Annotated in this window: 97 protein-coding genes and 2 tRNA genes (2 of these 99 cut by a window edge); 45 read left to right on the forward strand and 54 right to left on the reverse strand. The window is 61.0% G+C overall.

Going from position 1 to position 115,343, the window contains the following annotated elements; translation table 11 throughout:
* From ESZ00_RS18055 to ESZ00_RS18080, 6 genes are all read right to left on the reverse strand, one after another.
* Positions 1-914: the beginning of a VWA domain-containing protein gene (locus ESZ00_RS18055; protein ID WP_129209810.1), read on the reverse strand. The gene continues 1,204 nt to the left of window position 1, outside the view; only the first 914 of its 2,118 coding nucleotides appear in the window; its start codon is at positions 912-914; its stop codon lies off the left edge, out of view.
* A gap of 4 nt (positions 915-918) precedes the next feature.
* Positions 919-3,861 (reverse strand): outer membrane beta-barrel protein, encoded by a 2,943-nt coding sequence (locus ESZ00_RS18060; RefSeq protein WP_129209811.1) that lies wholly within the window; start codon positions 3,859-3,861, stop codon positions 919-921.
* A 178-nt stretch (positions 3,862-4,039) separates the two neighbouring features.
* Positions 4,040-5,869, reverse strand: a complete 1,830-nt coding sequence (locus tag ESZ00_RS18065; RefSeq protein WP_129209812.1) for a M56 family metallopeptidase — start codon at positions 5,867-5,869, stop codon at positions 4,040-4,042.
* An 18-nt stretch (positions 5,870-5,887) separates the two neighbouring features.
* Entirely contained in the window at positions 5,888-7,693 is a 1,806-nt protein-coding gene (locus tag ESZ00_RS18070; protein ID WP_129209813.1) for a M56 family metallopeptidase, read from the reverse strand.
* On the reverse strand, positions 7,690-8,079 hold the full coding sequence (locus ESZ00_RS18075) for a BlaI/MecI/CopY family transcriptional regulator (RefSeq protein WP_129209814.1): 390 nt from the start codon (positions 8,077-8,079) through the stop codon (positions 7,690-7,692). Before ESZ00_RS18075 ends, ESZ00_RS18070 begins: the two co-directional genes overlap by 4 nt.
* 123 nt (positions 8,080-8,202) lie before the next feature.
* On the reverse strand, positions 8,203-9,573 hold the full coding sequence (locus ESZ00_RS18080) for a carbohydrate porin (RefSeq protein ID WP_229741100.1): 1,371 nt from the start codon (positions 9,571-9,573) through the stop codon (positions 8,203-8,205).
* A 96-nt stretch (positions 9,574-9,669) separates the two neighbouring features.
* Here ESZ00_RS18080 and ESZ00_RS18085 point away from each other — a divergent pair, with 96 nt between their 5' ends.
* The gene (locus tag ESZ00_RS18085; protein ID WP_129209815.1) at positions 9,670-11,541 is read left to right on the forward strand and encodes an amidase; all 1,872 of its coding nucleotides are present in this window, start codon (positions 9,670-9,672) and stop codon (positions 11,539-11,541) included.
* A 20-nt stretch (positions 11,542-11,561) separates the two neighbouring features.
* Here the strand turns inward: ESZ00_RS18085 and ESZ00_RS18090 are convergent, their stop codons facing one another.
* Positions 11,562-12,782, reverse strand: a complete 1,221-nt coding sequence (locus ESZ00_RS18090; RefSeq protein WP_129209816.1) for a GGDEF domain-containing protein — start codon at positions 12,780-12,782, stop codon at positions 11,562-11,564.
* Here ESZ00_RS18090 and ESZ00_RS18095 point away from each other — a divergent pair.
* The gene (locus ESZ00_RS18095) at positions 12,734-13,519 is read left to right on the forward strand and encodes a sulfite exporter TauE/SafE family protein (protein ID WP_229741101.1); all 786 of its coding nucleotides are present in this window, start codon (positions 12,734-12,736) and stop codon (positions 13,517-13,519) included. The two genes, ESZ00_RS18090 and ESZ00_RS18095, sit on opposite strands and share 49 nt — an antisense overlap.
* Positions 13,520-13,554: 35 nt before the next feature.
* Entirely contained in the window at positions 13,555-13,986 is a 432-nt protein-coding gene (locus tag ESZ00_RS18100; RefSeq protein ID WP_129209818.1) for a gamma-butyrobetaine hydroxylase family protein, read from the forward strand.
* Positions 13,987-14,093: 107 nt separating this feature from the next.
* Here ESZ00_RS18100 and ESZ00_RS18105 read toward each other — a convergent pair whose 3' ends face one another.
* From ESZ00_RS18105 to ESZ00_RS18120, 4 genes are read right to left on the reverse strand one after another with little or no spacing between them, the layout of a single operon-like run.
* Positions 14,094-14,846, reverse strand: a complete 753-nt coding sequence (locus ESZ00_RS18105; protein ID WP_129209819.1) for an ATP-binding cassette domain-containing protein — start codon at positions 14,844-14,846, stop codon at positions 14,094-14,096.
* Between the two features lie 23 nt (positions 14,847-14,869).
* Positions 14,870-15,469, reverse strand: coding sequence for an LOG family protein (locus tag ESZ00_RS18110; protein ID WP_129209820.1), 600 nt, complete (start codon positions 15,467-15,469; stop codon positions 14,870-14,872).
* Between the two features lie 35 nt (positions 15,470-15,504).
* Entirely contained in the window at positions 15,505-15,900 is a 396-nt protein-coding gene (locus ESZ00_RS18115) for a PIN domain-containing protein (protein ID WP_129209821.1), read from the reverse strand.
* Complete coding sequence (locus ESZ00_RS18120) at positions 15,897-16,145, reverse strand: AbrB/MazE/SpoVT family DNA-binding domain-containing protein (RefSeq protein WP_129209822.1); 249 nt, start codon at positions 16,143-16,145, stop codon at positions 15,897-15,899. The genes ESZ00_RS18115 and ESZ00_RS18120 overlap by 4 nt, the downstream gene beginning before the upstream one ends.
* A gap of 104 nt (positions 16,146-16,249) precedes the next feature.
* On the opposite strand from ESZ00_RS18120, the gene ESZ00_RS18125 reads away from it, so the two are divergent.
* A complete protein-coding gene (locus tag ESZ00_RS18125) occupies positions 16,250-19,141 on the forward strand; it encodes an ATP-dependent helicase (RefSeq protein WP_129209823.1) in 2,892 nt (963 codons plus the stop codon).
* Positions 19,142-19,405: 264 nt separating this feature from the next.
* Here the strand turns inward: ESZ00_RS18125 and ESZ00_RS18130 are convergent, their stop codons facing one another.
* Together ESZ00_RS18130 and ESZ00_RS18135 are read right to left on the reverse strand one after the other, a co-directional pair.
* Positions 19,406-19,651: a hypothetical protein gene (locus tag ESZ00_RS18130; RefSeq protein ID WP_129209824.1), complete on the reverse strand. Its 246-nt coding sequence runs from the start codon at positions 19,649-19,651 to the stop codon at positions 19,406-19,408.
* A 39-nt stretch (positions 19,652-19,690) separates the two neighbouring features.
* The gene (locus ESZ00_RS18135) at positions 19,691-21,091 is read right to left on the reverse strand and encodes a hypothetical protein (RefSeq protein WP_129209825.1); all 1,401 of its coding nucleotides are present in this window, start codon (positions 21,089-21,091) and stop codon (positions 19,691-19,693) included.
* 416 nt (positions 21,092-21,507) lie between these two features.
* On the opposite strand from ESZ00_RS18135, the gene ESZ00_RS20175 reads away from it, so the two are divergent.
* Both ESZ00_RS20175 and ESZ00_RS18140 read left to right on the forward strand, forming a co-directional pair.
* Positions 21,508-21,663, forward strand: a complete 156-nt coding sequence (locus tag ESZ00_RS20175) for a hypothetical protein (RefSeq protein WP_164981614.1) — start codon at positions 21,508-21,510, stop codon at positions 21,661-21,663.
* Between the two features lie 213 nt (positions 21,664-21,876).
* On the forward strand, positions 21,877-23,439 hold the full coding sequence (locus ESZ00_RS18140; protein WP_275669391.1) for an amino acid permease: 1,563 nt from the start codon (positions 21,877-21,879) through the stop codon (positions 23,437-23,439).
* Here ESZ00_RS18140 and ESZ00_RS18145 read toward each other — a convergent pair.
* The 4 genes from ESZ00_RS18145 to ESZ00_RS18160 all read right to left on the reverse strand — a co-directional run bounded on the left by ESZ00_RS18145 (position 23,436) and on the right by ESZ00_RS18160 (position 27,212).
* Positions 23,436-23,852, reverse strand: a complete 417-nt coding sequence (locus tag ESZ00_RS18145; RefSeq protein ID WP_129209826.1) for a VOC family protein — start codon at positions 23,850-23,852, stop codon at positions 23,436-23,438. The two genes, ESZ00_RS18140 and ESZ00_RS18145, sit on opposite strands and share 4 nt — an antisense overlap.
* A 19-nt stretch (positions 23,853-23,871) precedes the next feature.
* Positions 23,872-25,095 carry a Gfo/Idh/MocA family protein gene (locus ESZ00_RS18150; protein ID WP_229741102.1) on the reverse strand — a complete coding sequence of 408 codons (1,224 nt, stop codon included), beginning with the start codon at positions 25,093-25,095 and terminating at the stop codon, positions 23,872-23,874.
* 23 nt (positions 25,096-25,118) lie between these two features.
* On the reverse strand, positions 25,119-26,189 hold the full coding sequence (locus ESZ00_RS18155; RefSeq protein WP_129209827.1) for an FAD:protein FMN transferase: 1,071 nt from the start codon (positions 26,187-26,189) through the stop codon (positions 25,119-25,121).
* Between the two features lie 201 nt (positions 26,190-26,390).
* Positions 26,391-27,212, reverse strand: a complete 822-nt coding sequence (locus ESZ00_RS18160; RefSeq protein WP_229741103.1) for a hypothetical protein — start codon at positions 27,210-27,212, stop codon at positions 26,391-26,393.
* Positions 27,213-27,281: 69 nt separating this feature from the next.
* Here ESZ00_RS18160 and ESZ00_RS18165 point away from each other — a divergent pair, with 69 nt between their 5' ends.
* The gene (locus tag ESZ00_RS18165) at positions 27,282-28,037 is read left to right on the forward strand and encodes a dienelactone hydrolase family protein (protein ID WP_129209828.1); all 756 of its coding nucleotides are present in this window, start codon (positions 27,282-27,284) and stop codon (positions 28,035-28,037) included.
* Between the two features lie 61 nt (positions 28,038-28,098).
* Positions 28,099-29,424, forward strand: a complete 1,326-nt coding sequence (locus ESZ00_RS18170; protein WP_229741104.1) for an Hsp70 family protein — start codon at positions 28,099-28,101, stop codon at positions 29,422-29,424.
* A 9-nt stretch (positions 29,425-29,433) separates the two neighbouring features.
* Here ESZ00_RS18170 and ESZ00_RS18175 read toward each other — a convergent pair whose 3' ends face one another.
* Positions 29,434-30,795: a DUF3863 domain-containing protein gene (locus ESZ00_RS18175; protein WP_129209830.1), complete on the reverse strand. Its 1,362-nt coding sequence runs from the start codon at positions 30,793-30,795 to the stop codon at positions 29,434-29,436.
* A gap of 985 nt (positions 30,796-31,780) precedes the next feature.
* Between ESZ00_RS18175 and ESZ00_RS18180 the strand changes: the two genes are divergently transcribed.
* Positions 31,781-35,314, forward strand: a complete 3,534-nt coding sequence (locus ESZ00_RS18180; protein ID WP_129209831.1) for a TonB-dependent receptor — start codon at positions 31,781-31,783, stop codon at positions 35,312-35,314.
* Between the two features lie 442 nt (positions 35,315-35,756).
* Here ESZ00_RS18180 and ESZ00_RS18185 read toward each other — a convergent pair.
* The 3 genes from ESZ00_RS18185 to ESZ00_RS18195 all read right to left on the reverse strand — a co-directional run bounded on the left by ESZ00_RS18185 (position 35,757) and on the right by ESZ00_RS18195 (position 39,500).
* A tRNA-Lys gene (locus ESZ00_RS18185) sits at positions 35,757-35,832 on the reverse strand.
* A 150-nt stretch (positions 35,833-35,982) separates the two neighbouring features.
* The gene (locus tag ESZ00_RS18190) at positions 35,983-37,686 is read right to left on the reverse strand and encodes a carboxypeptidase-like regulatory domain-containing protein (protein ID WP_164981615.1); all 1,704 of its coding nucleotides are present in this window, start codon (positions 37,684-37,686) and stop codon (positions 35,983-35,985) included.
* 95 nt (positions 37,687-37,781) lie between these two features.
* Complete coding sequence (locus ESZ00_RS18195) at positions 37,782-39,500, reverse strand: GWxTD domain-containing protein (protein ID WP_129209833.1); 1,719 nt, start codon at positions 39,498-39,500, stop codon at positions 37,782-37,784.
* A gap of 393 nt (positions 39,501-39,893) precedes the next feature.
* On the opposite strand from ESZ00_RS18195, the gene ESZ00_RS18200 reads away from it, so the two are divergent.
* From ESZ00_RS18200 to ESZ00_RS18225, 6 genes are all read left to right on the forward strand, one after another.
* Positions 39,894-41,276 (forward strand): efflux RND transporter periplasmic adaptor subunit, encoded by a 1,383-nt coding sequence (locus tag ESZ00_RS18200; protein ID WP_129209834.1) that lies wholly within the window; start codon positions 39,894-39,896, stop codon positions 41,274-41,276.
* 61 nt (positions 41,277-41,337) lie between these two features.
* Positions 41,338-42,102 carry an ABC transporter ATP-binding protein gene (locus ESZ00_RS18205; RefSeq protein WP_129209835.1) on the forward strand — a complete coding sequence of 255 codons (765 nt, stop codon included), beginning with the start codon at positions 41,338-41,340 and terminating at the stop codon, positions 42,100-42,102.
* A 179-nt stretch (positions 42,103-42,281) separates the two neighbouring features.
* Positions 42,282-43,238 carry a sigma-54-dependent transcriptional regulator gene (locus ESZ00_RS18210; RefSeq protein WP_164981616.1) on the forward strand — a complete coding sequence of 319 codons (957 nt, stop codon included), beginning with the start codon at positions 42,282-42,284 and terminating at the stop codon, positions 43,236-43,238.
* A 250-nt stretch (positions 43,239-43,488) separates the two neighbouring features.
* Entirely contained in the window at positions 43,489-45,351 is a 1,863-nt protein-coding gene (locus tag ESZ00_RS18215) for a DUF885 domain-containing protein (protein WP_229741105.1), read from the forward strand.
* Between the two features lie 235 nt (positions 45,352-45,586).
* Positions 45,587-46,423, forward strand: coding sequence for a pyrroline-5-carboxylate reductase (gene proC, locus ESZ00_RS18220; RefSeq protein WP_129209837.1), 837 nt, complete (start codon positions 45,587-45,589; stop codon positions 46,421-46,423).
* 55 nt (positions 46,424-46,478) lie between these two features.
* On the forward strand, positions 46,479-47,126 hold the full coding sequence (locus ESZ00_RS18225) for a CPBP family intramembrane glutamic endopeptidase (RefSeq protein ID WP_164981617.1): 648 nt from the start codon (positions 46,479-46,481) through the stop codon (positions 47,124-47,126).
* 9 nt (positions 47,127-47,135) lie between these two features.
* On the opposite strand, the gene ESZ00_RS18230 is transcribed toward ESZ00_RS18225, so the two are convergent.
* Positions 47,136-47,588 carry a hypothetical protein gene (locus ESZ00_RS18230; RefSeq protein ID WP_129209839.1) on the reverse strand — a complete coding sequence of 151 codons (453 nt, stop codon included), beginning with the start codon at positions 47,586-47,588 and terminating at the stop codon, positions 47,136-47,138.
* 74 nt (positions 47,589-47,662) lie between these two features.
* On the opposite strand from ESZ00_RS18230, the gene ESZ00_RS18235 reads away from it, so the two are divergent.
* The 3 genes from ESZ00_RS18235 (at position 47,663) to ESZ00_RS18245 (ending at position 52,167) form a co-directional block, all read left to right on the forward strand.
* Positions 47,663-48,640, forward strand: coding sequence for a COX15/CtaA family protein (locus ESZ00_RS18235; protein ID WP_129209840.1), 978 nt, complete (start codon positions 47,663-47,665; stop codon positions 48,638-48,640).
* A 253-nt stretch (positions 48,641-48,893) separates the two neighbouring features.
* The gene (locus tag ESZ00_RS18240; protein ID WP_129209841.1) at positions 48,894-50,027 is read left to right on the forward strand and encodes a M24 family metallopeptidase; all 1,134 of its coding nucleotides are present in this window, start codon (positions 48,894-48,896) and stop codon (positions 50,025-50,027) included.
* A 73-nt stretch (positions 50,028-50,100) separates the two neighbouring features.
* A complete protein-coding gene (locus ESZ00_RS18245) occupies positions 50,101-52,167 on the forward strand; it encodes a beta-galactosidase (RefSeq protein ID WP_129209842.1) in 2,067 nt (688 codons plus the stop codon).
* 66 nt (positions 52,168-52,233) lie between these two features.
* On the opposite strand, the gene ESZ00_RS18250 is transcribed toward ESZ00_RS18245, so the two are convergent.
* On the reverse strand, positions 52,234-53,406 hold the full coding sequence (locus ESZ00_RS18250) for a pyridoxal phosphate-dependent aminotransferase (RefSeq protein ID WP_129209843.1): 1,173 nt from the start codon (positions 53,404-53,406) through the stop codon (positions 52,234-52,236).
* 135 nt (positions 53,407-53,541) lie between these two features.
* Here ESZ00_RS18250 and ESZ00_RS18255 point away from each other — a divergent pair, with 135 nt between their 5' ends.
* Positions 53,542-54,399, forward strand: a complete 858-nt coding sequence (locus ESZ00_RS18255) for a glycoside hydrolase family 16 protein (RefSeq protein WP_129209844.1) — start codon at positions 53,542-53,544, stop codon at positions 54,397-54,399.
* 178 nt (positions 54,400-54,577) lie between these two features.
* Here the strand turns inward: ESZ00_RS18255 and ESZ00_RS18260 are convergent, their stop codons facing one another.
* A complete protein-coding gene (locus tag ESZ00_RS18260; RefSeq protein ID WP_164981618.1) occupies positions 54,578-55,318 on the reverse strand; it encodes a lysophospholipid acyltransferase family protein in 741 nt (246 codons plus the stop codon).
* A 20-nt stretch (positions 55,319-55,338) separates the two neighbouring features.
* Positions 55,339-56,205: a GNAT family N-acetyltransferase gene (locus ESZ00_RS18265; protein WP_229741106.1), complete on the reverse strand. Its 867-nt coding sequence runs from the start codon at positions 56,203-56,205 to the stop codon at positions 55,339-55,341.
* A gap of 233 nt (positions 56,206-56,438) precedes the next feature.
* Between ESZ00_RS18265 and ESZ00_RS18270 the strand changes: the two genes are divergently transcribed.
* Both ESZ00_RS18270 and ESZ00_RS18275 read left to right on the forward strand, forming a co-directional pair.
* On the forward strand, positions 56,439-56,669 hold the full coding sequence (locus ESZ00_RS18270; protein ID WP_129209846.1) for a hypothetical protein: 231 nt from the start codon (positions 56,439-56,441) through the stop codon (positions 56,667-56,669).
* Between the two features lie 6 nt (positions 56,670-56,675).
* A complete protein-coding gene (locus tag ESZ00_RS18275) occupies positions 56,676-57,170 on the forward strand; it encodes a dUTP diphosphatase (protein ID WP_129209847.1) in 495 nt (164 codons plus the stop codon).
* A 58-nt stretch (positions 57,171-57,228) separates the two neighbouring features.
* Here the strand turns inward: ESZ00_RS18275 and ESZ00_RS18280 are convergent, their stop codons facing one another.
* Both ESZ00_RS18280 and ESZ00_RS18285 read right to left on the reverse strand, forming a co-directional pair.
* Entirely contained in the window at positions 57,229-57,597 is a 369-nt protein-coding gene (locus ESZ00_RS18280; protein ID WP_129209848.1) for a cupin domain-containing protein, read from the reverse strand.
* Positions 57,598-57,664: 67 nt separating this feature from the next.
* Positions 57,665-58,411 carry a hypothetical protein gene (locus ESZ00_RS18285; protein WP_204520237.1) on the reverse strand — a complete coding sequence of 249 codons (747 nt, stop codon included), beginning with the start codon at positions 58,409-58,411 and terminating at the stop codon, positions 57,665-57,667.
* Between the two features lie 338 nt (positions 58,412-58,749).
* Between ESZ00_RS18285 and guaB the strand changes: the two genes are divergently transcribed.
* Complete coding sequence (guaB, locus tag ESZ00_RS18290; protein WP_129209849.1) at positions 58,750-60,267, forward strand: IMP dehydrogenase; 1,518 nt, start codon at positions 58,750-58,752, stop codon at positions 60,265-60,267.
* Between the two features lie 390 nt (positions 60,268-60,657).
* Here the strand turns inward: guaB and ESZ00_RS18295 are convergent, their stop codons facing one another.
* The gene (locus tag ESZ00_RS18295; RefSeq protein WP_229741107.1) at positions 60,658-62,259 is read right to left on the reverse strand and encodes a PDDEXK family nuclease; all 1,602 of its coding nucleotides are present in this window, start codon (positions 62,257-62,259) and stop codon (positions 60,658-60,660) included.
* 56 nt (positions 62,260-62,315) lie between these two features.
* Entirely contained in the window at positions 62,316-62,855 is a 540-nt protein-coding gene (locus tag ESZ00_RS18300; protein ID WP_129209850.1) for a YfiT family bacillithiol transferase, read from the reverse strand.
* Between the two features lie 132 nt (positions 62,856-62,987).
* Here ESZ00_RS18300 and ESZ00_RS18305 point away from each other — a divergent pair, with 132 nt between their 5' ends.
* From ESZ00_RS18305 to ESZ00_RS18320, 4 genes are all read left to right on the forward strand, one after another.
* Positions 62,988-64,340: a TPR domain-containing glycosyltransferase gene (locus ESZ00_RS18305; protein ID WP_129209851.1), complete on the forward strand. Its 1,353-nt coding sequence runs from the start codon at positions 62,988-62,990 to the stop codon at positions 64,338-64,340.
* 337 nt (positions 64,341-64,677) lie between these two features.
* Complete coding sequence (gene tldD / locus ESZ00_RS18310) at positions 64,678-66,159, forward strand: metalloprotease TldD (RefSeq protein ID WP_129209852.1); 1,482 nt, start codon at positions 64,678-64,680, stop codon at positions 66,157-66,159.
* 212 nt (positions 66,160-66,371) lie between these two features.
* Positions 66,372-67,295, forward strand: coding sequence for a hypothetical protein (locus tag ESZ00_RS18315; RefSeq protein ID WP_373283902.1), 924 nt, complete (start codon positions 66,372-66,374; stop codon positions 67,293-67,295).
* An 87-nt stretch (positions 67,296-67,382) separates the two neighbouring features.
* Positions 67,383-68,855 carry a serine hydrolase gene (locus tag ESZ00_RS18320; RefSeq protein ID WP_129209854.1) on the forward strand — a complete coding sequence of 491 codons (1,473 nt, stop codon included), beginning with the start codon at positions 67,383-67,385 and terminating at the stop codon, positions 68,853-68,855.
* A gap of 49 nt (positions 68,856-68,904) precedes the next feature.
* Here ESZ00_RS18320 and ESZ00_RS18325 read toward each other — a convergent pair whose 3' ends face one another.
* A complete protein-coding gene (locus ESZ00_RS18325) occupies positions 68,905-69,390 on the reverse strand; it encodes an NINE protein (protein WP_204520238.1) in 486 nt (161 codons plus the stop codon).
* A gap of 246 nt (positions 69,391-69,636) precedes the next feature.
* On the opposite strand from ESZ00_RS18325, the gene ESZ00_RS18330 reads away from it, so the two are divergent.
* Complete coding sequence (locus ESZ00_RS18330) at positions 69,637-71,556, forward strand: AI-2E family transporter (RefSeq protein WP_129209855.1); 1,920 nt, start codon at positions 69,637-69,639, stop codon at positions 71,554-71,556.
* 398 nt (positions 71,557-71,954) lie between these two features.
* Positions 71,955-72,212 carry a hypothetical protein gene (locus ESZ00_RS18335; RefSeq protein WP_129209856.1) on the forward strand — a complete coding sequence of 86 codons (258 nt, stop codon included), beginning with the start codon at positions 71,955-71,957 and terminating at the stop codon, positions 72,210-72,212.
* A gap of 113 nt (positions 72,213-72,325) precedes the next feature.
* Here the strand turns inward: ESZ00_RS18335 and frr are convergent, their stop codons facing one another.
* Genes frr through ESZ00_RS18355 form a run of 4 tightly spaced genes read right to left on the reverse strand, consistent with a single transcriptional unit; the run spans position 72,326 to position 74,680 of the window.
* The gene (frr, locus tag ESZ00_RS18340; protein ID WP_129209857.1) at positions 72,326-72,913 is read right to left on the reverse strand and encodes a ribosome recycling factor; all 588 of its coding nucleotides are present in this window, start codon (positions 72,911-72,913) and stop codon (positions 72,326-72,328) included.
* 60 nt (positions 72,914-72,973) lie between these two features.
* Positions 72,974-73,912 (reverse strand): lipoyl synthase, encoded by a 939-nt coding sequence (lipA, locus tag ESZ00_RS18345; RefSeq protein WP_129209858.1) that lies wholly within the window; start codon positions 73,910-73,912, stop codon positions 72,974-72,976.
* A 46-nt stretch (positions 73,913-73,958) separates the two neighbouring features.
* Positions 73,959-74,354, reverse strand: coding sequence for a helix-turn-helix domain-containing protein (locus ESZ00_RS18350; protein ID WP_129209859.1), 396 nt, complete (start codon positions 74,352-74,354; stop codon positions 73,959-73,961).
* A complete protein-coding gene (locus ESZ00_RS18355; protein ID WP_129209860.1) occupies positions 74,351-74,680 on the reverse strand; it encodes a type II toxin-antitoxin system HigB family toxin in 330 nt (109 codons plus the stop codon). The genes ESZ00_RS18350 and ESZ00_RS18355 overlap by 4 nt, the downstream gene beginning before the upstream one ends.
* Positions 74,681-74,819: 139 nt before the next feature.
* Here ESZ00_RS18355 and ESZ00_RS18360 point away from each other — a divergent pair, with 139 nt between their 5' ends.
* Together ESZ00_RS18360 and ESZ00_RS18365 are read left to right on the forward strand one after the other, a co-directional pair.
* Entirely contained in the window at positions 74,820-75,596 is a 777-nt protein-coding gene (locus ESZ00_RS18360; RefSeq protein WP_188590850.1) for a HipA family kinase, read from the forward strand.
* Positions 75,580-75,966 carry a DUF3037 domain-containing protein gene (locus ESZ00_RS18365; protein ID WP_129209861.1) on the forward strand — a complete coding sequence of 129 codons (387 nt, stop codon included), beginning with the start codon at positions 75,580-75,582 and terminating at the stop codon, positions 75,964-75,966. The genes ESZ00_RS18360 and ESZ00_RS18365 overlap by 17 nt, the downstream gene beginning before the upstream one ends.
* Positions 75,967-75,968: 2 nt before the next feature.
* On the opposite strand, the gene ESZ00_RS18370 is transcribed toward ESZ00_RS18365, so the two are convergent.
* Genes ESZ00_RS18370 through dacB form a run of 3 tightly spaced genes read right to left on the reverse strand, consistent with a single transcriptional unit; the run spans position 75,969 to position 78,340 of the window.
* Positions 75,969-76,355, reverse strand: coding sequence for a DUF2127 domain-containing protein (locus ESZ00_RS18370; RefSeq protein ID WP_129209862.1), 387 nt, complete (start codon positions 76,353-76,355; stop codon positions 75,969-75,971).
* The gene (locus ESZ00_RS18375; protein ID WP_229741108.1) at positions 76,352-76,714 is read right to left on the reverse strand and encodes a c-type cytochrome; all 363 of its coding nucleotides are present in this window, start codon (positions 76,712-76,714) and stop codon (positions 76,352-76,354) included. Before ESZ00_RS18375 ends, ESZ00_RS18370 begins: the two co-directional genes overlap by 4 nt.
* Positions 76,715-76,747: 33 nt before the next feature.
* The gene (gene dacB / locus ESZ00_RS18380) at positions 76,748-78,340 is read right to left on the reverse strand and encodes a D-alanyl-D-alanine carboxypeptidase/D-alanyl-D-alanine endopeptidase (protein ID WP_129209864.1); all 1,593 of its coding nucleotides are present in this window, start codon (positions 78,338-78,340) and stop codon (positions 76,748-76,750) included.
* Positions 78,341-78,368: 28 nt separating this feature from the next.
* Between dacB and folP the strand changes: the two genes are divergently transcribed.
* The 8 genes from folP (at position 78,369) to ESZ00_RS18420 (ending at position 88,849) form a co-directional block, all read left to right on the forward strand.
* Positions 78,369-79,262, forward strand: a complete 894-nt coding sequence (gene folP, locus ESZ00_RS18385) for a dihydropteroate synthase (protein WP_229741109.1) — start codon at positions 78,369-78,371, stop codon at positions 79,260-79,262.
* 59 nt (positions 79,263-79,321) lie between these two features.
* Positions 79,322-80,317 (forward strand): proline iminopeptidase-family hydrolase, encoded by a 996-nt coding sequence (locus ESZ00_RS18390; protein ID WP_129209865.1) that lies wholly within the window; start codon positions 79,322-79,324, stop codon positions 80,315-80,317.
* 58 nt (positions 80,318-80,375) lie between these two features.
* Positions 80,376-82,613, forward strand: coding sequence for a GH92 family glycosyl hydrolase (locus ESZ00_RS18395; RefSeq protein ID WP_129209866.1), 2,238 nt, complete (start codon positions 80,376-80,378; stop codon positions 82,611-82,613).
* Between the two features lie 89 nt (positions 82,614-82,702).
* The gene (locus tag ESZ00_RS18400; RefSeq protein WP_129209867.1) at positions 82,703-83,275 is read left to right on the forward strand and encodes a carboxymuconolactone decarboxylase family protein; all 573 of its coding nucleotides are present in this window, start codon (positions 82,703-82,705) and stop codon (positions 83,273-83,275) included.
* Between the two features lie 209 nt (positions 83,276-83,484).
* Positions 83,485-84,045, forward strand: a complete 561-nt coding sequence (locus ESZ00_RS18405; protein ID WP_129209868.1) for a carboxymuconolactone decarboxylase family protein — start codon at positions 83,485-83,487, stop codon at positions 84,043-84,045.
* 224 nt (positions 84,046-84,269) lie between these two features.
* Complete coding sequence (locus ESZ00_RS18410; protein ID WP_164981619.1) at positions 84,270-86,279, forward strand: GxGYxYP domain-containing protein; 2,010 nt, start codon at positions 84,270-84,272, stop codon at positions 86,277-86,279.
* A 113-nt stretch (positions 86,280-86,392) separates the two neighbouring features.
* Positions 86,393-87,415 carry a LacI family DNA-binding transcriptional regulator gene (locus ESZ00_RS18415; RefSeq protein WP_129209870.1) on the forward strand — a complete coding sequence of 341 codons (1,023 nt, stop codon included), beginning with the start codon at positions 86,393-86,395 and terminating at the stop codon, positions 87,413-87,415.
* Between the two features lie 69 nt (positions 87,416-87,484).
* A complete protein-coding gene (locus ESZ00_RS18420; RefSeq protein ID WP_129209871.1) occupies positions 87,485-88,849 on the forward strand; it encodes a cobyrinic acid a,c-diamide synthase CobB in 1,365 nt (454 codons plus the stop codon).
* A gap of 94 nt (positions 88,850-88,943) precedes the next feature.
* Here the strand turns inward: ESZ00_RS18420 and iscX are convergent, their stop codons facing one another.
* From iscX to ESZ00_RS18465, 9 genes are all read right to left on the reverse strand, one after another.
* Complete coding sequence (iscX, locus tag ESZ00_RS18425; RefSeq protein ID WP_129209872.1) at positions 88,944-89,162, reverse strand: Fe-S cluster assembly protein IscX; 219 nt, start codon at positions 89,160-89,162, stop codon at positions 88,944-88,946.
* 22 nt (positions 89,163-89,184) lie between these two features.
* The gene (locus ESZ00_RS18430; RefSeq protein ID WP_129209873.1) at positions 89,185-89,628 is read right to left on the reverse strand and encodes a 2Fe-2S iron-sulfur cluster-binding protein; all 444 of its coding nucleotides are present in this window, start codon (positions 89,626-89,628) and stop codon (positions 89,185-89,187) included.
* Between the two features lie 39 nt (positions 89,629-89,667).
* Positions 89,668-91,641: a Fe-S protein assembly chaperone HscA gene (gene hscA, locus ESZ00_RS18435; protein WP_129209874.1), complete on the reverse strand. Its 1,974-nt coding sequence runs from the start codon at positions 91,639-91,641 to the stop codon at positions 89,668-89,670.
* Positions 91,638-92,078, reverse strand: a complete 441-nt coding sequence (locus ESZ00_RS18440; RefSeq protein ID WP_129209875.1) for a tautomerase family protein — start codon at positions 92,076-92,078, stop codon at positions 91,638-91,640. The genes hscA and ESZ00_RS18440 overlap by 4 nt, the downstream gene beginning before the upstream one ends.
* A 14-nt stretch (positions 92,079-92,092) precedes the next feature.
* Positions 92,093-92,767 (reverse strand): Fe-S protein assembly co-chaperone HscB, encoded by a 675-nt coding sequence (gene hscB, locus ESZ00_RS18445; RefSeq protein WP_229741110.1) that lies wholly within the window; start codon positions 92,765-92,767, stop codon positions 92,093-92,095.
* Positions 92,768-92,832: 65 nt separating this feature from the next.
* Positions 92,833-93,219, reverse strand: a complete 387-nt coding sequence (locus ESZ00_RS18450; protein ID WP_229741111.1) for a HesB/IscA family protein — start codon at positions 93,217-93,219, stop codon at positions 92,833-92,835.
* Positions 93,220-93,298: 79 nt separating this feature from the next.
* Positions 93,299-93,721 carry a Fe-S cluster assembly scaffold IscU gene (gene iscU / locus ESZ00_RS18455; RefSeq protein WP_129209878.1) on the reverse strand — a complete coding sequence of 141 codons (423 nt, stop codon included), beginning with the start codon at positions 93,719-93,721 and terminating at the stop codon, positions 93,299-93,301.
* 57 nt (positions 93,722-93,778) lie between these two features.
* A complete protein-coding gene (locus ESZ00_RS18460) occupies positions 93,779-95,035 on the reverse strand; it encodes an IscS subfamily cysteine desulfurase (protein ID WP_129209879.1) in 1,257 nt (418 codons plus the stop codon).
* Between the two features lie 39 nt (positions 95,036-95,074).
* Positions 95,075-95,533, reverse strand: a complete 459-nt coding sequence (locus tag ESZ00_RS18465; RefSeq protein ID WP_129209880.1) for an RrF2 family transcriptional regulator — start codon at positions 95,531-95,533, stop codon at positions 95,075-95,077.
* A gap of 189 nt (positions 95,534-95,722) precedes the next feature.
* Here ESZ00_RS18465 and ESZ00_RS20180 point away from each other — a divergent pair, with 189 nt between their 5' ends.
* Positions 95,723-95,887 (forward strand): hypothetical protein, encoded by a 165-nt coding sequence (locus ESZ00_RS20180; RefSeq protein WP_164981620.1) that lies wholly within the window; start codon positions 95,723-95,725, stop codon positions 95,885-95,887.
* A 247-nt stretch (positions 95,888-96,134) separates the two neighbouring features.
* Here ESZ00_RS20180 and ESZ00_RS18470 read toward each other — a convergent pair whose 3' ends face one another.
* Positions 96,135-96,698 (reverse strand): CDP-alcohol phosphatidyltransferase family protein, encoded by a 564-nt coding sequence (locus tag ESZ00_RS18470; RefSeq protein WP_129209881.1) that lies wholly within the window; start codon positions 96,696-96,698, stop codon positions 96,135-96,137.
* A 293-nt stretch (positions 96,699-96,991) separates the two neighbouring features.
* Between ESZ00_RS18470 and ESZ00_RS18475 the strand changes: the two genes are divergently transcribed.
* From ESZ00_RS18475 to ESZ00_RS18485, 3 genes are all read left to right on the forward strand, one after another.
* A tRNA-Val gene (locus ESZ00_RS18475) sits at positions 96,992-97,068 on the forward strand.
* A 332-nt stretch (positions 97,069-97,400) separates the two neighbouring features.
* Positions 97,401-97,907, forward strand: coding sequence for a helix-turn-helix domain-containing protein (locus ESZ00_RS18480; protein WP_164981621.1), 507 nt, complete (start codon positions 97,401-97,403; stop codon positions 97,905-97,907).
* Positions 97,908-98,147: 240 nt separating this feature from the next.
* On the forward strand, positions 98,148-99,650 hold the full coding sequence (locus ESZ00_RS18485; RefSeq protein ID WP_129209883.1) for a hypothetical protein: 1,503 nt from the start codon (positions 98,148-98,150) through the stop codon (positions 99,648-99,650).
* A 151-nt stretch (positions 99,651-99,801) separates the two neighbouring features.
* On the opposite strand, the gene ESZ00_RS18490 is transcribed toward ESZ00_RS18485, so the two are convergent.
* The 4 genes from ESZ00_RS18490 to ESZ00_RS18505 all read right to left on the reverse strand — a co-directional run bounded on the left by ESZ00_RS18490 (position 99,802) and on the right by ESZ00_RS18505 (position 108,675).
* Positions 99,802-100,587: an SGNH/GDSL hydrolase family protein gene (locus tag ESZ00_RS18490; protein ID WP_229741112.1), complete on the reverse strand. Its 786-nt coding sequence runs from the start codon at positions 100,585-100,587 to the stop codon at positions 99,802-99,804.
* Positions 100,588-100,739: 152 nt separating this feature from the next.
* Entirely contained in the window at positions 100,740-102,335 is a 1,596-nt protein-coding gene (locus ESZ00_RS18495; RefSeq protein WP_129209884.1) for a GH35 family beta-galactosidase, read from the reverse strand.
* 103 nt (positions 102,336-102,438) lie between these two features.
* Positions 102,439-105,972 (reverse strand): TonB-dependent receptor, encoded by a 3,534-nt coding sequence (locus ESZ00_RS18500; protein WP_129209885.1) that lies wholly within the window; start codon positions 105,970-105,972, stop codon positions 102,439-102,441.
* Between the two features lie 417 nt (positions 105,973-106,389).
* The gene (locus ESZ00_RS18505; RefSeq protein WP_129209886.1) at positions 106,390-108,675 is read right to left on the reverse strand and encodes a TonB-dependent siderophore receptor; all 2,286 of its coding nucleotides are present in this window, start codon (positions 108,673-108,675) and stop codon (positions 106,390-106,392) included.
* 369 nt (positions 108,676-109,044) lie between these two features.
* Between ESZ00_RS18505 and ESZ00_RS18510 the strand changes: the two genes are divergently transcribed.
* Positions 109,045-109,818 carry an AraC family transcriptional regulator gene (locus tag ESZ00_RS18510; RefSeq protein WP_164981622.1) on the forward strand — a complete coding sequence of 258 codons (774 nt, stop codon included), beginning with the start codon at positions 109,045-109,047 and terminating at the stop codon, positions 109,816-109,818.
* Between the two features lie 138 nt (positions 109,819-109,956).
* Here ESZ00_RS18510 and ESZ00_RS18515 read toward each other — a convergent pair whose 3' ends face one another.
* The 3 genes from ESZ00_RS18515 to ESZ00_RS18525 all read right to left on the reverse strand — a co-directional run bounded on the left by ESZ00_RS18515 (position 109,957) and on the right by ESZ00_RS18525 (position 112,489).
* The gene (locus ESZ00_RS18515) at positions 109,957-110,358 is read right to left on the reverse strand and encodes a (R)-mandelonitrile lyase (protein ID WP_129209888.1); all 402 of its coding nucleotides are present in this window, start codon (positions 110,356-110,358) and stop codon (positions 109,957-109,959) included.
* Positions 110,359-110,416: 58 nt separating this feature from the next.
* Positions 110,417-111,412, reverse strand: a complete 996-nt coding sequence (locus tag ESZ00_RS18520; RefSeq protein WP_129209889.1) for an aldo/keto reductase — start codon at positions 111,410-111,412, stop codon at positions 110,417-110,419.
* A 78-nt stretch (positions 111,413-111,490) separates the two neighbouring features.
* Positions 111,491-112,489 carry an AraC family transcriptional regulator gene (locus ESZ00_RS18525; protein WP_129209890.1) on the reverse strand — a complete coding sequence of 333 codons (999 nt, stop codon included), beginning with the start codon at positions 112,487-112,489 and terminating at the stop codon, positions 111,491-111,493.
* 157 nt (positions 112,490-112,646) lie between these two features.
* Here ESZ00_RS18525 and ESZ00_RS18530 point away from each other — a divergent pair, with 157 nt between their 5' ends.
* Complete coding sequence (locus ESZ00_RS18530; RefSeq protein WP_129209891.1) at positions 112,647-113,876, forward strand: MFS transporter; 1,230 nt, start codon at positions 112,647-112,649, stop codon at positions 113,874-113,876.
* 460 nt (positions 113,877-114,336) lie between these two features.
* A protein-coding gene (locus ESZ00_RS18535; RefSeq protein WP_129209892.1) for a PepSY-associated TM helix domain-containing protein crosses the window boundary here: on the forward strand, positions 114,337-115,343 show its 5' portion. 214 nt of this gene lie beyond the right edge of the window; 1,007 of the gene's 1,221 nt are visible here — the first part of the coding sequence; it begins with the start codon at positions 114,337-114,339; the stop codon falls past the right edge of the window.

The raw sequence follows: 115,343 nt of genomic DNA on the forward strand, positions 1-115,343 counted from the left end.
GAACCCTGCGTGGCATTGCCGAGAGGCGCTTCAGCAACCAGCCCCCGCGCATCGATCGGCCAGAAGGACACACCTGCACGAATCGCAGCATCGACTGTCGCGTGGAGTTGCGCCTGGTTGTCAATTCCGTTCAGCTTAAGCCCACTCGCAAAATAGACGAGCACCTTTTTCTCATTCAGATGCCCGAGCATATTCGAAGCAGTTTGCAGTGCGGAGAGCTGGCGATCGGTGTTGAAGATATTGAATTCGCTGTCATCCTGCCCGAAGGCCGCGCCCTGGTCGGATGCACTCGCATCGCTGGCTTCCGTAGCCCATTCCTGGTGCTCTCCCACTTCAAGCGTGGTCAGAATGCTCAGCAGGCGATCCCGGTCCGCAGTAAAGTCCTGCAATACATCCACCGATCCCTGACTAAAACGGAGAATAGAGACAAGATCGACAGGCGTCATCTCCGTGCGGATAAACTTTGTCGCAGCTTCCAGCGCACGTCTCTGATCGGCTGGCCCCATCGCCGACATATCGAAGTAAAGGGCCATCAACCGGCGATCCTTATAGTGCAGAGTATCTGTGGCCTCCGGCGTAATCTGCGATCGATTCAGCTCCTTATAAACCGTCACCTTCTCGTCGTCACGGGCGCGAACAGGCAATGGTGCGGCAGTAATCGGCAGAGTCTGGTGCTCGCAGAAGCGAATCTTTTGCGGAACTCCGTCCTCGGTTAACGTGAAATCCGCGGCCGTAAGGCCGTCTACCGGCTTGCCGTCTTTCCCCTTTACTGTCACAGTCTCGGTTACGATTTGAGAGCGGACACTGATCGTAGCCACAGCCTCACTGCCGGGATCGCCATTCTGGCCAATCACCTGCGCTCCCGCGGCCGCGGAGCAGGAAGCAAGAAGAAGCAGGGAAAGAGCGTGGCGCATCGCTTTAGAACCTCAACCTTGCTGTAATCTGCAGACTGCGCATGGCGTTTACAGATGCAGGAACTCCAAAAAGCGAATTGGTCGTCGTAGGATCGACGGTGACGTTATAGCTTGCGTAGACAGCGTGATTCAGCACATTGGTCGCGTCCGCACGAATATCGAGATAGGTGCGCTGCGAAGGGCGAAAGGTGCGCGAAAGCGACGTATTGAAGGTGAACTGGTCAGGACCAGTGATGGAATCACGGCCAGCACTCCCCCACTGTCCGGATTGCGGTGCAGCAAAGGCAGCCGGGTTCAGAAAACGTCCGGCAGGTGCGGTGTAAAGTGGCGCAGAGGTACGGTCCGGACGGATGCTCCCGGAGAAACCCGTGCCGGGAACAGTTGCCAGATAGACCGGGGTCTCCGGCAGACCGGAGCCCGCGGCGATGGTGTTGAGGATTGTCCACTCTTTGTAAACACGCCCCATCCATCCCCCCATCAACGTCCCGCCTCGTATCCCCATGCCTGTGGTGTATTGCAGCGTCGCATTGAGCAAGTGGCGCTGATCGAACGTAGAGAGTGCGCGTTCGGCATAGAGGTTGCGCCAGTTCTGTGCAGTAGCCATGCTGGTCGCTGCGGCGCTGGTCGCACCACCGGCAAGCGGTCCCTGGCCGCCGAGTACCGCATCGTCATCGATCGACTTCGAATAGGTGTACTGCACCGATGCTGTGAGTCCGCTGCGCAACCTGCGGCGCAGCTGTATGGTTCCGGCTTCACGCGAGGAGCTTCCCGAAGAGGTGCGATAAAGGAACCCTGACGGACAGGAGGGACAGGGATCAGTCGCGCCAATGGGATAGCTGTTAGGGAGAAACTGCTGCACACCATTCGATCCCTTGACGCCAAGGTAAGTCACCACCATCTGCAGCGCAGCCGGAAGATCCCGCTGCGCGCTTGCCTGCCATACCTGCGCATAGCCCACACGGAAATTCGGATCGATAGCAAAAGTATCCGCGGTGGTCGTACTGCAGGCATTCGGCCCCGTCTTCAGCGACTGGGGGCAGATCGTATTGCTGGCGCTGATGCTGGCAGCAAAGGGCGCCTGCTGTGCCAGTTCCAACGCAATGTTCTGGTAGATCGAAGTATCGGCATAGATGCCGTAGCCCGCACGCAGAATCAGCGAAGAGGCAGGCAAGGGGCGCCAGGATAGAGCGAGGCGCGGCTCAATCATGCGGCGATCGGGACGCATCAGTGAACTGGGATAGTGCTGCCCGGTGAGCGATCCCGTCGGATTGCTGGCAATGACCGTCGCCACATCTGTAAACCCTGGCGCAATGTCCAGATTCGCAAGACGATTCTTTAACTCGGTGATCGGTGCGCCATACTCCCAGCGCACGCCAATGTTCATCGTAAGATCGGGAGCCAGATGCCAGTCATCTACCGCATAGAGGTCATAAACAGACTGGCGCAGGTACTTGTCCGGATTCCCCGAAACGAGCGAGGCGGTATCTGGAATCCCGCTGAAGAAGTCCGACAGATCCGATCCCGTAGCATTGCCCGTGAAGGTGAAGGTGCCGCGTGGATCCTGCTGCGCATAGTCATTGAACTCTTCCCGGCGAAAATCTCCACCGGCGGTAAGGTCGTGCCTGTGGATGTACCACTCCATCGAACCGCCGATGGCATTCGTCTCATTGCGATTGAAGGAGCTCTGCGCATCAGTCAGCGAAGCGATACCGCTCGAGAAGACCAGCGTAGGCGGTCCCCAGTTCGCAGGCTCCTGATTATTGCCGGTCATACCCGCATTTCCCGAAACATTGATCCTGTCTTCGAAGAAAGGCGTAACCTGCGCGCGTAGACGGCTGAAGCGGTACTGCAGATTCGAGAAGAGATTTCCGGAAAATCGATGCCGGTAGCCGATCTCCGTATTCAGCCCCAGCGTAGAGGTCGCATCGCGAAAGCCGAAGAGGCTTGTCGTATCTTCCCGCGTGCTCTGCAGGGCGAAAGTCCCAGTCACCGAATCGCGGCCTCCGATACCGCGCTCAACGCGCGTCTGCAAAGCATCCTTATGAGTCCCATTCAGCACGGGAAGCTGATAGTTATAGGCTGCGTCGCCAGTAACATTCGGCAGCGGATAAAGATTCAGCAGCGCCTGCGCGACAGGATCCATGCTGCTGACGGTAGTAGTCCGCTGAAGAAGCGTGGGAACAAGGCCCGTGTTATTCGCAGCGTTGTTATCCCGCGTCCATTGATAATTGACCGCAAGATTCGGACCGTGCCGGAAGAGATGCGGAATCTGCAACGGCCCGCCGAACGAGGCTATCGCGGTGAACTGACTGTACCCAGGCTTCGCAGCTTCAGCACCGGAGAGCGCATACGGGCGGGCATCGAGCGCCGAGTCGCCGAAGATAATCCCGAGCCCTCCGTTATAAAGGCCACGCCAATGATTGCGTGTATTGCCAAAGGCCTGGTCGAGCGAGAACTTCGAAGTCGCCGCATTATTCACACTGCCGTTGACCACCAGGCCGTCACGGCGAGCTGGCACCTGTGGTGCCGCGGATTTACCCGCGGAAGCCTCTGCCGTCTGCGGCGAAGCAGCCTCAGGGGCATGCGCCTCCGATACCTTCAGATTGGATAGCATCTGCCCGGCCGGAAGCATCTTCAGCTCAAAGCTGGCCGCCGGTGCACCGGCATGCACGGCAATCTCCTGCTCTACGGGCGAGAAGAGCGGCATGGTAACGGTAATCTTCCAGTTGCCGTCAGAAAGATCGGAAAAGGAATAGTTGCCATGTTCATCCGATGTGGTGACAAACTTTTTCCCGTCCTGCGTGGCCACTACTGTAGCTCCCGGAACCGGAAAATGATTCGACTCAATATGACCATGCTGCTCGGAAGCCTGTAACAGCAGCGGACAGAGCAAGCATGCGGCGATGCTCCACTGCCTCCATCGCCAGCCGAGTGTCTTCTGCATCATCCTGATTCAGCTCTCCGAAGGCTACAGGGTTTTGCTTGCGTATATTCAGGGACTGCGGTGTCGAACAGGATTGTCAGGCGGCTATTGGATGTATCAACACCGCATTCGTAAGCAGGAATAGCTGTAAAAATAATCCCCGACAGACAATTTTCTTATCGCTGTCTTTCGAGATATACGCTCAATTCTCACTTGGAGGCTGAATTTCGTCGATGACCAGTACCGGCAACGGGGCCTTCCCTGGTTTCAGCTCCAGCCCCATATCCGCGACCGCAGTAAAGAGCGTTGCCGAAGAGGATGGATCTGCCTCGGCAGCCTGTTCGGCAGAAACCATACGTTCATTCGCGTCACCGACAAGAATGCTGCCATCCGGTCCTCGCTTCGAGCCCGGAAATTGCACAGAGAAGTCGTAGGAGCCATTCAGTCCTGTCCGGTCGATAATCTTGTGTTCGGTATAAGCATTAAGTATCTGCACAATCATGCTCAGCGGCACAGACTGTCCAATCGTCTGACCATCGATCCCTTGTATGACACTGCCTGGTCCGCCAATCGCGTCGCCGAGCTTTGGCCGATGCAACGCATCGTCCGGAGATGGAAGCTTTAGCTTCGATCCGCCTTTCGCAACGGTAAGGAGATAGACCGGCAGCATCCGGGTCTCCCAGTGCGCCCTGAGATGAAAGCGATCCAGTAAGACAGGCTGGAGCATATGAAGACGCTGTTTGTAGTGGAGCTTTTCTATGACCGGAATATCCGGGCCATCGACCTTTGCCTCGATGGCATAATGGGTTGAGTTCGTCCAGGCTGGCAGATGATCGATCTGGTAGCTCTTATCGATGCCATAGGCAGACTCGATCAAGGCTTTGAGCGATTCGGTTTCACAGTGATAGCCCTCTTTTGACAAGCCGCAGTTGCCGCGATCGTCATGCGTCGGATGTATCGATACAACCGCAAAACGCGGCAGACCTGCGGTGTCCACATCCTGCATGGCAGCAACAGCATCACCGAAGAGCCCTGGCGCCACGGCAAAGCCGACAACCAGAATCGAGGTAATAGCCACAGCGGCTTTTGCGCGACCGCTCATGCGGTCCGCAATAGCGCCTGTCATGATGCGCACAACCCGCCGCTTAAGATCGGCTCCGGTGACTCCGGCCATAGGCGTCACAGGAGATTCGAGATACCAGCGGCAGACGCCGAGAATACTCTCGGCATAGACTTCTGGCCGGCTCCCGGCACACAGTACGGCCTCATCGCAGGCCTGCTCACGCTCTTCGAGCAGCCGCGCGCGGATCATCCAGACCGCGGGATGAAACCAGAAAACGGCAGTAATGCACATGTGCAGGAATGCGGTCAGATTGTCGCGCCTGCGGATATGGCAGAGCTCATGCGCAAGAATGGCATCGACCTGCGCCGGCGAAAAATCCTGGAGCAGGCTGCTCGGAATCAGGATGCGCGGGCGCACAATGCCGACCACACCAGGCTCCACGCTGCCTTCATGCGCGAGGATCGAAACACCGGAAACCCGGCCCAGCGGCAGCGTAACGCGCAGCAAAGTGCGGATGCGATTCCATTCGTGAACATATAGAAACACAACGATGCCTGCGCCACACAGCCACATTGTGGCCAGGAGCGAGAGTGCAAGACCAATCGACGCGTGAGAGCCTGCAGCCGCGTTAGAGAGATTCACCGGGTATGCGGATTGCTGCGGAAACGGCATTGAAAACCGCACCACACCTGCAGTCAGTGCCGCATCATGCGGCTTTGCGATGAAGCGCCATGAGGCATACCGCATCCCCACCCACCTGCCGAGCGAGAGAAACAGTCCAAAAGGCAGGCAGAACTTCACAGAGGCCATCATCCACAAGCGATAGCGCACACGCGCCTGCGCACGATGCAGCATCGCAACCAACAACCATATAGCAAGAAAAACAGCGGTGGACTGCCAGAGATGATTCAACACTGCAGCCGGCCATGGAGAATCTGCAGAAACGATCGCACCGTGGACTGCAAACATAGCTCGCACCGCCTCCTCCTAATTCTCCGTCGGCATTTCGACATGGTCGATGACCAATACCTTCACCGGCCCTTTTGAGGGAACCAGTTTCAGCCCTAACTGCTCCTGCAAGGCTGTGAAGATCGAGGGTCCAGCGTCGCCTGCACCGGAGTCGCTCGAATCTGGCGGTGCATCCTGCGGCGTGAACTTCAGCACAAAACTGTATTTTCCGGTGAGGCCTGTCTGATCGATGATGTCGCGATTGAGATCGCTGGCGAGACTGAATACCAGCGACTTCATGGGGGCTCCATTGAATTTGATCTTGTGCTCCGTGGGAGACCAGTTCGAAGACATGCCGCCGGAGGGAATGGACTTCACATCGGCTGCATTCTGCGCCGCATTCTCCGAGAACTTAGGACCGTTCTTTTCGAGCACAAGGTCATAGGTCGGAAGCTCTCTCGTCTCCCAGTGCGCCTTCGCATGAAAGCGCTCAGCCAGCATATTGACCGCGAATTGTCTTTCCTGCTCCTCCGTGAGGTTCATCTTCTTCACCTCTTCCGGGGTTGGATCGACGGTCTTGGCGTGAATATCCCAGTCCTTCCCTTTTGCCCAGGCAGGGATTCCAAAGATGAGACCGGAGCGAATGTCGTAGGCATTCATAAACAGTGTCACCAGATCGACGTTCGTACCGTCGAACTTCCCATCGCCAAACCCAATGCCCATGCCGTCATTGGCCCCCGGTTTATGGACATGAATGGAGATCACGTCAAACGCCGTTGGTACCTTTGCAGGTGATGTGGCCGCCTGCGCATGAACGCGATCTATCTGTATCAGGCCAGGCAGCACCGGAATGCTCACCGCGGCAAACGCCGTGACGCAAAGCAGCAATTTGCGGCGCATCCCGAGCGCTCGTGGCGCCTCACCCTTCATGATGTACACGATGCGCCGCTTGAGGTCGGAACCTGTGATGCCCGAAAGGCACGGCAGCGGTGACTCGACATACAGACGGCACACACTCAAAATGCTCTCCGCATAAAGCTCTGCGGCGTTGCCCGACTGCAGCACAGCCTCATCGCAGGCCTGTTCACGCTCTGCGAGCAGGCGCGTCCTGATCCACCAGACAGCAGGATGAAACCAGAACAATGCTGCCACGCCCATATGCAGCATGGCGGTCAGGTTATCGCGGCGGCGCATATGTGCCAGCTCATGCTCGATCACGGCACGCAATTGCGGCTCGGAGAGATGAGAAAGAACACCCTCCGGCAACAGCAGCACAGGACGCATGATGCCGAAGATGCCCGGCTCCAGTGCGGTGTCAGAGAGACGCACCTCGATACCCGCAGCAAGATCGAGCTCGATGGGCATCGCAGCACGCACCAAGCGACGCACCTCAAACCACTGCCGCAACCAGGACAAGACAAGAAGAACGAAACCGACGAGCCACATGCCAACCAGCGCTGGAAGCAGAATCCGCTTCACCTGCTGCCACGGATTCGCAACAGCAGCTCCCATTTCACTGCGGGCTGAAGAAGAAAAAGCGCGCTGCTGCAGCGGTTGCGAAACACTTTGCATCCATACAGCAGCGCTATGTTCTGTGCCATGCGCTGGCAGAACAAACTGGGTATGCGACCAGGAGGCAACAGACGCAGCGAGAGCACTGACAAGCGCCAGTGGCACCAGGAACTTGATCGACGCGGCCATCCACACCCAGAAGCGTGCGCGGGCCGGGGCATGGCGCAACGCAAGAGTCAGCAGCCATGCAACGGCAACCGTCAGCGTGGATTGCCACAGATGATCGGCAAGGGCTGAAAGCCAGGCATGGTCAAAGAGCATGAACACATTCATGACTTCTTCCCCTTTTCGCGGGCCAGATCACGCAACACCCGCTCTGCATCCTTCACATCGTCGAGCGAAAGCTTTCCGGATTCGATCAGGTGCGCCATCACCGGCTGGGAGCGCCCTCCAAACAGCGACAGGAGATCATCGATCAGCGTGCGTTGCGCGGATTCGCGGGAGATGGCCGCGGCAAAGAGATGAAAATTGCCCACCTTGCGAACCCTCTGAAGCACACCCTTGGCTTCCAGCCGGTAGACCGTGGTCTGGATAGTCGTATAGGCAGCACGCTTTTTAGCCGGAAGCGACTCCTGGATCTCGCGGATCGAGAGCTCACCCTTCGCCCAGAAGACCTCCATGATCTGAAACTCGAGACGGGACAGTTTGGGATTGGGCATATTTTCCTGATTTACTACTGTGGTAGTAGACACTACTACGCGCGTATGCCACGCGCAAGCTTTTTATCTCGTTGGATAAAAATCTTTCATGGCCACGCCCACGGGCATTGACGCCAGAACCAGTTAGAAGATGATCCGCATCCTCGCGCCCATCAGCACCGTCGAGTACGCCTTCGCCGCGTTTGTCGGATGGATCGAGACTTCCATATCCGGCCCAACTTCCATGCTTGTCGTCAGACGCAACCGATAGAAGGTCTCGATCACGCCTTCCTGGCGTTTGCCCTGACCCGTGCTCGGCTTCGTCCAGTTGAAGGCCGTGCCGAAGAAATCACCCTGCCGTCCAAAGGGCTTGGTGTTGACGACGCCCACCGACTCGATCTGCTTGGTCGCCGTGCCTTTGTCGGTGGCCTGCGTGAAGCGGCCGAAGGGCGCCCAACCGTTGGCGAACTCATGATCGAAGCCGATGCCGCCGCCGTGCCCGCTGCCTAGCGTCTTCGTATCGTTGCGCCACAGCACACCGCGATAGTTCACCCACTTGCTGCCGGGAAAGCCCTTGAACCAGCCGACCTCGATGGCCTCGAGATACTTGCGGTCCGCCAGCGTGCCGATATTCCGCTGCTGCGCGCCCTCGGTATCGACAGCGAGAGCATGCACAAACAAACGCGGCGTCGCCTGAAATTCCATCGCCGCGCCGCCGGCATACGTTCCATCCGAGGCGATAGCAAGATCGCCGTCGTTTTCGCCGTTCAAAAACTGCGTGCGCTCGTCGTTGTTGAACATCGACAGGCTGATGTGCTGATTCGGATGCAGCTTGCCCACATAGAACGAGAGGCGCCGCGCCAGGAAGTCCTGCCGCCAGTACAGAATGTTCAGCGTGATCGGCTCCTGCTCGCCGCCGCCCTGCAGGCAGTTCAGATACAGCCCGGAGCCCAGTTGATCGCTCAGGTTCCACTGCTGGCTCATGCCGATGTTCGTCCCCGAGCGCACCAGCAACCCGATCGACCCTGCCGTGGACTCGGAGCTATACACCGCCCAGTTCCCATTCAGATCGAGACGCCCACTCAACTGATCGTGCCGCACGCTCTCCGGCGTCACCGTCGCGTACTGGTTCAGAAAGGTATAGGTTGCGCCGAAGTTGATATGCGAAGTCTTTGCCGCCCAGTTCCCTGCTGTTCGAAAAGGCTTCAGCGGCCAGCCCAATGGATCGCGCTGATAGAGCGGATCGGCAGGAATCTTCGCCATCGGCCCGGCAATGGCATCGAGTTCCTGCTGGATCGGCTGCCCCTCCGGAAAGATCGCCGGAATGGCCTGCGGCTGGAAGCGCGCATTCCTTTGCGGCTCGCTCGGAATCATGACCTGCGGAGGCGTTCCCTGCGGCTTCAGCTGCGCGGTCGAGTCCTGCGCCCACATTGTGCCTGTCAGCCAAACGCCACCAGCGGCGGCAATCATCCATGAACCCAACATGCGTGCCCACCCACCTGTCGATCTGCGCATCAAGAAAAGGTCCTCTCCACAGCCAGCATAGCTCCGCCCATCACCTTCTCTTCCGTATACTGCAAAACAATCCGTACACAGAGGTCTTCCGCCTGCATGCCCAGCCAGACGCTGTTCGATCGCCGTACATTGCTTGCCGTCACTTCACGCCTCGGCATCGCCTCCGCGCTCTTCCCCGGAGCGCTCTTCACGCTCGCCGCGCAGGCTCAGCAGGACGCGCAACCCGGGCAAGCTCTCAAGCCGATCACAACCGACATGATCGATCAGGCCGCTGCTCTCGCCGGCATCACCATTGCACCCGACCAGAAGCAGATGCTCATCGCCGGCCTTACTCAGCAGCGTGAAGGCTATGAGTCCATCCGCAAGCTCCATCTGCCCAATAGCGTTCCGCCCGCCTATATCTTTGATCCTCTGCCCCCGGGTGCAGTCGTAAATACGCAGAAAAAAACTCCCGTCTACAGCCAGGCCGTCGCCACCATGCCAACCGACCTCGAAGACCTGGCCTTTGCGACCGTGCCACAGCTGGCCGATCTTGTCCGAAGAAAGAAAGTCTCTTCTCTCGACCTGACGGAGATGTACCTTCGCCGCCTCGAACGCTACAACCCCACGTTGCAATTTGCCGTCACCCTCACCAGAGAGCGGGCACTCGCGCAGGCCCGCGATGCAGATGCGGAGATTGCCCGCGGCCACTCTCGCGGACCGCTGCATGGCCTGCCCTGGGGCGCGAAAGACCTGCTCGCCGTCAAGGGCTATCCGACTACATGGGGAGCCGGCGGTTTCGAGCACCAGGTCATCGACGAAGATGCAACCGTCGTACAGCGTCTCGACGCCGCCGGGGCTGTCCTCGTTGCCAAACTCACCCTTGGTGCCCTGGCTATGGGCGATTATTGGTTCGGCGGACGCACGCGCAATCCCTGGAATCCGAAGCAAGGCTCGAGCGGCTCATCGGCCGGTCCCGCTTCTGCGACCTCTGCCGGCTGCGTCGCATTTTCCATCGGCTCCGAAACGCTTGGCTCTATCTCTTCACCCTCCACACGCTGCGGAGTAACCGGACTCCGCCCGACCTTCGGCTTTGTGCCGCGCACCGGCGCCATGACGCTGAGCTGGACCATGGACAAGCTCGGCCCCATCTGTCGCGCGGTCGAAGACTGCGCCATCGTCATGCAGGCTATCTATGGTCCCGATGGCCAAGATCTCGCCGCACGCGAGGCGGCTTTCAACTGGAATGCCGATCTCGACTGGCGAAAGCTGCGCGTCGGATACATTGTCAGCGAGTTTGAAGCCGACAAGCCTGAGCCCGAACAGCCAGCAAAGCCGGACGAGACAGCCGAAGAAAGAACACAGCGTGAAACTGCCCGCCGCGAAAACGAAGCCAGCCACGCCCGGCGTGCCTACGATCGCAACTATGATCTCGCCGCGCTCGATAAGTTGCGCGCCATGGGCGTTTCCCTCGTGCCGGTAGAACTTCCGAAGCTCCCTTACGATGCCATGGCCGCATTGCTCACCGCTGAAGCCGCCGCGGCCTTCGACGAGCTGACGCGCAGCGGCCGCGACCGCCTGCTCACCCGTCAGACAGAAGACGACTGGCCGAATCTCTTCCGCATCCACCGCTTCTATCCCGCGGTCGAATACATCCAGGCCAACCGTGCCCGCACCCTCGCTATCCGCGAGATCTCAACGCTCTTTGAACAAGTCGATATTATTGTCGCCGCCTCGAGCAGCGTGCAATTAACAGCGACGAATCTGACCGGACATCCCGCGGTGATTGTGCCAAACGGCCTGCGCGGTCCCGATGCTCCCACGGCGCCAGTCAGGAACACCGGAGACGACGATCAGGTCGGAGGACCGGGCACACCGGTGAGCCTCACCTTCCTCGGCGGACACTACCAGGATGCGAAGCTATGTGCCTTTGCCCGGGCCTATCAGGAAGCGACAGGATTTCACACGTCGCATCCCAGGCTCGCTTAACGCAGAGAGCCGGACAGGCTCTAGGTTCCCGGGGAGGTGCGTTGCGCATCTTCATGCACCTCCACCCGGTTCCGGCCGGAGGTCTTGGCCTGATACAAAGCGCGGTCGGCATGCCCAAGAAGCGTGTCGACATCGTCCAGTGAAGTCGCGGAAGACGCAGCGCAGCCAACGCTGCAGGTCACAGGAATGAAGTGCTGCTCGAATGGAACGGGCGCCACGGCTATGGCCTGGCAGATTCGCTCCGCCACCTGAACCGCGACCTCGATGTCGGCCTCCGGCAGCACCACCATAAACTCCTCGCCGCCATATCTGCCCACCGCATCCCGCACGCGAATACTGGCACGCAGCCTGGAAGCGACTACCCGCAATACCTCGTCGCCGGCTGGATGGCCAAAGGTATCGTTGATCTTCTTGAAGTGGTCGATGTCGATCATCAGAACCGATGTGGCAGCGGCCGCCTCGGCGCGGGCGCGTTCAGCGGCCATCAACTCCAGAATCGCTCCCCGGTTCCATACATGGGTCAGCACATCGATGCGTGCCTTCATCTCGAGCTCTTCGTTGGAAGCAGCCAACGCCAGCTGCGACTCGGACAGCGCCGCGATCTCAAGCTCACGCTCGGCAAGCTCGGCGAGATCGAACAGGGCGGAAAGCTGGTCCGCGCCGAATTCGCGAGGACTGCTATCTCCGATGCAGAGCACGCCGATGCGCTCTCCATCGAAGTGCAGCGGCACGCCGGCGTAAAAAACCCAGAAATCCGCAAGGATGCTGTCAAAGACGCGCGCGTCGGTGCGGGCATCCTGCACCAGGCATACCCCATCATCGAGAACGGTGTGGTGACAATACGAATCCTTCCGCAGCCCTTCGAGGCCATCGAAGCCCTGGACGCTTTTCAGCCAGGCAAGTTTCTCCCCGACGATATCCAGGCATGCCATCGGTACATCGAACATGCGCCGGGCAAGCCGCGTGATCTTGTCGAATCGTTCTTCCGCTGGCGTACCGAGCAGGCGAACTCTATGGACAGCAGCCATACGTCGGGCTTCATACGGCGAGACCGGTGCAGCTGGCATATTTCTCCTCTGTCCATCGCTCGGACACCCCGATGATAGCAACACCCTCATATCGCAAAAGAGAAGAAACCACAGGCAGCGCTGCCCTCCAGCCAAACTCCATCCCGCCGATAAAATATCCTTCCATGCACATGTCCTTCGATCTGGCCGGCATCTGGCTGGTGGTGGCCTCATTTTTAGCCGGAGCGCTCAACGCCGTGGCAGGCGGCGGCTCCTTTCTCTCCTTCCCCGCGATCCTCGGTGTCGGCGTGCCTCCAATCCAGGCCAACGCAACCAACACCGTCGCTCTGTGGCCGGGACAGTTCACCTCCATTGCCGCCTACTGGGAAGATCTGAAACACAATCTGAAGCTGATAGGGCCGCTCGGCTCGGCTGCGCTCATCGGAGGCTGCGCCGGTGGACTGGTCCTGCTGCATACCGGGCAAAGCACCTTCATGAAGCTGGTTCCCTGGCTGTTGCTCGTCGCAGCCATTCTCTTTGCGGCCAGCGGTCCCATCTCGCGCTGGCTCAACCAGCGCGGACGCGGCGTGGAAGAGACGGAAGTTCATCCGCCGATGCTGCCGCTCTTTCTGCTCATGATCGTGGTGTGCTTCTATATCGGCTATTTCGGCGCCGGCGCGGGATTCCTCATCATGAGCCTGCTCGCCCTCTTCGGCATTCAGAATATCCACCAGATCAACGCACTGAAGGTGGTCACCACCACGCTCGCCAACGGTATCGCCGTGGTCGTCTTCATCGTGCGCGGGCAGGTGCTCTGGCAGCACTGCCTGCTGATGATGGTGACCGCGGCGCTCGGCGGCTATCTCGGCGCAAAAGGCGGGAAGCGCCTCGATCCGCGGCTGGCGCGGGCCTTCGTCATCGCTATCGGCTTCAGCATGGCAGGCTACTTTTTCTGGCGGAACGCGCACTAAGCGCAAGCGATGTCATTCTGAGGGACAATGAAAGCATGAGCCACGAAGGAATCAGGATGGTGTCGGCCGAAGAGGCCCGCCGCGCCGAAGAAGCCGACCGGCCACTGCCGAAAGAGGCCACAGACCCGGCCAAGGTACGCGTCCACAAGACCGAAGGCACCGGCGTTGAGATCGACTGGAAGGACGGCCATCGCAGCGCATGGACCTTCGCATGGCTGCGCCTCGCCTGCCCCTGCGCCACCTGCGTGGAAGAGCGCGAGCGCGAAGGCCGCAAGCCCGGCGAGCCAAAGGCGAAGCCTGTCGAGCTGCTGCCCATGTACCAGGCGCCGCCGCGCCCTGAGACCGTGACTCCGGTCGGCCGCTACGCCATCAGCTTCCACTGGAATGACGGCCATTCCAGCGGCATCTACTCCTGGGATTTTCTGCGACGCAACTGCATTTGCGAGGCGTGCAAAAACAGCTTCTAGCTTCCAGGGAAAAAGCCCAACGCGGCAGGAAGGACCCTTTTTCTTTCCCCTAAAGGGTCGAAGCCGCCCGCACCGGCACGAACAAGCTAAAGGCTAGAAGCTAAGAGCTAAAAGCTAGCCAGGCTGGGCGTCGCCTCCAGCAGCGACCGCGTATACGCCTCGCGCGGAGCGGCGCACAGTTCGAGGCTCGGGCCTTCTTCGACAAGCTTCCCGCGATGCAGCACCGCAATCCGCGTGGAAAGATAGCGCACCAGCGGCATCGAGTGCGAAATGAAGAGATACGTCAGCGCGAAATCCCGCTGCAGCTCACGCAGCAGGTTGATCACCTGCGCGCCCACGCTCACATCCAACGCCGAGACCGGCTCATCGAGCACCAGCATCTTCGGCCGCAGAATCAGCGCCCGGGCAATGTTGACGCGCTGACGCTGGCCACCGGAAAACTCGTGCGGATAGCGCTCCAGCGCGGATTCATCCAGCCCCACCGCGCGCAGCATCTCCGTCACGCGCCCGCGCAACTCGCCTGCCGCGCATGTCTTGTGGATCACCAGAGGCTCGGCCACCAGCTCCCGTACCCTCATCCGCGGATTCAGCGCTGCAAAGGGATCCTGAAAGACCACCTGCATCCGCCGCCGCAACTCCCGCTGGCCGGATCTTCCGACGGGCTGGCCGTCGAAAAGCACCTCACCCGAGGTCGGCTCGATCAGGCCCAGCACCATCCGCGCAATCGTCGACTTGCCCGAGCCCGATTCCCCGACGAGGCCAAGTGTCTCGCCTTCGGCAATGGAGAAGGAGACATCATCGACAACGCGTGCGTCGGGTCCATAGGATTTGGCAAGACTGCGGGCTTCGAGCAGGGCCATGGAAGGAGGATAGCAACTCTGACCTAAATCACCGAAGGATCGCCGATGAGCCCGGCATGCGGATGCGCCGCCCAGTGCTGTTCGACCCGATCCAGCGCCTCGTTCACACTGCCCGCCAGCTGCACCAGCGCCCGCGTCTCCGGCTTGAGAAACCCCTCGGCGAGCACATGGTCCAGAAACGCCAGCATCGGGTCCCAGTAGCCATCGATATTGATCAGCACGCACGGACTCGCGTGAATCTTCAGCACCGCCCAGGTCACGATCTCAAAAAACTCGTCCAGCGTGCCATACCCGCCCGGCAGTGCGAGAAACGCATGTGACCGCTCGGCCATCAGCGCCTTGCGCTCGTGCATGGTGCCCACGGCGTGCAGCTCGGTCAGGTGGCGATGCGCAATCTCGCGGCCGGCGAGTACGTCAGGAATCACGCCGATCACCGGAGCCCCGTCCGCGAGCGCAGCTTCGGCCACCGCGCCCATCAGGCCCACAGTCGCTCCGCCATACACCAGGCCATGCCCACGGGTAGCGATCCCGCGGCCAAGTGCGCGGGCGGCTTCAAGATATGCAGGGCGGCTGCCGGAGGCCGATCCGCAGAAGACAGCAATATTGTGTCGGGGGAGATTCATGCTCCCGCCATCCTATCGCAGCCGCATGAGAGGGGTTAGACGAGCAGCTTCATACCCGGAAGCTTCGCAGCATGGCGGTCAAAGCTCACGGTGTATTCGCATCCGGCATGGCGACCAAGCTGCGCGATCAGGCAATCGGAAAGACCGGCGCGGGACTCCTCGAAGAGATGGAGCGCTTCGCGAACCACTTCGGCTTGCTCAACCACCAGCTCTTCTGCTTGCAGAAGAGCTGTAATGACCGCGACGATCATCTTGCGATCAAATTCATAGTTTCCGCCCAGGACCCAAGCCGTTTCTGCAAGAGTGATGAGAGAAATGAATCCGGGGGATGCGGCAGAGAGAGCATGCATAAACACGCGAACACGAATGATCTGCGCAGGATCATCCTTGGCCAGATAACGGACCAGTACATTCGTGTCGAGCCCAATCATCCTCGACCAGATCCCATTTCAGCGATCGCCTCATTCATTTCTTCAATCGACACAGGCTTCCTGCCAGGCCGATGGAGCATTCCCTCCAGAGAACGAACAGAAATAGTCGCGGGAATGATCTCGTAACGGCCAGTCCGCTGATTGCGAACGAACTCCAGCCGATCTCCGGCCTTCAGTCCAAGCTCTTCCCGGACCTTCGCGGGAACAGTAATCTGGCCTTTCGAAGTAAGAGTAGCCGTAGCCATATGCACTCCTTACGCTTCATTCTATTCCTTACTTTTATAAAAAGGTAAGGAATCCAGCAGGCGATAAAATGGAGAAGACACCTTCAGGATTGGACACATCCCCCTTGCGGCATTTACTGGACAAGCTGAACCCCGAGCAGCGCGCCGGCGTCGAGACCGTCGACGGCCCCGTGCTTTTGCTCGCCGGCGCCGGATCGGGCAAGACCCGCGTCATCACCCATCGCATCGCCTACCTTATCGAGGAGCGCGGTGTCGCACCCGACGCCATCCTGGCCGTGACCTTCACCAACAAGGCCTCGAAAGAGATGGCCGAGCGCGTCGACAAGCTCATCGGCCATAACTCGCTGGCGAAACCGATGGTCGCCACCTTCCACTCCTTCTGCGTGCGCCTGCTGCGCCGCGACATCGAAGTGCTGCGCATCGGCAACGAAGGACTGACGAAGGACTTCGTCATCTACGACGAGAGCGATCAGCAGAACATCGTCAAAGCCGCCATGCGCCGCATGGGCATCGACGACAAGCAGCTCACCCCGCGCACCGTGCTCTCGAAGATCTCCTGGGCGAAAAACCACATGATCGATCCGCAGGAGTACTACCTGAACTCCGCGGATGCCAACGGCGAGCGCATCGCGCACATCTTCGAGGCTTATCGCAAGGAGCTGCGCAAGGCCAACGCCCTCGACTTCGACGACATCCTCCTCGAGGCTGTGCGTGTGCTTAAGTCATCGGCTGAGGTGCGCGAGCGCTACAACCGCCGCTACCGCTACGTCATGATCGACGAGTACCAGGACACCAACCGCCCGCAGTACGAGCTGATGAAACTCCTCGCCGGCGAAGCGAAGAACATCTGCGTCGTCGGCGACGAGGACCAGAGCATTTACTCCTGGCGCGGCGCCGATATCCGCAACATCCTCGACTTCGAAAAGGATTTCCCCGGCGGCAGGATCATCCGCCTGGAGCAGAACTACCGGTCTACGAGCGTCATCCTCGAGGCTGCATCGGCCGTGGTTTCGCGCAACACCCAGCGCAAGGGCAAGAACCTGTGGACCTCGCGCGAGGGCGGCTCGCTCATCGGCTATTACGAGGCGCCGGACGGCGAGAACGAGGCGCTGTTCATCGCCGACACCATCCAGAAATACTTCCGCAAGGTCGGCCCCGAGCAGGAAGAGCCGCGCGCGGCGGTGCTCTACCGCACCAACTCGCAGTCGCGCCTGGTGGAAGAGGCGCTGCGCCGCTACGGCATCAAGTACACCATGGTCGGCGGCTTCTCCTTCTACGAGCGCGCCGAAATCAAGGATCTGCTCTGCTACCTGAAGTTCATCCAGAACCCGGACGACTCGGTCGCTCTGCAGCGGGTCATCAACACGCCGGCACGGGGCATCGGCAAGACGACAGTCGAGACGCTGGAGCGCATCGCGCTCGAAACCGGCACCAGCACCTGGACGGCGATTCAACGCGCACTCCATGAGAAGCTGCTGCCCTCGCGCGCGCTGATCGCCCTCGACACTTTCCGCAAGATCATCGAAGACTCGCGCGCACTGCTTGCTCCGAACTTCGCCGACAAGCTCGCGGCCGATGTCGCGCCCGAAGAGCTCACAGAAGCTGGCGACGCAGCAGAACCGGAAACCGACACCAGCTTCGGCTTCGGCGATGCCGCCGAAGAAGACAGCATCCTGGCCGAGGCGAGCACCGCCGAGGAAGCCACCAGCTTCGATTTCGGCGACGAATTCCAGACCGGCTTCGCCTTCGGTGCCTCCGAACCCGTTTCCTCACCCGGTCATACCGGCCCCGGAGACGAGCCTGAAACCCTGGTCGATGCAATGGCCTTCAATCCCTTTGCCGACGAGCCGCCCGTACCGCACGCTGCGGCATCAGGCCGTGCGCTGCGTGCCGACAAGCTCGCGCCGAAGCAGGAAGAAGCAAGCGCAAGCCTCGAGACCAGCGGCCGCATTGACGGCTTCCGCGCCCCGGGAGACGCCGCGACGCTGCCCGAGCTCATCAAGTTCGTCATCGATCGCACCGGCTACATCCGCTCGCTCGAGGAAGAAGGCACGCCCGAGGCCATCTCGCGCATTGAAAACCTGAAAGAACTGGCCAACGCGGCGCAGGACGCTCAGGAGCGCGGCGAAACACTGGCTGAATTCCTCGACCATGCAGCTCTCGCCAGCGACACCGACCAGTACGACCCCGAGTCGCGCGTGACGCTGATGACGCTGCACGCCGCCAAGGGTCTCGAGTTCCCGCTCGTGCTGCTGGCAGGCATGGAGGAAGGTCTCTTCCCGCACTCGCGCACGCTCAACGATCCAAACCAGATGGAAGAAGAGCGGCGGCTCTGCTACGTGGGCCTCACCCGCGCCATGGACACGCTCTACATCACCCGCGCGCGCTATCGCCGCCGCTACGGCAACGATTCGCCCGAGGCGAGCATGGCTTCGCGCTTCCTCGAAGAGATTCCCTCGGCGCTGATCGAAGAGGCCGCCGGCAGCATGCGCCGGGCGGAAGCAAACTACGGCGGGCGCGGCGACGATCAGAGCGGCGGCCACTACAGCTACGAGGACGAAGACCAGAGCGCGAGCAGCTACGGTTCGAGCTACAACCGCGGCGGCTCGAATTACGGCGGCCGCAGCGGGTCAGGCTACGGAGGGTCGGGCTATAGCCGCGGCGGCTCCAGCTATGGAACTTCGAACTCCTCTCGCGGAGCCGGTTCGTCCGGCAAAGCCGGCAGCGGCGAGTCGCTCGACAACATCGCCCGGTTCTTTGGCGGAAAGGGCGGCTACAGCAGCTCGAGCGCCGGTTCACGACCCAAGGTCGAAGCCCCTGAACCCTCCGGCGGCAAGGGCTTCAAGAGCGGCCAGCGTGTTCGCCATGCCAAGTACGGGGATGGCGTGGTCTTCCGGCGCGAAGGCGACGGTGACGATGCCAAGCTCACCGTGCAGTTCGCGAAGTTCGGCACCAAGAAGCTGGTGGAAAAGTTCGCGAACCTGGAGAAGCTGTAAGAGCCTGTTCACGATCTTCGCGCGAGGGGCAGCAGGAACGGCCAGCAGTCAGCCATAAAGACGGCCAGTGAAACCGCGGCTGGCCGCCGTCATCCTGCGAACCCACATCTCAAAATCGAGATGTGGGGCACCCGGCGCGAGGCGGAGGGTTTACCTTCCCGCCCAAGCGGAGCTTGGACGGGATACCCCTATCCCCGCTGCCTGAGTCCTCACTTGCGACCAGCGGGAGCGGAGGCGAAACGCCTGGACGGCCAGTCCCGTTGCCTATTTCGCAGCTACGCTGCTGTGTTCGAGATAGCGCCGTGCTTCGGCCAGCTCCGGACGTGCCGAGCTTGCCTGTCCTGCCGACTGGACCAGGGCGGCGTAATATTGGCCCGCGTCCTGGTGGTCGCCCGACTTTTCCGCCGCATCGGCGGCATGCGCCAGCCCGTTGAAGCGGTTCGGGCTAAGCCGGAGAGAAACCCGGTACTCCCCCAGCGCCGCCTGCGGCTGTCCCATGGCGAGCAGCATGTCGCCCAGCATCTCCCGCGCCGGGATATCGACCTCACCCTAGCCTACCTTGTCCTGCAGATCGGCCGCCGCACGCATCGTTGCCACGGCGTCCTGAGGCCTGTCCGCGGCATAGTCCGCCCATGCGGCGATCTCATCACGCGTGATGCGGGCTCCCGTCGATTCCGCCGCATAAGCCCGCGGCGTCCCCCTGGTCGAGGCCATCAACCGGTCATATGCGGCCAGATCCGCCTGGGCTGCGGCTGCCTGCTTCAGGTGCCCGTGCGCAACTGCCCGCGCCCACCAGGCCATGGCCGCAATGTCCGGCGGAGCACCAGCCGCCGGAGTCAGATTCGCCGCCGCCGCCCAGTCCTGCATCTCCAGGTCATAGAAAATGGGCAGCTTCTCCTGGTAGTAAGCGACCATACCGGACATGAAGCCGCTACCCATGCCCGGCATGGCGTCGATCCGCGCCAGCACCGCCGGCATCTTCGCCAGCACCGCGCGGGCCTCGGCATCATGGCCGCTCTGCAGGTAGGCATAGAGCAGGAAATCATAGGAGTGCGGCTCATCCATCAGACCGGAAAGCCGGTGCGCCTCCGCCGCATCCGAGGCGCGAATCGAGGCCAGCTGGGAGTCGATATCCTGCGGCCAGAGCCCCAGCCGCGCGTAGATATGTCCGGACATGTGCACGGCGTGCGCGCCCGAAGGGGCGATCAGCCCATAACGGTCTGCGGCGGCAAGGCCCTGCGGTGCCAGCTCAGGGTTGTCGCAGGCGTGGATGACGTAATGCACGACACCCGGATTATCCGGATATTTCACAAACAAGGGCCGGAGCACCTGCATCGCAGCCTCTTCCGGGGCAACGGTGGTGTCGTCAGGAGCCTTGGCCGCCAGAAGAGACAGCGCGTAGAACGCGCCCGCATCCACGTCGTCCGGATATTGGCGGTAGAGCTCCTTCATAGCTGCCGCATAGGCCTGAACGCGCTCGGGATAAGCCTGGGAGCCGGGCTGGTAGAAGTCAGCCAGCGCTGCGATGTAGGCGCGCTCGCGCGGCGTGGGTGCGGCCAGAGACTGCGCCTGCTCGATCTGCTTCCAGCCCTCGGCCATCGTTGCCGCGTCGGGGCGCTGCCATATCTGGTGGTAGAGGCTCATCGCCACGCCCCAGTGGGCCATGGCACAATGCGGGTCCTGGGCCACGATGCGCCGGAATTGCGGCTCCGTCTCGGCGTACCAGAAATCATGCAGCAGAGCGACGCCGCGATTGAATGCCGGCTGCACAGCCGGAGCGCAGGAAACAGGAAAAGCAACCACGCCCAGCTTCTCACCCGCAGGCAGAGCGGGCGAAGCCTTGTCCATGGGCATGTGGCCCGCGGGCATGGAGGACATGGTCTGGCCAGGGATTTGGCCGGTAGAAAGCAGGGGGAGAAGCAGGAAGAGGCCAAAGGCAGACACGTTCATGGCCCGGCAAGTATACGACGGCAGCCGCTCACCCGATTTTCCCGGGGCACCCGGCAACCGGCGGACTTATTCTTCCCGCCCAAGCAGAGCTTGGACGGGGCACCCGCCCACTCACTCGATCTTCTAGTTAAACTAAGTCCAGTGGACTAAGTTCACTCTCGCGACCAGCGGGAGCGGGGGCCGAAGGCGGTTCGCACTGCGCGAAGCAGCCGAAGGCGGTTTGCCCTGCGCAAAGCAGCCGAAGGCGATAAGCCCGCACGGCCAGTGCCGCGACCAACGGGAGCGCCACGCGAAGCGAAATCGCCCTGCGCGCAGCCGCATAGGGCGATTCGCCCTATGCGGAATAGCATGATTTAATCTAAAGGAAGAGATTTCTGGAGAAAGAAGCCCCATTCCGATGGCGGCTGAGAACAACCATGGCGAATACCACCAAGATTGAAGACAAGGCGGAACGGAAAGCGATCAAGCGCACCGCCCGCAAGAAGGCCGCTCCGAAGGCGAAGCGCACTGCGCCCCGCGGCTCCAACAAGAAGAAGACCAAGAAGCTGGCACGCGGCCAGAGCAAGCGCTAGGACTAGCCGTCCAGGCAACGGCGCCTTCGGCGCGTCTGTGCCTGTGTGGACGGTACCGGCTCTTGCCTCCGCTCCCGTTGGTCGCTGCATCTGCGACCGGCTTCGATTCACCGGACGCCACATCTCCCGCGAGATGTGGCGTTTGTCTTTCCCTCTGAAAACTCCACCTGAACCTTATGTCTGCCCTGTTACACTCCCGAGAAGAAACTGCCTGTGAGGAGTCGTACCCTGCCGCGCCAAGCCTTAGCCTGTAAATCGATCGACAAGCTCATCCAGGAGTCGGAAAACCCCGAGACAAGTCTGAAAAAGACACTGGGACCGGTCTCCCTGACCTCGCTCGGCATCGGCGCCGTCATCGGCTCGGGCATCTTCACCGTCATCGGCACGGCCATCTCCGGCGAGAAGTTCGACACCTCCTCCATCCTGAACACCCCGCTCCTCGATTATCTTGTGCACCATACGGCGCTCGTCGGACGTCCCGGAGCCGGCCCGGCGCTGGCACTTTCGCTCGTCCTGGTCGCCATTGTCTGCGCCTTCACCGGTTTCTGCTATGCGGAGCTGGCCTCGATGATCCCTATCGCCGGCTCGGCGTACACCTATACCTATGCCACGCTTGGCGAGCTGATCGCGTGGATCATCGGCTGGGACCTTATCCTCGAATACGCGGTCTCCAACATGGCGGTCTCGGTCGGCTTCGCCGAGCACGCCGTCGGCTTCCTCGACTGGTTCGGCATCCATCCCAGCCTGCGATGGATCTCGCCCGCTTATCTGCCCTCCGGCCTGCAGGACCTGCAGGGACACGACCTCTATGCCTCGGGCTGGCACTTCGGCTTCAACATTCCGGCCTTCCTCATCGTGATGCTGCTGACCATGGTCCTGGTGCGCGGCATCCGCGAGTCGGCGGAGACCAATAACATCATGGTCCTGCTGAAGATCGCCGCCATCCTGGCCTTTGTCGGCGTGGGCGCGCACTTCGTGCATCCTTCCAACTGGAAGCCGTTCTATCCCAGCGGCTGGTCGGGCGTGCTCACCGGCGGCTCGATCATCTTCTTCACCTATATCGGCTTCGATTCCGTCTCGACCGCCGCCGAGGAGTGCAAGAACCCGCAGCGCGATGTACCCATCGGCATCATCGCCACGCTGGTCATCTGCACCATCCTCTACATCGGCGTGGCGGTGGTGCTCACCGGGCTCATCAAGTGGGACTCACTGGTCGACGACGCGGCACCGGTCGTCAATACGCTCAAGAAGGTTTATCTCGCGCACCCCAGCGCGACGCTCAACTGGACGCGCCTCGCCATCCTCATCGGCGCGATGATGGGCATGATTTCGTCCATCCTCGTCTTCCAGATCGGCCAGGCGCGCGTGTGGTTTGCCATGTCGCGCGACCGCCTGCTGCCCTCCATCTTCAGCAAGGTGCATCCGCGCTTCCGGACCCCGGCCGTCTCCACCTGGGTCGCGGGGTTCGTCGTCGGCATACCGGCCGGCCTGCTCGACATCGGCACCTTCTCCGATCTCTCAAACATCGGCACGCTCTTCGCGTTTGTGCTGGTCTCGGCCGGCGTGCTGATCCTTCGCTACAAGGAACCCCATCGCCACCGCAGCTTCCGCTGCCCTGGTGGACCGGTTCTGCCGGTTCTGAGCATCATCTTTTGCGTCCTGCTCATGGCCGGACTGCCGATCATGACCTGGCTCCGCTTCTTCGTCTGGCTGGCCATCGGCCTGGTGATCTACTTCTTCTACAGCCGCAAGCGGAGCGAGTTCGCGAGTAATTAGCGTTCGCTGCTCGCGATTTCCTGGAAGACCACGATGTAGCCGTCCGGATCTTTCACACTGAAGAGCCGGAGCCCATAACGAGCCATCTGCGGGGGCTTGGATTTGAGCCCCCTGCCGGTCAGCTCTTTGTAAGCCAGATCGATATCCGCGCAGTGGATGTAGAACACCGTATCGCCCGATCTTCGCTCCGGAGGCTCCGGCGGCCGCTCGTTCGAGTCATAGATCGTGTTCAGCATGATCTCGGCCTCGCCAAAGCGCAGCCACATCCAGTGCGAAAAGCGGCCTTCGCGCGTCTCCACCGCAGGTGAGGCATTCACGACTGAGAAGCCGAGCACATCCCGGTAGAACGCAAGCGACGCATGCATGTCGAAAACGCCGATCAACGGCGTCAGTCCCAGCGGCGAGAAGCTCATGCTTCCTCCTGCACTCGATCTAAGTCAGCCCCGGAATCGCGTACGACTTCTCCTCATACAACGCCTGGTTGCCGATCACGGTAGCAATGGCAGAGTGGTAGCCGATACGCACATCCGCGACCGGCTTCTTGCCGTTACGCACGCAGTCGAGGAAAGAACGGCAGCAGGCCAATGTCGGATCTTCCGCATTCGGCGTCGAGAGGCGCTCGCCTTCACCGCGATAGGGCATCTCGCCTCTGGGCGAGTACGACGCCCCCGTCGTAATGCCGCGCTCTACCACCTCGGCGCCTGCAGGCGCCGCCTTCGGCTTCTTCGGCTCGTAGTAGAAGGTCGCGTCTTCGATCGTGAACTGCACCGTGCCCTCGGTGCCATACACCCAGAGCTGGTTGCCCATCTCGGCGTTGTCGGTGATGGAGCTGAAGACCATGCGCCGCCCCTTCGAATAGCTGAAGATGGCCTGCACATTGTCGCCGACGGTGCGCCCATCCTGCCAGCGAACAATGCTCGTCGTGCCGGTGACACGCGCCGGCGGCTCATCGAAGACCCAGTTGGCAATGTCGATGTGGTGCGAGCCGAGCTCGGTCAGCAGCCCACCCGAGGTCTCGCGATAGAGCCTCCAGTTGATGAGGTGCTCGAGCTTCTTGTCCGGATCGGGACTGGGCACCGGCCTGCGCCAGTCGTTGTTGCGATGCCAGTACGCGTACACATGTGTTGGTTCGCCGATATGTCCCGCCTGGATGCGCCTTACGCCCTCCTGCACCCACGCCGCATAACGATATTCGAAACCCATCTGGAAGACATGGCCTCCAGCCTCCGCCGTCTTCACCTGATCGCGGCACTCACCGGCGGTGAAGGCCAGCGCCTTCTCGCAATACACTGGACGGCCGGAACGCACCGCGGCCTGCGCATGCTCGGCGTGCAACGACACCGGCGTGGAGATCACAATCGCGTCGAGATCTGTCCGTGCCAGCAGCTCGCGGTAATCCTTGTAATGCGGAACGCTGCGCCCCACCAGCTTGTCCACCTGCGCATAGCGCGGCTCGTAGATATCGGCGACGGCGGCAATCTCGTTGCCCGGCAGGTGCAGGAACTGGCGAATCAGCTCCTGTCCGCGGCTGCCCGGCCCGATCACGCCGATGCGGATGCGGTCATTCGGGGAATTCGTGGCCTTCGCACTCAGCGAATCGAGAAGCATGGCCGAACCAGCGGCCGCGACGGGAACAAACTGCCTGCGATTGAGCAACGATGACTCCTCAGGGGTCTTGACTAGGGGTTGAAGTCGAGCGTGCAACGTCTCGCATCGATGGTATCGCGCCAGCGCATGGGATGGCACGCGGACCCCGTACTTGCACCGGATGACACATCGGCAGCGGGCTCTCCCGTGATGACCAGCGCATGATCCTCCGGCAGCGTCGTGAGCAAACGCCTGCTCTCCGCCACCGGCTCCACGAAAAGCACATTCGAGAGCGCATCGCTGGCCGTCGCCGAAGGATCGACAATCGTCACCTGCAGCATGCCTTCCACCGGCCGCAGCTTTGCCGGGTTCATGATGTGGCAATAGAGATGCCCGCCCAGGATGAAGTGCTTCTCCGCGCAGCTCGCGCTTGATAGAGAAGTGTCACGCAGCGTGATCGTCGAGACGGCCTCGCCCGCGTGATTGGGATCGGGCACGACCACCTTCCATCCCTGCTCGCCCTTCGGCGCATCCGGAGGCACACCCAGCGCATAGATCGTGCTCGAGCCCGCCGAGAGCATCGCTGCCTGCACATGCTCCTCGCGCAGGATGGCCACGGCCTTGTCCACGGCAAATCCTTTGCCGATGCCGCCGGGATCCAGCTCCACGCCCGGCGCAGTGAAGCGCACCGTGCGATTCGCCGCATCGAGCACCATCTTCTGCCAGCCCGTCTCCGCGCGCAGCTGATCGAGCTCCGCCTCGGATGGAATGCGTCCCTCGTGCCGGAAGAACCCCCAGCCCTTCATCAGCTTTCCCACCGTAATATCGAAGCCGCCGTGGCTCACCTCGCTCCAGTGCTGCGCCGCTGCGAGAAAGGCGAAGGTCTCGGGATCGGTCGTGACGGGACCGGGATACGCCTCGCGATTGATGCGCGACAGCTCGCTCGACGGCCGGTAGTTGCTCAGCAGTTCTTCCAGCCGATCGATCTCATCGAAGACCGGCCCGGCCTCGGCCTCAGCCTGCGCGCGGTCAGCAGCGTAAATGTAAAGCGTGTACGTCGTGCCCATCGCCGGATGATCGAGCGTGAAGAGCTGCGGCTTCGCCTGCGCGTCAGCAGGCATGGTCAGCAAGATTGAGAGCAGTGCCGCAGCGAGAAAACGCATCGGGAACCAGAGTAGTGGGCGGCTGCACTATGCTGCAAGACGGGACCAATTACACGTGCGGCACTGCCTGAATTTGAGGCCCTAAATCTAAATATTGTGGTTTCGCATCGTAGTTAGGCAATTTAAGAATGCTCTTATATTGAATGACTGACGATAAGCCGACATGTCAGGACTAATTGAAAGATCCGTATTCTGTGGGTCTTACCTTGAGCCGGCCGGTTCAGCTTGTTGAATGAGGGTCGCAGAGAGGAAAGAAATCGAGAGCGGCAGTCGCACGCTCAACTGCAAAAGTCCCGTGTCGAGGTCAGGTGTGTCGGCGAGCAGGGCAAAGCCAGTGATGGGTTGGTCAGACGGCAGAAGCCAGGACATCGTGCCGAGCCCTTTATGGTGACCGGGCGTGGTGAACTCGACGAGCTTCTTACCTTTGTATGTGAGGTGATCGGATGGGAAAGGACCGAAAGTATAGTCCGAGGCGGGACCAAAGCCTTCTGCGATGATCTTGCGGGCGTAGTTGCGGTACGCCGGAAAAACACGAGCTACCGTCCGCGCCACTTCGAAGCGGCCCGATGTGCCGCCATCCCAAGCGGAGAGTTGAATGACTGGACCCGTGAAGCCCTTCCAATCCTTGTGTTCTAGGATCTTTGCGCTATCTAGTGCCTCAGGGGCCACATACAGAGTCTCGCCATCAGACCCGATTGTGACAAAACAGTTCCAGCCTCGTGGACCGAGCGTTCCGAACTGACCTGCGTCACTTTTGTACTCATACCACGCTAGCTTGTTAGCGATTTCAGGCGAAAGGTTTACCAGCTTCGGTGAGCCTTTCGCAGCTGAGAAGGAGCCCGTCTGGCCGTCTCCAGGGCACCCGACGTATGGCACGGACGTTTGAGCAAACGCTGACAAGCTCGCTGCTGCGACAAGTGCGACGGTTGCGTGCCAGACTACGCCATGAAACCTCATCAAGCCTCCATTAAAAGCCATCTGGACTTTGGAAACAGCATAACTCCTCATAAACGCCGTTCTCATCAGCGATTCCCCTCCAAGAGTCCCAAACCAACGGCTCCCTCCACGCCCCCGCAGTAAGATGAAGACGCGATGATCATCACTGATAACGAATTCGTCGACCTGCCTACGCCGTATGGCCCGATGCGCACCCACATCTTCCGCCCCAAGGCCGCGGGCAAGTATCCCGGCATCGTCTTCTACAGCGAAATCTTCCAGGTCACCGGGCCCATCCGCCGCATGGCCTCGCAGATTGCCGGGCAGGGCTACATCGTGGCCGTGCCGGAGGTTTACCACGAGTTCGAGCCCGCGGGCACAGTGCTCGCCTATGACCAGGCCGGCTCCGACCGCGGCAACGCGCTGAAGACCACCAAGGAGCTGGCCAGCTTCGACGCCGACGCCAAGGCCGCGCTCGACTATCTCGCCTCGCGGCCGGACTGCACCGGGCGGCTGGGCGCGATGGGCATCTGCCTCGGCGGCCATCTCGCCTACCGCGCGGCCATGGACCCCAGGGTGCGCGGCACGGTCTGCTTCTATGCCACCGACATTCACAAAGGCAGCCTGGCCAAGGGCATGAACGACGACTCGCTCGCCCGCACCGGCGACATCAAGGGCGAGCTGATGATGGTGTGGGGACGGCAGGACCCGCATATCTCGCTCGAAGGCCGCATGACCGTGCTCAACCGGCTCAACGAGGCAGGCGTGACCTTCAACTGGCACGAGGTCAACGGAGCCCACGCATTCCTCCGCGACGAAGGCCCGCGCTACGATCCACAGCTCGCACATGCGCTGCTCGGCCTCGCCTATACCTTCTTCCATCGCCGCCTGGGCATGGGAGACGACGAGTAGCAGCGCGCAAAGCGGGCATCGCTTCCGATGCCCGCCGCACTCTTGCGACAATAGGAAGAGAGTGCAGAACGAATTACGCAATACCATCGGCATCGACTTTGGCACCACGAACAGCTCCGTCGCCTTCGCGCAGGATGGACAGGTCCGCATGGTGTCCTTCCCTCTGGGCACAGGCGGAGAAACCTTCTCCTCGCGCTCGCTGCTTTATCTCGAGCGGCAGATGCACGCTCCGCGCAAGCCCGTCTCCGTCTGGACCGGCCCGCTCGGCATCGAGAAGTATCTCGCCCATGACGGCTTCAGCGACGAGGCGCAGGGCCGCCTCATCCAGTCGCTCAAAAGCTATCTCTCGGCGCGCACCCTCACCGGCACTGAGATCTTCGGCAAGCAGTATCGCTTTGAGGATCTCGTCGCCCGCATCCTCGCCAACCTGCGTCTGCGCGCCAGTGAAGCACTCGGCTTCGAAGTAAAGCGCGCCATCGCCGGCCGCCCGGTCATGTTTGTCGGCGCAGAGAATGAGGACGACAACGCCTTCGCAGAAAATCGCCTGCGTTCGGCCTTCGAGCAAGCCGGATTCACCGACGTCACCTTCGCCATGGAGCCGGTGGCAGCTGCCTACGCCTACGAATCCGCAGTCGAGCGCGACGAGCTGGTGCTGATCGGAGACTTCGGCGGCGGTACTACGGATTTTTCATTGCTGCGCGTAGGCCCAGCAGCACGCGCATCGGGACAACTCCAGGTGCTCGGCAACAGCGGCGTCGGCATTGCCGGTGACGCTTTCGACGCGCGCATCGTGCGCCGCCTCATCTCGCCCGCACTCGGCTCGGAATCGGTCACGCTCTCGGCCGGCAAGAAGCTGCCCGTGCTGCCCGCATGGGTGTACGCCAACCTCGAACGCTGGCATACGCTCTCCTTCCTGCGCACGCACGCCACCATGGACATGCTGCGCATGGCCGAGAAGCGCGCCGCCGCGAAGAAGGCGCCCGAGCGTGAACAGATTGCCGCGCTCATCACCATCGTCGAACACGATCTCGGCTACCGCCTCCATCAGGCTGTGCAGCGCGTCAAGGTCGAGCTCTCACGCCATGAGCAGGCCGAGTTCGTTCTCCATGCCGAGCTATTGCACCTGCGCGCAGCGGTCACCCGCACACAATTCGAAGAGTGGATCTCGCCCGAACTGGAACGCATGTCCGAAAGCCTCGATGGTCTGCTGCAGGATACCGGCATCGCCGCTCATCAGGTCGATCGCGTCTTCCTCACTGGAGGTACCTCGCTCGTGCCTGCCGTGCGGCGCATCTTTACCTCGCGCTTCGGCGAAGACCGCGTGCAGAGCGGCGAAGCCTTCACCTCGGTCGCGTATGGGCTGGCGCTGATGGCCGCGCAAGAGTAATACGACGATCTAACTCCATGCGCGCAATTCCGGATAGCGGGCATAAATGCGGCGCTGATCCTCCTGCGAAAGCTCGCGCAGCCGTATCGGCTTGTCCTGTGGCCGGGTTCCCTTCTGATTGAGCACGTTCATCAGGCTCCATTCCCGCTGCGGCGTTGCAGGTTCCTGTGCCGGCAAATCATAGCGGGTAAAGTCGATCACCTGGTGCGGCGCATTTCCACGCAGCGAGTGCAGCAAGGCCAGACGAAACTCCTGGTTCATGTACCACTCGATTTCTAAATCTTTTTCAGAGCCAGGCGCACCCGTCCCTTGCTCCTCGAAACGATAGTTGAGCGAAGCATTGTCGTGATGATGCTCGCGCCATTTCATACCGAACTCGCCTTCGGTCAGCACCTGCGTATCCGGCCAGCGCTCCATGATTGCCTGCAGCCACCAGGCGAGATCTTCGTCGTGCCCGAGTGAAGTCTCCCATATGCCAGTCACCCAGCCAAAGCCATTCAGCGAATAGCCGCGGTCGAAATGCACAGCCGTGGTGTCGATCATCTCCCTGCGGCCCATATCGCGGCCGAGATCCTGCACGGTCTCGATAGGCCCCACGCCCATGCGGCTGTTGAAGCCATTTTGAAAGCCTTCGCGGCGCGCTGCAAGAAAATCGCAGGTCCAGCCATCGAGGCAGACACAATCGATGAAATCCTCCTTGCCCTGCGCGGGCTTGAGATAATGCTCGCGGCTCGGATAATAGGGATAGCAGATGCCTCCATCGCCGTCGCCGTGATCGATGCCGTGCTGGCTCCAGATCTGCCCCTGGCAGACATGAATGCCTTCGTCGTGTGCGAGCCAGTACTGGTTCTGCGCATCGAGGAATCCGGCAACGACACATTGTGGACGATACCCGCCGCCAACCATCTTCGAGATCTGCCCGAGCGCAGTATGAATCGTCTGCCGATTCTCCTCGCGCGTATTGTACATGGGTGCAAAATATCCGCCTGGAATGAAGGTGATCTCATCTCCATAACGGTCGTGGTAGGAAGCCAGCAGGCGGCGTGCCTCTTGATATTCTGCGCGCGTGTCCTGCAGGGCGAGCCAGCTGATTGCCCATGTCATGCGCGCCTGCGGACAACCACGGGCAAGAGCCTCGCGCCGCGAACGAATATGAGCGGGACTGTTATCCGCCGATTCGTCTTCACCGATGGAGCGGGTTCGGGTAACTTCCACCTGGTTCACGCGAACAACAGAGACATGCGTAAGAAAGCGGCCGCGCAGTGGTGGAGCAGCAGCCGTGGCAAACGCCGCCGGTCGTGCCGATGCGATGGCTGCTGCGGATAATCCTGCATATTTCAGAAACTCTCTTCTGCTTCGATGTGCGTGCATGACCTGTCCTTGTTCGCGCAACTTGCGGCTCATTCGCTAGAGGGTGTTATGAACTTTCCGGCGGTCGTCGCTGGGCGCCAATTTTTACGAGGTCGAGGAGCGAGTTGCGACGGATATCGGGTTATATCCGAGCAGCGAGCGACGAAGAGATCGGGAAAATTGGCCCCAGCCCTGAAGGGTTGCGGGGAAAATCGGCCCATACTTCGTTGTCGGCCTCGCCTAGGAATAGCCTATGTCTTCGTCCTCCGCCTCGTCTGGGCCGATTTTCCCCAGCAACGACGGCCACCTGAAAGTCCATAACACCCTCTAGAACAGCCTCGACAGCCAGCAGGTGAAACACAGGCCGGCAATCTGTTTTTTTGAAAAATAGCGCTTGACGAATTTGTAAGAATGCGGGCACTATGATTGCCGTCCCATGGAATCGTTTCCACGAATACCGTGTTGCCGATTATATCGCTACAGAGTTCCTGCTCACGCACCAGTGAGTAGAGATCCTCTGTAGCGTATCGCCAGTGCCGGACTCATAGAGCACGCAGCACCATCACTGCTGTCCCATATCAGTATTCCGCTTTCGCTACAGCCTTGCCGGATGATCCTGGCAGCGCTGTGGCATCGAACGGTGTTGCACTTTTAAAAGCACGCATCACTTAGGCAAACACTGCTGCACATCGATAGCCGCCGGCATCGCAGATACCGCTGGCCGGAGCAGGTGCGCCTTTTCAGCGGCACTGCTGCATACCCATGCATACGTATAGCCGTCGTATCGAGCTCTCTCGAACGAGAAACTCGATCTGCGCCTGCGTGTGCTTTGCCGAAATGCACGGCCACGTTCGCCTGGCCGTCTAATCACAACGATCGCCTTCTTTGCTTCAGCACGTTTCCAGATCAAGTGTTGCGCAGTAAGAGGAGACCTCTCGATATGACCCCACGTGCAAATCACCCACGCTTATCAGTGAGACCAACTTCACCCCAAACCCACGGCACTATGCGCACCCTCGCCAGTCTCTTTGCCTTCTTCTTCCTGTTGAGCCTGGCCCTGGTTGCGCCTTACCGCGCATCGGCGCAGGAATATCGCGGCACCATCACCGGCCTGGTAAGCGATCAGGCAGGAAGCATCATTCAGAATGCCTCCGTCGTCGCCAGCAGCCCCGAGCACACCTACCGGGGAAAGACAGATGCGAAGGGCGAATACTACATCCCCTACGTACAGCCAGGCACTTACCAGATCAAGGTCGATGCGCCGGGTTTTAAGTCCGTCGCACATCTTGGCGTAGTCGTCGAAGTCTCGGCTAAAGTCTCCGATAACTTTCAACTGCCGATTGGCTCGGTGAGTGAGACCGTCACAGTCAGTGAAAATGCTCTTGAGCTGAGCACCGCAGACGCCTCGGGCGGAACAGTCATCGACTCAGAAAAAGTACAGAACCTACCCCTCAACGGCCGACAGGTCTATATGCTGATGAGCCTCACGCCAGGCGTTCGTTTCACGCAGACGCAGTTTGGCCCTGGTGGCTACTCCGGCACTCGCGGATGGGACACATCGAATGCTTATTCCATCAGCGGCCAGCCTGGCACAACCAATCAATTCCTGCTCAATGGTGCTCCTATCTCGGTACAAGGAGGCGGCCCCGCCGGCACCTGGAATATCTCGCCGACGATCGATGCGGTGCAGGAGTTCAAGATCATGACCATCACCTTCGATGCGCAGTATGGCCGCGTCGGCGGTGGCGCAGTCAATATCATCCTCAAGAACGGCTCACCGCATTTTCACGGTACGCTCTATGACTTCTGGCGTAACTCGGTCCTCGATGCGAATACCTTCCAGCTCAACCAGGAGAACGAAGCCAAGCCCTTTCATAACGAGCATCAGTTCGGCGGCACGGTGGGCGGACCGTTTCTCAAACACAATGCCTTCTTCTTCTTCAGCTACGAAGGCTATCGGCAGGTGCTCCCGGCCGGCGTAGTCACCACCGTTCCTACAGCCGATCTTTATCCGGGCAGTGATGGCTCTGTCGATCTTTCGAGTTATCTCACCTCAGTCGGCCGCACCGGAGGCATCTACGATCCGGAGACGACGGCCTGCATGGTGGAAAGCAGCACCGGATGCACGACATATGGACGCCAGCAATTTGCCGGGAACATCATTCCTGCCAACCGCATCAGCTCGGTCGGTCTTGCCTTTATGAAGCTCTTCCCCGCGCCTAACCGTTCCGGTTATACGAATAACTACGTCTTCAACGGCAAGGACCGCTATCGCTATAACATGCCGATCGCGCGCGTCGATTATGACTTTACCGACCGCACAAAGCTCTACGGCATCTTCGCATGGTGGTCGGGCCACGAATACCGCAACAGCAATGGGCTTGTCGGTCCGGCCATCACCGGCGACATCGACAACTATCGCTCCAGCCTGACCCAGGTACTCGATCTAACGCACACCTTCAGTCCCAGGCTGATCGGCGATATCCGCGTTTCTTTCAACCGCTACTACTATGCCGATCCCGATGGCACTGTTTCCGCCGGCCTGAATACTCTCACAGCTGGAGACGTAGGGCTTTCCATGCCGAAGATTCCTACGACGGACAAAGACTACGCGCCAGAACTCTCTCTCGGAGATAACTTCCCGAATATCATCGGCAACCAGGTAAATCCGAATATCTTTGAGACCTACGACGTAGGTCCTTCGCTCACGCATGTACTGGGTAACCACAACCTGCACTATGGCGCCGAGTGGTCGCTCTATCATGATGTGCCTTCCGGCATCGGCCGGCCGAATGGCTACTTCGGATTCGGCACCGACTTCACACAGGAGAATCCTTTCCAGCAGCACGAGGACGGCTCGATCATCGCCAACCTGCTGCTTGGTTATTCTGACTCCGGGGGCGTGGACTATAACATCGCTCCGTATGAGTCCTACCGCTATGTTGCCGGCTATGTTCAGGACGACTGGAAGATAAGCCGGAACCTTACTATCAACGCCGGCATTCGCTGGGACGAAGAGTTTTCTCCCATCGAGCGGCATAACCGCCTGCTGGCCGGCATGTGCCTCACCTGCGTCAACCCTATCTCCAACAGCGTGCCATCACTTGCACCGCTCTATGGGACCGTGCTCTTCGCCAGCAGCAGCCAGCCGGCCTATCCGAATAACACCGCCTACTGGCAGCCGAAGATCGGTCTCTCCTACGGCTTCAGCAGGAATACGGTGCTGCACGCCGGATACACACTGAGCAAAGCCTTCGGCATTGAGCTTGGCGGTGCCTCGGCGTGGAACGAGTCCACCGGATATAACGATTCGCCGGATGGCAATCTGCATCCCGGCACCGGCTTCATCGACGGCAATCCGTTCCCGAACGGTTATGTCACGCCGCCCGGCAACTCGCAGGGCGCGCTGGCGCTGGTCGGAACCGGCTTCGGCATCGACATGCGCGACCGCAAGATCATCCATGTGCATCAGTGGACGCTCGGCATCCAGCAGGCTCTGCCCTTCCAGATGCTCGGCGAAATCGACTACCTGGGAATCCACGGGGACAATCTGCGCGCCTCGAAGCAGCTCAATGCTCTCAGCGCACAGGATTTCGCAGAAGGCCACGCCAACCCGAACTATCTGGATCAGCAAGTTCCCAACCCGTTCTATGGAGTGCTGCCCAGCACGGTCTCACTGGGGCAGAATCCCACCATCCAGGCTCGCTACCTGAAGGTTCCGTATCCGGCCTTTGATGGAAACATCTACGACTACACCTATCCCGGCGGCTACAGCAACTACGACGCTCTGCTGGCCAAGCTCGAGAAGCGCTTTTCCGGCACCGGCGTACTGTCAAAGGGGCTCAGCTTCCTGACCTCCTTCACCTGGTCGCACCTGCTCTCGGCCACAGGCTATCTCAACAACAACGGAGCCGGACTGGCCGATCCGAAGCCCTACTACACCACCGACGGTGGCGACCGGCCATGGGATCTCGCATTCAGCGGACTCTGGGGCCTGCCTGTCGGCCGCGGTGGAGCGTTATTCTCCGACGCGCACGGCATCCTGGGCCAGGTCGTCAACGACTGGCAGATGGAATGGATCTTCCAGAATGACGGCGGCACACCGGTCGGCTTCCCCAATGGCTATAACTATAACTGCGGAAACTACAACATCCTTTCCACGCATAAGAGCTGGAAGAGCTACATCAACAATTCCGATTCTTCCTGCTTCTCAACTTTCGCCGAATACACGGCTGTGACCCAGCTGCCGATTACAACGAAGATTCGTAATCCCTGGGCACAGCAGACGGCGATCGGCTTTGAGAAGAAGTTCCGCATCCGTGAAGGCACAACCCTGCAGTTCAAAGCCGAGGCCTTCAACCTGACGAACACAGCAATCTTCGGCGGTCCGAACACCGGCTCGCCGGATCAGGAGGTCACACGCAATACCAGCGTAGCCAGTGATAACCAGCCGGGCTCATGGTCCGGATACGGCACCATCGGCTCAACCGAACAAAACTTCCCGCGCCAGATTCAGATGTCGTTGAAGCTGCAGTTCTGAATCACCGCAAGAAGAGCGCACAGCGTCCTGCTGCTGCCTGAAACAAGGCAGCAGCAGGACGCTTTTTTATCGATGCTTCCGCAAAGGCCTGGGCTACACAAGAAAAGCTCCGCGCAAAGCAAACGATCATAGCCTAGGGCGTATCCACATAGAGCTGATATGAAACTAAAGAACTTGCCCTTATCGTTGTCATCCCGGCCGGAGCGCAGTGGAGGGACCTGCGTTTTTGTTTAGCCCGCAACACTCCAACTCGCGACCAACGGAAGCGGAGGCCGAAGGCACATTCGCCCTGCGCGCAGCAGAACCGCAGGTTTCTCCACTCCGCAGGACCACAAAACGGTCCTGCTCCGGTCGAAATGACAGCCTTTTACTAGCGCTCTATGGAGATACGGCCTAGGAAGAGGACAAGCTCGTCGGAAGATGAGATTTTGGGATCTGAAGATGGTGGACGCGGTAGGAATCGAACCTACAACCTGTCGATTAAGAGTCGAATGCTCTGCCAGTTGAGCTACGCGTCCAGATTGTGAGAAGCAACGCTTTACAGCGAAGGCTTTCGTTGGCCGGGAATCACTGTCGTGACTCAACCGCCTCTATGAATATAGCACAAAGTTTAGATTGCGCCAGTCGCTCCGTGGAAAACCGGAAAGAAGCCTCTCGCGATGCTGCGATCAGAAACTAAACGCCAATCCGGCTTCGATGGCACGCGACTCCTGCGCAAAATAGAGCAGGCTGCCATCGCTGGTGAGCACCGGCCTGTAGCCCTGTGCCAGCAGGTTGCGCACATCGATCATCGCCTCCATGCCGTTCGGCAGGAGGCACCGGTAGTGCAGCGGCTGGCGAAGGTAGAAGCTGAGATAAGGATCGGCCAGGCTGCGGTTGAAGGAGTCGACCGCGGTGAGCGTATTGCCCGGCTGCCAGCGATAAGAAGCCTGCCACTGCGTCTTGGCTCCCTGCAGCTTGCCGCCAAACGAGGCAGCCACCGTCTCCGCGCGGCCGGGGTGAATTGCGGCAATCGTCTGCTGCAGCGAGGCCGGTGCAGCAGACGACGAGCCCGATGCGGCATCCATCGTCATCGCGTTGCCCATGGCCGCGGCGACGGAGATCCACATGTCCTGCGGCAGCACGTCGCGCAGCTCCGCAACAATGCCGTTGGTGGAATAGCCCTCGCCTGCGATCCGGAGGGTATCCGTGGACGCGTCGTAGAGCAGGTCGTTCTCTTTCCAGTCGGCTTCGCTGACCGTTCCGCCGCCTTCGATCATCGGATGCTCATCGCGATCATGGTAGACAGCCATCGTCCAGCGAACATTGCCGCTCTCGTGACTGAGGGCCAGCTCCTGATGCAGCCCGTGCTCGAGGAGAAGATGCCCATCCGCCTCCCCGACAGCCGGAACCAGCGTGCTCTCGCGGTCCAGTTGCCCGGAGCCTTCGAGTCCGGGAGAGGTGGTAACGCGATAGGCCAGCGAGGTATCCCCGGCCTTCACCTGCACCACCCCAAAGGGATGGCTGGCAACTTCCGTCCCGCCCAGGTGAATGGCCTCAAATTCGCTTCCGCCTTCCAGATGGATGGCAGGGGTAAGATCCAGGCTCTCCGCCGAGCGGAATACCAGCGCCTCGAGGCCCTGTGCATCGGGTCCACCCGCGATCTCCGGACGATCGAGAAAGGCGGCTACGGTCTTCAGAGTGCTTACCGGGGAGAGCTGCTGCTCATATCCAACGACGGTATTCAGCGAGGTATTTCCGGCCTGACTCAGATCGGCGCGGACCAGCAGCTGCTTGGTGTCGTCGGTATTGCGGCGCATCTCGAAGCCGTTGTGTACGCCTCCGTCTCCAAACCCGCTCTCGCCGCCACGCACCGAAACCCGCGCCTTGAGCGCCTGGTTCTGCCCATCGGCCTCCTGCAGCACCACCAGCGGACCGTCGCCGAGGACCCGCAACAACGGGCGATTGGCAGAGAGCCGCAGCGTCCAGGTCCAGTCGTCCTGAGGCTCGTCCACCTGGCGCGGCTGTGCCGGGAGCCATCGGAAGGCCTCGTAGAGGGTGGTCAGCGTAAGGTTGACGACCAGTTTCGAGCTCGGGGCCACATGCAGGTTTTCGCGGAGGGTGGGCAGGAAGAGCGCAGCTGTCGCCTTGACGCCATAGACGCCAGGAATGATCCGGGGCAGAGAGTAGTGGCCCCGGTCATCGGTAAATGTCTGAGAGATCACGCTGAGATCGGGACGGACAAGCTGGACGAGAGTACCGATCTGGGGAGCACCGCCGGCATCGCGCACCACGCCCGAGACCGCGCCATCGCTCAGAGCGCGGGCAGGCAGCTGCAGGGCCGCGCACAGCAGCACGAAGATCGGGACGTAAATGGTCAGCCTTCTCGTCACAGGTTCAACTTTATGGATTGCTCCTGGCCGCCAGCTCCAAAACATACTGCAAACAAACAGGGCGGCTCTGTGGCCGCCTCTGCAGGACTTCCGGGTTAGTCCACGGTAAACGGTGCAGACTGGGCGATCTCCTGGCGGGAGACGCTGTCATTCACCAGCACCTTCACCATGTACTTGCCGGGCTGGAGGCTTGCGAGGGGGAGACTCTTTTCGACCGTCAGCTGGTCGGAATTGGCGCTCATCTTCCTGGAATCCTCCTGCGTATCCAGCAGCGCCTTATTGGACGCAACGTCGATGATTTGGTAAGTAATCGTCGCGCTGTTCTGCTTACTTTTTTCGTCGATGCCCAGGTTGTATACCTGCATCCAGAAGTTCAGCTTCTGGTCGCGGTGGAAGGTCACCGGGTCCATCGGGCCCGCGGACACGCGCGGCCGGATGAAGGTATTGCTGATGATGAAGTTACCGGTGCCGATCTGCTTCGAAGGCACGCGCTCCATCTTGTCGGCCAGGATCAGCGACGAGGCCGAGAGCCTGTCATCGTCATACTTCGGCACCGTGATGCCCTGTGCCCACATGCCGACGTGATCGGGGTTGTTCACATCCTTGATCACGATGTCGACGCGGTAGCGGCCCGGACGCAGCGGAATCGCCTTCCAGTAGAGCTCCGACGTATCGAGCGTCTTGGCAAGCAGCTCTTGCGGCTGCTCAACCTCGACCGGGTCCTCGAAGGTGTAGACGACGTGATCGGTGATCGTCGAGACGCGGCCGAGGATGTTCACCACACCCTTGGAAACGCCTTCTTTCGTCTGGAAGGTGATATCGCGGTTCTTGATCTGCAGAGTGATCGGCACCAGCACCGTATCGTCGGTCACCTTCACATAATCAGTGCGCACTTCGAACGGGAAAACCGGCCCCGTCAGCAGCTTGTGATCCGAGATAAAGGCTTCCAGGTCCTTGAACTTGACCGGCGGGGGAGCCTGCAGCTTGGCATACAGCTCGAGCCGGTCGAATTCCTTGCTCTGCTGCTGCGAGCTCATCGGGCCGGTGCCCAGGTTCTCGAGTCCACCCTTGAAGCGGTCGGCCTGCTTGGCCATGCCCATCTGCTCGTAGAGCGTCGCGCCCGCACCTGGAACGTGCAGCAGGGCGTCCTTCTCCGAGCGGTCGATGGTCATGTGATAGTCGCCGCACATGCAGGTGTCGACGAATTCGATATCGATGTTCTCGCCGATGCCTTCGAGATAGCGGTAGTGCCACACTTCAAAGGGATAGGTCGAAGTTTGGCCGCCGCCTTCTTCCATGGGACGGTCGTACATACCGCCCGAAGGATGCTCGTCCTTGCTGTCTGGCGGACCGAAGGCGATGTAGATATGGCCGCGGTCGGTCTTCCAGCCAGGCTTGCCGGCGGCAAAATGCTCGTTTGCGTAAGCAATACGGCGATAGTGCTCTTCGCGGAACTCGTTCTCGGGCGAATCCGGGTTCGGATTGCGGCGCTGCCAGAAGGCTTCGATGAAGGAGTCACGCTCTTCGTCGTTGCTGAGGCTCTTGAAGGCCTTCAGCTCCTGGTCGGTGATGATCCAGTGGACGTCTTCGTCGACCCACTTCTTATAAATGCCGTGCAGCTCCTGCTTCAGTTCTTTCTGCTGCTTGAACTTTTCCTTATCGGAGAGCTGACGCTTGAGCGGGTCAGGAGTCTGGTCCTGGCTCTGGCTGTCCGCGGACGCCTGGGGGTCGGCCTGCTGGGCTCGAACAGAAGGAAGAAACAGGAACGCACCAATGGCGATCGCAAAAATGGCGGAGGTACGACCCTTAGACATACGCCGTCTGACTGCTCCTCTACAGCTATCCGATTTTACGGGCTTGAAATAAGAGATTCAAGCACCGGAGCCGCTTCCGTCAACCTGCCAGGCAACCCGCCCGGCCTGTGGAAAAGGTGCAAATCCCCAGATGACATCCCGGATTCCACGCTTCGCCCATGCCCAGATGGCTCACAATCCGCGCTGCTATGATGGCTGACGCGGAGTCCTGTCTCTCGCCAGACCGGCTCGAAGATAAGACTCGGGCGGCAGGAAAAGGACAGCGATGCCCTGTGGATATCTGAGACCGTCCGGTTTCGTACATTCCGGCTCTGTGCCATGGAACCGATGCCCGGTCCGTTGCGTATTTCTGCCGAGAGGTGGCGCGTAAGCGTCTGATTACGGGATAAAAGCTTGAAAAAAATCATTCTTAGCGTACTTGCGGTCGTCGTGGTGGCAGGCATTGTGGTGTTGACGATCGTCCGGGCACAGTCCGGCTACACCAAGGTCTATACCGGCAAAGTAGTACGCCAGGACCTGGTCTCGACCGTCAGCGGCACCGGGCAGATCAAGCCTAAAACCTATGTGAACCTGGGTGCCACAGCCTTTGGCCGCATCACCCATCTCTATGTAAAAGAAGGAGATAAGGTTCACAAGGGCGAGGTCGTGGCCTCCATTGAAAATGTTCAGCAGGGAGCGAATGTGGAGGGCCAGAGGGCCGCCATCGCCGCTGCTCAGACCGATATCGCCTCCTACATCGCCGCCGAGAAGACGCAGCAGGCCAATATCGAGCATGCCAAGGCCGATCTTGAGCAAAAGAAGCTCGATTTCGAACGTGCCCAGGCGCTCTATAAGGACGGCATCATGGCGAAACAGGACTTTGATGCCAAGAAGGCCGCCTATGACCTCGACATAGCAACCCTGGCACAGAGCGACGCTGCCCTGGCGCAGGCCAAGGCGCAGACCGACTCTGCCCGCGGCCACCTGACCACACAGGAAGCCACCCTGCGCGCCAATGTCGATCTGCTCGGCAAAACTGTCGCCTCGGCACCTTTCGACGGCATCGTGACCAACCTCCCCGTCCGCGAGGGAGAAACCGTGGTCGAAGGTATCCAGAATGCAGAAGGCTCGACGCTGATGACCCTTGCCGATATGTCGGTCATCACCGCCGAAGTCAAGGTCGACGAAACCGATATCGTGAACGTGGCGCTCGGCCAGGAGGCCGATGTCACCGTGGACGCCCTGCCAGGCAAGGTCTTCAAGGGGCACGTGACGCTGGTCGGCGACCAGGCGCTGCTGCGCTCAACCGGTCAGGCAACCAGCACCTCGACCAGCGGCCAGGAAGAGGCCAAGGACTTCAAGGTGGTCGTCACCCTCGACGTGCCATCCGATGAGCTACGGCCCGGCCTTTCCACCACGGCCAAGATCGTCACCGCGCACAAGCAGAACGTGCTGACAATTCCCATCCAGGCACTCGCGCTCCGAGCTCCGAGCACAGGCAAGACCGGCACAGGCGCCACGGTTCAAGCGGCCAGCGCCGACGGCGCCGCACAGAAGCAGCAGCAGGGCGTCTTCGTCGTACGCAATGATGGCGGCAAGCTCCGCGTCCACTTCGTTCCTGTCTCAACCGGCATCACCGGCACCACGGACATCGAGGTGCTGAGCGGCCTCCAGACCGGCGATGAAATCGTGACCGGCAGCTTCAGCGTGCTGCGCGACCTGAAGGACGACGCCCTCATCAAGCGCGACACCACCCCACAGACCACCACCACCAGCAGCAGCGGGTCAGGCTCATAACCCTTGCTGAGAATGCGCGGGCGAGTAGTCTAAAGAAGCTATGGGGATTGAGGACCAGAGGATGACGACCGGAACGACCAACGAAATAGAAGCGAGGGCCGCCGCGGCCGTAGAGCCGAGCGACGTCATCGTGGTCGACGATATCTGGAAGACCTACGACATGGGCTCCGAGCAGCAGGTGCACGCGCTGCAGGGCGTCTCGCTGCGCATCAAGCACAACGAGTACGTCGCTATCATGGGCCCGTCGGGCTCCGGCAAGTCGACGCTGATGAACCTGATCGGCTGCCTGGACTCACCGAGCAAAGGCCAGTACTGGCTCAACGGTCACCTGGTGAGCGAGCTGAATGACGACGAACTGGCCCGCATCCGTAATAAAGAGATTGGCTTTGTTTTTCAGACCTTCAACCTGCTGGCGCGCGCCTCGGCACTGCAGAATGTGGAACTGCCCCTGATCTATAACGGGACATCCGCGTCGGAACGGCTGGAGCGGGCGGAGAATGCACTGAAGGCCGTAAACCTCGGTGAGCGCATGCACCACAAGCCGAACGAGCTCTCCGGCGGTCAGCGGCAGCGCGTAGCCATTGCGCGCGCCCTCATCAACCGCCCATCGATCATCCTGGCCGACGAGCCCACCGGCAACCTGGACTCGAAGACCGGCGATGAGATCATGGCTCTCTTCGACGAGCTGCATGGGCGCGGCAACACGATTGTGCTCGTCACCCACGAGCCGGATATCGCCGAGTACGCGCATCGCGTCGTGCACATCCGCGACGGCAAGATCTTCTCCGATCAGCCTTCTTCCCGTGTGAAGCGGCCGCAGGAGTGAGTTGTTCGTTGCCAGTTCTCAGTTGTCAGTCCCCCAGTAACTGAGAACTGGCAACTGAGAACCAGCGACCGGCAACGGCCCCACGCTGAAGGGATTCTCCCCTCTGGCCGATATGGCCCGTGAGGGTCACACGCTTGGAGTCTCTGGAGCACGCAGAAGAAATCGCAATGGATGCGGCCGTGACGACTTCCACGGACCATCCGGAGTGGACGCTGGGTTTTCTCAACGGCCGCAGCGCTGTCATGCAACGGCTTTTTTCGCAGATGCGGTCCACGGCCACGCACCTGCGCATTGCCACCCTTGAGGGCGAGAGCGGCACCGGCAAGACCGCCGCTGCCCGCACTCTGCATGCGCTGGGACCGGCAGCCGGCCACGCCTTCCTTCCCTGCCCCGCCACGCAATTCTTCGAGCAGCTTCCGGCCATCATTCGCGAGGCCCGTGACGGCACATTGCTGCTCACGCACATTGAAGCTCTCAGCTCGCCGCAACAGATGCGGCTCATCGAGTTCCTGCAATGGCTCGATCATCAGCATGCGCGCCACCTGCCGGATTCGGCCCCGCGGCAGGTCTTCTTTTCCAGCAGCGTGCCGGTTCGCCGCCTGGTTTCTTCTGCCACGCTGCGCATCGATCTCGCCAACCGGCTTACGGTCATCCGCTTCCTCATCCCTCCGCTGCGCGAGCGCCGCGAGGACATTCCGCTGCTGGCCACCGAACTGGCGCAGGGCTTCGGCGCCACGCAGGGACGCATCATTCGCGGCCTGCATCCGCAGACCCTGGCGCGGCTGCTCGCCCATCGCTGGCCGGACAACATCCGTGAGCTTGAAACCGTGATCCATGCCGCCGCGCTCAGCTGCCAGGGGCAGTGGATTCGCCCTATCGACATTCCCCCGCTCGGTCCCGACCCCTTACCCGGCACCGAGTCCGCAACCTCAGCAGCCAATCCCCAGGCCACGCACCGACCCACGGCGGGTGCCGACGAGGACCCGAATCTCGACCACGCCATCCAGCGCCATGTGCATCGGGTGCTGGAGCGCGCAGAGGGCAACAAGCTCCGCGCAGCGCGCATGCTGGGCATCAGCCGCTCCACGCTCTATCGCCTGCTCGACGCCGAAGAAGCAGCACACGAAGAGGCATAAGGGCTCAGGGCTCAGATAAAAATCCCACGTCTCAACGGCGAGACGCGGGGCACCCGGAGTTCTCCCCTCCCGCCCAAGCGGAGCTTGGACGGGGCACCCCGCTTCTTTGCCCATGCAGAGAAAGCAAGCCTCGGATCGCGACCAAAGGGAGCGGGGGCTGAAGGCGGGTCGCCCTGCGCGAAGCAGCCGAAGGCATAAGGCCTGGACGGCCAGTCCCGCGCTGCGCGCAGCAGTACACTGCTTTTAGACTATGAATCGACTGCTTCCCGCCGCCCTCCTCGCCCTGGCCATGCCCGTATCTGCGCAGAGTTTCCCCAAATCCGTGCAGCAGCAGGCCGCGCAGCACGCGGCAGAACAGAAGCAGATGGGCACCACAGCCGCCACGCCGACGATCGCGCCGGCCTCGGACGCACTCGAAGACCGGCGCAAGGCGCTCAACGCGCTCTTCGATCAGATCTGGCAGGACCGCCTCAAGCACGAACCTGAATTCGCTTCGACCATCGGCGACAAGCGCTACAACGACCAGCTCACGGACTATTCCGTCGATGCGTATAACGAGGAGCTGGCACGCGGACGCGACTATATTGTGCAGCTCGGCTCCATCGACACCACCGGCATGAGCGACCAGGAGATTCTCAGCCGCGATCTGCTGGTGCGCCAGCTTGTCGATCAGCAGGAAGCCGCCGAATTCAAGCCCTGGGAGATGCCGGTGAACCAGTTCAGCGGCCTGCACAGCGAGTTGCCGCAACTTGTTTCCCGGCTCAGCTTCCAGTCGATCAAGGACTACGACGATTACATCGCGCGCCTCAAGAAGATTCCCACCGCCTTCGAGCAGATCAGCGCGAACATGAGCACCGGCATCGAAGATGGCCGCGTGCCGCCGAAGTATCTGCTCGAAAAGGTGCTGGTACAGGTGAACGCCATCGCCACGGCGAAGCCTGCCGATACGCCTTTCGCACAGCCATTGCAGAAGTTCCCGGCATCGATCCCGGCGGCCGATCAGGAGCGCATCAAGGGCGAGGTGCTCACCGCGATCGAGAAGCAGGTCATTCCGGCCTACCAGCAGTTCGGGCGCTTTCTTAAGGCGACGTACATCCCTGCCGGACGCACCGACCCCGGCGTGTGGTCTCTGCCCGACGGCGATAAGTACTACGCCTTCCGCGTGCATGAATCGACGACCACCGACCTCACGCCACAGCAGATTCACCAGATCGGCCTCGACGAAGTGAAGCGCGACGAGGCGGAGATGCTGGTGATTGCGCAGAAGCTCGGCTTCAAATCCATCGCCGATCTACGCGCTTCGATTGCCGCGAATCCGAAGCTGCATCCGACGACCAAGGAGCAGTATCTCGACGCCTATCGCACCGATATCGACCAGATGAAGACCAAGCTGCCCGACCTTTTCGGACGCCTGCCCAAGGCGCCGCTCGCGGTCGAAGCCGTTCCGGCGTTCATCGAAAAAGACCAGGCCCCGGCCTACTATGAGCGCGGCACACCCGACGGCAGCCGCCCCGGCACGGTATATGTCAATACTTACGATGTGCAGCATCGCTCGCTGGCTAACGTCGAGTCGATCGCCTACCACGAGGGCCTGCCCGGCCATCACCTGCAAATCTCCATCGCGCAGGAGCTGACCGGCCTGCCCGAGTTCCGCAAGTATCTCGGCTACACGGCGTATACCGAGGGCTGGGGGCTTTATGCCGAGCGCCTCGGCAAGGACGTCGGCTTCTATCAGGACCCCTACTCCGACTACGGACGCCTTGAGACCGATGTCTTCCGCGCCGTCCGCCTGGTGGTCGATACCGGCGTGCACTCCGAGCACTGGTCGCGCGAGCAGATGGTGCAGTACTTCAAGGACCACTCCGGTCTCGACGACGCCACGGTGCAATCCGAGGTCGACCGCTATATCGCATGGCCCGCGCAGGCGCTCGGCTACAAGATCGGTCAGCTGAAACTGCTCGAGCTGCGCGCCGACGCGGAGAAGACGATCGGCCCCAAGTTCGACCTCAAGGCCTTTCATGACGAGGTGCTGGATTCCGGCGCGCTGCCGCTCGACGTGCTCGAACAGCGGGTGAAGGCGTGGGCTGCGCAGCAGGCTGTTACCGCCAAATAGCAGCCGGCTCCCACACGGTAGCCCACTCAAGCTTCCGCTGCTTCCGCATCCCTTCAGTACCAAGACACAAAGACCGCCAAGCTGCGCAAAGGGGCTTTGTGCCTTCCCGCCCAAGCAGAGCTTGGACGGGGCACCCATTCCGATTCCCCTGCGAAGATTCCGGATCGCGACCGAAGGGAGCGGAGGCCGAAGGCGATCCGCCCTGCGCGGAGCAGTGCGTTAGTCTGGATGCACCATGAACTCCGCAGTGAATCCTGATCTTTCTTCCTTGCGTGTCGCCGTGCTCGGCGCCGGTAAGATGGGCGGCATCCTGCTGCAGGCATTTCTGAAGCAGCAGATCCTTACGCCAGAGCAGCTGCTGGCCACCGTCGCCCACCCCGAGCGCGCCTCCGTGCTCTCCGCACAATGGGGCGTCGAAGTTTCGACCGACAACCTCGCCGTTGCGAAACAGGCCGACATCATCCTGCTGGGCGTGAAGCCCCTGCAAATGCCCGACCTGATCGCGAAGATTCGCCCGGCACTTACGCCGGAGAAGTTGCTGATCTCCTTTGCCGCGTCGGTAACGACGGGCGCGATCGAGGAAGCCGCGGGCGTCGATGTGCCCGTCATCCGCGCGATGCCGAACACCCCATCGCTGCTGGGCGCGGGCATCTCGGCACTGTGCCGCGGACGCTTCGTCAGCCATGCGCAGATGGCGCTGGCCGAGCGCATCTTCGAGACTGTGGGCCGTACGGTCGTCGTCGACGAGAAGCACATGGACGCAGTGACCGGCCTCTCGGCCTGCGGACCGGCCTACATTTACATCATCCTGGAATCACTGGCCGAGGCAGGCGTCAAAGTGGGCCTGCCCCGTGACATCGCTACGCTGCTGGCCGCGCAGACCACCTTTGGCGCTGCAAAAATGGTGCTCGAGACGGGCTACCATCCGGCGCTGCTCAAGGACGCGGTGACCACACCTGCCGGCTGCACCATCGACGGCATCCTCGAACTCGAGGAAGGCGGTCTGCGCATCACGCTGATCAAGGCCGTGACGCGGGCCGCGCAGCGCGCCAAGGAGCTTGCGGCGGGTTAGAGCCTGTTATGCCTTTTGTCGAAGCAAGAACATGGAGCGGGGAGCAGGCAAGCTCATGAAACTGCGCACGCGTCAGGGATTGATGATGGAGTGCCTGCTCCTTTTTCTCTTCATCCCTGCCCTGCTTGCGCTGCTCCCGCCTTTTATTCCGCCCATGCCGCTGCTGTGGGCACTGGCACTCTACTGTCTCGTTGCGCTGCGCCGCGATCCTGCGTTCCATCGCCGCGAGCTGTGGAACCGGAAGCCCTTTCCGGCCGCGCTCCCCTCCATCTGCATGCTCTTTGCCGCCGGCGCGGCGCTGATTGCAGCCCTGGTATGGAAAAACTCACCCACGCTCTTCTTCACCTTCACGCGCGAACACCCCGTGGTGTGGGCCGTGGTCATGCTGCTGTATCCAGTGTTCTCCGTGTATCCGCAGGGGATCGTCTACCGCGCCTTCCTTATGCACAGGTACCGGGAGTTGGCTCCGGGCAGGCAAAAGGAGACAGCACTGATTCTCCTCAGCGCCGTCTCCTTTGCCTTCATGCACATTGTCTTTCGCAACTGGGTTGCGATGGCGCTGACCTTCCCAGGCGGACTGCTCTTTGCCTGGCGGCAGCTTCGCACCCGATCGCTGCTGACCTCTTCGGTCGAGCACGCGCTCTACGGCTGCTTCCTCTTCAGCGTCGGCCTGGGATCGTATTTCTATGCCAGGCTTATCTGACGCGGAAAGCTACTGCGGCGTAGAGTCATTCACCTTCTGGTCGGTTTCCTTGGTGCGATCCTTGGCCTTGGTCTTCGCCTGCGCAGCCTTGTCCTTGGCCGCGGTTGAGGATTCCTTCTTCGAGCCGAAGAGCTTCTCCGTGCCTTCCTTGGTCTTGTCGGCTACCTTCTCGGTGCCTTCCTTGGTGCGGTCATAGCCCTTGGTGCTGCCTTCCTTGGTCTTGTCATAGGCTGTGTGCGTGCCGCTCTTGGTCGCGTGATAACTCTTCTTCGTGCCCGTTGCCACCGCGTGACCGGTGTCCTTGGCCGCGTCCTTGGTGTCCGTGCCGGCATTCTTGACGTCTTGCGTTGCGCTCGAATCCTGCGCGAGCACAATCGAACCGGTCCCACCGAGAAGCGTGGCGGCCAGCAGGAAGCTGAAAACCCGTGAGTTCTTCATATCGATGCACAGATTATCGCGCATCCTTCCGAGTTGCCTCCCTGCCCGCTAAAAAATCATTCATGGCAGAGATGCCATAAAATAAAGGAGGAGTGGCCATGAACGCTGTTTCCGTACCAGCCCCTGCGACCTCCGCGCCAGCCCAGCAACCCACGCGCGCCCTGCGGCGCTTTGCCTGGGGTGTGGTGGCCTATAACGTCCTCGTCGTCATCGATGGCGTGGCCGTGCGCGCTACCGGTTCAGGCGCCGGCTGCGGAGATCACTGGCCGCTATGCAACGGCTCGGTGGTGCAGCATCACCCCACAGTCGCCACGATGATCGAATTCGCGCACCGCTCCATGAGCGGAGTTGCTCTCATCGCCATCATCGGGCTCGTCTGGTGGACCTTCCGCACCACGGCTAAATGGCACCTGGCCCGCGCCGCCGCGATTGCCGCCCTCGTACTCACGCTGAATGAAGCGCTGCTCGGCGCGCTGCTGGTGCTGCTCGGCAAAGTGGCCACAGACCAGTCGGCCTCACGCGGTGTCTACCTCGCGCTGCACCTGACCAACACGCTGCTCATGGTCGCGGCACTTACGCTGACAGCACACTTTCTCTCCCGGCAGCGCGGTTACATGCGCGGCAGCGTGGAACTCCGCTCCAAAGGCCTGATCTTTACCGGGCTCTTCACCATCCTCGTCACCGGCGTCTTCGGCTCGCTGGCTGCCCTGGCCGATACGCTGTATCCCTCGCCCACGCTGCGCGCCGCCATCCTCGAGGACTTCGCCACCGACGCTCCCACGCTCCTGCATCTGCGCTGGCTGCACCCGGTCATCAGCCTGGTGGCGGGCGTCTTCATCCTCTGGATGGTTCTTCGCGCCTTCCGCTCGCCTGCGCATCGCGGCCTCGGCTTCGGCGTGATCGGCCTGCTGCTGCTGCAATACTGGATCGGCTTTGCCGACCTCGCGCTGCTGGCTCCGGTGGCGCTGCAAATGCTGCACCTGCTCGGCGCCGATCTGCTGTGGATCGCCCTGATCGTACTGACCGCCCGCCTGTACCTGCGGCCCATCGGCTGCACAGACGGGCTGTGCAGTTAGAGCCTGTTAGGGTGCAACGACAAGCTTTTCTTCCCTGAGCAATCTTTTCCAGCCTCTCCTCTTCTTTCTTTTCCCTCCATTCCAAGCCCGAGACTTGGCAAGCCTCCCATGAGGCGTGCACACTTGTGGCAGCAATCGCCGTTCCTTAAAGAAAACGATTTATCGAAGCATTGCGCGCCTCTGCAAACCGGCGATCCGTACCGAACTGCGTCTCCGAACGCCCTATCCCGCACATCGCAGATAAAGGAAACCGATGAGCCAGACCGTCCAACAGCCCACGCTTGCCAGCTCCCCGGACCGGGAACACGAAATCGCCACCAAACTCGACCGCCTGTTTTCCCTCCTCGAAGAGCGGAAGCTGGATGCCGTGCTCCTGAGCCGGCACGAAAATCTGGCCTGGATCACCGCCGGACAGTTCGAAGCCCGCGTAGCCCAGGGCTCGGAGACCGCGGTCGGCTCTCTGCTGATCACCCGCGAAGGCGGCAAGTATTGTGTCACCTCGGAAAATGAAGCGCCCCGCCTCGAAGCCGAAGAGCTCGGCGGTCTCGGCTACGAGCTGGCAACCTATCCCTGGTGGGGCTCGCCGGCCGAAGTGCTGAAGAAGCTGGCCGGCAGCCGCCTGGGTGCGGATACCGCACGGCCCGACGCGGAGCTCCTGAACCTGACCGGCCTGCGCGCACCGCTGCTCGAGCCGGAGATCGCCCGTTTCCGCCAGCTGGGCGAGGAAACCGCCGAGGCGACGGTCGAGGTCCTCGAAGACCTGGAGCCGGGCGTGACCGAGTACGAGATGGCCGCGCAGGTCTCGTTCGAACTGCTCGCCCGCGGCATTACGCCGACGGTGCTGCTGATGGGCGTCGACGAGCGTATCTATCGCTACAAGCACGCTGTGCCCCGCGCCGGCGTGCTGGAGCGCTACGGCATGCTCAACCTTTGTGCGCGCCGGCATGGCCTGATCCTTTCCATCACCCGCTTCGTGCACTTCGGCCAGCCTCCGGCCGAGCTGCTGGCCAACTACGAGCACGTAGCCCGGATCAACGCCGCGCTGCATCATGCCACGCGCGAGGGAGTGACCTCGGCCGAACTCTTCTCCACCGCGGCCAAAGCCTATGCAGCCGCCGGAGCGCCGGATGACATCCGTCTCCATCACCAGGGAGGCCCCTGCGGCTACGTCGCGCGCGAATGGGTCATCACGCCCGAAGGCAAGGAGCGGGTCACGCTGCCGCAGGCCTATGCGTATAACCCCAGCCTGCGCGGCGCCAAGGTAGAGGACACGGTCATCGTGACCGGAAACGGTGTCGAGGTGCTCACCGCGACGCCGACGCTGCCCGTCATTGAAACCGAACTTGACGGCACCCTCTACCGGGCGTCGAATGTGCTGGTGAAATAAGCCCGGCAGGCCATCCGGTCTGCCCATATCGAACTGGACAGCGCCACGGTGCTGTCCAGAGGAGCGAGAGAGAATGCGGGTATTTGCTTCGCTGTGCCGCCGCGCTGCCGTTGCGGCTCTTTGCGTCACCGTGACCGCGCCGTTTGCCTCGGCGCAGGCCACGCAGTATGCCGATCAGCCACCGCTCCTGGTGGGGGCGGCGTGGTATCCCGAGCAGTGGCCCGCATCGCAGTGGGAGCCGGATCTCGAGCGCATGGAAGCCGCGCATATCCATCTCGTACGCGTCGGCGAATTTGCCTGGAGCTCCATGGAGCCACGCGAAGGCGAGTATCACTTCGAATGGCTGGAGAAGGCCATCGCGCTGGCGGCGAAACACCACATCTGCGTGATCCTCGGCACACCGACCGCCGCGCCTCCCGCATGGCTCACGCAGAAGTATCCTGAGACGCTGCGTGTCGACAACTGGGGCCGCCGCGACGAACATGGCAACCGCCAGCAGTTCTCCTTTGCCAGCACCAAGTACCGGGAACTGGGCTTCAAGATCGCCGAGGAGATGGCCACGCGCTTCGGTCATAATCCGGATGTCGTCGGCTGGCAGCTCGACAACGAACTGGCCGCCGATTCCTTCGATCCGGACGCCATCGCGCAGTGGCATGCGTATCTCAAGACAAAGTACGGCACCATCGACAATCTGAACAAGCACTGGGCGACCGCGTACTGGAGCCAGTCGTACAACGATTTCGACCAGATTCCGGCCCACAACTCGGATGAGAACCCGGCGCTGCTCCTGGAGTGGAAGCACTTCGTCAGCGAGACGTGGAAGAGCTATTCGGAGAACCAGATCCGCGCCATCCGTCCACATGCCGACAAGCGCCAGTTCATCACGACCAACACCATGGGCTGGTTCGACGGCTTCGATTCGTACATTGAGCATTCGGTGCTCGACATCGCCGCCTGGGACGACTACATCAGCACCGATGTGCTCGACCCTTATGACAACGGCCTGCGCCACGACCTGACGCGCGGCTACAAGCAGAAGAACTTCTGGGTGATGGAGACCGAACCGGCCTTCGTCAACTGGCGTCCGACCAACAACGCGCTCGACAAGGGACAGACCCGCGACCTGGCCTGGCAGGCCATCGGCCACGGCTCCGATGCGGTGGAGTACTGGCAATGGCGTGCCGCGCCAAATGGGCAGGAGGAATACCACGGCGTGCTGGTCGGTATCGACGGCAAGCCGGTACCGGTCTATGACGAGGTCAAACAGGTCGGCGAGGAATTCGAGAAGACGGGCAAGGCGCTCGCCGGCACCTCACCCCACTCCGAGGTCGCGCTTATCAACGACTTCGACAGCCGCTGGGCCATCGACTTCCAGCGCCACAGCGCAAAGTTCTCGCCCACCGCGGAGATGACGGCCTTCTATCGCCCGCTGCGGGATGGCGCACAGGCTGTGGACGTCATCAGCGCGCATGCGCCGCTCGATCAGTACAAGCTGGTCGTCGCTCCGGCATTGAACGTGCTGCCGCAGGATGTGGGCGATCACCTGCTCGCGTACGTGAAGCAGGGTGGCCATCTGGTGCTGGGTCCGCGCTCAGGCATGAAGGACGGCTACGATGCGCTGAATCCTCAGCGCCAGCCGGGTCCGCTGGCCGATGCGCTGGGGGCGAACGTCTCGCAGTTCTACGCGCTCGACAAGCCGGTACCGGTGGAAGGCGACGCAGGCACAGGCGAGGCAGAGATCTGGGCTGAAACCATCGCCGTGGCCTCATCGGAGACCAAGGTGCTGATGCGCTATGGCGCGAGCAACGGATGGCTCGACGGCCAGCCCGCTGTGGTCGCGCGGCAGGTGGGCAAGGGCACCATCACCTACATCGGCGCATGGCTCGAGCAGCCGCTGCTCGACAAGCTGACGGCCTCGATCCTCGATGACGCGGGCATCAAGCCGCTCATTCCGGGCGTGCCCGAGGGCGTCGAAGTCTGCGAGCGCTCCGGCGACGGCAAGCGCGTGCTCATCTTCATCAACCACACCACGGATACGCAGCAGGTGAGCCTGCCTACCGGCATGCGCGACCTGCTCCACGGAGGCAACACCTCGTCCGTGAGCCTCGAAAAATATGGTGTAGCCGTTCTCGCACAATAACGACAGCTCTAAACAGAAAACGCCGGAGGCAAATGCCTCCGGCGTTTTCATTTGTAACAGCAAAGATTACTTAAGAGAGCGGATCAGCTCGCAGGCACGCTCGAGATCATGCTCGCGCTTGGCAAAGCAGAAGCGGAGCAGATTCTCACCCCGGCCCTCGGTGAAGAACGCCGTACCCGCCACGGCGGCAACCTTCGTCTCCCGCAGCAGATTACGAGCCTTCTCGCGAGCCGTCTCACCCGGCAGGCGGGAAACATCGGCCAGCACATAGTAGGCACCGGCAGGCACCGCCGGAGTCAGGCCGACATCGGTCAGCGCCGCGCAGAGCTGATCGCGCTTGAGCTGATACTCACTCGAAAGACTCTCGTAAAAGGTACGCGGAAGCTCCATGAGTCCGGCAGCCGCACCATATTGGAAGGGCGACGGAGCACACACGTATGTCAGGTCATGGAAATAGCCAATCGCGCCCGTCCAGCGCTTGTCCGCTGCCAGATAGCCGATACGCCAGCCGGTAATGCTGAAGGTCTTCGAGAGTCCGGAGATGGTGATGGTGCGCTCGCGCATGCCGGGCAGCGTGGCCGGACTGATGTGCTCCGTGCCGTCGAAGACGAAGTACTCGTAGATCTCGTCGGTAAAGACGAAGAGATCGTGCTCGATGGCCAGTTCGGCAATGGCCTCGAGCTCCTTACGCGAAAAGACCTTGCCGCAGGGGTTCGACGGCGTGTTCACGAGAATGGCGCGCGTCTTCGGCGTGATCGAGGCACGCAGCCGGTCGAGATCGAGCTCCCAGGTGTGCATCGCCAGCGGCACAGCCACCGGCTTGATGCGCAGCGAGAGCAGCGTATTCAGGTGATAGCCATAGAACGGCTCGAAAAGGATGACCTCATCCCCAGGATCGAGCAGCGCCAGCGCCGCCGCATAAAGGCCGCCGGTCGCTCCGGAGGTGACCAGCACCTCGGCTTCGGGATCCACCTGCATCCCGTTGTCGCGGGCGAGCTTCCTGGCAATAGCCTGGCGCAGCGGCGCCACGCCGTCGAGGCGCGTGTAGATGTTGTAGCCGTCGTGGATCGCTTCGATCGCGCGCGCGACCACCGGTGAGGGCACCTCGGTGTCGCAGATCCCCTGCGCAAGGTTCACGCCGCCGAGGCGGTCACACTCGACGCTCATCGAGCGAATCTCGGACTGGACGACGTGGGGAGCAATCTGGCTGAGGTGCAGTTTCGTGGTCGCGGTAGCCATAAGGAATGCATCCATGATGGCACTCTGCGAAACGGGAATCCACCGAAAAGGCGCCCGGAGTGGACCATGCCTTTCCCCTGCACTATCCTTCAAGGAAAAATGAGCCCTAAGAAAAATGAGCCGGGAGTTCACAGGATGAAGAAGCGTCGGGGTATCTCCGCAGGTGCGGCTGCATGGCTGCTGGGAGCCATGCTGGTATCACTCGCAGGCACCGCCCGGGCGCAGGAGCAGCTCGTCTGGTCGGACGAATTCAACGGCCCGGCGCAAAGCCTGCCCGATCCGCAGAACTGGACCTTCGACACCGGGGCAAACCGCTGGGGCAACCACGAGCTTGAGACCTACTGCGGATGGAAGTCCGACGCAGCTCCCTGCAATCCAGCCAGCCCGAATGCCTATGTCGGCGGCGACGGTTATCTGCACATCGTCGCGCATTCGCTCGGCGGAGGCATCTACACCTCGGCACGGCTCAAGACACAGGGGCTGAAGAGCTTTCTCTATGGCCGCATCGAGGCACGCATCAAGATGCCTGCTGGCCAGGGGCTCTGGCCGGCCTTCTGGATGCTCGGCGACGATATCGACCGCGTGCAATGGCCGGCCTGCGGCGAAATTGACATTATGGAGAGCGTAGGTAAGACACCGACCATCAATTATGGCTCGATTCATGGACTCGGCTTCACCGGCACTTCCATCACCAGCATGTATCCGCTGCCGGGCGGCGCGAAGTTTGCCGATGATTTCCATACCTTCGGCATCCTGTGGTCGCCGAAAGAGGTCCGCTTCTATGTGGACGATCCATCCAGGCCCTACGCTATCGATACTCCGGCCGACCTGAAGGCCGGCGGCATCTGGCCTTTCGATTCGAGGCGCTTCTTCCTGCTGCTGAATCTTGCCGTAGGCGGCGACTGGCCCGGCGCTCCGGATCGCACCAGCATATTTCCTCAGGAAATGCTGGTGGACTATGTGCGGGTCTATTCGCTCGTACCGGCGCACTAAAACGTGTTAGTAAATGCGGGGACATACAGTCTTACCCGGAAATACCGATAACAACGCTTTCGTCGGAAGCAGTTGCAGAGCGGCCATATCTCGAAGCTGCTTTCTTCCAGTGGCGTTTTCCTCAAGAAAACGCCACCCTGCACAAGGCCAGAAATGGCATGGATACTCTGCAACAGCTCTAATTGCCTCTTATTCCTTTCATCCTTTGCTCCATGACCCATTGCCGCGTCTGCCGCGCCGCGATGCGGCGGTCGGGATAGGCCGGCTCGGATGAAAGATAGGTAATGCGCGCGCGAATTCCGCGACGGCCAAGAGCAAAAAGCAAATGCGGGCCAAAGGTAATATCGCCGAAATAACAAAGTTCGGCCTCGGTCGCATCGTCTGCATGATAGGCAATGGCTGCAGCGGTGATCGGCTCTTCCGCCTTCAGCGCAGCCTCGAAGAGCGCCGGGAAGAAAGGAAGTACATGGCTGCCGTCGGTGCTTGTGCCTTCCGGAAAGAGCACAACAGGAAGCCCGGCAGCAAAGGCTTCGCGCATCCGGGTAGAAACCGAGGCGAGCACCGAACTCTGCCCACGCTCGACAAAGATCGTTCCGCCACATGCGGCCAATAATCCGAACAGCGGCCAGCTACGCACTTCGGATTTAGAGACAAAAACACACGGTCCGAGCGTGGCGAAGAACAGAATATCCAGATAACTCAGGTGATTGGAGACAACAAGGCCACGCTGTGGCGCTGTGCCCTCGGCTACAACCTGCATGCCCAGCCGCGAAGTGACCCGCCGGCAGGATGCATGCAGCCAGAGAGCACGCTCGATCCGGCTGATTCTGCCGCCACACCGCATCCAGAGCAGAGCAAACCGCAGCAGAAGTTCAAGCAGCGTCAGGAGGAGACGCACCGCCCGCACAGCGGCCCGCACACGTACCCTGCTTTCTGCGATCAGGCTCCTGCGCCGAGGAAGCGATTGCGAGCCGCCGAGCTCAGATTCTCGAGGTCCAGCAGCGTCAAGAAGTCGATCGTGCGAAATTCCCTGTCCCATGCCGGTGTGCTGCCGATCCTTGCTCCTACGCCAATGTACGCCCTGAGGAGGCGAGGTACTTTCTCCTGTATCTCACTCTGGAGCACTGCGGGAGGAAGTTCATAGTCCGCGCGCGGCAGTGTACGGAAAGAGTCCGGTACCAGAAAGGGAGAAAGCTGTTCATACACAGACCAGCCGGCAAGCGGGTCTTCGGAGTTCAGTGAAGAGCAACCGATGAGATAGCGCAAACCATGATTGCGCGCATAAAGTGCAATGCCGCGCCAGAGAAGGTTCAGCACTTCGCTTGTTCTATGCTCACGGTCGATGGAAGCGCGCCCCAGCTCGAGCACCTGGCTGCGCACAGGCTCATAAGGAGATAAGTCAAACTCCTGATCGCTGTAGTAGCCGATATTGCGCAGAGCCATCGCGCCGGACTGCATGCGATAAGTTCCGACGACCTCGCCGCGCGTGCGGTCCGTTACAATGAGGTGGTCGCAGAATAAGTCGAAGCCGTCCTGATCCATGCCCGTGGAGTAAGAACTGGAAAGACCTTCGCCTAGTTCGATATTGAAGACCCGGAAGCGAAGACGGCATGCCGCTTCACGTTCGGCGAGTGACTGAGCAACCCGGATCTCATATCTCCCCTTCTCAGAGGAGGTCTGGAATACAGGGACAGCAGGCACCTGGGGGAGAGGAAAAGAGATAGGCAACACACGGGTTTCCATCTCTACCTGACCGCTTCCCTTGGCTTCATGCGGCAGTTCAGCAGCATGATATGGGGTCATCATGCTGATATCATGCGTGTGACGATCAAAACGTGTCTTAAAGTTTTGCTAAAAGAGAACGAATTATCGTTAAACGCCGATCTGGTTCGGCAGTACCATAAAGTGTAGTACCTTCCAGATTTCAGGAAGAGATGAACGCTTTATCCTGTCTGCAGCAAGAACGCAGAAAGAGCGTTGCAAGTATTTCTTCCTCTGTTGCACCAAGTAATAAAAAAACACGAAGGACTTAAGAAATCATGAATCGTGAACAGATCATCGCGGCCCTCGACGAAGAAATTGCACGGCTCCAGCAGGTTAAGAAGCTTCTGCAGAGCGCGAGCGGTCGAAGCATTGAGGGCAATACTGCCATCAAACCTGCCTCCAAGCGGAACCTGAGCCCCGAAGCTCGTCAGCGGATCGCGGCTGCGCAGAAGCGGCGCTGGGCCAAGCAGAAGAAAGAAGCCTCGTCGACCCCGGCCAAGAAGTAACCGGGAATGCTGAAAGTTAAACTCCTCCACCCCGAAGCCCAGCCCCCCACGGTGGCCTACGCTGGCAGCGACCTGGGCTTTGACCTTTATTCCGTAGAAGATATTGACTTACCCCCCGGGGTCCCGGTGAAGGTTCATACCGGTATTGCGGTCGAAGGCCCTCCCGGCTGCGGCTTTGTTCTCGGAGACAGGTCCTCGATGGCCTCGAAAGGCGTAACTTACGCAGGAGGCCGCATCGACGCAGGATATCGCGGCGAGCTTCTCGTCTGCCTGGTCAATGTGAACCAGCCGGTATATGCGCTGAAAGTAGACCGCGATCACGCGGGTGCCATTCAGGATGTCCAGCTTACGCACAGCGATGTCACGATCCGCATTCGCAAAGGAGACAAAATCGTACAGATGTCCCCTTTCCAGGCGCAGACCACCCTCCCTGTGGTTGTGGTCGAGGATCTTGCCGAGAGCGATCGCGGCGCAAAGGGCTTCGGCTCTTCAGGCCGTTAAGCCATAAGCTCTGCATGCGGCGGACATCGCATGCGACAGAAGAAAGCAGGCCAGATGCTTATCGACGGAGATAAGCATCTGTGCCTGTTATCCAGTCTTCCCGCGGTGGAGCAAAGATATCCAGATCGACGGTATCTTCCAGCGCTTCGGCGCTGTGTGGCAGATGCGGCGGAATTACCAGCGTCTCTCCGGCACGCACAATCACCGTTTCCCGCCCAGTTTCTTCTCCCAGCAGAAAGCGAAGCGCACCTTCGATCACATAGGTGATCTGCTCATTGGCATGACTGTGCTCAGGCACCACGCATCCCTTACGCAGCACGATGCGCGCCAGCATAGCCTGCCTGCCATGAACAAACTGGCGCTCGAAGAGCGGGTTCAACTGCTCAACCGGCATAGCATTCCAGCCGGCATGTTTCCAATGGCTCATGCGAAGACCTCGTGGGTCCACGATAGCCCGCTCTTCGAGAGCGTGATCTTCGAGGCCGGGCGCAGGATCACTGTCTGACGATATTCCGGCCAAAGCGGAATGTCGGCCCGACCGAGTAGCGTACAGTCCAGGTGCCATGAGCGAGCAGATCGTCGAACAGTCGCCAATACACCAGATCGGTCTGCATGCGAATGGCAAAGTGCCGGGTCGCATTCCAGTCGAAACCGCCGCCAACGCCATAGAATCCGGACCAGTCAATCTTGTATCCGGCAGGAACCAGCTGTTCGACGACCAGCGTGGATACAGCATCCTGCGGGCGAGGCGTGACGCGCTGACGGATCGCACCGAGGGAGGGGCGCAGAAACAATGTGACGGCCGAAAAATGGCGCAGCTCAAGCTGCGGCCCGGCAGCAAAGGTCTGCGAAAAGGCATTGGTTGGAACAACCAGCTGATAGTTAGCAGGAATCAGCCCCTCTTCCGCTAACTCCTCCAGCTCCAAAGTAAGCTCCTGCTGCAGAGAAGACTTGAGCAGGTTGGGCGTGAGCGCATTGTGTCCGGTGACAACGGAGTAATCGAAACCGGCGGAGAGCCAGCCCCTCAGGTTGACACCCGACTGCATATGGAAGCCGCGCTCCGCGAGATTCAGCTCCGGAGTTTCAAAGCCGGTAAACCCTGCGAAGAGGTCGTAGCGGCGCACGTCATCCTGCTGCGCCGATACCGGACGCGGAAATAGAAACGCGGCCAGCAGAAAGGGCAGAAACGCGGCCAGGACGCAGGATGGGATCGATGAAAGAGTGGAGCATGAAGCGATCAAACGGCGAACACTTGGCATAAAAGCCCCCGGGAAAAGCCGAAAGAACGCCGATGGACCGGATCAGAGGGGATCCGGAGGATCGTGCGATATCCGGCGCATATGGAACGCCTGCGCCACCGGACTTGTCAACGGATCATGAAGAAAATACGCGCCAAAGTCATCGGGAGAGACAGGATGAAGGCGGTTGGACGGAGCATGAAATTCGCACCAATTATGTCCTGACCAGCCGGTTTGGGGGCCTGCGTTTTGTAGCCATGGGCGACGAGGCTCTACAATAGAACCCATCACCGCGCTAGAACCCCCTGTATCCGGTTCCGGCCGCGGTGCATCTTTTTTATATGATCGAGCACCCGCTTCCCGAAGCCCTGACCTTTGATGACGTCCTGCTTGTACCTGCCTACAGCGACGTAGTTCCCGCGCAGGTAAGCACGAAGACTCGTCTGACGCGCCGTATCACACTGAACACGCCGCTGCTGAGCGCAGCTATGGACACGGTGACCGAGTCGCGCATGGCCATTGCCATGGCACAGCTCGGCGGCCTGGGCATTGTGCACCGCAACCTGACCCCGGAACAGCAGGCCAGCGAGATCGACAAGGTCAAGCGCTCGGAAAGCGGCATGATCGTGGACCCGGTGACGGTCTCCCCGGACCAGCTGATCTCCGACGCCCTCGACGTCATGCGCCGCTACAAGATCTCCGGCGTGCCGGTCACCAAGAACGGCAAGCTGGTCGGCATCCTGACCAACCGCGACCTGCGCTTCGAGACCCGCGCCGATATTCCGATCCGCGACGTGATGACCAAGGAAAACCTCATCACCGTGCCGGTCGGCACCACGCTTGAAGATGCGGAGCTGATCCTGCACAAGCACCGCGTGGAGAAGCTGCTGGTCGTCAACGATCAGTACGAGCTCAAGGGCCTGATCACAGTCAAGGACATCCAGAAGAAGCTGAAGTATCCCAACGCCTCGAAGGACGAGCAGGGCCGCCTGCGCGTCGGCGGCGCCATCGGCGCAACCGGCGATTACCTCGAGCGTGCGGCCGAGCTGGTCAAGAACCGCGTCGACGTGCTCTCGATCGACTCCGCGCACGGCCACTCTTCGCGTGTGCTCGAAGCTGTCCGCGACATCAAGAAAGCCTTCCCCGACGTCGATCTGCTGGCGGGCAACATCGCCACCTATGCCGGCGCGAAGGCCCTGATTGAAGCCGGCGCGGACGCGGTCAAGGTCGGCATCGGTCCTGGCTCCATCTGCACCACGCGCATGGTCACCGGCGCGGGCATGCCGCAGATCACCGCGGTGAGCGAGGCCTACCGTGCCGGCGTGGAGTTCGATGTTCCGATCATCGCGGACGGCGGCATCAAGTATTCGGGCGACCTGGCCAAGGCCATCGCCGCCGGGGCCTCTTCGGTCATGATCGGCTCGCTCTTCGCAGGCGTGGACGAGAGCCCGGGCGAGACCATCCTCTACCAGGGCCGCTCCTTCAAGGCGTATCGCGGCATGGGCTCGCTTTCGGCGATGGCCCAGGGCTCGGGTGAGCGCTACTTCCAGGGCAAGGACGATCTGGCCCAGGAACGCACCGAAGGTGTCGTCTCCCGCGAGCGCAACGGGCAGAACCGCCTGGCCAAGTTCGTGCCGGAAGGCATCGAAGGGCGCGTGCCGCATCGCGGACCGCTCGAGGCCATGATCTATCAGCTGGTCGGCGGCCTGCGTTCGGGCATGGGCTACCTCGGCTGCGGATCTATCGAAGAGCTGCAGACCAACGCGCGCTTCGTCCGCATCTCGAATGCCGGCCTCAAGGAAAGCCACGTGCACGATGTCATCATCACCCGCGAGGCCCCGAACTACCACGTCGAATAACTGCTCCGCGCAGGGCGGGACGCCTTCGGCCTCCGCTCCCTCCGGTCGCGAGCCGTTGGTGGCAGATACGAACCGGGAGCCCCACCCATGACAAGCATTTGGTCATGGGTGGGGCTCCGAAGAAGCTAGGCCGTATCCACATAGAGATGGCCTGAAAAGAAAGAACTTACCTATATCGTTGTCATCCCGACCGGAGCGCAGCGGAGTGGAGGGACCTGCGTTTTTGTTTAGCCCGCAACACTCCAGCTCGCGACCCACGGAAGCGGAGGCCGAAGGCACATTCGCCCTCCGCGTAACAGAACCGCAGGTTTCTCCACTCCGCAAGACGATGAAACTGTCCTGCTCCGGTCGAAATGACAGCCTTTTACGATCGCTCTATGGGGATACACCCTAGATCGAAGACGAGAGTCTGGATGCCCATCCCTCGCTCTTCTTGCGTGCAATCACCCGCAGCTGCGTCTTCCAATCCTCACCCACGCCAACCACCTGCCATGGAATCTCCGGCGAGAGATGGGCCAGCACTGTATCTGTAGCCGGATGCACGCGCAGAATCGGCGACACGAGATAGAGCAGAGGCGGCGTCGCAGAGAGCTCCATCCCCTGGAAATATCCGTGGCTGGTCAGAGAGCCTTGTTGCTGCAGTTCCCTCACCCTCGCCCAGTAATCGAGCGATTGCAGCGGCAGCTGCAGGTCGTCGTCGGCCTTTACCTCAACAATGGCCAGCCGTCCCGAACGCGTGACCGCGAGCAGGTCGAGCAATCCGCGGTCTGCTGTGCCCATGGCTGCAACCTGTGTATAGATCGGCCCAGGACAGAGTGCGGTATCGATCTCCTCAAGATTCCGGCGGAGAACAGACTCAAGCCAGCGCTCCGGTTGCAGGCGGTAGAGCGGGTTCCGGCGATGATTTCCTGCCCGGCGATGCTCCCCGAGCTGCTGAATCAAGTCACAAAACAGAGCCTCGGTCTCGTCCGTCAGGGGAGTCTCGTTGGCTCCCGCGCCAAAGGTGATCTCATCCGTCGGAGCGAAGGAATGGCTGGAAAAACCCTGCCGCACCCTGGCAAATTCCAGGCCGTGCAGCGCAAGCGATACCTCGGCCGGCGAGTTGGCACGCACCTCCGCGACCTCACGCAAACCCGGAGGCATCAGCCTGCTCAGGCGATCGAGCCCAGACTGGCAACGGTCGATAGCAGCCGCCGGATTGAAGGCATGCAGCAGCCTGGGTTCGGCCAGTCCGATCTCTGCCGGAGAAACGGAACAGCAGCCTTCGCTCTTTGCATCCACCGCATATAGCTCCCACGAAGCAATGCGCGGATGAAGCCATGCCAACCGCCGCCGGGTGAGCTGCTCCTGCCCCTCCGGGACAAAGATCTTCAGTCCGGCCAGCACCGTGCGCCCGTTGCCGTGGGCCCGGCACCAGGCCAGCCAGAGAATGCCCAGCGTCAGGATGCCGTCAATGGTCGCCGGCGACTCCTCAGGCCCTGCGGCAATCACCGCCCACGCTGTCTGTCCCCGGCGCAGAAGGCCGCGCACATAGCCGGGGCCGAAGCTGTTTTCAAGGTCGGGCGCGGCAATCAGGCTATCGATCGCACACTCGGGAAACTCCCGGCACAGCAATCGCTCGAAGACGCGGAGAAATCGCTCGCGGAGGATACGCCGCGTCGAAGGCGCGCAGCGATCCCGGCCTGAAACCAGCTCGAGCACCTGCGGCTTTGACTGTCCGAGGCGCACGGTCTCGATGCGCAGCGAGTTCTTTCTTTCCCGCACCGAGGAGACCGTCCGCACCAGGTTCCGCTCCTCGGACCACAGGTGCCAGAGACAGCGGCCACGTTCAGCGGTCAGAGAAAAGCGGGCAAGCTGCAGATCGAAGAGGACGCGGCCATCCTCGAGCACCTGCGCCTGCGGATTCTCCAGCAGGAAATCATGGAGAAGGCGGACGATGGACGCCGCATCCTGAGAAGACAGCGCAGCCGCACGCGTGGCAAGAGAAGCCATGGCTGCGATCATGCGCAGCCATAAGGCGGGCAATCAAGAGAATAGGAGCGGCGGAGCTACCAGCCGCGATTCTTTCGTAACGCCGTCACGTGCGCGACATGGTGATCGGAGTGCCAGGCATAGCAGGCAACCACCCAGGCCAGTGTCGACCGGCCGCCTACCGAATGCATGTAACCGCGCGATTCCCAGTCTTCAGGCTGAAGAGACGAGAAGACCGCCACCCAGCGGCGATGGAGCGACTCCAGCAAATCGAGCGAAATCTGTACCGGAGTACGGGCATCGGCCAGCTGCGCCCAGCGATTTTCATCGTAGGCAGCGACCGGAGGCCAATCCTCGGTAAGGGCCTGCTTCACGCGGCAGTAAGCATTCATATGGCTGTCGGCCACATGATGCACCAGCTGGCGAACGGTCCATCCCCCCTCGCGGTACGGCGTGTCGATCTGCTCGCGGCTGAAGCCGTCGACGGCGGCGCGGAGATTCTCCGGAAGTGCGGCGAGTGCAACGATGCTGGCCTCAAGAATTTCAGGCGTATAGACAGCAGGAGGGGTAAATCGTCCGATGGGGTAACGCGGGTCAGTAGTCGCAGGGCTGGCCATGGCTCTGAAGGTAGCACACGCATTCCCATTGCGGCACTCCACGCCGGGAGAGGAAAAGGCTTCGACAAATAGAGCGTGAATGCTGTTGCAGCAACCACCGTGGCCTCTAAGCTTCAGCCAGGAAAAGATGCCGTGGCCCGCAAACCGGTGGTAGAGCTTGCCATGATCGTGCGCAACGGCGGCGACGGCCTCGCGCGCGCCATCCTGAGCGCACAGGCCGCCGTGGATCGCATCGTCATCGGAGATACAGGCTCGACGGACAGCTCCGTGGCAACAGCAAGGAATATGGGCGCGTTTGTCTTCCATGTGCCTTGGGAGAATGACTTCTCCCAAGCCCGCAATGCCGTGCTGCAGGCCTGCCGGGGAGACTGGGTGCTCATTCTCGATGCCGACGAGATGCTGGACCCTGCCGGGGCTGCCAGTATTCCTCAGCTCACGGCGCAATCGCAGGTCGATGCCTGGGAGGTCTGGAAATGGCATTACATCCGCGCCCAGACCAGCCGCAGCGGCGTCGAACCGGCGCGGATCAATCCCTGCATACTGCCCGAATCCGGTTCTTATCCCGCCTACACGCGCAGTCCGAACACGCTGCTTTTTCGCCGCAGGCCGGATGTGTACTTCGAATACACCGTGCATGAGACGGTATCGCGGCGTATCCATAAGCTCGGGCTTCGGACCGCCGAAGCACCCTTTGTCATTCACCACTTCGGATATGCAGAGGAGACCGCGCAGCAGCGCCGCGAAAAGCTCGAGCAGTATCACCAGATGGGCCTGCGCAAGGCCGAGGCTCACCCGCTGGACTACTGGGCGCACTATGAGCTGGGGCTGAGCGAGCTCGAACACCGCCATAACCCGCAGCAGGCGCTCGCGAACTTCGAGAACGCTCTGAAACTGAACCCGGAATTTGCTCCGGGATGGCTTTATGCCGGAATCTGCCTGACCCGGTCAGGGCGCTATCCGCAGGCGCTCGCCTGTCTCGCCCGCGCAGAAGAGAAGATGCCCCCGCATGGCCCGGTCCATCCCCTGCTCTGCGAGGCAAAGGGCGACGCTTTTTTTCATGGCGGGGAAATCGCGCAGGCGGAGCAGCAGTACCGGCTCGCGGGGAGAGATACGGATCTGTCCCCGTTGGCAGCCTGCAAGCTGGGCGCCTGCGAGGTGCAGCTGGGCAAGGCCGAGAATGGCCTGGCGAGAATCGAAGCGGCCGTCGAACGCGAACCGCAGACGGCAGAACTTTATGACATATGGGTCGCGGCAGCGATGCTCGCCGGGGATATCCGCACGGCAGCCCAGGTGGCCCGGCAGCGGCTGCGGATCGGCCAGCCCTCCGTTCACAGTTTTGTATTGGCAGCGGGGTTACAGGCGCGCCTGGAAGACTGGCGCCGCGCAGTCTCTATCCTGGAGGACGGCATCGGACACTACCCCAACGATGCCGGACTACGCCGGGAGTGGAAGATCGCTATGAAGAGGGGAAATATCGGAGGATAGGCCGCGCAACGGACTTTCCGGCGCCGAGGGGATGCGCGGCGCCGTTGCGCGAAGGCCTAGGCGTGATGGTGATGGCGGTGATGACGGCGATGATGGTGCGGAGCGGCGAAGGCCGAACCCGAAACCACCAGCAGAAGAGCGAACACAACAAACTTTTTCATGCGCTCATCGTAGCAACAAAGCAGGCCACAGGCTGTGGAAGGTTCCTTCCGCGTTACCATCCGGTGCGCAAGTCTTGCAGCCTGACGCAAGTCCGCTGCATGAAACCGGGTCCATGAAGCCTCCATTCACAAAGGCATAAAATAGAGACCAGCGGCGCAAGGCCGCATGGAGAGCCATGACCCAGTCGACGACGCAGGCCGCGGGACCAGTTTCTGGCCCGGCTTCGGGAATCAGCCACAAGCGCTATTTCTTTGAAAAATTTGGCATTACCGAGCGCCTGCTGGAACGCTGCCTGGGTGAGGCGCTCTCTGCCGGGGGAGACTATGCGGATCTCTACTTCGAGTCCGTCTCCTCGACCTCCATTGGCATCGATGAATCGATTGTGAAATCTGCCAGCCAGGGCGTCAGCGCCGGCTGCGGCATCCGCGTGCTCAGCGGCGAGCGCACCGGCTACGCCTATACCGATGAGCTTTCCACCGAGAAACTCCTGCACGCCGCCCGCACCGCGGCGCTGATCGCCAGCGGCCCGGCCAAACAACCGGTGGTCGGCTTTCAGGAGACCAAGGCACCCAGCCTCTACCCGGCTCCGGCGCTCGATCTCGACTCCGATCTTTCCAAGAAGCTCGAACTGGTAAACCGTGCCGACAAGGCCGCCCGCGCCTTCGATCCGCGCATCACGCAGGTCCGCGCCAGCTATGCCGACGAGCTGCGCCGCATCCTCATCGCAGCCTCCGATGGCACCTTCGCCAGCGACACCCAGCCGCTGGCCCGGCTGAACGTCTTCGTCCTGGCCAAGGAGGCGGAACGCACGGCACGTGGAACCTCGGGTGGTGGAGGACGTGTCGAAATCGACTTCTTCGAGACAGAAAAGACACCTGAGCACTTTGCCCGCGAAGCGGCCCGGCAAGCCATCCTGCAACTGAACGCGGTAGCCGCTCCGGCAGGCGAGATGAAAGTGGTTCTGGGCCCGGGCTGGCCCGGCGTGCTGCTGCACGAGGCCGTCGGCCACGGGCTCGAAGCGGACTTCAACCGCAAGAAGACTTCGGCATTCGCCGGACTCATCGGGCGCGAGGTCGCCAGCTCGAAGGTCACCGTGGTCGACAACGGCACCATGCCCAACCGCCGCGGCTCGCTCAACGTGGACGACGAGGGCTCGGCCACGCAGGAGACGGTGCTCATCGAAAACGGCATTCTCAAGGGCTACCTGAGCGACAAGCTCTCCTCGCGCCTGATGAACATGCCGCACACCGGCAACGGCCGCCGCGAGAGCTATCAGCAGATCCCCATGCCGCGCATGACCAACACCTACATGCTGGCCGGCGAGGACGCGCCGGAAGACATCATCCGCAGCGTGAAGCGCGGTCTCTACGCGGTGAACTTCGGCGGCGGCTCGGTCGATATCACCAGCGGCAAGTTTGTCTTCTCGGCCAGCGAGGCCTATCTCATCGAAGACGGCAGGATCACCGCACCGGTGCGCGACGCCACGCTGATCGGCAACGGGCCGGAGGCGCTGAAGTACGTGTCGATGGTCGGGCATGATTTAGAGCTGGACGAGGGCGTCGGCACCTGCGGCAAAGACGGCCAGAGCGTGCCGGTCGGCGTCGGTATGCCGACGGTCAAGCTGGATCGCATGACCGTGGGCGGCACGGGACGATAGTTCCTAGAGGAAAAGATAAATCGGGAGACCCACCCATGACCGAAGCTGGTCATGGGTGGGTCTCCCTCATCACTCTCACTCATGCCCACATCGTGGTGCTCCATTCAAGCCATTTTCTTCTCCGTAACCGGGAAAAGCCCCGGGACGGTAAAATAGAAGCACGGTTTCTTCGCATCTCTGCGAGCACTCTTTACCGGAAGATTTGGATGCCCTTGACTGACACTGTCCTGAACACGAAGCTCCAGACGGCGGCCCGCGAGGCCGGCCTGGTTGTTCTTTCCACCGAAACCGGCGCCGACTTTCACAAGCGCCCCACGGCACGCTATCGTCTGGCCGCTACCCCCGATGCCGATCCCAAGCAGACCCTGACGCTCGAGCTGAGCGAGGACTTCGATTTCGACAAGCCGGCCCTGCTGCCCGAGCTGACCCAGCACCTCAAGGAAGAGGCGCGCCGCCTGCAGAATCCGCGTCCCGATGTCTACGTCACCCAGTACGGCGTCCCGGTCCAGCTCACTGCCTTCCAGTGGCCCTTCCACCAGTCCACCTCGGGTGCGGACAGCTACATCGTCCACGGCACGCTTCACCTCGAAGACGGCACCGATTCCCCGCTGCATGCGAAGATCGCAGCCGCCGTAACGGTCACCTTCGCCGAAGTGCTGACGGCGATGGAGCAGCCCTACGCCGAGAGCTTCCTCTACAACGCCATCCGCAAGACGCTCGACCAGGGCCAGCTGGAGCTGCTCAAGAGCGGCAACCGCCAGCCGGTGCCGGTGACCACGCGCTACTACTCGCGCTGGAAGAAGACCTTTGTCTTTACCGACACCACCGAGCAGGAACGCGCCAACTTCCTGCTGCTCAAGGTCTACTGGCTCTCCGGCGTGCTCGGCCACGGCGCCCCGGTCTGGATCTCCGACCCACGCGATGCGCAGTACCTGAACACCACCCCCGCCGATCTCGAAAAGATTGCCGGCGACCTCTCCCGCCAGGGCCTTATCAGCCTGCAGGGCGACGCGGCCACTGCGACGCCTGCGCTGATGGCTCAGGCCCATGACTTCGAAGAGAAGCTGGAAAAGGGCATCGCCATCACCAAGCCTGCGTTCAACGAAGAGATGCGCGCCGGCCATACCAACATGTAATTTCCGGCCACACGGCTACACAGAAAACCCCGGCCATGGCCGGGGTTTTGCTTTGCCCGCTATACTGCGCTCGTCGCGGAGGCAGGCATGGCAAGGAGCAGGTATCCGGCGTTCATCCTCGTTGCGGGAATCGCTTCAACGGCTGTTCACGCTCAGACGGCAAAATCAGAGCCCGAAAGCCAGGTTGCGCAGCGCATCCACTCGGTGGAAACATGCCTGCCACCACCGGTTATCGTCACGAACGAGCCAAAACCCTGCACATCGCTCTCCCAGCGCATGGCTGAGCTTCATATTCCTGCCGTGAGCATCGCGGTGATCCACAATGGCGTCATCGCATGGGCCAAAGGATATGGAGTGCGGCAGACCGGTGGAGCTCCCGTCGATGCAGACACGCTCTTTCAGGCCGGTTCCATCAGCAAGCCGGTCGCTGCCATGGGCACGCTTCATCTCGTTCAGGAACAGAAGCTTTCGCTCGATGCGGACATCAATGCGACGCTCACCAGCTGGAAGCTTCCTGCCAGCACAAGCGCGCCGGGAGCAGTGGTGACGCTGCGGGAGCTGCTCACCCACACCGCAGGACTCACCGTGCATGGCTTTCCAGGGTATGCATCGGGAGTTCCCGTTCCAAGCCTTGTTCAGGTCCTGAACGGAGAAGCTCCGGCAAACACCGCGCCGATCCGTCTGGACAGCATCCCCGGGAAAGAGTGGAGATATTCCGGCGGCGGATACACCGTAATGCAGCAAATGGTGATCGATACGGTGAAGGAGCCGTATCCTCAATTTCTGCACGACACCGTTTTGGCTCCGATCGGAATGAGCCACAGCACCTACCAGCAACCGCTTCCCGCATCCCTCCTCAGCAACGCGGCGATGCCCTATAACGCCGATGGCACACCGGTGCCGGGTGGTCCGCACACCTACCCCGAGATGGCCGCCGCGGGCCTCTGGACTACGCCCTCGGACCTGTGCCTCTACATCCTCGAGGTGCAGAATTCCCTGGCTGGAAAGGCGAATCACGTTCTTTCCCAGGCAACGACGCAAACCATGCTGACCGCAGGTATCGGAAACTGGGGCCTGGGACTGGAACGTGGCGGTTCGACGTCCGATCCCTGGTTCATGCATGGCGGCGTGAATGCAGGCTATGAAAGTCTCTTCCTCGGATATGACCACAATGGCAACGGCGCGGCAGTCATGACCGATGCGCAGGGAGGCAGCCGCATGGCAGCCGAGATCATGAGCGCAATCGCGCTTGCCTACGATTGGCCCGATTGGAAGCCAGTGACACGAACGCAGGTTCACGTGGATCCCTCGGTGCTGGCCCGCTATGTAGGCACCTATGAGCTCCATCCCAACTTCCGCGTCACCTTCACCCTCGAGGGCGACCAGTTGATGACGCAGGCGACGAATCAGCCGAAGTTTCCCGTCTACCCCGAGTCGCAGACGAAGTTCTTTCTGACGGTGGTCGATGGCGAGGTCGAGTTTTTCCCGGATGACAAAGGGCAGGCGAGCTATATCGTCCTTCACCAGGGCGGGCAGAGCGTCAAGGGGATACGAAAATAACGTCCGCAGGGCCGAAAACGGCCCTGCCAGCACCTCTTTCCGGCAGGCGTCAGGCGACCTTATTGCCGCAGCGGCCGCAGAATTTCGCTTCGGGCAGAATTACTGCCCCGCAGACTGCGCAGGTCCGGGTCATCCCGGGTGCAGGAGCGGGCGGAGCCGGTGTCCATGCAGCGGTGTTGGCTGCCGGGGCCGGTGTCCATGCAGCGGCGAGGGAAGGAATATAAGCCGGCCCTGCCCCCATCTGTGCTGCAAAATAGTTTGCCAGCGCAAGGTTGTACTGACGCACGCGGCCGGGCATGAAGAAGCACTCCACCAGGCTGACGATGGTCGGAATCCCGGTAAAGAAAAATACGAGGTAGAGGATACCGAGGCCCGTCCTGCGCAGATAAAAGTGATGCGCGCCAAATGTCCCCAGGAACAGTGCCAGCAAAACGCCAACGACCTCGTCTTTCTGGTATGCGGACATCTGCGCATGAAATATGGCCCGCTGCTCATCGGTCCAGCCTGTTTCCATCATGGGCACCGTAGTTACCATCTCTCTTCCTTCCTCTTTCCACCCAGAACCAGCTGCATCTTCGGATGCATATTTGGGCATCGGGCGTCGTCAATAGAAAATACGTATACCGCGCGATGCTTGTTCCAGGCCAGGAAGCACCGTCCGCAATGGTTTCTTGTGAGCCGGCAACCATCGGCGGTATGGTAACCGCATCTCACCATCGTTGTTTTCTGCACTCTTTTCTCCGGTACCGCGTCACCCTTCCCCGAGGTACGTCGAACGAATATGAACTCGAACTCGATCTCCCGGCCCCGGCGGGGTCTGCTCACCAGCGAGCCGATCATTCTGCTGGCTCTCGTGCTGGCCGGACTCTATTTCGCGCGGGAGGTGCTCATCCCGCTGGCCATGGCGCTGACTCTCAACTTCCTGCTTGCGCCCCTGGTCATCCGGTTCGAGAAGCTGCGTCTCCGCCGCGTCTCTGCAGTGATTCTCGTTCTCACGCTCACCACCGGCATCATCGGAGGCGTCGGCTGGATCGTGACACGGCAGGTCTTGAGCGTGGTCAATGACCTGCCGAATTACACCGACAATATCCACGACAAGATGGAGCAGCTGCACGCTCCCGCCGACGGCCAGGTCTCACAGACTCTGAGCAGCCTGCGCGCCATCTCCGCAGCCTTCACCGGTCAGACCCCGAAACCCTCCGCATCCGCGGCTCCTGCCGCGCCTGCGACTCCATCCATGGTGCATGGCAGCACGCGGCGCGCCCGCGAGCTGGCGGAACGCAAGCTCGAAGAAGAACAGGAAGGCAAGCCGGTCCCGGTTTCCGTGATTTCCCCGGAAGAGACCAGCCGCCAGTACATCGCCGAATATCTCTCCCCCATGCTGCATCCCCTGGGGACGCTGGGCATGGTGCTCATCTTCACCGTGTACATGCTGCTCAAGCGCGAAGACCTGCGCAACCGCCTGCTGCTGCTGGCCGGATTCGGCCGCCTGAATCTGATGACCCAGGCGCTCAACGACGCAGCCGCGCGCATCAGCCGCTTCCTGGTGATGAACACGCTGGTGAACTGCGGTTACGGCATTCTCTTCGCGGGCGGACTCTATTTGCTGCGCGTACCCAACGCCACGCTGTGGGGTGCGCTGCTGGCCATCCTGCGCATGGTGCCCTATGTCGGCACCATGATTGTCGGCACCGCCACGCTGCTCTATACGCTGGCCATCTTCACCACCTGGTGGCATGCGCTGTGGGTCTTCCTGCTCTTCGCGGGCATGGAGATCGTCATCGCGAACTTCGTCGAGCCATATCTCTATGGCAGCCGCACCGGCATTTCAGCGCTGGCGCTGGTGGCCATGGCCATGGTGTGGACACTGCTCTGGGGCTGGGCCGGCCTGGTCGTCTCGACGCCCCTCACCGTCTGCCTCATCGTGCTCGGCCGCTACCTGCCGCAGATGTCTTTCCTGCATATCCTGCTGGGTGACGAGGCGGAGCTTGCGCCGGAGGCCAAATTCTACGAGCGATTGCTGGCCACCGATCAGGCCGAGGCCCATCACATCGCCGACCGCTTCCTGGAAACGCACACCCTGGTCGATCTCTACGACGAGGTCGTAATGCCCGCGCTGACCATGACCGAGCAGGACCGGCACAAGGGTGTGCTCGATGAGCTTCGCGCCACGTATCTCTTCCAGAGCGCGACAGAACTGATCGCCGAGCTGACCGATTACCGCGCGCAGGCCAATGTCGATCCCATATGCCCTCCAGAGAGCATCCCCGCGCGCGCAACACCGGTCGTGTGCATCCCGGCGAACGATCATGCCGATGAGATCGCAGCGACGATGTTTGCGCAGCTGCTCGAACAATGTGGACATAAGACGCTGATGCTGCCCGGCGCGGCCGTCTCCACAGAGATTCTCGAACGGCTGGCCGAAGAACCGGATACCATCCTCTGCATCTCGGCTCTGCAGCCCTTCGCCTTTGCCCATGCGCGCAAGCTTGCGCTGCGGCTGCGCGAGGGCCTGCCTGCGAATCGCATCCTCATCGGGCTATGGGGCGCTGCGGGAGACAAGGATGCGCTGCGGGAACGCTTCGGAGCAGGCCGTCCGGAAGTCGTCGTCGGGAAACTGCGCGACGGGCTGGAATGGGTCAGGGGTGGAAATCGGACTGCGCACCATTGGCATAAGCCGGCAGTTATCGAACAACCATAAACATGTTCGCCATCATTCCATAACTTCGATCGTTGCAGGCGATGCAACGATCGCTGTACATGTTGCAAAAAATGCGCAAATAAATACTCCGCGCGGAGAAATCCACATGCTGGGAAAGTTTTCTGTTCGATAAGAGATAAAAGGCAGATGAAGAATGGCGAAATACTGCTGTTATCGCGGGCCCAGATAGAGAATCTTTATCTGCGGATGCGATAATGGGTAATAGTGAAGTGCTCTGCAGCACTTTTCACTGGCGCTTCCACCTTCGTGTGAGGCTACACTAAGGTAGTTGTAGCGCATCTGATCAGAAGTAGCATGGTCAGTTTCTCGTGCTCCGCCCTACCTTATTTTTGTCTAGAAAATACAGCCCAGGGAGAAACACAATGCAAGTTCTTTGCGTGGCAACCAACGACTCTGCCGATATCGCCTGCACCGTTTGCGGACATCAGTACAAGCTCTATTTTGAGCGGCCGTCCGAAAAAGAGCGTGCAGAAGCAGTTCGCAAAGTAGAAAGCGCCCTCAAGGAGCATCACCTGTCGGGCAAGGACAACTCGGTACATCCCGCCAAGCCGTTCAATATCCCTGCCTGGCGCGGCCCAGCCATGTCGTCGGGGGCAGCCATGCTCGGCGGCGCGCCGCTCAGCCTGGCGTCGTAACTCGGTTTAACCGGTTTTGCCTATTTACCCCTCCCCCAACCGCAATCCTTATCCATAACGCAGAAGGGGCGCGAAATTCGCGCCCCTTCTGCGTTTCCGGCGGAGACCAGAGGTCAAATCTGCATGACCTCGGCTTCCTTCTTCTTCGACATCTCTTCCATTTTGCGAATCTCTTCGTCGGTGAGCTTCTGCATCTCGTCGAGTGAGCGCTTTTCCTCATCGGCCGAGATCAGCTTGTCCTTCGAGGCCTTCTTGATGACATCGTTGCCGTCGCGGCGGATGTTGCGCACCGCGGTGCGATGATCCTCGAGCACCTTGCTGAGGTGCTTGACGACCTCGCGGCGGCGCTCTTCGGTCATCGGCGGAATCGGCACACGCACCACCTTACCGTCATTCTGCGGATTGTAGTGCTGGTCGGAGGCGCGAAGGGCCTTCTCGATCTCACCGATCAGGCTCGGCTCCCACGGCTGGATCACGATCATGTTCGCATCCGGCGTGGTCAGCTGGCCGATGCTGCTGAGCGGCGTCGGCGTACCGTAATAGTCGACACGAATCTGGTCGAGCATCTGGATGGAGGCGCGCCCGGTGCGCGTGGAGGCCAGGTTTGACTGGAAATCGGCGACGGCCTTGTCCATGCGGGACTTGAGCTGCAGATAGCTGTCCTTGAGGGCGGGAATGTTCGCCATGACGGCTGGTGGCATATAGGTCTTCGTCCTTCAGGTTGCGTAGTTCAAACGTTGATTGTACGGCTCACAGCCCGGCTACACCAGCAGCCGGACTCCGCTGGCCGCGTCTGCCTGCTCATGCGCATGATACGAGGAACGCACCAGTGGTCCCGATTCCACGTGCCGGAAACCCATCGCCAGCGCCTCGGTCTTCATAAAAGCGAACTCCTCGGGTGTGTAATAACGGGTCATCGGCAGGTGGTCCTTCGAGGGACGCAGGTACTGGCCGATGGTGAGCACATCCGTGCCCACGTTGCGCAGGTCACGGTAAACATCGAGCAGCTCCTGCATCTCTTCACCGAGGCCGACCATGACGCCGGTCTTGGTCACCACGGTCGAGTCGAGCTGCTTCGAAAACTCGAGCAGCCGCAGCGTGCGCTCATAGCGCGCGCCCGAGCGCACGGCGCGATAGAGGCGCGGCACCGATTCGGTATTGTGGTTCAGGATCTCCGGGTGCGCGTCGACGACGATGCGGATCGCGTCCTCGTTGCCCTGGAAGTCGGGAATCAGCACTTCCACCTGGCAGCCGGGAGCCTGCTTGCGGATCTCCTCGATGACCTTGGCAAAGGCGCGGGCGCCGCCAAGAATATCGTCATCGCGATTGACGCTGGTGATGACAGCGAACTTGAGCCCCAGCTGGGCAACGGCTTCGGCCACGCGGCGCGGCTCATCCATGTCGATCGGCTCGGGCTTGCCTTTGGGCACCGCGCAGAAACCGCACCGGCGCGTGCAAAGGTTGCCGAGCATCATGAACGTGGCGGTCTTGTGGTTCCAGCACTCGCCGATGTTCGGGCAGTGCGCGGACTCGCAGACCGTGTGCAGATTGAGATCGCGGGCCAGCTTCTTGAGATTGTGGTAGTTGTCGCCCACCGGGGCGCGCGCCTTCAGCCATTCCGGCTTGGGAGCAGGCTTACGCGGCGCGAGGTTGATCTGGACAAGATCACCCGAGGCTGGCTGATTCGGTGCAGTAGCCATAACCGTTTATTGTAAATGGCCGGAAGAGTCCTGTCCGGCGCCAAGACTAATCCAGAAACACATCCGCGGACAGGCCGAAGCGGGCACTCAGCCTCCGGACCTGTTCGAGCGTGAGCTTCCGGCGGCCATTCAGGAACATGGAAACGGCGCTCTCGGTACCGAACTCAGGGATGAGGTCGCGTTGCGTGAGTCCTTGCTGTTCGATCAGAAAACGCAGCACCGTGCCGCTGTCAGCCTTCGGCAGCGCATAGTGCTGCTGTTCATACTGTTCGATAAGCACAGTCAGCAGCTCGATCGCTTCGCGCTCCGAAGGCGAAGGCGCCTCCAGCGATGTAAGGCGGAAGAGCGCAGCAGTATAGGCGTCAAGTTCTTCTTCCGTGTGGATCAGCCGCGGCGCACCGCGGGCAATCATCTTAGCCGGATCTGCGAGTAGAGTGCTCATGCTTTGCCAAACCTCCTGTCCCAGTTACTGCGCTTGTCATACTCCCGGTGCGTCAGAAAAGACCGGATGTAGACATGCCCCTCAGTCTGTTGCCCGCGCGCCGTCTTTGCGTAATGGATCACGGTAACCAGCCGGTACCGGTTGTGACGGATATTGAAAATCACATATCCATCCACCTGATCCGCATCCGGAAAGACCTCTCGCACTTCAGCAAAACGATGCCAGCGAACAGAGGCAACAATCGTTGACCAGGCAGCGATCTCGCTTACCGCATCGGGAAACCTGGCCGCAGCTTCCCTCAGATGCCTGCGAGTGACCAGATGCATGCACCGATAATACTTCACAATTTGTGAAGAATCAATTGCCCCACATGCACTCAAAAGCTTCAATCTCAACCGCTGCGATCAAAATGACACGAGCATCCCCACCTAATTTCTTCCCACCTCGCTTCGATACAATGAGCCGATGATACGTACGGTCCGAGCCACGCGATACGCGCTTGCACTGCGTGAGGGAGGGTCCCTTCCGGGGCTGGTAGAGGCCGATGACCTGGGCTTTTATGTGGTCAAGTTCCGTGGCGCCGGCCAGGGAGCCCTGGCGCTGGTAGCCGAACTCGTCGCCGGAGAGATAGGACGGCGGCTGGGTCTGGCAGTTCCGGAGCTGGTCTTCGTCGATGTAGACCCTGTGCTGGGACGAAACGACCCGGATGCCGAAATTCGCCACCTGCTGAAAGCGAGCGTAGGGCTGAACCTTGGGCTCGATTACCTGCCGGGATCGATCATGTTCGATCGCCAGGCGGGAGATACCGCATCCCCCGAAATAGCCTCGATGGCAGTGTGGTTCGATGCCTTTGTCCAGAACGTCGACCGGACAGCCCGCAATCCCAACCTGCTGGTATGGCATCGCACCCTGCATTTCATCGATCAGGGAGCCGCGCTTTATTTTCATCACAACTGGCAGACGGCAGCTTCGAAGGCCGAATCGGCATTTCCGGAAGTAGCGAAACATCTGCTTCTGCCATGGGCGAGCACGATACCCGAGGCAGCCGCTCAAGCGCGCTCCCTGCTGCATGCGGACGTGCTGCGCGACATCCTGGCACGGGTGCCGGATGCCTGGATTGAAAGCGAGCAGCGGACGGCGCAGGAAAGACGCAACGATTATCTCGACTACCTGATGCGAAGGCTGGCAGCCTCGGCCCATTTTGAAGAGGAGGCGATACGCAGCCATGACCGCCTCCTTTGATTACGCCGTTCTGCGCGTGGTGCCGCGCGTGGAGCGTCAGGAGTTCGTGAATATCGGGGTGATCGTCTTTTGCCTCGAAAGACGATTCCTCCAGGCGAAAGTACAGGTAGACGAGGCACGGCTCCACGCATTGTGGCCGGCACTGGACGTTGCGCTCATTCAGCGGCACGCGGATGCGGTCGTGCGTGTCTGCACAGGAGATGCAGAGGGAGAAATCGCGTCGCTGTCCCTGCGCGAAAGATTTCACTGGCTGACGTCACCACGCAGCACGGTGATTCAGACATCGGCGATACACACTGGAATCTGTGGTGAGGACGGCGCGGAAGCGATGCTCGAACGGCTCTTTCAGCAGCTCGTCGCCGTGGAGTAACGCTACTTCACCCGCTCCAGCACCTCAGGCCGGATCAAGTACAAAAAGAAGATCAGATTCACCGCCACCATCACGATCATCGGCCCCTGGTGAAAGTGGAAGAGCATGAAGCATCCATAGCAGAGCGAAAGGAAGACCGCTGCGAGCGTCAGCGCCCATCCCCAGCGGCGCAGCTTGAGCAGCCCATTCGCAGCCACGGCAAAGGCCACGCAGATCAGCATGACCACCGGCGGCAGGTGATGCGTGATCACGCCCATCAGCCCCAGCGCGCATTGGCCCAGCATCCACAGGCAGACGATCGCCATGCCCGGCAGCAGGCTGGCATGCGCAGCGGGCGCCTGCTTCGGCGCAATGTCGTTCCCGGAATTGCTCCTGGAGGAATCGCTCATAAAGTATGCAGATAGGCCAGCAGCGCCTTTAATTCCGCGTCATCCATAGTATGGCCAAGCGCCGGCATCAGTCCGCGTCCATTACGGATGGCATCGGTCACGCGATCGTCATTTGCTGGCGCGCCGCTGGGCAGAAATTTCTTTTTATAGAGTCCCTGCAGGCCGGGACCATGCAGAGACTTTTCGGAACTGGCGTTATGGCACTCCGCACAATGCGTCGCAAAGACCTGATACCCCTGCGCCTCCAGCGGCGTGAGCTGCGAGAGAGGCTTCGACGGCGGCAGCGAGGGTCCGCATCCCGCTGCAATCACAACGAGCGACGCGAGAGCCAGAAACAGGAATGAAAGACGGCGCGGCAATCTGCCTCCGATCATAGCAATCATCACAGGGCTTCAGTTCGCTGCCGCAATCGCCGCAACGATCTTATCCATGGCCACACGCGCCGCATCTCCGGTGGGCGTGCGGTCATTGCACAGAATCGAGAAGGTGAGTGTGCGTCCGCTCGCTGCCGTCAGATAACCGCTGAGACCATGCACCTCGGAGAGCGTGCCTGTCTTGGCGAAGACCTTCCCCCGCAGCGAGGGCTCGGTAAACCTTCCGGCGAGCGTGCCATCGACACCACCCACAGGCAGGCTGGAGCGATACTCCTCACCCCACGGCTGCGTGGCCGCCCAGCTCAGCAGCTTTGTGAGCGCGCGCGGCGTGATGAGATCCTGCGGAGAGAGCCCCGAGCCATCGTAGAAAACAAAATCACCGGGATCGACGCCTGGCCCCTGACTGCCGGTCGCTGTCAGAAAAGTCCGCACTACGCGCAGCCCCTGCGCGAGCGAGCCATCGCCACCTTCCAGGCGGCCAAGAATACGCAAATAGAGTTCGGCGTGGAGGTTCTGGCTGACTTTATTCGTCACCGTAATGTCCTGCTCGAAGGGCACCGACACATGCGAGGCCAGTAGCTGCATCGCGGTCGCCGGCGGCTCAATCGTCGCGAGCGAGAGCGGATGCAGAACGAGCGGCTGGTTCACCTCGACGCGAAAATCGGCTGTGTCGGTCGAGAAGCGATGCTGTGCGCGGGCCTGCCCGGAAACCGTGATGCCGCGAGCGAGCAGCATCTGGCGCAGTGCCGTCGCGGCGTATTCCGCGGGATCTTCGATGGCCAGGGCCACATGCACACCGCCCTGATTCGCTGTGCCGAAGAGCCGCACCACCTTCGAGCCGACAGGACGGTCCATTCCCGTGCTGGCCTCTTCACGTCCGGGCAGAAACTGTAGCGAGTTCTCCAACGAGTAGTAAGGCGTATCCGGATTCCACGTCGGCGTGCCACCCACCGAGGCCGGATTGGGCGCGATGTTCAGATAAACCACATTGTCATTGACCGTGAGCGCAGAGACCGGCGCTCCATAACTCCAGTCCAGGTCGTCCCAGCCCCAGCCCGCTCCATACGGCTCATGCACAAACCAGGAGTCATCGCCGAGAATGTCACCATCGATGTGACGAATACCCCTGGCCGCAATCTGATCGGCCATCGCTTCGAGCGCAGCCAGCGGAGGATCGGGCCGCTCCGTATGTTCGGAGTACGGATAGGCGCGGCCGGAGATGGTTGGGTCGCCAGCTCCGAGCAGCGAAACATTGCCATGCAGCGTGCCTGCGCTGTCGATCTCGCCTGCGGTCACGACTGCGGTAGTCCACGTCGTATGCGGGGGCAGCAGAGCCAGCGCCGCGGCCGTCACCAGCAACTTGGCGTTCGAAGCCGGCTCGAAGAACTGCCCGTCATTCAGCGCAAACACCGGCGCGCCGCTCGCATTCGTAACCGAGATGCCCCAGTGCGCGCGGGAGACAGCAGGATCGGCAAGAATCGCGTTGACGGTATCGGACAGCGCAGAGGGAGCAGGCTTACGAGCCTTGGCGTGATGGGATGCCGCAAGCGCAGGCAGCGAGAGCAGCAGGCAGAGCGAGACGGCAAGGGGAGCGGAGCGGCGAAGTTTCATCTTTGCGCGGAGTGTAGCATGGCCATAGATGCCCTTTGTACGACGAGACCGATTCGACTGGGAGCTGCGCACACGCACGCTGCCATTGGGCCATCGCACTCGGGTGATGGGCATCCTCAATGTGACGCCGGACTCCTTCTCCGACGGCAGCCGCTATGCAGCCATCGAGACCGCGTTGGAACATGCGCTGCGCCTGCTCGACGAAGGGGCGGACCTCCTCGATATCGGCGGCGAATCCACGCGTCCCGGACGGCATCCCGAGATATCCGCGGAGGAGGAACAGGAGCGCATCCTGCCGGTGATCGCAGCCGTCCTGCGCGAACGGCCCGATACGGTGATCTCCGTCGATACGTATAAAGCCTCAACCGCACAGGCCGCCATACAAGCAGGCGCAGAGATCATCAACGACATCAGCGGTTTTCTCTGGGACCCGGCCATGGCATCCGTCTGCGCCGAGACGCAGTGCGGCGTGGTGCTGATGCATACTCGCGGACGCTCCGAAGAGTGGCGCAGCCTGCCACCACTGGCCGACGACGAAGTCGCGCCTCTGGTCAAATGGGACCTCGCCGCGCGTCTGCTCGCGGCAACGCAGGCGGGCGTGACGCAGAAGCATATCGTGCTCGACCCCGGCTACGGCTTCGGAAAATCCTTCGACGAAAACTACCCCCTGCTGGCGCATCAGGATGCGCTCCGGGAGCTCCGCTGCGGGCTGCTCGTCGGCATCTCGCGAAAGTCTTTCCTCGGACGCAGGCTGGCCGATCTCCACGGCGGCAAGGATGCGCCGGTCGAGGCACGCGAGCACGCCACCATCGCAGCCAATGTCGCCGCTATCCTCGCCGGAGCGCACATTGTCCGCGTGCATGCCGTGCGGCCGATGACGGAAGCGGCGCGCATCGCCGATGCCATCCTCGAATCGGCATAAGCGTTGCAGGCGTAGCGCAGCAACCGGCATCCGCTCCGGTGCCGTATCATGACCGCACCATGAGAATGCGCCTTTTCGCCGCTCTTCTCGTTCTTCTCTCACCCGCAGCATGCACCGTCCGCGCCCAGGCGCATCGTCCGGCCGTGTCTGCGGTCTATCCAATCGGCGATGGGTACATCGACGCGCACGGCGTAATGATCTACTACCAAACGATCGGGCGCGGCGCGCCGCTCCTGGTGCTGCACGGCGGCCCGGGCGACTCGCACGACTACTTTCTGCCCTACCTGCTGCCCCTTGCGCGAACGAACAAGCTCATCTTCATCGACGAGCGCGGCTCGGGAAAATCAGAAAAGCTGGCCGACCCGCATCAGTACACGGTCGAAAACATGGCTGACGATGTAGAAGCGGTGCGCATTGCGCTCGGCCTCGGAAAGATCAGCCTGCTCGGCCATTCCTACGGCGGCGTGCTGGCGCAGGCCTATGCCCTCAAGTATCAGGATCACCTCTCGCACCTCATCCTGGCCTCGACCTTCTCGAGCACAAAGGAAATGAACCAGGTGCTGGCGAAGATCAAGAGCCAGATGCCCGTGAACCGCCAGGCCCTGGCCACCGCGCTCGAGCACGCGGGGCTCTTTGGAAAGGGCGCGCCATGGGAACGCGGACGCTATCCGCAGGCCTACGCAACGCTGGCCTGGGGTGACGGCTACTTCCCGAAGCTCTATGGCGCGCGGCCCGATCCGAACTATGATCCCGGCGCTCAGGACACGCAGATCGCCTGGGATGTTTACCGCGAAATGTGGGGCTCACACGGTGAGTTTGTCATCGATGGCAACCTGACCAGCGTGGAGTATGTGAACCGCCTCGCAACCATCAAGGTACCGACGCTCATTCTCGCCGGCGATCATGATGAATGCGATCCCTCGATGTCGAAGGAGATGAACGCGAAGATCAAGGGATCGAAGCTGGTGATTCTGCCCAACAGCGGCCACATGGCCTTTGTCGATCAGCCCGTGCTTTGGAATGATGCCGTGGCGAAGTTCGTCAATGGCAAATAAGCATCGCCGTGGCCCTGCCTTTGTGCATGGTGCGCCGCGGTCTTTATACTTGCGGCCGATGGGTAAAGCCGCTCTTCTGCTCTCGCTCTCCGCCTGCCTGCTCCCGGCCGCGCTCGCCGCCGGACAGGACGCCGTCTCCTACGTGAACCCGCTGCTCGGCACGGAAAAGAGCGCCATCGGCTACGGCGGCACGATGCCGTTCGTGACACCGCCCTTCGGCATGACCAACTGGACGCCGCAGACGCGCCAGAACCGGCTCGGCGTCGTCTCCTACAACTACGACGACCCGACCATCTCCGGCTTCATGGGCACGCATCAGCCGGCCATCTGGATGGGCGACTATGGCTACATCACCCTCATGCCGGAATCGGGAGCCCTCGAAACCACGCCCGAAGCACGCGCACTGCCCTACGCGCATACTTCCGAAACAGCGCATCCCGATGACTACGCCGTCACGCTCCAATCGAAGAACGGCGCAATCGCAGCCGAAATGACCGCGACCGAGCGCTGCGCGCTGATGCGCTTTCGCTTTCCCAAAGGCGGTAATGCCACCACGGCTGCTCGCATCTTAGTCGAGGCGTCTCGGCCCAGCGTCGCCGGCATGGTCACGCTCGATGCAAAGGCGCACGAGATCACCGGCTACAATCCCGACCGCACCGACCGCAACCTCGGTCCCTTTGCGCTGCCGAATTTTCGCGGCTACTTTGTCGTGGAATTCCGCGAGGCATGGCGCAATGCGAAGACCTACGGGCTCGACGATGCGAGCGCAAAGCAAAGCCGCGGCGCCTATGCCGAGTTCACTCCGGGCACAGAAGTCGAAGTGCGCATCGGCACCTCCTTCCTGAGCATCGACCAGGCGCGTGAGAACCTCCACCGCGAGCTTCCGGCCTGGAATTTTGACGCCGTGCGCGCACAGCTGCATCGGCAATGGGAAGAGAAGCTCGGGCGCCTGCAGATCGACGGCGCAACCGACCGCGAGAAGTCGCGCCTCTACACCGCGCTCTATCATGCGCTGCTCTATCCGCGTGTCTTCTCCGAGTATGGCCGCTACTACAGCGCCTTCGACGACACCATCCACAATGGCGAGAGCTACACCGCCTACTCCATCTGGGATACCTTCCGCGCCGAAAACAGCATGCTCACGCTGATGGCCCCCGAACGCATCGATGGCATGATCACCGCGCTCCTGCAGAACTTCAAGGAAGGCGGTTGGATGCCGAAGTGGCCGAATCCGAGCTACACCAACATCATGATCGCCACCCACGCCGATTCGCTCGTCGCCGAGGCCTTCCGCAAAGGCTTTCATGGATTCGACCGCGACGTGGCCTGGCAGGCCGTCTACAAAGATGCGATGACGCCACCCGACGGCGACACCACCCGGCGCTGGTATGACCGCGAACCGCATACTCCCTACGAGGCGCGCGCCGGCCTCACCTACTACAAGCAGCTCGGCTACATCCCCACCGACAAGACCGCCGAAGCCTCTTCGAGCACGCTCGAAGACAGCTATGACGACTGGTGCGTGGCGCAGATCGCAAAGGCGCTGGGCAAAGAGAACGACTATCGCTTCTTTCTGCATCGCTCGCTCAACGACCGCAACCTGTACAACCCTGCCGTCGGCCTGATGAACGGCAAAAAGTCGGATGGCTCCTGGGCGCCGCTCGGCGGCAAGAGCGACTCCGAATCCAATCGCCAGCAGGCCGGATGGACCGAAGGCGATGCGTGGGTCTACACCTGGTCGCCGCTGCACGATCAGGCCGGGATCATCGACCTGATGGGCGGCGCGCAGGCCTATGACGCAAAGCTCGACGCGCACTTTGCCGGCGGCCATAACTATCACGCCAACGAGCCAAGCCACCACTATGGCTACCTCTACGACTTTGGCGGAGAGCCCTGGAAGACGCAGGCCAAGGTGCGCGAGATCGCGGCGAAGGAGTATGGCTACGATCAGGGCGGCCTCGACGGCGACGATGACTGCGGACAGATGTCCTCGTGGCTGCTCTTCACCGCGCTCGGCTTCTACCCGGTGAACCCGGCCAGCGGCGATTACATGATCGGCAGCCCGATGTATGCGGCCATGTCGCTGCGCCTCGCCAGCGGCAAAACCTTCCGCGTAGAGGCGGAAAATAACTCGGCGACGAATCCGTACATTCAGTCGGCGACGCTCAACGGCAAGCCGCTCACCATTCCCGTGCTCACCTGGGAGCAGATCCAGGCCGGCGGCACGCTGCATTTCGTCATGGGCCCGCAGCCATCGCAGTGGGGCAGCGGATGGCGTCCGGCGCCGGTGGAATAGCTACCCCCAAATCCATCTTTCGATGGATGACCATGATTCTGCCCGGCGGCTAGCATCCTCGCGAATCTCCACACGAGGAGCTGCCGCCAATGGCGCATATTTCCCTCCCCGAAGGACTGCCCGGCATCCGCGGCCCCATGGCCTTTCGCCCCGAAACCGCACGGCCCATGAACCTGCTTGCGGAAGAGCTGCTGCACGCGCCAAACGCACTGACCGGCGGTGAGCGCGAGCTGATCGCCACCTACGTCTCTTCCCTCAACGACTGCTATTTCTGCCAGACCGTGCACGGCGCCATCGCTGCCGCGCATCTGGATGGCGATGAAGAGCTGGTACGGCGCGTAAAAGCCGACTTTCAGCATGCAGATATCTCTGAAAAGCTGAAGGCGCTGCTGGTCATCGCCGGAAAAGTGCAACGCGGAGGCAAACATGTCACCGCCGAGGACGTAGCCGCGGCCCGCGCGCAGGGCGCGACCGACCTGGAGATTCACGACACGGTGCTCATCGCCGCAGCGTTCTGCATGTTCAATCGCTACGTCGACGGCCTCGCCACCTGGCAGCCGCGCGACGAAGCCACCTATCGCGAGCGCGGCAAGAAGACAGCCCGCGAAGGCTACGTCTCGATGAGCCGCGAATATCTGCCCGAACCGGCAGGAAAGGTATAGGTTGTATCCACATATAGATGGTCTGAAAATAAAGAACTTACCCTTATCGTTGTCATCCCGACCGGAGCGCAGCGAAGTGGAGGGACCTGCGGTTTTGCCAGTACCGGAGAAAACTGCAGGTTTCTCCACTCCGCAGGACGATGAAACTGTCCTGCTCCGGTCGAAATGACAGCCTTTTACGATCGCTATATGGGGATACGGCTCTAGTCATGGCGCACATTGCACTCAAGGAAGGGCTGCCGGGCATCACCGGCGGCTTCGATTTTCGCCCCGAAACAGCGAAGCCCATGCGCGAGCTCGCGCATATCCTGCTGCATGAGCCGAGCACGCTAACCGGAGGCGAACGCGAACTCATCGCCACCTATGTCTCCTCGCTCAACGACTGCTTCTTCTGCCAGGCCAGCCATGGCGCCGCGGCGGCCGCTCATCTGAACTCGCATTTGGGCGAAGACGGCGAACAGGTGGTGGCCGAGGTCAAGGCCGCCCCGGATGCAGCTCCCGTCTCCGCGAAGCTGAAGGCTCTTCTGGTCATCGCCGGAAAGGTTCAGAGCGACGGCAAGCATGTCACGCCGGACGATGTCGCTGCGGCGCGAGCCGAGGGCGCGACCGACCTCGAGATTCACGACACCGTGCTCATCGCTGCGGCCTTCTGCATGTACAACCGCTATGTCGATGGCCTCGGCACCTGGCAGCCGCGCGACCCCAACGCGTATCGCGAAATGGGCAGGCACCTTGCCCAGAAGGGTTATCGAACACCCTCCGGCGAATAGCCGGAAGCTACCGCCGTTGCCCAGCCCGAGCTCGTCCCTGCCGTACCCACGACATAAAACGTTCTGACAAAACGCATGGAAGCGCTTGACAAGAAAATGCCCTCCCGGGTACTTTTCCACCGCGGGTGGAATCGTTACCACGCATGCCTCCTGCCCGCATTGCAGACTCCCCCTCGCCCCGGATTCTCTCGCGGCGCCGACTCCCCCCACGCAAAGGAAGAGCCATGCCCATCTCCCGCAGAAACTTTCTCGCCCTCAGCGGTGCCGCCGCCGGCGCCAGCGCCCTGCCCCGCATCGCCTTCGCCCAATCCGGGCAGGGCTCGCAGACCTACTGGCCCGCGGATCGCGCCCTGCCCATCTTCCCTCAAGCCCACCACCTCGACGCCGCCGACCTCACCTCCCTCACCGGCGACGAGCAGGGGCTGCTGGTATCGCTGCAGGGCATCGTCAACCGCAAGGAGCCGCGGCTCTACTTCTACTGGGGCACCGATCCCACAACCCAGAACTGGCTGAGCCTGATCAAGATTCCCTACACCACAAGCACCGACCCGTGGTCGCTCTTTCATCGCTATATTCAGGAAGCCGACGGCGCCATCGTCTTCGACCCTAACGTTCCGGACACCATCAACCTGGCCACTACGCTTGCCGGCATGAAGAATGCCGTCGTCGCTACGGCCGACCTTGCCGCCACCTACGGCCTTCGCATCATCGAAGACTTCCGTGGCAAATTCACGGATAAGTTCGGGGTCTACAACTATGCGCTGAGCAATGTATGGCCGAAGACCACGAAGCGCATGGTCACCGCCATCGGTCCCTCGAATACGCAGGAGGTAAGCGGCGTGAACTGGACCACGCTGCTCGAAGTCACCGCACCGGTCACTGACGCCTCGAACAAGGCTGCCTATACGGCGGATCTCAGCTCATTCCTGAGCACCAGTTCCACGGTTTATGTGAAGTTTCAGGATGCCTATTCGAACACCGGCTGGGGCCCATCGGTATCGCAGGTCACGGTCACTGCGGATGGCACAACGATCGCTTCCTTCCAGCCCGGCACTTCGGCCGAAACACCCTATCTTTTTGAGAATGGCAGCTCGCAGCTGGCCTCGGGCGGATGGCGATTCGCCGACAATACGGAGTACTTCATCTACAAGTTCACCGCGCCGGCCGGCACCAAGCAGCTCGTGCTGACCGTGACCATGTGGAACCAGTATTTTGTCACCGCGACAAGCACGCAACCGAGCTACCAGGTAGTGAACCCGCTCTTCCGCGACTACATCGTGGCCAACAGCGCGCCCGTCTTCTGGCTCGACCCCGATGTGACCGAAGAGGCCACGCTGATGGGCCAGATCCTTGCCACCTTCGAGCCCGACACGGCCTACCTCGGCTGGTTCCCGAACGGCGACGAGATGCCCGGCGTCACACTCTGCGGCCAGAACTCGACCTATGTGGTCGCGGCCGACGTCTTCTACAACGGCTCGGCTCTCAGCGGCGTGCGAGCGCCCATCCGGCAATCGCAGAAGCCTGTGAAGCCGCCGACAAAGGTTGAGAACAAAATCTACATCTCCTTCACCATGGTCGAAGGCGACAACATCCAGTACAACCAGCACCGCATGCTGATGATGTGGGAAGACGCCACGCGCGGGCAGGTTCCGCTCGGCTGGAGCATCAGCGTGCTGCTGCGCGATATTGCTCCGGCGATGCTCAGCTATTACCAGGAAACGGCAACGGCAAACGATCTGCTCGTCGCCGGGCCTTCCGGCGCAGGGTATACCTATCCCGCAGTGTGGCCCAGCTCCACGCTGCCGAAGTATATGAGGCAAAGCGGCGAGTATATGCAGGCCACCGGCATGCAGACCCTCTTTGCCTACGATCGCAACGGCAGCACCGACCTCACCATCACTACCGCACTGGTCGATCTCTACCGGCAAAATATTCCCGGTCTCCAGGGCATTGTCTACAACTACGAATCGGCAAGCACCATCAGCCTCATCGATGGCCTTCCGGTCGCGCAACTGCTCGGCGTGAACGATCTCTCCAGCGGGGAAACGCAGCTTGCTGCCATCGCCTCAAGCTGGGACAGCTCGGCGCCGCTGTTCGTAGCAGCGGGACTCGAGTCCTGGAACATGATGCCGGCCGATGCCGTATCGCTGGCCAACGCCATGGGTTCGGACTTCGAGCTGCTGCGGCCCGACGCGTGGTTCGCGCTGGCGAAGCAGGCACTCGGCAAGTCGTAACGCAGGCAGCCGCTGGCCACGGTGCGCGCATCGTGGCCAGCGGCTCTCGCAGCCAGGCAGCAGCCTCCGTCCGTATAATCGGTTATCGTGTTCAGGATGCGAGGAGTGAAACCGTGGCCGTACGCCTGAAAGACATCGCTGCAGATCTTGGAGTCTCCATGGTCACCGTCTCCAAGGTGCTGCGCGGCAAGCCGGACGTAGGCGAAGAGACTCGCCAGCGCGTGCTCAAGCGCGTGGAGGAGCTGAATTACCGGCCCAACATGCTGGCGCGCGGACTCGCGTCCGGCAAGAGCTACACCGTCGGGCTCATCGTGCCGGACCTCGTACACACCTTCTTCGCGGAGTTTGCCAAGGGCCTCAGCAAGGCGCTGCGGCGGCGCTCGTATCAGCTCATCCTCGCCTCGGCCGAGGAAGATCCGGAGATGGAGCGGGAGGAGATCGATCAGCTGCTGGGCCGCGGCGTAGACGCGCTCCTGATCGCCTCCTGTCAATCGAGCACAGAAGGATTTGCCTCCCTGATCGAATCGAAGCGGCCCTACCTGCTCTTCGATCGCCTGCTGCCGGAGCTCGATGCGCACTTCGTCGGCACCGACGATCTGCAGGCCGGGCGCATTGCGACTGAGCACCTCATCAGCCTTGGGCGTAAGCACATCGCGCACATCGGCGGCGAAGGCATGAGCACGGCGGCGGACCGTCTCGCGGGCTATCGTGCCGCGCTCGAAGCCCATGGCTTGCCCTTTCGTGAGGAGCTCACCCTCAAGCGCGCGCGCCTTGAGGACGTGGGTGACCAGACCGGTCGCGAAGCCATGAACCAGCTCCTGCAGCTTCCTCAGCCGCCGGATGCGGTCTTCTGCTACAACGATCTGACCGCAGTCGGCGCGATCTCCGCCATTCGCGCGCATGGGTTGCGCGTGCCGGAGGATGTGGCTGTGATTGGTTGCGGCAACCTGCGCCTGGCGCCGTATCTCGATGTGCCGCTAAGTTCCGTCGATCAGCTGAGCGCGCTGCAGGGTGAGCGCGCCGCGCAGATCGCGCTCGCGGTCATTGCAGGCAAGGCCGGTCAGGTGGAAAAGGAAATCCGCATGAAGCCGCAGCTGATCGCACGCGCATCGACGGTCGGAAAAGGCAGTCTCTAGAGCCTGTGATGAACTCTCGGCGCGGATGATATCGTCTCTTCTGCTCAACAACGCTATTGAGGCACACCCATGATCGCATTCATGGTGGCCGGAACCGGCAGCGGTGTGGGAAAAACCACCCTGGCTCTCGCTCTCATGGCGGCATTCCGTGAGCGTGGCCAGGTAGTGCAGCCTTTCAAGTGCGGGCCGGACTTCCTCGATACGGGGCACCACATGGCAATCTGCGGGCGCACCTCCCGCAATCTCGATACCTGGATGCTCCCCGCCGAAGCGAATCGCGAGCTTTTTGACAGCGCATGCCGCGACGCAGATGTCGCCATTGTCGAAGGCATGATGGGGCTGTTTGACGGAAAGTCGGGCGAGGGAGAAAGAGGCAGTGCGGCGGAGATTGCAAAGCTGCTCGATCTGCCTGTCGTTCTCGTGCTCGACGCGGCAAAGAGCGCGCGCAGCATCGCCGCGGTGGTCAAAGGCTTCGAGAGTTTCGACCCGCAGCTGCGCTTTGCCGGAATCGTGCTCAACGGTGTTTCGAGCGAGGGGCACGATCGCATCCTGCAGGCGGCCATCAAATCCATTTCGGCAATACCGCTGCTCGGCCGCTTTCCTCAAAACCCGGCATTGGCAATTCCCGAACGGCACCTAGGATTGCGCACTGCGGAAGAAGAAACAGACACCACAGATCGATCCGCTCGCTTCGCCGAGGCTGCACATCGGTATCTCGACCTCGCGCCGCTGCTGAAGCTGTCTCACCCGCAATCCTCAATCCCCATGCGCGCGCATCGCGCCACTCTCTCGGATGCGCGCATCGGAGTGGCTCGCGACAAAGCATTCTCGTTCTATTACGAGGACAATTTCGATCTTCTGCGCGAATGCGGCGCGGAGATCGTCCCCTTCAGTCCGCTCTCTGACAGCAATCTTCCGCCGGCTCTCGATGCCTTGTATCTTGGCGGCGGATATCCCGAACTCCATGCGGAGCAACTCATTGCCAACCAGGGGATGACTAAGGCCATACGCAACTTCGCGGAATCGGGCAGGCCCATGTATGCCGAGTGCGGAGGCATGATTTACCTGTCGCAATCCCTCACCACGCTCGATGGCCATGCATTCTCCATGGCGGGTGTGCTGCCGCTGGCCTTCGAGATGACCTCAAAGCTGGTTCAGTTCGGCTATGTCGATCTCGAGTTCACAGAGGATTGCCTGCTCGGGCCGCAAGGACTCACCATGCGAGGGCATAGTTTCCATTACTCGCGCCTGAAGCAACAGGACACTCTTCCCACGTCCTATCGCGTGCAGTACTCACTCTCGGGCCAAACCGAGCTGGAGGGATTCCGCTACAGAAACATCCTGGCCAGCTACATACACCTGCATTTCCGCAGCAATCCTGCGCTGCCGGAAAACTTTCTTCACACCATCAGGCACATCAAAGCCAATTTGTAACAATAAAAAACATAAATACCGGTGCCAGCTTTCATCGCTACGATGAAAGCTGGCACCGGCAGGATTGAGCGAAGAAACAGGATGGACCTAAGAGCTAATTCGCCGCATCCTTGAACTCTTCGTACCATGCCATCTGGATGGCCTCGAGCTTGCCTTCGTTCGACTTCGTGGGATCATCGGCAAATCCTTCGAGCCCGGTTACATACTTATGCAGGTCGGTAAAGCGGACCGTGAGCGGGTCCAGCTCCGGATACTTCTCCTGCAGCTGAATGCCGATCTCCTCGGCATCGGTCCACATGATCTCGCGCGGCATGGTCTCTCCTTGAGAAATGCAGTTAGCTCTTCGGCTGCTCGGAGTTGCCGAGCGCCAGCGGCTTGCCTTCGGAAACATAGTTGCGGTTCCAGCTGGGGATCTCGACCACATACGTGCCGGGGCCGGTGATCACGGCCTGGCAGCCGAGGCGCGAGCTCAGCTCAAGGCCCGGCGCCATATCGAGGCGATCCAGCTCTTCATCCTCCGCCTCGCTGATGCCCGCCTCGCCTTCCTTCACGAGGATGTGGCAGGTGGTGCAGGCGCAGGCGCCACCGCACGCATGGTCAAGGAAGATGTTGTAGTTCTCGGCTACGTCGAGGAACGACATCGGCTTGCCATGGTGATCGTACGGCATGGTGCCATACTCAAACTCCACCGTCTTCCCCTCGGGCAGAAAGGTGACGCGCACCATATTCGGCGCTGGCGGTTTGCTCAGATCGATTTCCTGGGTCTTCTGTTCGCTCATACTGATCTCGATTCCTACTCGGCTTCCTAAGCCGGTTTCTTACTTCGCTTCTTTGCTTGATGCGATATCCGCGGGGGCAAAAGGGTGGGGCGCCGTCGGCCCCTGGCCAAGTGATTCACCGGCTGACTCCATCGTCTGGCCGCCGATCGCCGAAGCCACCGCGTTGTCCATCATCAGTTCGGCCACACGGCGCGTCGAGGCATCCAGTGCGTGCGTGCCATCGCGCAGAGCGTGCAGGTCCTCTCCGTCCTTCAACATCGCAAGCTTTTCGGAGAGCGAAGCAATCTCCAACTGCTCTGCTTCCGTCAGCTGCTGCCACACAGGATTCCATTTCGCTTTGTCGATCGCGGCGAGGATCGTATCCGCCTCGTTGCGCGCTTCAATCAGCTGACGCTGCTGAATATCCTGCTCCGCGTAATCGAACGATTCGAGGATCATCGTTTCGACCTGCTCATCGCTGAGCCCGTAGGTCGGTTTTACGTCGATCTCCGCCGCCTTGCTGCTGCGCTGCTCGCGCGCCGAAACATGCAGGATGCCGTTCGCGTCGATGAGGAACTTGACCTCAATGCGCGGCAGTCCGGCCGACATCGGAGGAATGCCTTTCAGGTCGAAACGCGCCAGTGAGCGGCAATCCTTCGCCAGTTCGCGCTCGCCCTGCACCACGTGGATCGCGACGTTAGTCTGGCCGTCGACACCGGTGGTGAAGTGCTCGGTCGCGGAGGCAGGAATCGTTGAGTTGCGCTGGATGATCTTCGCCACCACGCCGCCAAGCGCTTCAATACCGAGCGAGAGCGGCGTCACGTCGAGCAGCAGCATATCCTCGGTGGCCTTCGATCCGCCTTCGAGGATGTTCGCCTGCACCGCTGCGCCAAGCGCGACGACTTCATCGGGATTGAGCTCGATATGCGGCTTCTTGCCGCGCGCTGCCAGATGAAAGAGCTCGCTGGTGAGCTGCCGGACGAGAGGAATCCGCGTCGATCCACCGACAAGCACGACCTCATCGATCTGCTCCGGCGTCACGCCTGCGTCCTTGAGCGCCTGACGGCATGGACCGACCGTGCGATCGATGACCGGACGAATGATCTGCTCGAACTGCTCGCGCGTGATCTCGCGCTGATAGGGCTGTCCGCCCGGCAAGGTCACGTCAAGCTTCGCTGCATCCGCTGAAGATAATGCAATTTTGGCTTCGATCACAGACTTGCGAATCGCCTGAATCGCTTCCGCATGGCCGCGCAGATCGACACCCAGCTCGCCGCGAATGTCATCGAGCGCAATGGCGATCAGCAGGTTGTCGATGTCGTCTCCGCCGAGGTGCGTGTCACCGTTGGTGGCGATGACCTCGAAGATGCCCTCGTGCAGCTTGAGGATGGAGACATCGAAGGTACCGCCACCAAGGTCATAGACCGCAACCACGCCTTCCTTCTGGCGATCGAGGCCGTAGGCCAGCGCCGCAGCGGTCGGCTCGTTGACGAGGCGCAGAATCTCGAGACCGGCGATGCGTCCTGCATCCTTGGTGGCCTGGCGTTGTGCGTCATTGAAATACGCAGGCACGGTGACGACAGCCTTGGTGACCGGTGCGCCGAAGTAGCGCTCGGCATTCTTCTTCAACTGACGCAGCACATAGGCGGAGATCTCAGGCGGCGTAAACTGCTGCTCGCCAAGCTGAATGCGCAGCACCTCGCCGGGCTGAATATCCGAGGCCAGCTGGAAGGGAAAGAGCTTCAGCTCGTCCTGCACATCTTCGAGACCGCGCCCCATCAGTCGCTTGGCCGAATAGATCACGCGCTCCGGCGTCGTTGCGAGATAGGTATGCGCAGGATTGCCGACAACGATCTTGCGCGGTTCGGGAATGGCCACGACCGAGGGCACAAGATTCGTGCCGTCTTCTCCGGGGATGACAACAGGATGGTCACCCTGCATGAACGCCACCAGCGAGTTCGTAGTGCCGAGATCGATGCCGACGATACGGCTCGGAGTGTTTCCGTTCTGGCCGTCGATTTGAGTCAGATTCATCGCTCGCCTCCTACGGAGGGCACTGCGGGATGAAGACCGGAGGGCACATTGTCACCAGAAACATACGAGGCCACGCCGTGGCCGAACGACCAGTCGAGCAGCTCGTTTTCGCTGATTACGATCATCACATCATCGGCGGGAATGGCTGCGTGCTCGTGAAGCCGCGCGGCAATCTCCTTGTAGAGCGCCTGCTTCATTTCGAGCGTGCGGCCGCGGCGCATGGTGATGTGGACCAGCGTAAAGGCAGAGGTGCGCTGCATGCCCATGAAGTGAGGATCGATGACCAGCTCACCCTCGGCGTGCGCAGTCAAAACCACGAAGAGATCGTTCTCAGGAATGTTGATCGTCGCACGCATCGCGTCATAGACGGCGTGCGGAATCTTGCGGCGGCGCTCCGGCGCCATCGTGTCATGGACAGAAACTCTTACCAGCGGCATAGAATCCTTTTTCGTTATGCTTCGAGCACGTCGTGAACGTCACGCACAAGGTTGCGGAGATAGCGGCGGCGATCGAGCACAGCCACCATCGCGTCCTTCGCCTGCTGCTGTCCAGCTGCGTCCTGCGCTGCATCCCACTTTGTCCACTGCGCGGCAAGCTGCGCATCGGATTCGGCAAGCTGTGCTTCAAACTGCACACGGGCTTTCTCGAGATCGGCGCGCGTTTGGGGATCGTCCTCACCCATCTTCTTCGCCATGCGCATCTCCTCGAGCTGCATATTCAGCTCGAAGACCTCTTCGAGAAGATCGGGCGGAATACGCGAATCCTTCGGCGCGTTGCCTTCGCTCCTGCCGGCCTCGATCTCCACGCCTTCGAGCTTCAGCAGATATTCCGTGCGCGTGACCGGATTCTTCAGCGTGCGGTAGGCATCGTTGAGCAGCGAGGTCTGTTCCAGGCTCCACTGCTGCTCGTCCAAGGATGCCTGCGCATAGACATCCGGATGCAGGCGGCGGCTCAGCTTATAGAAGGCCCGCTCAAGGGCAGACGTATCGAGGTGAAGCTTGCGGGGCAGCGAGAAGACGGCGAAGTAGTCGACGCCGGAGGCAGGCGGCTGCACCTTGCCACAGGAGGGACAAAAGCTCTGTCCGGGCGCAACAGAGGCGCCGCATGCCCAGCAGGCGGCGCTCACGGATTGAATCTCAGCTATCGGCATCGTTCCGGATCGTTATCGGGCCGGCTCGTCGCCGGAAAAAGTCAGGCGGAGAAGGAAGACCCGCAACCACACGACTTGGTCGAGTTGGGGTTGATGAAGTTGAAGCCCTGGCGCATCAGCGTCTCCTCATAATCGAGGATCATGCCGTGCAGATAGATGAAAGACTTCGGATCGACGAAGACACGCACGTCGCCGAAGGTGTACACGCGGTCGCGCTCACGGGGCTGCGAATCGAAGCGGATGTTGTAGGAGAGCCCGGAGCAGCCGCCGCCGGTAATTCCCAGGCGCAGGCCGCCCTCGGCGGGCGAAATGCCCTCCTTCGCCATCGCCGTGCGGATGCGCTGAATCGCGCGCTCCGTCACCTGGATGCCCTTCTGCTGGGTTGCCGCATTGTCGGCGTTCAGTACCTGAAGCTGTTCCGTACTCATTTTTCTAAATCCTGATGCACATGCGCGGAGAGCGGCGGCCCATAAGGCCGTTCGTCCTCCGCGCATGCGCGAGGCTGAATTAGTGGGCGGCTACGGCCGGAGCTTCCGCGCCCTCGGCAACGCCGTTCTTCTTCTTCCAGTCGCCGATGGCGGCACGGATGGCGTCCTCCGCCAGCACCGAGCAGTGGATCTTCACCGGAGGAAGCGCGAGCTCCTTCACGATGTCGGTGTTCTTGATCTGCAGCGCTTCCTCAACCGTCTTGCCCTTCACCCACTCCGTGGCGAGCGAGGACGAAGCGATGGCCGAGCCGCAGCCAAAGGTCTTGAACTTGGCCTCCTCGATCACCTGGGTCTCGGGGTTCACCTTGATCTGCAGACGCATGACGTCGCCGCACTCGGGCGCGCCGACAAGACCGGTACCGACCTCATCGCTCGACTTGTCGAGCTGGCCTACGTTCCGGGGGTTGTTGTAGTGGTCAATGACCTTATCGCTGTATGCCATGAGAATTCTCCTTAGGAACTTGCCCGATAAACCTATCCGGAATCAATAACTTCCGAATTAGTGCGCCGTCCATTCGATCTTGGTAAGGTCGATGCCCTCTTTCACCATTTCGTACAGCGGTGAGAGCTCGCGAAGCTTCTGCACGACGTCGATCAGCTTGTCGGCCACGTAATCCACTTCAGCCTCGGTATTGAAGCGGCCCAGCCCGAAACGGATAGAGCTGTGCGCGACATCGTCACCCAGGCCCAGGGCCTTCAATACATAAGATGGTTCAAGCGTCGCAGAGGTGCAGGCAGATCCGCTTGAAACCGCAATATCGTTGATCCCCATCAGCAGCGACTCGCCTTCCACATACACAAAGCTCATGTTGAGACTGCCGGGCAGACGGTGCTCCATCGAGCCGTTCACATGAATATGGTCGAGCGCGCCTTCGAACTTGTTCTTCAGGCGGTCACGCAGGGCTGTCAGGCGCTTGGTCTCCGCTTCCATCTCGTCGCCGGCAATCTCGCAGGCCTTGCCCAGGCCGACGATGCCGGGGACATTGAGCGTGCCCGAACGCATGCCGCGCTCATGGCCGCCGCCGTTGATCTGCTCGGCGATCTGGACACGGGGATTGCGGCGGCGAACGTAGAGCGCGCCGACACCCTTCGGGCCATAAAGCTTGTGGCCGGAGAGCGAGAGCACATCGATGTTCATCGTCTGCACATTGACCGGCACCTTGCCCACCGCCTGCACCGCGTCGGTATGGAAGAGGATGCCCTTCTCATGGCAGAGCTTGCCAATCTCGGCGACCGGTTGAAGGACACCGATCTCATTGTTGGCAAACATGATCGAAACCAGGATGGTCTTGTCGTCGATGGCCCGCTTCAGGTCTTCGATGTCAATGAGGCCATCGGCCTTCACCGGCAGATAGGTCACCCGGTAGCCGGACTTCTCCAGACGCTTACAGGTATCGAGCACAGCCTTGTGCTCGGTCACCTGGGTAATGATGTGGTTGCCGCGCTCGCGGTACATCTCCGCGATGCCCTTGATGGCCAGGTTGTTCGACTCGGTCGCGCCCGAGGTAAAGATGATCTCCTTGGCCGTCGCGCCGATCAGCTTCGCAACCTGCTCGCGGGCCTTCTCCACGGCAGCCTCGGCTTCCCAACCGAAGGAGTGGTTGCGGCTGGCAGCATTGCCGAAAACGGTCGTGAAATAGGGCATCATCGCCTCCAGCACCCGCGGATCGAGCGGCGTGGTGGCGTGATAGTCCATATAGATAGGAAGGCGAACCCCTGCCGGGACAGTAACGGTATCGTTTTGCGTGTTGCTCATCGTATCTCCTGCTTTGCTGCGCTTTTGTCGTCCCAGATCTCAGGCTCGGCTGGTGGTACGGATCGTCACCAGCTGCTGCGCCATCGGACTGTGGCTGGGATCAGCCAGGTCCGAGATTCTGATGTTTTTCAGCACGTCCGAGATGCTGTCATTCACACGTGCCAGGGGTTCTTTGATGGTGCAACTGTTCGTCAGGTCGCAAGAACCGCTGTCCGTCACGCAAGATGTGATGAAAAGCGGGCCGTCAATGGCGCGGATCACCTCGAACGCGGTGATGTCGGCTGCCGGCCGGGAAAGTGTATAACCGCCGTTCATGCCGGCGTGGGAGCGCAAAAGCCCCTCTCGCGTCAGCTTCTGGAGGATTTTGGCCAGCAGCTGCGGCGGAATGTGGTAGGCCTCGGCAATGTCCTTCGCGCTGAGCGACACAGAATCTTCATGCTCGGCGATGAACTTCAGCGCCATGAGCCCATAGTCGGCCTTTTTGGTTAATCTCAGCATGCGGGATCCCCTGTCCGTGACGGGTACTCTCCAGTATAGGATCGCATTCGTCCGAATTCAATTCCCGGTCCTGTTCCGCACCGGAAACCGCACATTTCTCAGCTCGGCGGAAAGCCGTTTGACAGAAGGGCCCGGCTCGATACAATCTTCCGGTATCGTCTATTCCTCACGATCAAAACACCCGGAAAAATGGAAACCTCCTGCAAACACCCAAAGGTGCGCGTCGTAGCGCGTGAAGAGGATGCCGAGTTCGTGGAGTGCCAGGACTGCGGCGAGGTCTTCGACTCAAACGAATTCCGTGACATGGCCATCGAAGAGGCCGCCGAAGAAGAGGCCGAAGAGGATGAGGCCTGAAGGCCGCAATCCCCTTTCCAGCGCTGTACGGGAAAGAACAGTGTTAGGGCATCCAGGCAGAAAATAAGCGACTTATCTTGCGCATGGTCATTCCGACCGGAGTGAGCCGTAAGGCGAACGGAGCGGAGGAACCTGCAGTTTTCTCCGGCACTGGCAGAACTGCAGGTTCCTCCGCTCCGCAGGACGATAGAACTGTCCTGCTCCGGTCGAAATGACAATTTGTGGAATGGCTCTATGGGGATACGACTTAGGAAGCCGGGCTCTCCGCAGGGCTGAGCCGCCGTGCAATCTGCCAGGCGTAATGGAATCCTGAGATCACGGTGAACGCCACGGTTGCCTCAAGCGAGGCACGCCGGAGCCACAGGATAAAGGGCGGCGCGTAAAACATACTCAACAGCACCGAAACCAGCGCGATGATCTGCGCCAGCGTATTCGCCTTGCCGAAGATGCTGGGCTTGAAATTCCGCATGCCGACGCTGGCATAAAGAATTGCCGCCACCATGACGATGCCGAGGTCGCGGCCGAAGACCAGCACCGTCACCCGCCGGGAGATGAGCCCCTCATGATTCAGGACCAGGAAAAGCGTGCTCAGGAGCAGCTTGTCGGCTACCGGATCGAGATATTGCCCGAGCACCGTGCGCTGCTGAAGCAGCCTCGCCAGCAGGCCGTCCAACCCGTCCGAGATTCCGGCCAGGATAAACAGCACGAAAGCCGTGGGATAGTGATGGTCCAGGATCGCAAGGACAAGAAAGGGGACAGCGCAGAGGCGCAGGAGAGTCAGCAGATTCGGCGCGGCGCGCAGTTCTTTCATTGCATGAGTCTTAGCCGCGTCCTTGTAGCCTGAGCACCGCGGCGTCCAAACGTCGATAGTACCTTATCTGCCTTACAGGCCTCCGCTGAAAACAGCGAACGGCGGGGATGCGTCCCGGAGCGGGAGCAGAGACCACCCGGCTGGATAGGGAATCTTTATCGCGCTATGGAATTCCTCACCAGCCGGTCATTCTCAAAAAATCGCCTCTAACATCCGCGCCGAGAACGGTTTTCCCACCACCCCGGCGAGCAAAAACGCGCAAAAATTGCTATAGTAGAAAAGTCATCACACGCAGGCGCGTAGCTCAGTTGGTTAGAGCGCTACCTTGACACGGTAGAGGTCGTTGGTTCGAATCCAATCGTGCCTACCATCTTTTGAATAAGATACGAAGTTCCTTCCTCTTACTCGGCTTCTTCCGAGACTCCATCGCAAAAATCAACCGGTAAGGCTGCTCCTGTCCTCGACAGAGCCGGCATCGGGCCGCATCCTGTTCATAGCCCCGGGCCTGGCGCGCGAAATGCCTCAATCCCGGGGTCATTCTCTGCCTATATACTTGCCCCGCCCCAGATCCTACCTTTCACCGCGAAGATCCAGACCCGTCGCAAGCAACGGGCAGATCCGCTCATGGCCGTCGCCTCCCTTGGGCGCCGCGTTTTCCCTTTGCGACACTACGATTCCGGAAATGGGATTCGCGTTCTACCTGTGAATTCCGTCTCCACTTCTGCCTTCTCAAACCTGTTCCATGCGCTCATGATCTCCAGCTCGTCTGACGCTGAACCCTCCGAAGACCTCGAATACTTATTGCAGCTCGTTCGCCGGCCGCCTTCCATCTCCGCCCTCAAACGTGCCCAGTGCATCCTGCTTTGGAAGCATTGCGCCCTTCCTCCCCGCCAGATTGCCCACCTGCTCGGCTGGAGTCCAGGCACAGTACACAATCTGCTCTCCGCCTACCGAAAAGCCGGTCCTGCGATCTGCCATGCGCATATCCGCGGCGGCCGCACCCACGCCTACCTCACCGCCGAGCGCGAACAGCGCCTGCTCAAAAGCTTTCTCGATCGCGCCCGGAGCACGGGGTTTCTCGACGTCAAATCCCTGCACGCCGCCTATGAACATCTGGTCGGACATCGCTGCGCAGCCTCGACCATCTATCGGCTCGTGCACCGGCATGGCCAAGCCGGCAAACTTCCTCGCAAGCCTCTCGGCCGCTGAGTGGCAACTTCACGAATGAACGCGAATCGTCCGCATTTTCTCCTCACGCCCTCTCGATTCCCGCCTCAGGCCGGGGATAGACTCCGCATGAAAACAAGCAGCCCAGATCCTTCCGCATCACCCTGTATTGCTCGCGCCCTTCGCGCTCTTCCCTGTCTGCGTTGCCTGGCATGACCGCGATCCTTCCGGATACGCGCCGTCATTGCCCACGGCTTCCCCCTCAAACCACTGGAGAGAACGATGCGCACGTATACCCTCTTTGAAACACCGCAGGAAAATACCGAAACCCGCCTGCCCGGTGTCCTTCCCAATCAGCCTTGGATCGACTACAAGCTTGGAGCCGGCATCAGCGCGATCACCGGGGCGCGCAGCGTCCCAGGCGCGGTCATCGACTTCGACATGGCCAATTATCCGGAGCTCGAAGTCAAAACGAGCTTCTACAGCATCTCCTCCGAGCACGATCAGCACACGGCCTACGGCGTCGAAGCAAAGGGCAGCTACAACACCTCCGGGCTCAAGGTCGCAGCATCCGCATCGTTTCTGAGCGATTCCACCTACTCCGAATCCTCGATGACCATCGTGGCCATTTACGACATTCGCAGCCTGGGCTCGGGAAAGACGAATCCCAGTTCACTCGCCCTGTCGGAGGCGGGTAAAAAATATCTGGATGAAAAAGGAGAGGAGGCCTTTCGGGAACGCTATGGCGACTACTTCATCTCCTCGCAGTATGCCGGCGCGCGCTTCGTTGCGACGTACAAGGTCTATACCTCCTCCGCTTCGTCCCTCATGCAGTTCCAGGCGAACGTCAGTGTTTCGGCCGACATGATGAGCGCGGAAGGCTCGGTCAAGTTCGAGCAGGACGCCCACGCCAACAATGCAACCCTGGACTGCAAATTCCACATGCTCGGGCTCAACAAGCTTGCACCTGTCTTCCCGAACACGCCTGCCGGCATCAGCCAGGCTCTCCAGTGGTTCCTGACACAGGATGACAAGGGAGACCCCGTCAATCTCAGTTTCATCCCCGTACGCGCCGACCTCACCCACTTCTCCAGCCTGTCGGACAAGATCACAAACGTTTATCCGATCGAGCCGGCAACCTTTGCCGATATCCAGGGCCTCAGCTTCCTCATTACCTCCATGGATTCGCTCGCCTCGCAGCTCCCCGACTACTTCCTCAACCTGCAATACAACGACACGGTCACCTTCGGCGAGGAGCGCGTCAAGATCAAGACCGAATTTGAGGCCGCGCAGGATGTCCTGGCAACCAAGCCCGAGCTCATTAACGATCTCGACCAGCGGACGACAGACCTGGTGACACGTCTTCGCCCCTATCTCGCGCTGGTCAGCTTCTACAACAACCTCAAGACGCAGCAGGACTCCGAAAGCCACGGCGGCAGAACCACGCACAGCCAGGGCACGGTTTCCAGCCCGGGCGGTGTCTCCGTCATCGTCGAACCCTCTGCCGAATCCTTCTCCCAGAAGGCCAGCAGCATCGTATGGGAACGCCGCAACCACACCTTCAACTACTCCAATGCCGACCGCATCATCGTCGGCTGGAAGATCCAGGACAACTGGGGCGATGGCACCAATGGCTCATGGTCCGTACCCGATCCCATCATCGGCACCAGCAGTGCCAGCATCAAGATCGAGGGAGAGAAGGGCCGCGGCGTCAACTGGACGGCCATCTTCTACACCGCGCCCAAGACCGATTTCCCCTGGATCAGCTTTTCCACGACGAAATAGCCCGCCTCCTTGCATGCGCACGATGCGCCTGCATGAGCAGCTCTTCCATACGATCAAGAGGCCGCCAGATCTGGCAGATCTGGCGGCCTCTTGATCGCGAATGCGTGCAAACTCCGGGCTTTCTACCGAGAAAGGCGATCTGCTTTCCGGCTTAGGGTCTCGGCTCCGCGAGCGATTTGGCAATTGCGGCCTCCGCGATCGGCGCCATCACCGCATAGCCGGCGTCGTTCGGGTGTACCGCCTTATCGATGGCCAGCTCAGGACGCATACCACCCTGTCCGTCTTCCATCGCCGGATAGTAATTGCAGAAGACGAGGTGCTCCTGCTCCGCATACTGCGCGAGCCATGCATCGAGCTCGCGAACCTGATCCGCCGGTTTCACTCCAGGCCGCCATGGCACAACCGAAGCCGGCAGCGTAGAGGCGAGGATCACGCGGATGTGCTCGCGCTTGGCAATATCGACCATGGAGCGGAAGTTATTCTCGATGTCGGTCATCGTCTCCGGCCCCGTATTGCCAGCGATGTCATTGATACCGGCCAGAATCAGCACCGCGGCCGGATGCAGCGCCACCACATCCTGCCGGAAGCGCACCAGCATCTGCGGCGTCGTCTGCCCGGAGATGCCGCGGTTCACATACGGCTTTCCAGGAAAGAACTTCCCTGCCAGGCGCCCCCAGTTATCGGTGATCGAGTCCCCCATGAAAACCACCCGCTGCTCTCCGGGAGCCGGCGGCGCCAACGATGCGTTGTCATCGTGATAACGTCCGAGGTTGGCCCAGTCCGCAAGCTGGTGGCGCATGCGATCAACCTCCTGCGCTGGCAGCGTGACCGTCGACGCGGCACTAGCTGCAGGAGCCTGTGGCGAGGCCGGCGCGCCTGCGGCCGATGACGTCTGCGCGTTCATCCCTACAGGAAACAGCGTTGCTCCCAACAGCACTAGACCACTCCAACGATTCCAGCTTCCCCGCATCCCCGCCATCCCTCTCATCTGCCTTCCATTCTTTGCCAGCCCCACCATACCAGCAACGCATGGAAGCATGCAGAGCCATCGGAATCAGCATCGGCGGAATACTCGACAGGACAAGGCCCCTAATAAGTCCCGAGCCGGATGCGGACGGCAAAATGCTCGTGGCGGAAGTTCAGCCCCCGGTCTGTCTGGTCTCCATTCCAGATGCGCGCAGGCTGCCAGGTTTCGTCATCGTATGTCCCTTCCTCGGCCTTGAGGATTTGCAGATGACCGGCCTCACCCGACGCAAGGGTGAAGGTGACGCGGGCCTCGATGCCCGTAACAAGAAACTCATCCGGTCCCAGCTGAGCGACCAGGACACGACCTCCGTTGTCCTTTGTTCCCGGAGCATGCTGCTCGCCATCGCGCTGCGGGAATCCGAAGCCGACCTTTGCCTGCCACCGGCCGAAGGTCAGTGTCTCTTCAGGCCTGCCCTCCTGTTCGACCGCGGTCTGCAGCTTGCCTTCGTAGTTCAGCCGCGCCAGGACACGGTCAAGAGGGGCAACCAGCGCAAAATTCTCGGCGTGCGCCTCAGGCAGCTGCCCCGGATGCAGCGTCCATGCCGTCTGATCGGTTCCGAAGGGCGAAAAGCCGATCGCTCCCTTACCCAGCGCATAGAAAAAACCAGGAGCGAAGTCATTCCCCAGTCCTGTCTCCGGAACCAGCAGCGGATTGTCAGGCCGCGCATAAGTAGACAGCAGCTCTTTCTGGAATTCGCGGTCGTTGCTGTACACGTCCGGAGCAAGCACATCGATCGACGGCGCCTCGATCTTCCATAGATCGATCATCGTCTGCACCGGACCGCCACTCGGATAATCGAACCCCGGCTCCTGATAACCGCGAATCACGTATCCCTTGGGATAGCGAACCCACACGTTGCAATACATCGGGATCGGCAGCTCGGCCTTGCCCGCCTTCGCAACTTCGTTGATGTAGCGAGCCTGCGAGTAGGCCTGGAAGGTCTCATCGGCATCATGGCCAAAGACCTGGGTCCAGGTTCCGGGAGAGTGATGCAGCCCGGCGAGCAGTTCCTTCGGCACCTGGCCTTCGAACTCCTTCTCCGCTGCGGGCGAGTGATCGCGCACGGCTCCGATCGCTCCGGACTCGTTCTCCACCTGAATCATCAGCACCGTGTGCTGCTGCCCGTCGAGATCATGCAGATGGTGCGTCAATGCAACGAATGCCTTGCGGTCCGCGTCGAGATTTGCCTGCGAATTGGCCGAGAGCACCTGGATCGGCTGGCCTCGCTCATCGATCATGCGCGGATAGCGCACAGAATCGGTTTTGACCCACTCCGGAACGTAGTGCATCTCCCCGTTCTTCCACGTGCCGAACCACAGCAGGATGAGATGGACATGGTGCTCCCGCGCCTGGTTGACCAGCATATCGACCAGCGAGAAGTCGAACTGCCCGGGCCGCGGCTCCATCTGCTCCCAATACACCGGGGCTTCCACCGTGTTGGCATGCATGCCCTCGATCGTCGGCCACACATCCTTCATCGTCCCGGGCCACGAGCTCGAGTTATTGATCTGCCCACCGAGAATCAGATACGGCTTGCCGTCCACCAGCAGCGCGTGACGGCCATTCTGTTCGACAATGCGAGGCGTTTCCTGCGAACGAAGCAGCCATGGCGAGACAAGAAATGCAGAGAGCGAGAGAGCGGCAGCGAGTCGTTTCATGGAGTTCTTCCTGTTCATTGTCATCCCAGCCGGAACGAGACGATGAAACTGTCTCGCTCCGGTCGAGATGACAATCTGTTGCTACGCACTACTTCGAAGCAGCTTAGAAGTAGTACTTCGCCGCGAGCTGGAAGAATCGCGGGTTAGGGGTGAAGTTGCCCAGCGAGCGCGTGCTGGTGATTTCACCGCCGCTGGTGGAGTTCGTCTCCTCACTCGGCTGGCCGAATGCCGGAGTATTGAACATGTTAAAGACATCCGCGCGGAACTGCAGGTACTGCTCGCGGATGGTCGGGAAGTTCTTGAAGAAGCTCATATTCACGCGCTGATAGCCAGGTCCGTAGATCTGGTTACGCGCGCCACCGAGATACGCCTCAGCTTCCACCGGGTTGGTGATGGGGTCGCCAGTCGGATTGGCCGTGGTCTGCGTATTCGGAATGAGCGTTCCGGAGAGCGGGTTCGCAAAGGCGCAGGGGTTGTACCAGTGCGCAACACTCTTCGTCGAAGCTGCGCAGCTGGTGCCGGAATTGCTGGCATCGGCCGAGCCGCCTGTGGCAAAGGGATCGCCGGTAAGGATAGCGCGGCGCGTGTTGGCGCCCACCGCCGCCGTGTTGTTGGGACTCACAGTGAAAGGATTGCCCGTCAGCGCGTAGAAGGCCACATCTGCCGACCATCCTCCGACCAGCTCATTCACCAGGCCGCCATGGTTCAGGAATCTCTGTCCCTGGCCAAAGGGCAGCGCATAGTTGCCCGACAGCGTGAAGCGATGCCGCACATCCCAGTCCGAGCTGGCGAGTTCGCTCCCGATGGAATAGAGGTTCGCATTGCGATAGATGTTCGTTCCACCATCGAGCGGCGTACCCGTGTCATCGAGCGCGTGGGAGTAGGTGTAAGCAGCCAGGAACTGCAGGTTGTGCGAGAGGTGCTTTTCGAGCGATGCCTGCAGCGAGTTATAGCTGCCGACCCCCTCATACAGGTCGTACTGTGCGCCGCCGAAGCTCGAGAACGGACGGATTGCCTGTGAGCTGTCGGAAGGACCGACCAGTCCATAAGGCGCATTCTGGTCCGTCAGTGCCTGCAGGTGACGCGAGACGTTGCCGACATACGCGGTGGTCAGCGTCATGGTCGGAGTCAGCGCGTACTGCGTCGTAAGGTTGAACTGCTCGGTGTACGGCGTCTTGGTCTGCAACTGTCCACCCACCAGTCCAGGCGTGGAGAGATAGTTCTGCAGGCCCACGGCGATCGCGTCCGAGAAGCCGGTATCGAGGCTCAGCCCATCCGTCGAGCAGCTGCCATTCGAGCAGGCAGGCGAGGTGAAGTTCGACGAGAAAGCGAACGGATAGTTGTAAGAGGGATTCGGCGAAGCGCCCACGCTCTCGAGGCCGCCGAAGAAGATGCCATATCCGCCGCGGATCACGAACTTCGGCGTCGCCGTGAAGGCGAATCCGATACGCGGGCTGAAGTTCAGCTTCTGCCCAAGGGCCAGCGAGCGGTTCTTGCTGTAGACCACCGCAATGTTGTCAGCCGAAGTAAGGTCGGTGAATGCAGAGGCCAGTGTGGCCTTGGTGTTCTTGGGCAGCAGGAACTGCGCCGTGCCCGAGGCCGGACCGTTGATGGACTCGATATTCCAGTAAGCCTGGTTATCGTTCTCCTCATACGAAGGCTGGTAGTAGTCGTAGCGCAGGCCAAGGTTGAGTGTCAGGTTCGGGAGCACCTTCCAGTCGTCCTGTGCGTAGCCGGAGTAGTACCAGTGCACATCGTGCACGCTGAAGAAGTTCGAGATCGAGGCGCTGTACATGGAGTCAGCCAGAAAGTCGGCAACGCCATAGCCGGTGTAGTTGGCAGCAGGGTTCGAGGTGAAGAAACCGGTGTAATCGTAAGAACCGTGAGGATTGATCGGCTGCGTCACCGCGACGCGAACGCTCTGGATGCTCACGCCGGCCTTGAGGGTGTGATTGCCCAGCACCTTCGTGACGTTGTCGAGCACCTGGAAGACATTCTCAAACTCGATAGACGGATAGTAGCCCGGTGAACCGAAGCCGCTCATGCCGCTGATCGACGTCGACGGCAGACCGCCGTTGTTGGCCTGGTAGGGAATGCCGCCCAGTCCCACCTGCGCAGCCACATCCGTGTTCGCGCTCTGCTGCAGGAACTGCGCGCGAGCCCAGTTGTAACCGAAGCGGAATTCGTTCACAAGCTTGGGATTGAAGACGTGCGTTTCGCTGAAGACATAGTTCTGGCCCATGTTGACGGACGGACCATCCGATCCGTAGCCGCCGCCGTCGAGAACCGAACCGAAGGGCGCCGGATAGTTGCCGCGCAGGTTCGAGTTGCTCATGCGGAAGAAGGCCTGGTCCTTCGCCGAAGCGTTCCAGTCGATGCGGCCATCCCAGCTGACGGTGTTGTTGATGTCATTCGTGTTGATGACGTAGTTGTTGTAGGTCTTGCCGCCGTTGGCGTTCGGCGTCGGATACATGTTCAGGATCTTCTGCGCCACCGCGTTGATCTGGTTCGAGCACAGGACATTCTGCTGCCCGTTGCAGGTCAGCACCGTACTGCCGTCAGTGCCCGGCTGGTAGAGCGTTACCGGCGAACTGTTGCCGGTGAGGCTCGTGCTCAGCAGTTCGCTGAAGTTACCCTGCCGCATGAGTGCGGTCGGCACCGTGTACGTACCGGTCGAACCGAAGACGATGCGCGTAGCTTCCACATCGCCAAAGAAGAAGAGCTTGTTCGGAATGATCGGACCGCCGATCGTTCCGCCAAACTGGTTCTGACGAAACTCGGGCTTGGTCAGAGAGAAATAATCGCGGGCATCCAGAGCGTCGTTTCTCCAGTACTCCCACAGGTTTCCGTGCAGTGCATTGGTACCGCTCTTGATCGAAGCGTTGAGCACCGCTCCGGCCGAGTGGCCGAGCTCCGCGGTGTAATCGCTGGTCTGCACCTTGAACTCCGCCAGGGCGTCCGGCGGAGGCTTCACGACATAGGTCGCGCCGTTCAGGAAGTCGATCAGGTTCGAGTTGTTATCCACGCCGTCGAGAATGAAGTTGTTCTGCTCGGCGCGCAGGCCGTTGGCGCTGAAGTCGCCGTTCCCTTCGCCGCGTGAGCCATTCGACTGGGCAACACCGGCTGCGAGCTGCGCCACAAAGACATAATTGCGGCCGTTCAGCGGCGTGTTGTTGATCGTCTGTGTGCTCACCACCTGCCCGGTCGATGAGTCTTCCGTCTGCAGCAGCTGCGCCGCACCGGCCTCTACCGTCACCGTCTGCGTGGCGCTGCCCGGCTGCAGAGTAAGGTCGGCCTGCAGGCGCTGGTTAAGGTTCAGCGTAAGGCCGTTCAACGTCGCCTTTTGAAAATTCGCGGCGTTGGCAGTCACGGTATAGTTGCCGATTTTCACCGGCGAGAAGACATACACACCGCTCTGGTCTGTCTTTGCCGACAGCACAAAGCCGGTGTCCTTATTGGTCAATGTGATTTGTGCCGACGGAACCACAGCACCTGTCTGATCCGTCACTGTTCCCGTAATCGTGCCCTGGTCCACCTGCGCCAGGAGAGGAGAGACTGTGAACAGCCCAACCACCACGATGCATAGAAATGAAAATAAATTCCGCGATAAGAATGGATAGAAATTGCGCCTGAACATGAATTGGCTCCAGAAATTTCCTGCATTTGCCACTTGTTTTGCCGGACGCTACACCCGTTGCGAGGCAGAAGCGTCCGCCAGATCCGCAGAAATGTATACGTATGCATTTCTGCAGCGGATAGGTTCTCGTACGCGTAGCCTTTTTGGGTCTTACGTTGTGTCAGCCCTGCCATTGCCGAAGTGCGGCAATTTCAGAACCCGTTATGTATACGATTACAATCCGGCAAAATCGTAGTTCCGCGATTTCAGGGTTGTCAAGGCGACGAGGTTTGATTCTCGTCTGCAACCATCGTCCACCGCAATGGGAACGCTCTCCTCGTCGACGGCATGGCCGCCACGCAACGAGTTCGAACATACCGGAAAAGCGAAAGAGCCAGACTCTGCCAGTCTGGCTCTCTTCGCAATGTGTGATCCAATCTACCAGCGATAACGCATGGTCCCATACAGGGTGCGCATCAGCCCCGGATAGCAGCCTGTCGAGCTGTAGCAGGAGGCCACGTAGTTGCGGTCGCCCAGGTTCGTCGCATTGAACTGGAACCGCGTGCCGCGCAGCCAGCGCATATCGCTCGGAAGGTCATAGTGCGCCGAGGCATCGAAGAGCGTCACGCCCGGCACCTTGAACGAGTTCACATCATCGCCCCAGCTCGCACCGACAAAGCGTCCGCCCGCGCCGCCGCCGAAACCGCAAAAGAGCGAGGTAGGCAGCGTGTAGTCGAACCACAGCGAGGCCATGTTCAGCGGCACACCATACTGATACTGATCCTGCGTTGTCCGGGTCACCCCGTCGATGCCCGTATCGTCAGTGTCGGACTTCGCATACAGCGACTTCAGATGCGTATAGGAGGCCGTGTAGCTGAGTGCATGCGAGAGGCTCGCATGCGCCGAGAGCTCGACGCCACGCGTGCGGATCTCACCCACTGCAATGGTGAAATTAGGATTATTCGGGTCGGTTGTGCCCACATTCTGCTCGGCCAGATCGTAGATCGCAGCGGTGAGCATCATGTTCTGCTTCGCAGGCTGATACTTCACACCTGCTTCGTACTGGCGTCCGGTTGTCGGAGGCAGCGGCTGGCTGTTCTCTCCCAGGCTGAGATCGGGCTCGAACGAGGTCGTATAGCTGAAATAGGGAGCAAAACCGTTGCCGAGGAGATAGGACGCACCTGTGCGCCAGGTCAACTTGCTCTGGTCCTCGTTAATAGAGCCATAGGAAGCAACTTCGTTCACCTTGTACCAGTCCTGACGCAAGCCGGCCGAAGCGCGCAGATGCCCTACCGACACCTGATCCTGGAAATAGAGGCCGGTCTGATCGGAGCTGGCAACTTCGGAGCCGGTAATCGCGGGGTCGACAATGGGAACGTAATACTTCGGATGGAAGATGTTGATCGACTCCACATCGCCCGATCCCCAGTGCCAGTGCTCGTCGAAGTGGGTGTAGTTCACACCGCCCAGGAAGGTCTGCGTCACCTTGCCGGTGTTCCACACTTCGCTCACGCGCTGATCGGAGTTCGAAGTGGTAAAGGTCGTGTGCCGATCGAACGTATAGCGATCGAGCGTCTGCATATCCGACTCCAGCTCTTCCGGCCAGATCATCTGCGCATGATCCTTGTTCGATGTGAAGCGGTAGTTCTGGCCAAGCTGCCAGCCGTGATCGAAGCTGCGCGTAAAGACATCTCCCAGTTCCAGAAATGATTGCTTGGTCTGGTTGTAGTTCGGATCGCCGAGATAGAAATCCGGCGAAACCTTGCCGTACGGGTTGTAGAGCACGGTGCCGCTGGCCGGGAGATTGGCCATCGCACCTACTGTCGGGTTATAGGTGTAGTTCGTCAGAATCGTCAGGCTGGTACGGTCATCGGGAATCCAGGTGAGCGCCGGCGCAATCGCCACGCGCTGCGGATCGATAAACCACGTCTGAGAGCCCTCTTTGAAGCCCACACCGGTCAGGCGATAGAGCAGCTTGCGTGTCGCCAGCGGACCGCTGAAGTCGAAGTTCAGCTCATTGTGACCGTAGCTGCCGAAACCCAGCTCTATCTCGCGCAGCGGAGCCGAAAGCGGGCGCTTGGTCTCGACGTTGATGATGCCGCCCGGGCTCGCCTGTCCGTAAAGCACTGACGAGGGACCGGCCATCACCTCGATGCGCTGGTAAAAATACGCGTCCAGCAGCGTGTTGCCGTCAGGATCTTCTTCGAGGCCATCCAGGAAGATGCCGGGCGTAAACCCACGCAGCTGAATGCTGTTTGATGTCCAGAACTGCGATGAGGTGCCTTCATTCTCGGCATTCACACCCGCGGCATAGCGCAGCGCATCGTTCAGGTACTGCGGCTGCTGATCGTCCATCAGCTCGCGCGTGATCACGTCGACGGATTGCGGCGTTTCGAGCAGCGGAGTGTCGATCTTCATCGCCGAGCCGCTGTCCGTCGCCACATACCCGGCCTCGGCCTGCACCGTGACCGTATTCGAGGCCTTCTGCACATCGAGCGCAAGCGTAAGGCTCGCCGCCTGCGCATTCACCGCAATCTCCTGCTGAATCGGCGCAAAGCCCGCGGCCGATACCTTCAGCAGGTAATCGCCAGGGACCACATTGGCGGTGAAGCGGCCCGGCCCCGCACTGCGAGCGGCAAACTGCTGTGCGCCGCACAACAGCTCCACGCTGGCCATGGGCAGCACCGCGCCGCTGTGATCGGTAATCGTCGCCGACCACGCCATCGGCGACGCCCCCTCCGAAGAAGCACATGCCGGCACAGGCAGAGGAGCCTCTGCCGGAAGAGCAGTAGAGGCCGCACTCGGCTGTTTTGCCCAGCAAAGAGAAGCCGCGGAAACACTGATCAGCACTACAAAACGATGCACAGTTCGCAACACGGGAATTTGCCTTTCAAGAGGTCGAAGGCATTGCGAACCGCTACAATGAACGGGTCGCCAGCCTTCTGGTTGTCGATCTCCGGCCTCCTGCAGTGCTTCGCCAAAAGACTGCTGCGGGAGGCCGCCCAATATCCGACTGAATTGGTCTGATTTAGACTAGCGAAAGTTTCTGTAATGTGTGCCGCGAATTCCGCCAGGCACTACGCGAATCAGGCCATGACAGTCAGACTCAAAGATCACGAGCTTCTTCAGGCGTCGCCGCGGCCGGTTTCGGCCATGGCAAAGTCCTATCCGGCCGGATACCTCGGCTATGCCCACTCGCATGCCCGTGCGCAGCTGCTGTATGCCGCCTCGGGCAGCATGCGGCTGACCTTCACACGGGGATGCTGGGTCATTCCGCCGCAGCGCGCCGTCTGGCTTCCACCGGGATATGTGCATCAGACCAGCGCCATCGGCGAGCTGGAGATGCGCACGCTCTATATCCGCGAAGACTCCTGTCCCTCCGCGGCTCCGTGCGAGCCGCGCATGCTGGGAGTTTCCTTGCTGCTGCGTGAACTGGTACTGCGCATCGTCGCCATGCCGATGGAGTATGACGAGCGCGGGCAGGAGGGGCGCATTGTCGCCGCGGCGCTGGGAGAGATCGACTGGACACCTCTCGACCCGGTACGCCTGCCGCCACTCGGCGACGCCCGTCTGCGGCGCATGGAGCAGATGCTGACGCGGAGCCCGGAAGATGCCAGCACGCTCGACACCTGGGCTGCCCGCCTGCGCATCTCGACACGCACGCTGGCACGTCTGATCCGCCAGGAAACAGGTCTGTCTTTTCAGGTATGGCGCGACCACATCCGGACTTTCGCTGCTATTCCGATGCTGGCCGAGGGCCGGCCGCTCATCGAGATCGCCATCGCGGTGGGTTATGAGACGGCATGGAGCTTCACGGCGATGTTCAAGCGCGTGACCGGCACACTACCCAGCCGTTACTGCACCTAGCTGCTGCGCGTAGGGCGAACGGCCTTCGGCACCCGCTCCCTTTGGTCGCGATCCAGTCTCTTTCGCCGGGTGCCCCACATCTCGTCTTTCCGAGATGTGGGAGATCACAAAACGGGCAGCATCACAAAAAACTACACCCTACACCCTACCGAGATACTGCTCATCGGTCACTGGCTCAAGCCAATCGACCACGCGGCCATCCTGCTTTTCGGCGATGGCGATGTGGGTCATCGCCGTAGCAGCCGTAGCGCCATGCCAATGCCGCTCGCCGGGCGCAAACCAGACCACGTCGCCGGGGCGAATCTCTTCGACGGGACCGCCTTCGCGCTGCACCCAGCCGAGGCCGGCCGTCACAATCAGCGTCTGCCCCAGCGGATGCGTGTGCCAGTTGGTGCGAGCACCCGGCTCGAAGGTCACCCATGCGCCGCCAACCTTCGCTGGCTCCTCGGCCTGGAACGGCTGGTCGAGGCGCACCTTGCCGGTGAACCAGTCAGGGTTGGGGGTAACCGAGGGCTGCGAGCCCGCGCGCTTGATCTCCATCGACGTTCTCCTTCCAAAGTGCCGGGCGGAGACTGAAGACTCCGCCCGGTGGTCGTTGTTAACGGCCGGTCATCTGCTCAATGTGTTCAGGATACCGGTCGCCCTCGACCGGCACCTGCTTCACCGCCTCGTCGATCTCGCGCAGGTCCGCATCGCTGAGCGTGATGGACGCCGCGCCAAGATTCTCCTCCAGCCGCGAGAGCTTCGTCGTGCCGGGGATCGGTACGATCCACGGCTTCTGCGCCAGCAGCCACGCCAGCGCAATCTGCGCGGGGGTTGCGTGCTTCTCCTGCGCAATGCGGCCCAGCAGGTCGACAAAAGCCTGGTTCGCCCTGCGCGCCTCAACTGAGAAGCGCGGCAGCTGGTTGCGGAAATCGCCGCTGGCAAGCTCGGTATCGGCACTCATCGCGCCGGTGAGAAATCCCTTGCCGAGCGGGCTGTAAGGCACAAGACCGATGCCCAGCTCCTCGAGCACAGGAATGACCTCGGCCTCCGGCCTGCGCCACCAGAGGGAGTACTCGTTCTGCAGCGCCGAAACCGGATGCACCGCATGCGCGCGGCGGATCGTCTGCACCCCTGCTTCGCTCAGGCCGAAGTAGCGGACCTTCCCTTCGCGCACCAGGTCGGCCACGGCTCCGGCAACCTCTTCAATCGGTACATTCGGATCGACACGATGCTGGTAGAAGAGATCGATGACCTCGATGTTGAGACGCTTGAGCGAGGCCTCGGCGACTTCCTTGATATGTTCAGGACGGCTGTTCAGACCTTCCCAGCCGGGGCTGCCGTCCGCCTTCAGTTGAAAGCCGAATTTCGTCGCAATCACCACCTTGTCGCGAAGAGGCGAAAGCGCCTTGCCCAACAGCCGCTCATTGGTATACGGCCCATAGACCTCAGCCGTATCGAAAAATGTAACGCCGAGGTCGACAGCCTTGTGCAGCAGCGAGACCATCTCATTCTCGTCGTGCACCACTCCATAGGAAAAGCTCATGCCCATGCAGCCGAGGCCGAGGGCGGAGACTTCGAGTCCACTGTTTCCAAGCTTGCGTGTTTGCATCGTGACTCCTTGTTGCCGGCAGGACAGCGCCGGGCTAAGACGTTCGTGAAGACGTTGGAAGAAGAGAGGAGAGAACTTTTACGAAGCGGTGCGATGCGCATCCCGCCACTGCCCCGGCGGCACACCCTCCCAGCCGCGAAAGGCGCGCACAAAGGAGTTCGCATCTTCATAGCCGAGCAGATACGCCGCCTCGGTGAGTTCCAGCACGGAGTTGCCGAGGTAGTACCGCGCCATCTGATGGCGGGCCTCATCGAGCACACTCTGAAAGGTGACGCCGGCTTCCTGCAGGCGGCGCTGCAGCGTGCGCGGGCTCAGGTGCAGGGTACGCGCAATGTCGTCGATCGCAGGACGCCGTCCGCTCATCCTCTCCTGGATGGCGCGCCGAACCAGCATGACAAAACTGTCTTCGCCATGCACATTGCGCAGTTGCTGCTCGAGCTGCGGCGCGAGCATATCGAGCAGCTCCGCATTGCGCGTGATGAAGGGCAGGCGTGCATCTGCCGCGCGAAACACAATGCGATTGCGCGCAGCCCCGCAAATGACCGGGCAGCCGAAATGCTTCTCGATGAGCCGCTGGTGGCTCCGCTGCTGCACATACTCCACGCGAAGCGGCGTCACCGGCGTGCCGCTGCCATAACGGCCGAGCGTGAGCAGCCACGCAAAGCACGAATCGACCAGCGCCTGTGGTTCCGCATCGACGGCCAGCAGCCAGCGAAAGACAACACGCCACTCGGTAGCGGTGGTCTCCTGCACCAGCTCTTCCGGACAGGTGAGCTGTTTATAGCGGCCGAGCTGCGAGACCGCCGCTCCGAAGTTTTCCGCCGAAAGTGCGGCGAGAGAGTTCGGGCTGAAGCGCTCCGGGCGTGCCTCGGCGATCGACAGGCCGATCAACGGAGGACTGCTCACCTCCCCGATGGCGCGCCACAGCGCAAAGAGAGCATCGGTGGAAACCATGAGGCTCGGTTGCTCGAAGAAATCCTGAGGCAGGCCGGCGCGCTGCAGCACCGCAGGCATCGCAACGCCCAGTTCTTCAAGTCGTCCACGCAACCCGCGTGCGATACGGAATTGTCGTTTCATGGCCTGCTCTCCCCTTGCCCCTTCCTCGAGCATGCATTCATGCTAGCGGCTTCGCAGCCGGATCATCATGCAACGCGCGCCAAACTCCATGCCAATCCCGCCATTCGCTTTTCGACACGTCACCGGCTCGCTCCGCTCCGTCTGCTAGGTTGGAAGTATGGTCCAAGTGCAGGATGCGCTCGGCTCGCGCACCGTTTTTCGCAGACCCACCTACGCCCGGTTCTGGCTTGCCCGCGTCTGTTCGACGATTTCCTACCAGATGGCAGGCGTCGCGGTCGGCTGGCAGATGTACTCCCTGACCCACAGCACCTTTGCTCTGGGCATGGTCGGCCTGGTGCAGTTTCTTCCCATGCTGCTGCTGATGCTGGTCGTCGGCCACGTCGCCGACCGATTCCCCCGGCGCACGATCATCGCCATCTGCCAGGTCGTCGAGTCCGTCACCATCGCCTTGCTGGCAGTGGCCACGCTGCTGCACCATGTCCATCCCGTCGGCATCTTCTGCGCCGTGGCCGCGCTGGGCGCGGCGCGCGCCTTCGAGAGCCCGTCCACACAGGCTTTAGTCCCCACCCTTGTTGAGGACGAATTAGTGCCGCAGGCCATCGCCTGGTCGTCATCGGCCAACCAGACAGCCTCCATCGTGGGCCCGGCACTCGGCGGCCTGCTCTACGCGCTCGGCGCGCACATCCCCTACAGCGCCTGTGCCGTGCTCTATCTCACCGCCTCCACGCTTTCGATCTCCATCCGTCCGCGGCGCGCCGTTCCCGGCAAAGCTCCTGTGACGGCCAACTCCCTCTTCTCCGGCATTCACTTCATCCGCGAGCAGAAAAACATCCTCGGCGCCATTTCTCTCGACCTCTTCGTGGTTCTGCTCGGCGGCGCAACGGCGCTCCTGCCCGCCTACGCGCATGACATTCTGCACACCGGCCCCTGGGGACTCGGCCTACTGCGCCTGTCACCTGCCGTGGGAGCACTCACCACATCGGTCTTCCTCGCGCATCATCCCCTGCACCGCGGCGCAGGAAGAAAGATGTTCACCGCGGTCATCATTTTCGGAATAGCAACCATCGCCTTCGCGCTCTCGCATACCCTCTGGCTCTCGATGCCGCTGCTCATGATCCTGGGCAGCGCAGACGTAGTCAGCGTGGTCGTGCGCTCTTCCCTGGTTCAGTTGGAAACCCCGGACGTGATGCGTGGACGGGTAAGCGCAGTGAACTCGCTCTTCATCGGCACCTCGAACCAGCTCGGCGAATTCGAGTCCGGCGTAACCGCCTCCTGGTTCGGGCTGATTCCGGCAACCATCCTCGGCGGCATCGGCAGCGTCCTCATCGCGCTCGCCTGGATGCGCCTCTTCCCCGGCCTGCGCAAACTCGAACGCATCGGCAGCTAGAACGTGTCCCCCCCCCCTATATCCAGACAGAAAATGAGCGCCTTATCTTGCGCATTGTCATTCCGACCGGAGAGAGCCGTAAGGCGAACGGAGTGGAGGAACCTGCAGTTTTCTCCGGCCCAGGCAGAACTGCAGGTTTCTCCGCTGCGCAGGACGATAAAGCTGTCCTGCTCCGGTCGAAATGACAACACTTTCTCGTGGCTATATAGGGATACGTACTGGAGCCTCACACACCTACGCCGGAAATAGAGATAGCGTCATCCCCTGCGGTGACTGCGCTCATATAGGACTGATTAAGTCGGATATACTGATTTATGAGCGTGAACGCTCCTCAAAGTGGTCTTCCACCGAAGCGCGATTGAGGAACCGGGGCTCCCATCGGGAAACCCCCACACGCCATTGCACCAGAAGGAACCGGCGGAAATCAGCCCTTCCATCCCTCAGAGTCTGGACGACGAACATGCTTACCACGATGGAAGAGCGCACCTCTCAACCGGCCCACCATGCCCATACCGGATGGCTCTACGCGCCGCAGCGTACCTGGCTGCGCCGGGCGCTCTTTCAGATCCACCTCTGGGTCGGCATCGTGCTCACGCTTTACGCCATCGCCATCGGGCTCAGCGGCAGCGCCATCGTCTTCCAGGATGAGATCAACCGCAGCCTGCATCCGCAGATCAGCCACATCGCTCCGGCTCCGCAGCGCATGCCCCTGGCCGCCATCATCCGCCAGGTAGAGACCACGCACCCAGGCTGGACGGCCAGTTCCCTGCTCGACATAGGCAAGAGCACGCAGGCGACCTCCATCCTGCTTCACCCCATCGCGCAGGCGTCGAACGGCGACTATCGCCTCGTCTCCGTCAACCCCTACACGGGCGCGGTGCTGGGCGACGCGATGCGCTACAGCGGCGTGCTGGGTTGGCTCTCGAATCTTCATTACACCCTGCTCGCCGGGCCCGTCGGCCTCAAGATCAACGGCTGGATGGCCATCGGCCTGTTCCTCCTCTGCCTCACCGGGCTGGTGCTGTGGTGGCCGGGTGTCCGCCGCTGGACCGCGGCCCTGGTATTGCGCCGCAGAAAAAGCTGGCGGCGCGTGAACTGGGATCTGCACACCGTCATCGGCTTCTGGGCATGCGCCGCACTGCTGCTGGTCACCTTCACCGGCATCTATTTTGTCTTTCCGGAACCGGTTTCGACGCTCGTGATCCGCGCAACCGGCGGATCACCGGCCGAAACGAAAGAAAGCCTTCCCGCCAGCCGCGCCGCTGTTCCAGCCAACACTCCGGTGATGGACATCGACGCAGCGATCCGCTATGTCGACACGCTGCTGCCGAAGAACGCGCCGCTGGGATACATGACCATCCCCACCGGCAAGAACCCGGTCTACAACGCGACCGGCTATTACACCGGCGCCGCGCCTTACTCCAAAATGGTCAGCATCTCCTTTGACGGACGCACCGGCGCCATCCT

Origin of the sequence: Silvibacterium dinghuense, from assembly GCF_004123295.1 — a bacterium.
Lineage (GTDB): Bacteria > Acidobacteriota > Terriglobia > Terriglobales > Acidobacteriaceae > Silvibacterium > Silvibacterium dinghuense.

Bases quoted from the DNA above. Each gene is read 5' to 3' on its own strand.
- ESZ00_RS18060 (WP_129209811.1), bottom strand. From the start codon at position 3,861: ATGATGCAGAAGACACTCGGCTGGCGATGGAGGCAGTGGAGCATCGCC.
- ESZ00_RS18065 (WP_129209812.1), bottom strand. From the start codon at position 5,869: ATGTTTGCAGTCCACGGTGCGATCGTTTCTGCAGATTCTCCATGGCCG.
- ESZ00_RS18070 (WP_129209813.1), bottom strand. From the start codon at position 7,693: ATGAATGTGTTCATGCTCTTTGACCATGCCTGGCTTTCAGCCCTTGCC.
- ESZ00_RS18075 (WP_129209814.1), bottom strand. From the start codon at position 8,079: ATGCCCAATCCCAAACTGTCCCGTCTCGAGTTTCAGATCATGGAGGTC.
- ESZ00_RS18080 (WP_229741100.1), bottom strand. From the start codon at position 9,573: ATGCGCAGATCGACAGGTGGGTGGGCACGCATGTTGGGTTCATGGATG.
- ESZ00_RS18085 (WP_129209815.1), top strand. From the start codon at position 9,670: ATGCCCAGCCAGACGCTGTTCGATCGCCGTACATTGCTTGCCGTCACT.
- ESZ00_RS18095 (WP_229741101.1), top strand. From the start codon at position 12,734: ATGCACATGTCCTTCGATCTGGCCGGCATCTGGCTGGTGGTGGCCTCA.
- ESZ00_RS18090 (WP_129209816.1), bottom strand. From the start codon at position 12,782: ATGAGGCCACCACCAGCCAGATGCCGGCCAGATCGAAGGACATGTGCA.
- ESZ00_RS18100 (WP_129209818.1), top strand. From the start codon at position 13,555: ATGAGCCACGAAGGAATCAGGATGGTGTCGGCCGAAGAGGCCCGCCGC.
- ESZ00_RS18105 (WP_129209819.1), bottom strand. From the start codon at position 14,846: ATGGCCCTGCTCGAAGCCCGCAGTCTTGCCAAATCCTATGGACCCGAC.
- ESZ00_RS18110 (WP_129209820.1), bottom strand. From the start codon at position 15,469: ATGAATCTCCCCCGACACAATATTGCTGTCTTCTGCGGATCGGCCTCC.
- ESZ00_RS18115 (WP_129209821.1), bottom strand. From the start codon at position 15,900: ATGATTGGGCTCGACACGAATGTACTGGTCCGTTATCTGGCCAAGGAT.
- ESZ00_RS18120 (WP_129209822.1), bottom strand. From the start codon at position 16,145: ATGGCTACGGCTACTCTTACTTCGAAAGGCCAGATTACTGTTCCCGCG.
- ESZ00_RS18130 (WP_129209824.1), bottom strand. From the start codon at position 19,651: ATGCTGCTCGCCATGGGACAGCCGCAGGCGGCGCTGGGGGAGTACCGG.
- ESZ00_RS18135 (WP_129209825.1), bottom strand. From the start codon at position 21,091: ATGAACGTGTCTGCCTTTGGCCTCTTCCTGCTTCTCCCCCTGCTTTCT.
- ESZ00_RS20175 (WP_164981614.1), top strand. From the start codon at position 21,508: ATGGCGAATACCACCAAGATTGAAGACAAGGCGGAACGGAAAGCGATC.
- ESZ00_RS18145 (WP_129209826.1), bottom strand. From the start codon at position 23,852: ATGAGCTTCTCGCCGCTGGGACTGACGCCGTTGATCGGCGTTTTCGAC.
- ESZ00_RS18155 (WP_129209827.1), bottom strand. From the start codon at position 26,189: ATGCGTTTTCTCGCTGCGGCACTGCTCTCAATCTTGCTGACCATGCCT.
- ESZ00_RS18160 (WP_229741103.1), bottom strand. From the start codon at position 27,212: ATGAGAACGGCGTTTATGAGGAGTTATGCTGTTTCCAAAGTCCAGATG.
- ESZ00_RS18165 (WP_129209828.1), top strand. From the start codon at position 27,282: ATGATCATCACTGATAACGAATTCGTCGACCTGCCTACGCCGTATGGC.
- ESZ00_RS18175 (WP_129209830.1), bottom strand. From the start codon at position 30,795: ATGCACGCACATCGAAGCAGAAGAGAGTTTCTGAAATATGCAGGATTA.
- ESZ00_RS18180 (WP_129209831.1), top strand. From the start codon at position 31,781: ATGCGCACCCTCGCCAGTCTCTTTGCCTTCTTCTTCCTGTTGAGCCTG.
- ESZ00_RS18195 (WP_129209833.1), bottom strand. From the start codon at position 39,500: ATGTCTAAGGGTCGTACCTCCGCCATTTTTGCGATCGCCATTGGTGCG.
- ESZ00_RS18205 (WP_129209835.1), top strand. From the start codon at position 41,338: ATGACGACCGGAACGACCAACGAAATAGAAGCGAGGGCCGCCGCGGCC.
- ESZ00_RS18215 (WP_229741105.1), top strand. From the start codon at position 43,489: ATGAATCGACTGCTTCCCGCCGCCCTCCTCGCCCTGGCCATGCCCGTA.
- proC (WP_129209837.1), top strand. From the start codon at position 45,587: ATGAACTCCGCAGTGAATCCTGATCTTTCTTCCTTGCGTGTCGCCGTG.
- ESZ00_RS18225 (WP_164981617.1), top strand. From the start codon at position 46,479: ATGAAACTGCGCACGCGTCAGGGATTGATGATGGAGTGCCTGCTCCTT.
- ESZ00_RS18230 (WP_129209839.1), bottom strand. From the start codon at position 47,588: ATGCGCGATAATCTGTGCATCGATATGAAGAACTCACGGGTTTTCAGC.
- ESZ00_RS18235 (WP_129209840.1), top strand. From the start codon at position 47,663: ATGAACGCTGTTTCCGTACCAGCCCCTGCGACCTCCGCGCCAGCCCAG.
- ESZ00_RS18240 (WP_129209841.1), top strand. From the start codon at position 48,894: ATGAGCCAGACCGTCCAACAGCCCACGCTTGCCAGCTCCCCGGACCGG.
- ESZ00_RS18245 (WP_129209842.1), top strand. From the start codon at position 50,101: ATGCGGGTATTTGCTTCGCTGTGCCGCCGCGCTGCCGTTGCGGCTCTT.
- ESZ00_RS18250 (WP_129209843.1), bottom strand. From the start codon at position 53,406: ATGGCTACCGCGACCACGAAACTGCACCTCAGCCAGATTGCTCCCCAC.
- ESZ00_RS18255 (WP_129209844.1), top strand. From the start codon at position 53,542: ATGAAGAAGCGTCGGGGTATCTCCGCAGGTGCGGCTGCATGGCTGCTG.
- ESZ00_RS18265 (WP_229741106.1), bottom strand. From the start codon at position 56,205: ATGATGACCCCATATCATGCTGCTGAACTGCCGCATGAAGCCAAGGGA.
- ESZ00_RS18270 (WP_129209846.1), top strand. From the start codon at position 56,439: ATGAATCGTGAACAGATCATCGCGGCCCTCGACGAAGAAATTGCACGG.
- ESZ00_RS18275 (WP_129209847.1), top strand. From the start codon at position 56,676: ATGCTGAAAGTTAAACTCCTCCACCCCGAAGCCCAGCCCCCCACGGTG.
- ESZ00_RS18280 (WP_129209848.1), bottom strand. From the start codon at position 57,597: ATGAGCCATTGGAAACATGCCGGCTGGAATGCTATGCCGGTTGAGCAG.
- guaB (WP_129209849.1), top strand. From the start codon at position 58,750: ATGATCGAGCACCCGCTTCCCGAAGCCCTGACCTTTGATGACGTCCTG.
- ESZ00_RS18295 (WP_229741107.1), bottom strand. From the start codon at position 62,259: ATGGCTTCTCTTGCCACGCGTGCGGCTGCGCTGTCTTCTCAGGATGCG.
- ESZ00_RS18300 (WP_129209850.1), bottom strand. From the start codon at position 62,855: ATGGCCAGCCCTGCGACTACTGACCCGCGTTACCCCATCGGACGATTT.
- tldD (WP_129209852.1), top strand. From the start codon at position 64,678: ATGACCCAGTCGACGACGCAGGCCGCGGGACCAGTTTCTGGCCCGGCT.
- ESZ00_RS18320 (WP_129209854.1), top strand. From the start codon at position 67,383: ATGGCAAGGAGCAGGTATCCGGCGTTCATCCTCGTTGCGGGAATCGCT.
- ESZ00_RS18325 (WP_204520238.1), bottom strand. From the start codon at position 69,390: ATGGTAACTACGGTGCCCATGATGGAAACAGGCTGGACCGATGAGCAG.
- ESZ00_RS18330 (WP_129209855.1), top strand. From the start codon at position 69,637: ATGAACTCGAACTCGATCTCCCGGCCCCGGCGGGGTCTGCTCACCAGC.
- frr (WP_129209857.1), bottom strand. From the start codon at position 72,913: ATGCCACCAGCCGTCATGGCGAACATTCCCGCCCTCAAGGACAGCTAT.
- lipA (WP_129209858.1), bottom strand. From the start codon at position 73,912: ATGGCTACTGCACCGAATCAGCCAGCCTCGGGTGATCTTGTCCAGATC.
- ESZ00_RS18350 (WP_129209859.1), bottom strand. From the start codon at position 74,354: ATGAGCACTCTACTCGCAGATCCGGCTAAGATGATTGCCCGCGGTGCG.
- ESZ00_RS18355 (WP_129209860.1), bottom strand. From the start codon at position 74,680: ATGCATCTGGTCACTCGCAGGCATCTGAGGGAAGCTGCGGCCAGGTTT.
- ESZ00_RS18360 (WP_188590850.1), top strand. From the start codon at position 74,820: ATGATACGTACGGTCCGAGCCACGCGATACGCGCTTGCACTGCGTGAG.
- ESZ00_RS18365 (WP_129209861.1), top strand. From the start codon at position 75,580: ATGACCGCCTCCTTTGATTACGCCGTTCTGCGCGTGGTGCCGCGCGTG.
- ESZ00_RS18370 (WP_129209862.1), bottom strand. From the start codon at position 76,355: ATGAGCGATTCCTCCAGGAGCAATTCCGGGAACGACATTGCGCCGAAG.
- dacB (WP_129209864.1), bottom strand. From the start codon at position 78,340: ATGAAACTTCGCCGCTCCGCTCCCCTTGCCGTCTCGCTCTGCCTGCTG.
- folP (WP_229741109.1), top strand. From the start codon at position 78,369: ATGCCCTTTGTACGACGAGACCGATTCGACTGGGAGCTGCGCACACGC.
- ESZ00_RS18390 (WP_129209865.1), top strand. From the start codon at position 79,322: ATGAGAATGCGCCTTTTCGCCGCTCTTCTCGTTCTTCTCTCACCCGCA.
- ESZ00_RS18395 (WP_129209866.1), top strand. From the start codon at position 80,376: ATGGGTAAAGCCGCTCTTCTGCTCTCGCTCTCCGCCTGCCTGCTCCCG.
- ESZ00_RS18400 (WP_129209867.1), top strand. From the start codon at position 82,703: ATGGCGCATATTTCCCTCCCCGAAGGACTGCCCGGCATCCGCGGCCCC.
- ESZ00_RS18405 (WP_129209868.1), top strand. From the start codon at position 83,485: ATGGCGCACATTGCACTCAAGGAAGGGCTGCCGGGCATCACCGGCGGC.
- ESZ00_RS18410 (WP_164981619.1), top strand. From the start codon at position 84,270: ATGCCCATCTCCCGCAGAAACTTTCTCGCCCTCAGCGGTGCCGCCGCC.
- ESZ00_RS18420 (WP_129209871.1), top strand. From the start codon at position 87,485: ATGATCGCATTCATGGTGGCCGGAACCGGCAGCGGTGTGGGAAAAACC.
- iscX (WP_129209872.1), bottom strand. From the start codon at position 89,162: ATGCCGCGCGAGATCATGTGGACCGATGCCGAGGAGATCGGCATTCAG.
- ESZ00_RS18430 (WP_129209873.1), bottom strand. From the start codon at position 89,628: ATGAGCGAACAGAAGACCCAGGAAATCGATCTGAGCAAACCGCCAGCG.
- hscA (WP_129209874.1), bottom strand. From the start codon at position 91,641: ATGAATCTGACTCAAATCGACGGCCAGAACGGAAACACTCCGAGCCGT.
- ESZ00_RS18440 (WP_129209875.1), bottom strand. From the start codon at position 92,078: ATGCCGCTGGTAAGAGTTTCTGTCCATGACACGATGGCGCCGGAGCGC.
- ESZ00_RS18450 (WP_229741111.1), bottom strand. From the start codon at position 93,219: ATGAGTACGGAACAGCTTCAGGTACTGAACGCCGACAATGCGGCAACC.
- iscU (WP_129209878.1), bottom strand. From the start codon at position 93,721: ATGGCATACAGCGATAAGGTCATTGACCACTACAACAACCCCCGGAAC.
- ESZ00_RS18460 (WP_129209879.1), bottom strand. From the start codon at position 95,035: ATGAGCAACACGCAAAACGATACCGTTACTGTCCCGGCAGGGGTTCGC.
- ESZ00_RS18465 (WP_129209880.1), bottom strand. From the start codon at position 95,533: ATGCTGAGATTAACCAAAAAGGCCGACTATGGGCTCATGGCGCTGAAG.
- ESZ00_RS20180 (WP_164981620.1), top strand. From the start codon at position 95,723: ATGGAAACCTCCTGCAAACACCCAAAGGTGCGCGTCGTAGCGCGTGAA.
- ESZ00_RS18470 (WP_129209881.1), bottom strand. From the start codon at position 96,698: ATGAAAGAACTGCGCGCCGCGCCGAATCTGCTGACTCTCCTGCGCCTC.
- ESZ00_RS18485 (WP_129209883.1), top strand. From the start codon at position 98,148: ATGCGCACGTATACCCTCTTTGAAACACCGCAGGAAAATACCGAAACC.
- ESZ00_RS18495 (WP_129209884.1), bottom strand. From the start codon at position 102,335: ATGAAACGACTCGCTGCCGCTCTCTCGCTCTCTGCATTTCTTGTCTCG.
- ESZ00_RS18500 (WP_129209885.1), bottom strand. From the start codon at position 105,972: ATGTTCAGGCGCAATTTCTATCCATTCTTATCGCGGAATTTATTTTCA.
- ESZ00_RS18505 (WP_129209886.1), bottom strand. From the start codon at position 108,675: ATGGCGTGGTCGGCGACGATTACCGATCACAGCGGCGCGGTGCTGCCC.
- ESZ00_RS18510 (WP_164981622.1), top strand. From the start codon at position 109,045: ATGACAGTCAGACTCAAAGATCACGAGCTTCTTCAGGCGTCGCCGCGG.
- ESZ00_RS18515 (WP_129209888.1), bottom strand. From the start codon at position 110,358: ATGGAGATCAAGCGCGCGGGCTCGCAGCCCTCGGTTACCCCCAACCCT.
- ESZ00_RS18520 (WP_129209889.1), bottom strand. From the start codon at position 111,412: ATGCAAACACGCAAGCTTGGAAACAGTGGACTCGAAGTCTCCGCCCTC.
- ESZ00_RS18525 (WP_129209890.1), bottom strand. From the start codon at position 112,489: ATGAAACGACAATTCCGTATCGCACGCGGGTTGCGTGGACGACTTGAA.
- ESZ00_RS18530 (WP_129209891.1), top strand. From the start codon at position 112,647: ATGGTCCAAGTGCAGGATGCGCTCGGCTCGCGCACCGTTTTTCGCAGA.